Origin of the sequence: Mesorhizobium sp. KR2-14, assembly GCF_040049255.1 — a bacterium.
Taxonomy (GTDB): domain Bacteria; phylum Pseudomonadota; class Alphaproteobacteria; order Rhizobiales; family Rhizobiaceae; genus Pseudaminobacter.
On record NZ_JBDZDR010000004.1, the window covers coordinates 228,159 to 338,747 of the forward strand.

Below are 110,589 nucleotides of genomic sequence, written 5' to 3' on the forward strand. Positions count from 1 at the left end.
GCTGATCGCCGCTGCTCTCATGACTGCCCCTGTCGCATGCAAACGGCCACGCGCTTTCGCGCGGCGGCAGGGTTAATTTAGTCGCCTAGAGGTTAACAACGGGTAAGACGGCCCAGGGGGGCAGGGCCCACTACTCCTCGCGGCCGCCCTTCAGCACCACCAGATGGCGGACGCGCTTCGCACCCAGCGACTTCATCGAATCGGAAAGGGCGTGGTCGCTCGGCGCCAGCGAGGGCACGGGGATCTCGGGCCGGTTCTTCAGGAACATCGGCTCACGGTCGGGATTGATTACGCGCACCGAGTCGATCATCGCGTCGACGAGCGGGTCGGCGCCCAGCCAGAACGGCCTTTCGCAGGGGCTGACGATGCCCAGCGCGCGTGGGCTTTCAGGTCCGCCATCCAAGGGCAGAAGCAGAAGCTCGAAGGGGTTGATGCGGCTGTTCGAGGAGTATCCGTCGAAAGCGATGGTGACGACGGACTTGGCATGAAAAACACCATGGGTCAGGCGGGCGACCAGCCTCTGATCCTTTTCGCGCCACAGCGACGGGAAGCAGAAGCCTTTCAATTCGCGCCCATAGGTCGCGCACAGGCGAGTGCCGGCCAGGCGGAAAACGGCCTCGCCGCGGCTGTCCTGCTCCAGGATAAACGTGTCGGCCAGCAGGGTCTTGATCTCGGCCGGCTCGATTTCGGTCCGCTTGGGCGCGGGACGCCCATTCCGCAATCGGTTCCAATAGTGGAACAGTTTGATCGATCCGTCTTGTTTCATGCTGCTCCGCTCCGCGCAGTCTGTCGTCTTGTGTCCCATCGGCGAACAGAAAGGCGTTGTTCGAGGAACTACATGCTTGGCGAGGCAGGTTGCGTGCCAGACCTGTTATCGGTTTGTTAACCGTTCCGGGCCGTTAAGGTTAACAAATGGTTGATGTTGCCCGGCAATCCATGCTGTGGCACGCTGAAGTCATCGGTAGCCAAGGCTGCCGCAGCACTTCAGTCAAAAGATTTGGGGCGAGCAGGGGGGCTCGACCAGCCGTCCAGAGGAAAACTTTGGACGGCTTTTCTTTATGATTCGCCTGTGCTGCGTTAAAGGCGACGTATGACACGACGCTCGGAAGCCGGAATGCAGGCCAACAATCCCCAGGATCCCCCCCACACAAACCGCCCCACGCCGGGCGGCCGCGAGCCCGTCTTCAATCTGCCGAGCATTGTCTTGCTGGCCGTCGCGCTCTGCGTGGGGGTCCACCTCTTGCGGCTCTATGTGCTTACGCCGCAGCAAGATCTGGCGCTGCTGGTGCGTGCCGCCTTCATACCGATCCGCTATTCAGCGCCGGACGGAATCGACATCTACGCCTTCACCAGCCCGTTCACCTATGCCTTCCTGCATGGCAGTTTCGCCCACCTCATCGTCAACATGATCTGGCTGGCTGCATTCGGCTCGCCCTTGGCCAACCGGCTGGGCCCTGCGCGTTTTGCCCTGTTCTGGGCGGTTTGCGGTCTGGCCGCGGTGGCGCTTCACTACAGCGTGCACCAGCTCGATCCTTCGCCGGTGATCGGGGCCTCCGGTGCGATTGCCGGCATGATGGGAGCGGCTGCCCGATTCGGGTTCGTCATCGATCGGTCGTCGGGCAAAGCCGCCTTTTCCGGCAACCCGCTGCCGGTGAAGATGGTGTTCCGCTCGCGCACCGTCATGACCTTCCTGATCGTCTGGATGGTCATCAATTTCGTCACCGGCGTTGTAAGCTTCGTGCCCGGGGTGTCGGACCGGATCGCCTGGGAGGCCCATGTCGGCGGCTTTGTCGTGGGCTTCTTCGGCATCCAGTTCTTTGATCGCAGGCGCCGAGCCGCAGAACGGTAGAACTGCCCTCCCGTTGCCGGCGTCTCGTTCGGCCTTGAAATGAGGGGCACGTGGGCGCACCATAAGGCCCTTGGCCATTTCGGGCTGCAAGTCAGAGGAGGCCGCCATGACGGTGAAGGCGATTCTCGAGGCGAAGGGGCACGAAGTTTTTACGCTCGGCCCCAACGAGCGGTTGGCGGAAGCAATCAGGCGGCTTGCGGAGCACAGGGTCGGCGCCCTGGTGATCACCAACAACGATCGCAAGGTCGTCGGCATCCTGTCGGAACGCGATGTCGTTCGTGTACTGGCCAGGGAAGGGGCGGCGGCGCTGGAACAGCCGGTGCGCGCGGTGATGACGCCCAAGGTCAATATCTGCAACGAAAACCACACCGTCCACGAGATCATGGAGATCATGACCAAGGGGCGGTTCCGCCACCTGCCGGTGGAAAAGGACGGCCGGCTGGACGGCATCGTTTCGATCGGCGACGTGGTCAAGCGGCGGATCGAGGACGTCGAGCGCGAGGCCGAGGAGATGAAAACCTACATCGCCACGGCCTGATGCGAGGGTGCCGACCGGTGTCCGAGGCGCCGCCCGGCGCGAGCTGTTGTGGTGCGCGGGTGGGTTTTCCAGCCTCTCAGAGATGCCTATATGCGCGGCTTCCGAAGCTGCAGATCGTCCAGTTTTTGCGGAAAGCTTGCAACAGCCGGCCGATTGATCTAGCGAAAGTCAGCTTTCTGTTGATCCGCGAGCATCGGCTGATCCGCGGATTAGGTCCCAAACGTTTCCGGAACGCCATGACAATCATTGACACCCGCACGCCAGAACCGAAACGCCTGATCCCCGGCGCCACCGGCGATTGGGAGGTCATCATTGGTTTGGAGGTGCACGCGCAGGTAACGTCAAACGCCAAGCTGTTCTCCGGCGCTTCGACCTCCTTCGGCGCGGCTCCCAATGCCAATGTCAGCCTCGTCGACGCGGCCATGCCCGGCATGCTGCCGGTCATCAACGAGGAGTGCGTCAAGCAGGCAATCCGCACCGGCCTCGGCCTCAAGGCCCAGATCAATCTCAAGTCCGTGTTCGACCGTAAGAACTATTTCTACCCGGACTTGCCGCAGGGCTATCAGATCTCGCAGTTCAAGCAGCCGATCGTCGGCGAGGGCACGGTCATCGTTTCCGTCGGCCCCGACAAGAAGGGCGAGTTCGAGGATATCGAAGTCGGCATCGAGCGCTTGCACCTGGAGCAGGACGCCGGCAAGTCCATGCACGACCAGCACCCGACCATGTCCTATGTCGATCTCAACCGCTCCGGCGTGGCGCTGATGGAGATCGTGTCGAAGCCCGACATGCGCTCGTCCGACGAGGCCAAGGCCTATCTCACCAAGCTCCGCACGATCCTGCGCTATCTCGGCACCTGCGACGGCAACATGGACGAGGGCTCCATGCGCGCCGACGTCAACGTCTCTGTGAGGCGCCCGGGCGAGCCTTTCGGCACGCGCTGCGAGATCAAGAACGTTAACTCCATCCGCTTCGTCGGCCAGGCCATCGAATATGAGGCGCGGCGCCAGATCGCGATACTCGAGGATGGCGGCTCGATCGAACAGGAAACCCGCCTGTTCGACCCCAACAAGGGCGAGACGCGCTCCATGCGCTCGAAGGAAGAGGCGCACGACTACCGCTACTTCCCCGATCCGGACCTGCTGCCGCTCGAGTTCACCCAGGCCTATGTCGACGCCCTGGCGAAGGACCTGCCGGAACTGCCGGACGACAAGAAGCAGCGCCTGGTCGATGCGCTCGGCCTCTCGGCCTACGACGCTTCGATCCTGGTCTCGGAAAAGGCCATTGCCGACTATTTCGAGAAGGTAGCGGCCGGCCGCGACGGCAAGGCTGCCGCCAACTGGGTCATCAACGATCTGCTGGGCGCCTTGAACAAGGCCGGCAAGTCCATCGAAGACGCTCCGGTTTCGCCCGATCAGCTCGGTGCAATCATCGACCTGATCAAGGAAGGCACCATCTCCGGCAAGATCGCCAAGGACCTGTTTGAGATCGTCTGGAACGAGGGCGGAAATCCGCGCGAGCTGGTCGAGAGCCGCGGCATGAAGCAGGTCACCGACACCGGCGCCATCGAGAAGGCTGTCGACGAGGTGATCGCAGCCAACCCGGACAAGGCCGAGCAGGCCCGCGCCAAGCCCAGCATGGCCGGCTGGTTCGTCGGCCAGGTCATGAAGGCCACCGGCGGCAAGGCCAATCCGCAGGCGGTCAACGACCTGGTCAAGGCCAAGCTCGAGATCGTCGAGTAGCGATGTTCGTCCGTTCTGCGAGCGAACGCGACCTGCCAGCCATTCGCGAGCTTCTGGTCGAGACGAGGCAGGCGACCTACGATGCGATCTACGGCGAGCACCAGATTGCCGAACTGACCGACGATTGGCACTCGATCGCGTCGCTGAAGGCGCGGTTGAGCCGGCCGAACTCCGAGTTCGTGGTCGTCGACGACGGCGAGCGGCTTGGCGGCATGGCATTTGCCACCGCCACCGGCGACCAGACGGTCGTGGTGCTTCACCAGCTCTACGTGCACCCGGCGTGCCATGGGCGCGGCCTTGGCCGCCTCCTGCTCGAGGAAATCGAAGGCTGCTTTCCCGACGCATCCCGGATACGCGTCGAGGTCGAAGCGGCCAACGCGCCCGCACTGGCTTTCTACGAGGCGAACGGGTTTGTCCGCACTGGAACCGCCGAGATGTCGGGCCCGGGCGACTTTGACGTGCCGGCTGTGGTTCTCGAAAAGTTGCTTGCCTGAACGAGAGCGTTGAGGAGCCTGCAATGTCCGACCTGTCGAATCCGCTGACGATCCGGCCCGCGCGCCGCGAAGACGTCTCGGCAATGGTGGCGATGTTCGCCGCCGATGCGCTCGGCGGCCATGGCGACACCACCGACACCGAAATGTTGCCCCTCTATCAAAGGGCGTTCGACAGGATCGCTGCGAGCCCGAATGACGAGCTTTATGTCGCCGAACTGGACGGCGAGGTTGTGGGCACGTTCCAGACGACGCTGATCGTGAGCATGCCCGGGCGCGGCGCGGCCACCTTGCGAATCGAAGCGGTGCAGACGCGGCAGGACATGCGTGGGCGGGGCATAGGCGCCAGCATGATCAAGTATGCGATAGCGCGGGGCGCGGCCGCCGGCGTGCGCACGGTTTACCTCACCTCGAACCTCAAGCGCACCGATGCCCACCGCTTTTACGCGCGGCTGGGCTTCGAACAGAGCCATGCCGGCTTCAAGCTGAAGCTTTAGCCGTCCGACTTCCCGGTCAAACGCGGTGATAGCCGCGTTAACCCTTGCCATTAGGCCCCGCGGGAGCCATAAGGCATCCAGTTGATCGACGCGCTTCGGCCGCGAGGAATCCGATGAAGAAGTTCTTGCTGCAGTTTTTTACCTGGTGGAATGGGCAGACGCTCGGAACCCGTTTCCACACCTGGCGTAACGGCACCGAAGTGGGCCGCGACGAGTGGGGCAACATCTATTACGAGGGCGGCACCGATTCGGAAGGCCGTACTCGCCGCTGGGTCATCTACAAGGACATCGCCGAGGCTTCCAAGATCCCGGCCGGCTGGCATGGCTGGATGCATCATCGCGTCGACACGCCTCCCTCGAAGGAAAATTACCAGCCGCGCCCGTGGCAGAAGCCGCACCAGTCCAACCTGACCGGCACGGCAGCCGCCTACCGGCCGAAGGGCTCGGTTCTGGGCACCGGCCATCGCCCCGTGGTTACCGGCGACTACGACGCCTGGACGCCCGGCGCGTGAGCGTCGCGCCGGCAAAGAATGTTTTCTCGCCACATTTTGCGGCTAACCACTTGATGATTGATGGGGCGACATGCTTGACCGCCCTTCGGTGGTCAGGCGCAATTTCCGGTATTTTCAGATGACGGTTTTCGGTCGGATTTCGCTGGGCAAACGGGTGGCAACCGTCTGGGCGGCATCGGCCGTGGCCATTGCCGCGCTGATCTCGCCGGCGGCTGCAGAGCGCACCAGCAGCCCGGTGGCCGAATTTGCCGGCATCGACAAGATCACCGGCCGCATCATCACATTCGACGTCTATATCGATGAGACCGTGCAGTTCGGCGCGCTGCAGGTCACTCCGCGCGTGTGCTATGCGCGCGCGGACGGCGAGGAGCCCCGCACCGATTCCTTCGTCGAGGTCGACGAGATCACGCTGGACCGGAAAATCCGTCGCATTTTCACAGGCTGGATGTTTGCCGAAAGCCCGGGCCTCAACGCGGTCGAGCACGCGATCTATGACGTGTGGCTGAAGGGCTGCAAGGCGAAGTCCGACGTGCCGGCCCCGGAAGCTTCGAAGAGCAACTGACGCGGGTCGCACGTTCCAAGCGTGCACGCCGCCCAGCCGCCCCAGGAGGCCCACAGAACACTACGGCGCGCTCAGGGATAGAAGGTGGCCTCGCCACGCAACGCCGCTTCCAGAAGCTTCTCATAGGTCCCGCGCGGCACGTCTATAGCGCCGAAGCGCTTTAGGTGCTCGGTGGTGAACTGCGTGTCCAGCAGAGCAAAGCCCCGCTCGTTAAGCCTCTCGACCAGCCGCACCAGGCACGCCTTCGATGAGTCCGTCACCTTCGAGAACATGCTTTCGCCGAAGAAGACGCGGCCCAGGCTGACGCCGTAAAGCCCGCCCACCAGTTCGCCATCGCGCCAGGCCTCCACCGAATGGCAATGGCCGCGCTCGAAGAGGGCGATATAGGCCTCCCGGATAGGCGCATTGATCCAGGTGGTCTCGCGTTCGGCGCGCTCTTCCGCGCAGCCGTCGATCACGCCGGCAAAATCCGTATCGATACGGATATCGAACCGGTTCTGGCGTATCGTCTTGCGCAGGCTTTTCGGCACATGGAAAGTGTCGAGGGGAATGATGCCCCGCATCTCGGGGCGCACCCAGAACACTTCCGGGTCGGTGGCGCTTTCTGCCATGGGGAATACGCCAGACGCATAGGCCTTCAGCAACAGATCGGGCGGTATGCGATAGCCGGGCGCGTAGGGACGGGTCATGGCCGTACCTCCAAACCGACAACGCCCGCCCTGCGGGCGCTGTCTTGTTGTACGGGCCCATCGGTCCTGTTCATGTTCCGTATCCGAAACATTTTCGGTTCAGGCCGATTATACGCTATTCCGTGGCCGCGAGGTGTTTTTCCAGCCAGTGAATGTCGTAGTCGCCGTTGGCGATGTCGATATTGCCGACCAGGTCGCGGAACAGCGGCAGCGTGGTGTTGATGCCGTCCACCACGAACTCGTCCAGCGCGCGGCGCAGGCGCATCATGCATTCCACGCGGTTGCGGCCGTGTACGATCAGCTTGCCGATCAGGCTGTCGTAGTAGGGCGGGATGCGGTAGCCGGAGTAGACGCCGGAATCGACGCGCACGCCAAGGCCGCCCGGGGTGTGGAAGTGCGTGATCGTGCCGGGCGACGGCGCGAAGGTGCGCGGGTCTTCGGCGTTGATGCGGCACTCGATGGCATGGCCCTGGAAGCGGATGTCCTCCTGCCTCACCGACAGCCCGCCGCCGGAAGCGACGCGAATCTGCTCGTGTACCAGGTCAATGCCCGTGATCGCCTCGGTCACCGGGTGCTCCACTTGAAGGCGCGTGTTCATCTCGATGAAGTAGAACTCGCCGTTCTCGTAGAGGAACTCGACGGTGCCCGCGCCCGAATAGCCGAGGTCGGCCACGGCATTCGCGCAGATCGCGCCGATGCGCGCGCGCTCCTCTTCGTTCAGAGCAGGGGAGTTCGCCTCTTCCCAGACCTTCTGGTGGCGGCGCTGCAGCGAGCAGTCGCGCTCGCCCAGGTGGATGCCCTTGCCGGCGCCGTCGCCAAATACCTGGATTTCGATGTGGCGCGGCTTTTCGAGGTATTTCTCGATGTAGACGGCATCGTCGCCGAAGGCCGCACCAGCTTCGGAACGGGCCGTATGCAGGGCAGCAACCAGATCGTCCTCGCTGCGCGCCACCTTCATGCCGCGGCCGCCGCCGCCGGCCGAAGCCTTGATGATGACCGGATAGCCGATCTCGGCGGCAACGCGCTTGGCTTCGTTCTCGTCCGTGATCGCGCCTTCAGAGCCCGGCACAACCGGAATGCCGAGGCGCTTGGCTGTGCGCTTGGCTTCGATCTTGTCGCCCATGGTGCGGATGTGGTCGCCCGAGGGGCCGATGAAGGTGATATTGTGGGCTGCCAGTATGTCGGAGAACTTGGCATTCTCCGCCAGGAAGCCGTAGCCCGGATGCACGGCGTCGGCGCCAGTTATCTCGCAGGCCGCCACGATCTGGTGGATGTTGAGGTAGCTGTCGCGCGAGGGCGGCGGGCCGATGCAGACGGCCTCGTCGGCAAGGCGCACGTGCATCGCGTCGGAATCGGCAGTCGAATGCACGACCACGGTCTTTATGCCCAGTTCCTTGGCTGCGCGCAGGATCCGGAGGGCGATTTCGCCTCGGTTGGCGATAAGTATTTTCTGGAACATCCTGGACCTATTCGATGACCACCAGCGGCATACCGTATTCCACCGGCTGGCCATCCTCCACCATGATCGCCTTCACGGTGCCTGAGCGCGGCGAGGGGATCTGGTTCATCGTCTTCATCGCTTCGATGATCAGCAGCGTCTGGCCTTCCTTCACCGTCTGGCCGATCTCGATGAACGCCGCGGCGCCCGGAGCCGGTGCCAGGTAGGCAGTGCCGACCATGGGCGAGGGCACGGCGTTCTTGGACAGGTCGGCAGCCGGGGCAGGTGCGGCAGCCGGGCCTGCAATCTGCGGTGCAGCGGCCGGGGCAGGCAGCGCAGCAACGGGAGCCGGGGCAGCAATGGCATGCACCGCCGGCGCGTGGCGCGACACACGCAGCTTCAGGTCGCCGAGCTCAACCTCGATCTCGGTCAGATTGGTGTCGTTCAGGATGCCCGCAAGGTCGCGGATCAGTTGCTGGTCAACACCGGTCTTTTTTATCGACATATTTGAGCCTTTTCTTCTTGTCCGGCCGCTCAGATGCGAGCAGCGAGCGCCTGCAGCGCCAGTGTGTAGCCAAGTGGGCCGAAGCCGCAGATCATCCCGACCGCGACTGGCGCGACCATGGAGACGTGGCGGAACGGCTCACGCGCATGGATGTTTGAAAGATGCACTTCCGCCACCGGCAGCGAAACCGCGCGGATGGCGTCGTGAATGGCGATGGATGTGTGGGTATAGGCGCCGGCATTGATGACGATGCCCGCAGCCTTGTCGCCGGCTTCCTGGATCCAGTCGACCAGGTCGCCCTCATGGTTGGACTGGCGGAACTCGATGGCGAGCCCCAGCGCCGCTCCTGCCTTGCGGCAGTCGTCCTCTATGCCGGACAGGGTCGTTCCGCCATAGATCCCGGGTTCGCGCTTGCCCAGCGCGTTGAGATTTGGGCCGTTCAAAACGTAGACCGTTTTCAATGTAAGGACCTTTCTCCGCGCCAGTCGCCAACCGGCACGCCGCAATCTCTATAATTGTCTTAAACGTCTGCGAAAAGAGCGCAGCGGCTTTCTTGTCCACAAGCGCGCTCTTTTCCCGGCCGCAATACTCTGCAAGAGCTCAAATCAGCAGCCCGCGTCAAGGCAGGCTTTGGCCTCGTTGATCTTTTCGGACAGCGCGTCCTTGCCCAGCGCGCCGAACACCACCTCGTTGCCGACCACATAGGACGGCGTTCCGCTGATCGAAAGCTTGTTGGCAAGATCGTAGGTGTTGGCAAACGCCTCCATGATCGCCGGGTTCTTCATCTCTTCGCGCAGCTTTGCTTCGTCTACGCCCAGCGCCGTCGCGACCTTGATGGCTGCGGCTTCGTCTGCGCGCCCCTTGCCGCCAAGGAGCTGGTTGTGGAACTCGCCGTATTTTTCAGGCGCCAGCGTGCGGAACGCCATTGAAACCACATGCGCCTTTTGCGAATCGGCGCCGAGGATCGGGAATTCCTTCAGCACGAAGCGAAGTTCCGGGTCGGCGGCGGTCAGGGCCAGCATGTCCTGCTGGGCGCGCTTGCAGTAGCCGCAATTATAGTCATAGAACTCGACGATGGTGACTTTGCCGTTGGGATTTCCGACGACGCCGTCATAGGCCGAGTTGAATATCTCCGACTTGGCGTCCTTGATCACCGCCTGATGGGCGACGCGCTGCTTTTCCTGCTGCTTTTCTTCCAGCGCCTGCTGGACGTCGTACATGATTTCGGGGTTCTCGAGCAGATATTCCCGCACGATGGTCTCGACGTCCTTGCGGGTGAGCTGGCCTGCTGCGTTGTCCTTGCTTATCTGCGCTACCGTGACCGGATCGACTGCCGGCGAGCGCCCCGCCACGAAGCCAGCGGCAAGCACCGCAAGAGCCATTGCGGCGCCGCCCGCACCCAACAGAATTGCCTTGTTCATCCTAAAACCTGTCCTTGCCTGAATTCAGCTGTTGCCGGGTGATGTGGGCGCGCAATTTTCGCCGAGTCAGCACTCCATAGCAGGAGTTTGGTCTCCAAGAGGCAAAATCCAGCCTCTGGTGGCAAAAAATGCCGTGATGGAGCCCGTGCGTGCCCGCCTATTTCTTCTTGCCCGGTTGCTTGTAGTTGATGATGTCCTGCGCGCGTACCCAGCCCGGCGAGCCGGGCTTGAACTTTTGCTGCGCGCGGGCAGCGAAAATCTTCGCTTCCTGGTAGGCCCCGCTGTAGTAGTGTCCCTCGGCCGTTGCCAGTTCGGCTTCGGCGATGTCGCCAAGCTGGCCGTAGGCCTGTGCCAGGTAGCGATAGGCCGTCGCGTTCTCGCGGTCGCGGTCCAGTCCGCTGCGGATTTGCGTAACCGCCTTTTTCAGCGCGTCCGGCTTGCCTATCGCCAGCAGCGCCTGTCCGTAGGACACCGGGAGGACGCCGGACTTGACCGGATCGAGGCGCACTGCCGTGGCATAGGCTTCAGCCGCCTGCGCCGGCTGGTTTGCTTTCATCAGCACATCGCCGCGCAATTCGTGGAAATAGGGGTTCTTGGGCTGCTGCTTGACCAGCCCGTCGACCTTGGCCAGAGCCGAGCGGGGATTGCCGTGGAGGTGCGTGACCATGGCGTCCGCATATAGTGCGGCCAGCCCGCGTGGATTGTTGCGGAAGAGGCGCGAAGCTCCTGCCTGTCCGTCGGTGTAGACCGCGATCTTGGCGCGCATCATGTCGTGGCGCAGCTGCAACTCGGGCGAGTCCTTGCGCTCGTAGTTAGGGCTGCTGGCGGCCAGCTGCTGCAGATTGGAAATGCGGTCCTGAGGGGTCGGGTGGCTGATCTGGTAAGGGTCCACCCGCGCGCCGGACAGAGACAGCGCGCTCTGGAACCGCTTGAACGTGGTCAGCATGCCCTTGGCCGACTGGCCTGTCGCCTCCAGATAGGTGATCGCGGAACGGTCCGCCGTGGTTTCCTCGGTGCGCTGGTAGCCAAGCAGGCTGCGCCGCGCCATTTCGCCGCCGCCAATGGCGATGCCGCCGCCGGCCTGCGCCAGTTCGTTGCTGTTGGTCGCAGCGCCTGCCACGATCGCGCCGGCGCCCAGAAGCGTGGAGACGATCGCCATGGTCTGCGCCCGCGCCAGCTGGTCGCGAAGCCTTTCCTGGTGGCCGCCGGCGATATGCCCGGCCTCGTGCGCGATGACGCCGATGATCTCGTTGGGCGTTTCAGATTGCAGCAAGGCGCCGGTGTTGATGAACATGCGCCGCCCCAGCACGAAAGCATTGAAGCTGCGGTCATTGACGAGGATGATATCCACGCCGGACTTGAGGCCGGCCGCCTTGAGGATCGGCCTTGCATAGTCGCGCACCAGCGCCTCGATCTCAGCGTCGCGCACGATGGCAAGTCCGCTCTGTGCGAATGCGCTTGCGGAAGCCGACAGCGTCAGCGCAGCAGCCAGCGAAGCCGCGGCAAAAGGCCGGGCGACTTTTGAAACGAGCGCGGAGAAAAATGGTGTCTGCATAGTGAAAACCACTGGTAGACGAGCAAAGGCAAGATGAAAAGCTCGGTAACAAAACTTGGTGAACTTGTGATGCCGACATCATTCGGGCATTTGTGCGGCATCATGTGCGGGGGAGTGGCAAGAGTGACAAGGACAAGAGATGGTGGTTGCGCTTTCGAAACGCGGTGATGTCGAGCCGTTCCATGCGATGGACGTGCTGGCCGAGGCAAATCGGCTGAAGGCGCTCGGCGTACCGGTTATCTCGATGGCTGTCGGCCAGCCCTCCGACCCGGCCCCCGCAGCCGTTCGCGCTGCCGCGGCGCGCGCACTACGCGACGGGCGCATCGGCTATACCGACGCCCTCGGCGTGGCCGCATTGCGCGAAGCGATCGCTTCCCATTATGCCGAGCATTATGGCGTCGAGGTATCGCCGGGCCGCATCGCCGTCACCACCGGCTCCTCAGCGGCGTTCAACCTGGCTTTCCTGGCGATGTTCGATCCGGGCGATCGCGTGGCGGTCGTTGCTCCGGGCTATCCGGCCTACCGCAACATCATGGCCGCGCTGGGCCTCGACGTGGTCGAGATCGAGATGGAAGGCGCTGCCTATCTCACGGCCGATCACCTCGAAGCCGCGCACAGGCGCGCGCCGCTGAAGGGAGTGCTCTTTGCCAGCCCAGCCAATCCCACCGGCGCCATTATCCCCGAAAAGGAGCTGGCGGAGCTGGTCGCAACGGCGGATAATCTCGGCATTTCAGTGATTTCCGACGAGATCTACCACCGACTGTCCTATGCCGGGCCGGACGTCACCGCTCTTTCCCTTGGCAAGGACGTGACCGTCATCAACTCCTTCTCGAAATACTACTGCATGACGGGCTGGCGCATCGGCTGGATGGTGCTGCCGGAAAAGCTGGTGCGGCCCATCGAACGCATCCAGCAAAGCCTCTACATCTCCGCGCCTGAGCTGTCGCAGGTGGCGGCGGTGGAGGCTTTCAATGCGACCGAGGAGCTTGAGGTGGTGAAGGCACGCTATGCCTGGAACCGCGAGCTCCTGATGCAGCGGCTACCCGAACTCGGGTTTGCGCTTGCCGCGCCCATGGACGGCGCCTTCTATGCCTTCTGCGATGTCTCGCGACTGACCAACGACAGCATGGAGTTTGCCCGGCGCATGCTGGCCGAAGCCCATGTGGCGGCGACGCCGGGGCGCGACTTCGACATGCATTCCGGCCACCGCTTCATGCGTCTGTCCTATGCCGGCAGCCATGAAGACATGGTCGAGGCTGTCGCCCGCATCGAACGCTGGCTGAAATAGAAAGCAAGGGGGAGGCTGTGGCGGACCTGGAGGAAGTGCTGCCGGCGCTTGCCGCCGAAATGGCGGAACGGACCGACCGGGGCGATGTCGCAAACTACATCCCGCAGCTTGGCAAGATAGACCCGCAGCGATTCGGCATTGCCGTGGCGTTGACCGACGGGCGCGTCGTCGCTGCGGGCGATGCCGACGAGACGTTCTCGATCCAGAGCATCTCCAAGATGTTCACGCTGACGCTGGCGCTGGGCAAGGTGGGGGATGCGCTTTGGCGGCGTGTCGGGCGCGAGCCATCCGGCAACCCGTTCAATTCTATCGTCCAGCTCGAGAACGAGCAGGGCATTCCGCGCAATCCATTCATCAATGCCGGCGCAATCGTGGTCACCGACGTGCTCTTGGCCGGCCACCAGCCGCGCGAGGCGATCGGCGAGATTCTGCGCTTTGCTCAGTTCCTGGCCGACGACGACACGATCATCGTCGACCGCGAAGTCGCTGCCTCCGAGCAGGCCACCGGCTTTCGCAACGTGGCGCTGGCCAACTACATGAAAGCCTTCGGCAATCTGCAGCACGCGCCCGAACTGGCGCTGGGCGTCTATTATCACCATTGCGCCATCGCCATGAGTTGCCGGCAACTGGCCATGTCTGGGCGCTTCCTTGCCCATGGCGGCCGCAATCCCGCCACGGGCCATTCTGTCGTCTCGGCCGAGCGCGCCCGGCGCATCCTGGCGCTGATGCTGACCTGCGGCCACTATGACGGCTCGGGCGATTTCGCCTTCCGCGTCGGTATTCCGGCCAAAAGCGGCGTCGGCGGTGGCATATTGGGCATCGTGCCCGGCGTTGCGTCCATCGCGGTGTGGTCGCCTGGCCTCAACGAAAACGGCAATTCGCGGCTGGGTTCCATCGCGCTTGAAAAGCTCGCCAGGGCCATGAACTGGTCCGTCTTCGCCCCCTGAGCCGTCATTTCCAGTCACAAAGAAAAACCCCGCGCATTGGGTGCGCGGGGTTTTGTTCGTTCAGCGTCTGAGGTTGGCGCTTAGAAGAAGCTCTTGCGCTGCCACCAGCCGCTCTTCTTCGGCTTGTCTTCTACCTGAGGCTCAGCTGCGACCGGCTCCGGTTCCGGAGCCGCAGGTTGCGGTTCCTCGGCGGCGGGCGCTGCGGGCTCTACCGGAGCTGCATCGACCGTTTCCGGTGCTGCCGGCGCCTCGGGCGCTGTCTCCACAGCCTCGAGGGCAGGGGCAGGAGCCGCTGCCTTGCGGCGCGGGGCCCTCGGCTTCTTCGCGGGCTTTTCTTCCGCCGGCGCAGCGGCAGCTTCAGCTTCCGCTTCGCTGGTGGCTGCAACCTCTTCGGCCGCGGCCTTCTTCGAACGCGTGGTGCGGCGGGTGGTCCTCTTCGGCTTTTCGGCCGGCGCTTCCTCGGCTGCCGCCTCTTCAGCCTGCGCGCCTTCGGCCACAACCTCTGCCGCAACCGGCTCGGCCGCAAGGACGGTTTCCACGACAGGGGCTTCGGCGTCGGCTGCCTCTTCGACGGCTGCTTCCGTCTCCTCGGCGCGCGCTTCTTCGGCTTCCTCGCCTTCGCCTGAACCCGCCTCGTGCGTCAGTTCGGCCTCGCCTTCCTCCCTGCGGTTGCGCCGGCCGCCACGCTTGCCGCGGCGGCGCTTCTTGCGCTCGGCTTCTCCGGCTTCGGCGGCCTCATCGGCAGACACAGCCTCGGTCGTCTCGGCGGTCGCTTCCTCAGCCTCCTCGTCGGCCGCTTCCTCGGAAACGCTCGCGGCTTCCGCCGGGGCGGCATGCTCGCGGTCTTTGCCGCCGCGCCGGCGGCGACGCTTGCGGCGCTTGCGGTCGCGGTGCTCGCCTTCTTCGGCCTTCTCGGCCTGGACAGGCTGTTCCTCGGCGACTTCGGCCTCTTCGGCCTCCATCTCCTCTTCCTCGATCTCCTCATCCTCGATGTAGACCGGGGCAGGCAGAACGTGCTGCGGAACCACAGGCTTCTCCACGACCGCGCCGCGCGAGATCGCATAGTGCTGCGAGCCGACCGAGTCGTCGGGCTCAAGCGAGATGGTCAGGCCGAAGCGCTGCTCCAGCTCAACCAGCGTGCTGCGCTTGTGGTTCAGCACATAGATGGCCGTGGCGCTCGGCGTGCGCACCGTGATGTGGTGGCGCGAATCCTTGAGCAGGAAGTCCTCGATCGCCCGCACTACCAGAAGCGCGACTGACGAATCGGAGCGCACATGGCCCGTGCCGCCGCAGTGGGGGCACGGCTTCATGGTCGATTCCAGAACGCTGGCCCGGATGCGCTGGCGCGACATTTCCATGAGGCCGAAATGCGAGATACGGCCGACCTGGATGCGGGCGCGGTCGTTCTTCAGGCATTCCTTGAGCTTCTTCTCCACGGCGCGGTTGTTGCGGCTCTCCTCCATGTCGATGAAGTCGATGACGATCAGGCCGGCCAGGTCGCGCAGGCGAAGCTGGCGGGCAACCTCTTCGGCCGCCTCCAGGTTCGTCTGGAGCGCGGTGTCCTCGATGGAGTGCTCCTTGGTGGAGCGCCCGGAGTTGACGTCTATCGCAACCAGCGCCTCGGTCTGGTTGATGATGATGTAGCCGCCCGATTTCAGCGTCACCTGCGGCTGCAGCATGCGGTCGAGCTGGGCCTCGATACCGCTGCGCGCGAGGATAGGCGTCACGTCGCGGTAGGGCTGGACCACCTTGGCGTGGCTGGGCATCAGCATCCGCATGAAGTCCTTGGCCTCGCGGTAGCCTTCCTCGCCGGCAACCAGGATCTCGTCGATGTCCTTGTTATAGAGGTCGCGCACCGAGCGCTTTATCAGGCTGCCTTCCTCATAGACGAGGGCAGGGGCCACCGACTGCAGCGTCAGGCTGCGGACGTTCTCCCACATCCGCATCAGATATTCGTAGTCGCGCTTGATCTCGGCCTTGGTGCGGCTTTCGCCAGCGGTGCGCAGGATCACGCCCATGCCCTGCGGCACTTCGAGTTCCTGCATGATTTCCTTAAGGCGCTTGCGGTCCTGTGCGCTGGTGATCTTGCGCGAAATGCCGCCGCCACGCGCGGTGTTGGGCATCAGCACCGAATAGCGACCGGCCAGCGACAGATAAGTCGTCAGCGCAGCACCCTTGTTGCCGCGCTCTTCCTTGACCACCTGCACCAGCAGGATCTGGCGACGCTTGATGACTTCCTGGATCTTGTAGTGGCGACGCACCGGCTTGCGGCGGTTGCGCATTTCCTCGATCGCGTCCTCGGCGCCGACAACCTCGATGCCGTGGTCGTCGTCGTGCGAACTGGCAACCTCCTCGATCGCGCCGCGATGCTCGTCCTCGGATGAGCCTTCCTCGTTCTCCGAAGCCTCGGCTGCGGATTCGGTAGTCGCCTCGACCGGCTCGGAAACCACGTCGGCGTCCACGGCCGCCGCGATGGACGACGGGCCCGTTTCGTCGGATGCCTCGGAAGCGTTCTCGCCTTCCGCGGACTCCGTGTGGCCAGATTCGTCCTCGGCGGAAATTTCCGCATGCGGTTCGCGGCCTTCGCCTTCGGAGACTTCATCTCCTTCAGCGGCGGCGTGCTCCTCATGCTCTTCGCTCGCCGAAGCCGTCGCGTCTTCTTCCGAACCCTCGGCGTTCAGGCGATGTTCGTCGCCGTTGCGGCCACGGTTGCGGCCGCCGCGCCGCCGCTTGCGGTTGCGGCCGCGTTCATGGCGTTCGTCGCCATCGCCGTTTCCGTCGTCGTCCTCATCCTCGTGCTCTTCGGCTTCGGCGCGCAAAAGCGCCTGCCGGTCGGCGACCGGGATCTGGTAATAGTCTGGATGAATTTCACTGAAGGCGAGAAAACCGTGCCGGTTTCCGCCATATTCGACAAAGGCCGCCTGAAGGGAAGGTTCTACGCGCGTTACGCGAGCGAGGTAGATATTTCCTTTAAGCTGCTTCTTGTCCTGGGATTCAAAATCAAATTCTTCGATACGGTTACCGCGAACGACGACAACCCGTGTCTCCTCCGGGTGGGAGGCATCTATCAACATCTTGTTGGGCATTATCTTGTTTCCTGCCGGCCGCCATCAACCGTGTCATCGGCAGCGAAATGCGCTGCCGCCTGCCGGGGGAGAGAAGCGTGTCGGACAATTGAAAGTCCGCCGGGCGATACCACAGCGCGATGGGCAAGCCGCCCGCAGCCGGATTGGCGCGGTACTGTGCGGGTCTACCCAAGATTGCGCTTAAAGCCATCGGTGACCTTGCGAACAACTTTGAACCAAAGCCCGGAAGACCCGGACCAGCTTTTTGCTCGTACAGAGCCAGCGCGGAACCTCGGTTCCGGCCGTTTTCCTCACGCCAAGGAATCCCCGCTCTGCGGAAACACCTTTGCGAAATCCGTCGCGACCATCTCATGCCCTTGAATCGCCGCCGCGATTGGAGCTGTTTTCGTCGCTTGACCGAATATGGAAACTGCGCCGTGACAGTTCCAGGCATTGCGATGATCCAGTGTCGCTTTTATGATTTGCCGGCCCTCAACGCAACCCCGATTTCTGGTTGTAGCAAAAGCGCTTGCGTCGATCGGGCCGGGGGCGACGCACGAAAAGGCTTGGTTAACCTTATCGCTATACCTCTTGTTAATCAGTATTCGGGCCTTTTCTGCGCCGCGATTACCTGTGCAACAGTCGGGGACAAGGTGCTTCATCCGTGGAAAAGAGACTTGCTGACATTGGCTGCAGGATCGTTTCCATCGGCCTTCTTCTCGTTTTTTTGATAGGCGGCCTGACGGCCCCGGCTTTCGATGCCAGCGCCGGTGCACCCGTCGAGGTAAGTGGTTACCGAATGGCGGGCGATGCAACGCGCATGCGCATCGTCATGGATTTCGACCGCGAGGTTGCGCCCCGGTGGCTCATGCTGCGTGGCCCCCACCGACTCATGATCGACGTGCCGGATGCCGGCTTCAGGTTCGATGCGAAGGATCTGGAGGCGCGCGGGCTGATTTCCGGCGTGCGTTATGGCCAGCAGGGCGACGGAAGTGGGCGCCTCATCCTGACCGCCAAGGGGCCGTTCACCGTCGACAAGGTCGACGTCCTGCCCAATGAGGACGCAAGCGGCTACCGCATGGCGGTGGAGGTAAGCGCGGCTTCCGAACGCCAGTTCGAAGAGGCGCTCGCAGAGCAGGCGCAGACGACGGCTTCCACCACGACGCCCAAGACCGACCGTCTCGTCCAGGAACCGCCCTCCGACAGGCGCTTCACAGTGGTCATAGATCCCGGCCATGGCGGCATCGATGGCGGCGCGGAAGGGCTGAACGGCACGGTCGAAAAGGAAATCACGCTCGCCTTCGCGCAGGAATTGAAGGCGAAGCTCGGCGAAAGCGGCCAATACGATGTCCGCATGACGCGTGAAAAGGACGAGTTTCTTCGCCTCGACGAACGCGTGCGGATCGCTCGTTCGCATGATGCTGACCTGTTCATTTCGATTCACGCCGACACGATCCGCCTGAAAGGGATACGGGGCGCGACAGTCTACACGCTTTCCGAAAAAGCCTCCGACGCCGAGGCCCAGGCGCTCGCCGACCGCGAAAACCTGTCCGACCAGCTCGCCGGCATCGAGATCGAGACCGAAAAGCAGGAAGTCGCCGACATTCTCATCGAGCTGATCCGGCGCGAGACGCACGGCTTCTCGCTTAAATTCGCCCATTCGCTCGTATCCGAGCTGTCCAGCACGGTGGGCCTCATCAACAATCCGCACCGCTCGGCGGGCTTTCGGGTGCTCAGGGCGCCCGATGTTCCGTCCGTACTGGTCGAGCTCGGCTATCTTTCCAACCCGCAGGATGAAGAGCTGCTGCGCGATCCCGACTGGCGCAACAAGGCCGCCGACAGCATTGCCCGTGCCGTGGCCGCGTTCGCTGCGGCAAAGATGGCGGCTGGTGGGTAGCCTCTCGAGGGCCGGGTTCGCTTTCCAGCCGTTGCTCGCGCACAACACCTTGCCAATTAATGTGACTTGTTGGACACTGTTTTGCTGGCTTGCCCCATTTTACCCACATCGGCACGACATTGCTTTCTGATTGACGGGTAGGGAAGGTTCCAGCGTCTTGCGATAGGCGCCGTTTTTGCAGAGGAATTCCCGAACCACTGACTGGAGCGGGCATGATTCGTCTCATCGGCTATTTCTTCGGTATAGGCACTATGCTGGCGCTGCTCATGGCGGCGGGCGTGGCGCTTTATCTCAGTCACATGACGAAGGATCTGCCCGACTACGAGGTTCTGGCGAGATACGAGCCGCCGGTCACGACCAGGATTCACGCCTCCGACGGCGCGCTGATGGGCGAGTTCGCGCGCGAGCGACGGCTTTTCTTGCCCATCCAGGCGATCCCCGACCGCGTCAAGGCCGCCTTCCTCTCGGCCGAGGACAAGAACTTCTACAACCATCCGGGCATCGACGTCGTCGGTCTCGGCCGCGCGATCATCACCAACTTCCAGAATCTCGGTTCCGGCCGCCGCCAGGTCGGCGCGTCCACCATCACCCAGCAGGTCGCCAAGAATTTCCTGCTGACCTCCGACCAGACCTATGAGCGCAAGGTCAAGGAGATGGTCCTGGCCTTCCGCATCGAGCAGGCCTATTCGAAGGATCGTATTCTCGAACTCTATATGAACGAGATTTTCTTCGGCATGGGTGCCTATGGCATCGGCGGTGCCGCGCTCACCTATTTCAACAAGGCGGTAGGCGAACTGACGGTGTCGGAGGCGGCTTATCTGGCCTCGCTTCCGAAGGGCCCGTCCAACTATCACCCGTTCCGCCACACCGATCGTGCGATCGAGAGGCGCAACTGGGTCATCGACCAGATGGTCGAGAATGGCTATGTCCCGCGCGACGAAGGCGACAAGGCCAAGGCCGAGCCGCTCGGCGTCACGCCGCGTCGCTCCGGCACGTACGTTTTCGCCGGCGAATACTTCACCGAAGAGGTGCGCCGCGAAATCATCGCGCGCTACGGAGAGAACGCTCTCTATGAGGGTGGTCTTTCGGTGCGGACCACGCTCGACCCGCGAATGCAGCGCCTGGCGCGCTCGGCGATGCAACATGGCCTGATGAAATTCGACCGACTGCGCGGCTATCGCGGCCCGATCACCCACATCGACGTCTCCGGCGACTGGGGTGTGAAGCTCGGCGAGGTCAAGGGTCTCGACGACGTTCCCGAGTGGCAAGTGGCCGTCGTGCTGGGCAGTTCGGCTTCGGGGCTGACCATCGGCCTGCAGCCAGAGCGTCAGGCCTCCGGCGCGCTGGTGGCCGAGCGCAAGAAGGGCACCATTTCCAAGGAAGACATGAGCTTCGCAATGCGCCACATGGCGAATGGCAAGCGCGTGAAGGCCAATTCCCCCGCCGACGTGCTCAAGCCGGGCGACGTGATCTTCGTGGAAAAGAACAAGGATTCCGAGAGCGCCTATTCCCTGCGCCAGCCTCCCGAAGTGGCAGGCGGCCTTGTCGCCATGGACCCGCACACCGGACGTGTCCTGGCCATGGTAGGCGGCTTCTCCTTCTCCCAGTCCGAGTTCAACCGCGCCACCCAGGCGATGCGCCAGCCGGGCTCCTCCTTCAAGCCGATCGTCTATGCGGCTGCGCTCGACAATGGCTACACGCCGGCATCCGTCATCATGGACGGCCCGATCACCATCCACATCGGCAACACCAGCTGGTCGCCGAAGAACTATGACGGCAAGGGTGCCGGCCCCTCGACGCTGCGCGCCGGCATCGAACGCTCCCGCAACCTGATGACCGTCCGCCTGGCCAACGACATGGGCATGCAGCTCGTGGCCGAATATGCCGAACGCTTCGGTGTCTACGACAGGATGCCTCCGCACATTTCCATGTCGCTCGGTTCCGGCGAAACCACGGTCATGCGCATGGTTTCAGCCTATTCGGTGATGGCCAATGGCGGCCGGCAGATCAAGCCGTCGCTCATCGACCGCATCCAGGACCGTTACGGCAAGACGGTTTTCAAGCACGACGAAAGGGGCTGCGAAGGCTGCCTGGCGACCGAGTGGGACAATCAGGCCGAGCCGGAGCTGGTCGACAACTCCGAGCAGGTCCTCGATCCGATGACCGCCTACCAGATCACCTCGATGATGGAGGGCGTGGTCATTCGCGGCACGGCCACCACCCTCAGGGAGCTCGGACGGCCGCTGGCCGGCAAGACCGGCACCACGAACGACGAGAAAGACGCCTGGTTCATCGGCTACACGCATAACCTCGTCGTGGGTCTCTATCTGGGCTACGACAAGCCGCAATCGCTGGGCAAGGGTGCGACCGGCGGCGGTCTAGCCGCGCCGATCTTCAAGGAGTTCATGGCCGAGGCGCTGAAGGGCGTGCCCGCGGTGGACTTCAAGGTGCCGGAAGGCATGAAGATGGTGGCGATCAACCGCAAGACCGGCATGCAGGCCATTCAGGGCGAGCCGGACACGATCATGGAAGCCTTCAAGCCGGGCACTGGTCCCGCCGACAGCTACTGGGTGATCGGCATGGGCGACGACGGCTCCAACGGATCGGGCGAGGCACTGTCGCCAAGGGCCAGCGAGGCAATCATACAGGGCGGCGGCGGTCTCTACTGACCCACGGAATTTGATCATGGGCCGGCGAACAAGCCGGCCCATTTTCCTTTACAGGTGCAGTACGCCTGCCTATGGTCCGCGCCAAATCGAACCCCTATCTAAAACCCAATCATCCCTGAGAGGACTGGACACCTGCCATGCGCGCAGAAACCGAAAAGCTGGTCGACGAAATCAAGCAGGCCATAAGCCTGCTGAGGAGGCATCTTTGACTGGGATCAGGCTTTAAAACGGCTTGAATACCTGAACATGCGTTCCGAGGACTCGAGCCTCTGGGACGACCCGCAGGAAGCGCAGAAGCTGATGCGCGAACGCCAGAGCCTGGACGATGCGATCAACGCGGTCACCGGGCTTGCCCGGGCGCTGGACGACAATATCGGCCTGATAGAGCTCGGAGAGGAAGAGGGCGACGAGGGCATCGTCGGCGAGGCCGAGGCGGCGATCCGCTCGCTCTCGGGCGAAGCGAGGGCGCGCCAGATCGAATCCATGCTCTCGGGCGAGGCTGATTCCAACGACACCTATATCGAAGTTCACGCCGGCGCGGGCGGCACCGAAAGCCAGGACTGGGCTTCGATGCTGTTGCGCATGTACACGCGCTGGGCGGAGCGTCGCCGCTTCAAGGTCGAGGTGCTGGAAATGCATGACGGCGAAGAGGCTGGCATCAAGTCGGCCACGTTGCTGATCAAGGGCCACAACGCCTATGGCTGGCTGAAGACGGAATCGGGCGTCCATCGCCTGGTCCGCATCTCGCCCTACGACAGCAATGCCCGCCGCCACACTTCGTTCGCCAGCGTCTGGGTCTATCCGGTCATTGACGACTCCATCGAGATCGATGTGTCCGAATCCGACGTGCGCATCGATACCTATCGTGCCTCGGGCGCAGGCGGCCAGCACGTCAACACCACCGACTCGGCGGTGCGCATCACGCATATCGCCACCGGTATCGTCGTGGCCTGCCAGCAGGAGCGTTCGCAGCACAAGAACCGCGCCACCGCGTGGAACATGCTGAGGGCGCGTCTCTACGAGGAAGAGCTGAAGAAGCGCGAGGAGGCGGCCAACGCCACCGCCGCGTCCAAGACCGACATCGGCTGGGGTCACCAGATCCGTTCCTACGTCTTGCAGCCCTACCAGTTGGTCAAGGACCTCCGCACCGGCGTGGAAAGCTCCAGCCCGCAGGACGTGCTGGACGGCGACCTGGACGAGTTCATGGAAGCCTCGCTCTCGCACCGCATCGAGGGCGGTTCGGGCCAGTCCGTCGCAGACATCGACTGACCTCGTCCAAGATTTTCCAATGAAATCTCACAAGCCGCCCCGCAAAGCCGGGGCGGCTTTTTTGGTGGGCTTCGAAGCCGCTATTTCTTGTCGGAGCGTATTTGGAACTATCGCGGGCGATGCTTCGTTATTTGGCTCGGGCGAGGTTGTTTCATCCAGGGGGACCTTGGAGAGCAAGTCATGGTCCGCTCGGCATATTCGCGCCGGTACGCCGGCTGCGTAAGCGTCATCGCCTCGCTGTTTTTCCTCACTTCCCCTACTTCGCTAGGCTACGCCCATCAGGCCAAGTCAGGATGGAACTATCCCACGGCCTGTTGTTCGGGGATCGATTGCCGCGAAGTGCCAGCAAAAGCCGTCAGCGAAGGGCCTCAGGGCTATGTCATAGTGGGCACGGGCGAGGTGCTGCCCTACAAGGATGCCCGCGTGCGCAACTCGCCTGACGGCGAGTACCACTGGTGCTCCATAGGCGGCGCCAGCAACACCAAGACGGTGTGCTTGTTCGTGCCGCCGCGGTCTTACTGAGAGAGCGGCCGGCCGGTTCGCCTTCATCCGGACAAATTTTGCGTCCGCTCTGGGATTGAAATCCGCAGCGGGCGCTTTGTCGTTCCGCTTTTCGCCGCAATTTGTGCTACAAGGGCCGTCGAAGGGGCTTTTGGGCGCCGTTTTGGCGCGGGATGAAGTTGAAGAGGGACGATCCGTAATGAATAAAAAGCTTGTCGCTGTGCTCGCGGGCACGGCTTTTCTTGGCGCGTGCACGACCGACCCTTACACCGGCGAGCAGAAGGTTTCGAACACGGCAGGTGGTGCCGCCATCGGTGCCGGCCTCGGTGCTCTGGCCGGGATGGCCGTCGGCGGCAGCAAGGTGGCGCAGCGCAACGCCGTGCTGATCGGCGCCGGCATCGGTGCGCTGACCGGCGGCGCCATCGGCGCAACCATGGACCGCAACGAAGCCGAACTGCGCGCCCAACTCCAGGGCACAGGCGTCAGTGTCACGCGCGCGGGCAACCAGATCATCCTCAACATGCCGTCCGATATCACCTTCGGCGTCGACCAGGACGATATCAAGCCGAGCTTCTACCAGACGCTGAACTCGGTGGGGCTGGTGCTCAAGAAGTACAACCAGACGGTCGTGGACGTGTTCGGCCATACCGATTCCACCGGCGGCGACCAGCACAATTTCGACCTTTCGCAGCGGCGCGCGCTGTCGGTTGCCAACTATCTGAGCGCCCAGGGCGTCGACTCGCGCCGTTTCGCCGTCACCGGCTTCGGCAAGACCCGCCCGATCGCTTCCAACGCCACCGCAGAGGGCCGCGCGGAAAACCGTCGCGTCGAAATCCAGCTTTCGCCGCTCACCTGATCGGCGGCCAAGGCCAACAACAAAAAAAGCCCGTCGCGGTTGCGGCGGGCTTTTTTTTGTTGCGTCCTCGATATTGGGGCAGGGCGGTTGCGCCTCTGTTTGCCCGGCGAAAGCCGAATCAGACTTTCGTGCTTATAAGCATGAAGGCAGGGATGTCGTCGCCGAAGCCGAGGACCTTCTCGTCGTCTTCCTTGTGGTGACGCGACCGGTGGTCGTCGTGCCTGTGGTGGCGGGCGCCATTGCCCTCGTGCCGGGCCTTGCGCTCGGCGTTCTCTGCCTTGATGGCGTCACGACGGCTTTGGCCCTCGGTCTGGTCGGCGCTGGCGGGTTCGGCTTCGGCAGGCGCGCTCGTGGTGTCTTCCTCGGCAGGCTTCGCCTGTCGGTGGCCACGCTTGCGCTCGCGCTCGCCTTCGTCCTTTCGGCCGCGTCCGCGCTGTGCGCCGCGCCCGCGGCGCGGGGCCTCCTCGCTCTCGACTGCCGGAAGCGTTGAAAGATCTCCGTCATGCCATTCGATCGGCTGGCCGATCAGCGTCTCGATTGCGTTGAGATTCTTGACGTCGCCCTTGGTGACGATCGTGAAAGACTTGCCCAACCGGCCCGCGCGACCGGTGCGGCCGATGCGGTGCACATAGTCCTCGGCATGAATCGGCACGTCGAAATTGAACACGTGGCTGACGTCGGGAATGTCCAGTCCGCGCGCGGCGACGTCGGAGGCCACCAGCAGCTTAAGCTTGCCCTCGCGGAAGTTGGCCAGCATCGTCATGCGCGCGCGCTGGTCCATGTCGCCATGCAGGGCGCCGGCGTCGAATTCGTGCTTGATCAGCGAGCGGAACAGTTCGGAGACTTCCACCTTGCGGTTGCAGAAGATGATCGCGTTCTTCAGTTCTGCATCTTCGGCGCGGATCAGGTCGCGCAGCACGGCGCGCTTGTCCCAAGGCTTGCTGCCCGACTTGACCAGGCGCTGGGTGATGGTGCCCGAGGTGCTGGAAGCCTTCGCCACTTCGACCCGCACCGGCGCATGCAGGAACTGCTCGGTCAGCTTGGTGATCTCCGGCGGCATCGTTGCCGAGAAGAACAGGGTCTGGCGCGTGAAAGGGATGAGCTTGCAGATGCGCTCGATGTCGGGGATGAAGCCCATGTCGAGCATGCGGTCGGCCTCGTCGATGACGAGGATCTCGACCGCCGAAAGCAGGAGCTTGCCGCGCTCGAAGTGGTCGAGCAGGCGGCCCGGGGTCGCGATCAGCACGTCGGCGCCGCGCTCCAGCTTCTTTTCCTGCTCGTCGAAGGAAACGCCGCCGATCAGCAGCGCCCGGTTGAGCCGGTGGTTCTTGCCGTATTTTTCGAAGTTCTCCTCGACCTGTGCCGCGAGTTCACGCGTCGGTTCGAGGATGAGCGTGCGCGGCATGCGCGCTCGGGCGCGGCCCTTTTCCAGCTGTGTCAGCATCGGCAACACGAAGGATGCCGTCTTGCCTGTGCCTGTCTGGGCGATGCCCAACACGTCCTTGCCTTGCAGGGCGTGCGGAATTGCGCCCGCCTGGATCGGCGTGGGCACGGTGTAGCCGGCGTCGGTAACGGCCGAAAGAACCTTCGGCGAAAGGCCGAGGTCTGCGAATGTCAGCGCGTCTTGAGCGATCTTGGTGTCTGAGGACAAGTGTTTTGGCTGTCTTTGGCTGCTTGAAGGGCGCGCCCGAAGGACGCGGCAAACGCCTCGCGCTTGCAAATATTTCATGGCGTTACGGGCAGTAACGCCGTTTGTCAACACAAGCAGGCAGAAAATGCCGCGTTTGTGCCTGTTAATACTTAACGTTTTGGGCTGTTGATGGCAATGGCGTCAGTAGCGGAATTGTTCGGTCAGGATGCGTTCATCCCAGGAATGCCCGGCATCGAACAGCAGTGTGGCCGTGTGGCGGCGCGATTGGCTGACCGTGACCGTGAGCACGGATTTGGCCTCGGTATGGTCCGCCGCCACGTTCACTGGCCGCTTATCGGCTTCCAGAACGTCGAAACGGACGACAGCGCGCTCGGGAAGCAGCGCACCGCGCCAGCGCCGCGGCCTGAATGGGCTCACGGGGGTCAACGCCAGCAAGGGGGCGTCGAGGGGCAGAATAGGACCGTGCGCGGAAAGATTATAGGCGGTAGAGCCCGCAGGCGTGGCCACCATCACGCCGTCGCAGCTCAGTTCCTCCAGGCGCACCTTGCCGTCGATCGTGATGCGGATCTTGGCGGTCTGATAGGACTGCCGCCAAAGCGCAACCTCGTTGATGGCAAGCGCGTGGAGGACCGAACCGTCGGCCAGCGCCGTCTCCATCTCCAGGGGACGTATCGTTTCGGCCACCGCCGCCTGCAGCCGCTCGCGCAGGTCGTTCTCGCGGAACTCGTTCATCAGGAAGCCGACGGTGCCGCGATTGATGCCGTAGACCTGCTTGCCGGTGCTCATCGTCTCGCGCAGTGTCTGCAGCAGGAAGCCGTCACCACCGATGGCAACGATCACGTCGGCGTCCTCGATCGGAGTGCTGCCGTAGGTAGCCTGCAGACGCGCGGCCGCTTCTTCGGCCTCGGGGAAGCCGGAAGAGACGAAGGCGAATTTCTCGCGCGCTTTGCGTGTCATAGGCAGTGCCCTGTTCCTCGCCTGAAAACCATGGCGTGCGAGGTAGCATGCCCTATTGCTCCTGCAAAGTGATGCGAAGCGCTGGAAGCGGAGCGCGCTCAGCCCTTGAGCGCGCGGCGCAGCTTGTCGAAGTCGGCCCAGGGGTCGGCGCCCTTGAGCGCCTGCGCGAGCGCCTTGTCGCCGACTGCAAATTCGGTGGGACTGATCCCGTCTTCCACCTTGTCCCACGTAATCGGAACCGAGACAGTGGCATTGGGTGTCGCGCGCGTCGAAAAGGGCGCGACCGTGGTCGCACCGCGCGTATTGCGCAGATAGTCGATGAAAATCCGCCGCTTGCGGGCCGACTTGGCCAGCGTGGCCGTGTAGCGCTTCGGGTCGGACTGCTCCATCGCCTTGGCGAAATCGTGGGCGAAGGTTTTTACCGCGGTCCAGTCGGCTTTCGGCTTCAACGGCACAACTATGTGGAAGCCCTTGCCGCCCGAGGTCTTAACCAGGCGGGGCAGCCCGATCTCGTCGAGACGGTTGCCGATATCCAGCGTCGCGGCTCGAAGCTCGCCGGCATCCAGGCCCTCATCCGGATCAAGATCGAAGACCATCTCGTCCGGCGTCTCCAGCGCATCGATCGTCGAGCCCCAGATGTGGATTTCCACCACTCCCAATTGAACGAGCGCCGCCAAGCCATTGAAGTCATTTATGTACAGGATCTCTTCGCCATCGGTTGGGTCGCGTGTGCGCAAGATCGCCTCGTCCATGCCCGCCGAGCTGTGTTTCTGGAAGAAGCGCTGGCCGCCGCCGATGCCGTCGGGTGCGCGCAGCAGAGCCAGCGGGCGGTTGACCACGAAACGTTCCATGCGCGGCCACACCAATTCGTAGTGGTCGAGAAGGTCCTTCTTCGTCACCCCGGCGTCCGGCCACAGCAGCTTGTCGGAACTTGAAAGTCGCACCTTGCCTGTCCCCTCCTTTTCGGGAGCCGCCGCTTTGCGGCTGCTTCGGTTGCCTGCGCTCTTGCTCGCGTTTTCAGAGGCGCCGTCCGGCTTCTCGGCCACCACCTGCTCGGCCGGCTTGTCCTCGCGCAGCCCCAGGAAGGAGGCATGGCGAATGCTGCCACTCGCTGTCCATGACCCGAACTCGACCTCCGCAACCAATTGCGGCTTGACCCACACCACGCCCTTTTCCTTTGCGGCCGCACCGGAGATGGGTGGTTTCGGCGTCTTCAGGCGGTTGAGCCTTGCCAGCAGATCGTCGGCAGTGCTGGCGCTGAATCCCGTACCGACACGCCCCGCCGGCTTGATCTCGCCGTTTTCGTTGTAGCCGACTAACAGGGAGCGCAGGGCGCGCCCGGTCTTGTCAGAGGGCAGGTAGCCGAGGATCACGAATTCCTGTCTTTTCGTGCACTTCACCTTCACCCATTCTCCGCCGCGGCCGCTGCGGTAGGGAGCGTCGGCGCGCTTGGAAACCACGCCCTCCAGCCCCATTCGGCAGGCATGCCTGAACACCGCCGGCCCCGGTTCCAGGAAATGCTCGCTGAAACGCAGAACGCCCTTGCCGTGAGCGCCGATCAGCGCCTTCAGCCTCTCCTTGCGCTCGACAAGCGGCTCGGCTCGCAGGTCCTCGCCGTCAAGGAACAGAAGATCGAACACGTAGTAGACCAGCCGGTCGCTGCGCCCTTCGGACAAATCGGCCTGCAGGGCGGAGAAGGAAGAGACGCCCTCGTCGGAAAGCACCACGATCTCGCCGTCGACGATCGCGTTCTCGCACTCAAGTGCCGCAAGCGCAGTGGGAATTTCCCGGCCAAAGCGCTCGGTCCAGTCCAGGCCGGCGCGGGTGAGCAGTCTGGTCCGGCCGCCGGAGACATGCGCCTGCATGCGATAGCCGTCGAACTTCAATTCGTGGACCCATCCGGCGCCAGCGGGCGCCTCGGTCTTCAATTTCGCAAGGCAGGGTTCGATGAAGCCGGGCAGCTTGGCTACTTTGGCCGCCCGGCGGCGGGCAGGCTTCGCCTCCTGCGCTGCCGGAGCGTTCTTGGCAGGCGCGGAGTGCCAGACGGCGGGGTTGCGTTCGCCGACCTGCTCAACCGTCAGCCCGGATTTCACCGATTCCGGCGCCTCCTCGAGAATGTCTTCGCCCGGGCGGGCGAATATGTCGTCGGATTTGATCAGAAGCCAGTTGTCGCGCTTCTCACCGGGGCGGGGCTTCAGCCGCACCAGGTGCCAGGCACCATTGAGCTTGTTGCCCTTCAGCTGAAATTGCAGATGTCCCTTCTTCATGCCGGCGTCCGGGTCCCCTTCGGGCATCCAGGTGCCTTCGTCCCAGACGATGACCGAGCCGCCGCCATATTCGCCTTTGGGAATGGTGCCTTCGAAAGACGCGTAATCGAGCGGGTGGTCCTCCACATGCACGGCCAGCCGCTTCTCGGAAGGGTCGAGGCTGGGTCCGCGGGTAACGGCCCAGCTCCACAGCACGCCGTCGTGTTCAAGGCGGAAGTCGTAGTGCAGGCGCGTGGCGGCATGCTTCTGCACGACGAAGATGCCAGCGCCCTTCGGTCGCGTGCGTCGCACCCGCCCGGTCGGCTCGGTCGTTTTGCGGAAGTCGCGTTTGGCCTGATACTGCTGGAGGGGCGCCACGGGCCGGTTCCTCAGGCCGACTTACGTTTGCCGGAACTGCCGCCTTCGGCGCGCTTCTTTGCGGCGGCCTTGCCACCAGACTTGCCGGTGGCTGCCTCGGGGGCCGGCTCTTCGCCGCCGCCTTCCGCGGCCAGGCTCTTGCGCAGCGCATCGAACAGGTTCACCACGTTGGACGGTGCAGGTGCTGCCTTCACCACCGGCGGCTTGCGCCCGGCCTGTTTTGCGCGGATCAGTTCGAGCAAGGCGTTCTCGTAGTGATCCTCGAATTTCTCCGGATCAAACCTGGTTTTCTTCTTTTCGATGATGTGGGTGGCAAGGTCCAGCATCTCCTTGTCCATCTTCACGTCTTCGATATCTTCAAAGACGGCTGCCGGCTTCCGCACGGTGCTTTCATATCGCAGCGTGGTCAGCAACATTCCCTTGCCCAGAGGCTCGATCACCACCGGGCGCTCGCGCCGGTAGAGAACGATGCGGGCCAGGCCCGCCATCTTCTTCGCCTGCAGCGCGTCGCGGATAACCGCAAACGCCTCAAGCGACACCTTGTCGGCCGGCACCACATAATATGGCGTATCGAGGTAGATTTGCTCGATTTCGGATTTGTCGACGAACCCGTCGAGGTTCATCGTGTGGGAGGATTCGATTTGAAGTGCATCGATCTCGTCCTCTTCGATCAGCAGGTACTCATCCTTGTCCACCTCGTAGCCCTTCACCTCGTTCTTGTCCTCCAAGGGCTTGCCGGTAACCGCATCGACATACTGCCGCTTCACCGTATTGCCAGTGGCGCGGTTGATGACGCGGAAGGACACCTTTTCCGCGTGTGTCGTGGCGCTGGAAAGCTCCACCGCGCAGGTGACAAGCGACAGTTTGAGATAGCCCTTCCAGATGGGGCGCGGCGCCATCAGCCCACCTCCACCGGGGTCGGCAACGCGACGCGAGACAGATTTTTCACGGCGGCCAACGACTGAATCATGGCGGGTGCCTTCACCCATTTGGCAGATGCGGTTGCCCGCTCAACGCCGCGGGCGCGCCATGGTTCCTGTCGTCGGGTTTCTGAACCGCCGGTAATCCACGCATGTTCGCGCCCGACGCGGAGTTTTGTCTTTACTGGGCCGGCAGATGTGATAACCGGGAGGCGTGCCCTTGTAGCTCAGTTGGTAGAGCACCTGATTTGTAATCAGGGGGTCGCGGGTTCGAGTCCTGCCGGGGGCACCAGCAATTCCAATTGGTTGCGTATTTTCGCCCCGGGGCTCACAGCCGCCGCTGCGTGAAGCCACTCGCTGCCGCGCGCTCTTCTCAGTCGCCGGAGGTGGGCCAGCCGAGCGTCCTTGCGACCTCGCGGGGAACGACGCCCGTTCCGAAACGACGGGCCATATGCGTGGCAACCCCAAGCATGACGTTGCGCCGGTGCTTTCGCTCCTGAAAATGTCGGGCCGACAGGTTGTAGAGGTACTCCACGCTCCGGCGGGCCTGCACCTCGCCGAAATTGTCGAGCACCTGCTCCAGGTCGGGCGAAAGCCATTCAAGATGGGGCGGGGCGACATAGAAGCCGATCTGAATGCGCACCAGCGGCCGCATGGCGTAGAGCTCGGTGCAGACCCGGTCCAGGGCCGGCCGGTCGTCGGCGGCAAGCAATGCGGTGCACTTCAATATCATGAGGTAGAGGTGGAACTCGCTATCCCGCTCCGACAGCTCGATGCCCTTGTCGAACAGTGACACCGCCTCGTCGATCGACCCGCGAAACATGCGGATCTGCCCCAGTGTGGCAAATGCCGCGGCGAAGGCGGTGCTTCGGGCGAAGGCGTCGTTGGCCAGGCTTTCCGCAAGTTCCAGATGTCCGCGGCCTATGAACATCAGCAGCTTTGCGATGCTGAGCACCAGAAGAGGGTTGTTCTGCACCTTGGGCAGGTTGTCAAAGGCCAGTTCCTCTATCTCGTCCTCGATGGGCTTCCAGGCTTCGGACGACAGCTTTTCGCGCGCCTCCATGGATTGCAGCACCAGCTTGGCATAAAGGGTCAGAGCCCACATGATGGCCAGCTGCGGGTCGTCCGGGCGCTCCGCCCGCGCCTCGATGAGCTGCGCCTCGTTCTCGCGCCAGCTTTCCGTCGAGCGCGACAGGATCAAGGCTGCGTCGTGGATGCGCAAATGCAATGGCGTGTCGACCGGCGTGGGGCCCGCGCCATCCGGCAGCGCCAGATGCGCCCAGATCGCCTGCCTGGCTTGCTTGGCGACCCGATTTGCGACCTGTGAGGTGTCTGCCTCCCCTACGCAAGCCCGAATGGTGCAGATCACCTGCCGCGTGGGCGCATGCCGCAGCACAAGGGCGGCATGCAAGCTGTCGCCGTCGAAATGGAAGCTGGCATCCATGTTGTATTCGACCTTGGCGCCGTAGGTCTCGCGGTTCCAGTCGGGCGCCGAAACGACCGGCCGATCAGCGCCCATCGACCTTTGAAGCGCGCTTGTCACGGCAGCGAGCGTGCGCGTCCCGGCCGGCGCCGCCGCGACGTCCAGCCCATAGACGGGCCCTACTACAAGAAAAGCCTCCCCCGGCGTTTCGGCGACAGGTTCCGCGATCCAGACATATCCCTCGCCATACTGGGTTGCGATGAAGCGCGGCTTGCGGGCGTTGTCGCCGAGCCTGTTGCGGAGACGATTGACGAGAAAGTCGATGTTCCGCTCGCTCATCTCAGCGCCATCCCTGCTCAGCATGTCGATGAGCCAGCCACGGCTCAGCAGCTTTCCGGGTTGCCCCGCAAGATTGAGCAGCAAGGCCCGTTCGAGCCTGGTGAACCGCAGTTCCGTTCCATCGTCGCGCCGTGCGCTGAGCATGTCCGCATCGAATGTCAGCTCGTTAAAGCGGGTCGAGCGCAAATGCACCTCCAGCCAAAGGTGAGAAAGAAGAAAAGCCGGGCGAAACGATCTTTGCTTTCCCGCGTCAATGCCCCCCGGGGAGCGGCCGCTGTCGAATACTAACCGGTTCAAATACTCGTGCAACAGTTGCCTGCTAGCGTCTCCTTAGATCTGCATAGAGGCAAGCTTCGGAGGAGAAGTGCATGCTGCGAAAATGGCTTAGCGCCACTTCCGAAGTGCTCCATGACGTCATCAGGTTGTTGATGTTGACGAGGCCGAGCCAAGGCGGGGGCCGTACTTCCGACAACCGATCGGATCTCGATTTCGACGGGCGATGAGCCTGATGGGGCATCCCGCCCCAGCGGAGTGTTCCTGCCATGCGACAGTTGGATGTGTTTTTCCGTCGGCTCTCGAATGATTGGCGTGACCGTGCAGTGCGGCGGCCGTCCTGGCTCTGGCAGTGGAGCATCCAGTGTGCCGCGCGCGCCGCGGCAATGGCGCTTCCGTTGGCTGCTTTGCTTTCCACCCAAGTGGCGGCGGCCGAAGAAGCGGTCGACACGGCGATCATTTTCGCGGTCGATCAGTCGGCCTCTATCGACCGCGACATTGCCCGGTTACAACTCAGCGGCCATGTCGAAGCCCTGCGATCGCCCGAGGTCGCCAGGGCGATAGCGAGCGGACCTATCGGCTGCATCGCCATCTCCTACATAGAATGGTCGAGCGCCGGAAGGCTGGAGACGGTTCTTCCGTGGACCAGGGTGTGCAGCGCCGCCGACGCCGCCAGCGCGGCCGATCTCATCCAGAAGCAGGGCAATGATGGTCTTGAACAAAGAGGCCGGGGCAGGACCTCGATTTCATACGCCATAGATGTCGCCGGCCTGCTGCTTGGCTCGTATCCCGGGCAGGCGGCGCGAAAGGTCATCGACATCTCGACCAACGGCACCAACAATGACGGATTGCCCGTAAGCGAAAGCCGCGCCATGGCGCTCGAGCTAGGCCACATCGTCAATGGAATCGCCGTGTCCCTGACCGAGCCGGGCGTGACCGATGACCTGCCGGGCTATCTGGAGCATAACGTCATCGCCGGCGCCGGCTCCTTCGTCGTGGCGCCAAGCAGGCCCGAAGACTATGCGATGGCAATCCGACGCAAGCTTGTCCTCGAGATCAGCGATGGGCGAGAGCCTGCTGGGGTCCTTCACGCCAGCTGCGAGCTTCCGCGCACCATTCGTTAGGAGCGCCCAGAACGCAACGTTGTAGGGCAGGCGCCATTCTCTGGGTTGCCGGCTCTAACCGGGGCCGCTGCGCAGCCTTCCCGCAAACGGCTCGATGCCCGCATCCGCTGCCGCCATGCTGCCGATCGCTGCCCAGTCCAGCGAGGATCCGCCATTCGCAATCAGCCGGATGAAACGATCCCTCAGCAGGCTGCCGATCGGCAGCGGAACGCCAAGGTTTTCGGCAGCCATCAGCGCCAGGCGAATGTCCTTCTGGCCGAGCGGCGCGGCGAACCCGGCGGGGTGGAACCGCTCTTCGGCGATAAGCGTGCCATAGGTGTTGTAGATGGGCGCGTTGAAGAGTGTGGAGGTCAGAATCTCCAGGTACTGCCGACGGTTGAGGCCGGCCTTGGCGACCAGCGCCATCGCCTCGCCCAGAGACTCGATCACGCAGGCGATCAGGAAATTGCCGCTGAGCTTGACCAGATTGGCATCCTTCGGCGCCTGCGAGATGACGAAAAGCTTCAGGCTGATCGCTTCCAGGAAAGGCCGCGCGCGGTCGATCGCCTCGTCCGTTCCGCCCGCTACCACCGAAAGTTGCCCGGCAGCGGCGACTTCGGGGCGGCCGAACACCGGTGCCGAGACGAAGAGCTGGCCGCGCCTTGCATGCGCCTCCGCCAGACGTTCAGCCAGCGCCACGCTGATGGTGCTGGAGGAAATGTGAACGGCGCCGCCGGCCAGGCTTTCGACGATACCGTCCTTGCCCAGCGCGATGCTCGTGACGGCTTCATCATCCGTCAGCATGGTGAACACCGCGTCGCCATGGAAGGCTTCGCTGGGCTTGGCCGCCACCGAAGCTCCCTTGCCGGCCAGCGGCTTGGTCTTCTCCGGGTTGCGGTTGTAGACGGTGACGGTATGGCCGGCCTTCAGCAAGTTTGCAGCCATGCCGGAGCCCATCTGCCCGATGCCGATGAAGCCAACTTTCATGGGACGCCTCCTCAAAAGAGATATGGCGCAGCTCTGGTCTTCGACAATCCGGGGCAGGGCGGGAAACAATCCCGGGCGCTCGTCAGCGCGGGAGTATGTGCGATGTTCATCAGGGCGGGCCGGCGGCAGTGTGCGCCGGCCCGCCCTGGCTTCGATGACGCCGGTCAGGCGTCGATGTCAACGTCCTTGGTTTCCTTGCCGAGCAGAAGCGCGATCAGGGTCAGCACGGCCATGGCCGAAAGATACACGCCCACCCAGAACGGACTGCCGCCGCCGGCGCTCCACAGCGCCACCGCGATGAAGGGAGCGATCGCCGCGCCCAGAATCGAGGAGACGTTGTAGGAGATGCCGGAGCCGGTGTAGCGCACATTGGCCGGAAACAGTTCCGGGAGCAGCGCCCCCATCGGCCCGAAGGTCATGCCCATCAGCGTGAAGCCGATGATGAGCCAGGCCATGACGCCGGCATTGCCACCTTCGAGCATAGGCACCCAGACAAGACCGAACGCGAAGATGGCGAGCGTGACCCAGATCAGCGTCTTGCGCCGGCCCCAGCGGTCGGCCCAGGGGCCGGAGACCATGGTGAAGATGCCGAAAAACACCACGCCCACGATCATCATCAGCACGAAGGTGCTGTAATCGTAGCCGAGACCGGGCAACGGGGCGCTGGTGGCGGCGCGGCCGTAGCTCAGCGAGAAGGTGGTCATCAGGTAGAACAGCACATAGGTGGCCAGCATGTAGAAGGTGCCCAGAACGAGTTCCTTCCAGTGCGATTTGAAGGCGGCCACGAGCGGCACTTTCTGCACCTGGCCGGTCTTGACGGTGTTTTCGAAGGCAGTGCTCTCCACCAGGTTCAGCCGCACCCAGAGCCCCACCGCGACCATGACGATCGAGAACAGGAACGGTATGCGCCAGCCCCATTCAAGGAAGGCTGTGGACGGCCGCGACGGGTCCTCGGAGGGCAGGGCGGCGGCGATGATCAGGAACAGGCCGTTGGCGATGACGAAGCCGATCGGCGCGCCGAGTTGGGGAAACGTGCCGTAGATTGCCCGCTTGCCGGCGGGCGCATTCTCGGTCGCCACCAGTGCCGCACCGCTCCATTCGCCGCCAAGCGCAAATCCCTGCGCCAGCCGCAGCAGCACCAGCAGTGCCGGTGCGAACCAGCCAACGGTGGCATAGGTCGGCAACAGGCCGATCAGGAAGGTCGCGATGCCCATGGTCAGCAGGGCACCCACCAGCGTGATCTTGCGCCCGCGCTTGTCGCCCAGATGGCCGAAGAAAATCGCGCCAAGCGGCCGCGCGACCATTGCGGCGCCGAACACTGCAAAGGACGCAAGCAGCGCGGTCGTCTCGTTGCCCTTGGGAAAGAAAAGGTAGGGAAACACCAGCACGGCGGCGGTGGCATAGACGTAGAAATCGTAGAATTCGATGGTGGTGCCGATGAGGCTCGCCAGGATCACGCGGGAGCGTGAATTGGCGGGCACAGCGCTCGACGCCGTCACTGTCGTGGTCGAAGACATGTAAAATGTCGCTCCATGCGATCAAAGCGGCGTTGGCTCGAGCAGGAAGGTGTCGTGCCGGCAAACTTCGATCAAGATTGCTGAAGGGCGAGGTTCCGCCTTGGCGGATGATGCGTCACCCCTAGAGCCTTGCGACCGGACATTTCAAGAAATTTCATTGCGCAACATGTCGCATTCGGGAAACGCAGTGTCCTCGAAACGAAGACACGGTGTCCGGATCGTGCGCGGGCGGCCCCCTCAGCGGCCGCAGGAGCGCAGCTGCGCGGCGTATTTGGTTGCCATGGTGGTCGCGCGGCGGGCGCCCTGCTGCGCAGTGGCATTTGCGGTGCCCCGCGCGTAGCCGGAATGCCCCATGTAGTAGGCCAGATAGAGGTTGTAGGCGTCGTCGCGCCCTATGCCGTTCACGCGGCTGCTGGTGCCGTGATACCAGCCGACGAAGTGGATGGCGTCGGCAAAATTCGTTCGGCTTGCGTAGGGGCGCCCGGTCTCGGCCCGGTAGCGCGACCATGTCCCGTCCAGCGCCTGCGAATAGCCATAGGCCGTCGAGGCGCGCGTCCAGGGAATGAAGCCGAGCAGTTTCTTGCGGGGCGGCCGAGCGTAGGGGTTGAAGCCGGACTCGGCGTAGATTGTGGCCATGAGGATAGGCACAGGCACGCCGAACTCGCGCTCAGTCTTCCTTGCCGCGCCATGCCAGCTGTTGAACCAGCCATCTCGTTGATCGAACACCGCACACACGTCGTTGATACGCGACGGAGCGGTTGCGCAGCTCCCGAGCGCCAGGAGCGCGACAAGAAACAGGACGCGCTTCATTGAACCTCGCTTTCCGTCCTGTCGTAAGTCGGAAGAAATTAAGTAAAATTTAAAGGAGCGAATTTCGGCCCGCCGTCCGTCGCAAATCTCTCCTGCAGGCGCGGGTTTTCCACAGCGGGGCGGTTGCTGGCGGTTTTGAGCGATCGGGGATCACCGTTCGCACGATGGGGGTCCGTCCGATCTTAAAACCGGCCCTCATGTCCCCATATTACTTCCGAGAACCCTGGTTCCACGGGGAGGTGACGGATGATCCGGATTGTCCTTGTCGCTCTGGTCGTAGTTGTGGCTTGGTCCGCTCTGGCCAAGCTTGTTCAGGCTCTGAAGACGGCGAACATCGATTGGACCGGAGTGACGGCCGCGATCGCCTTCATCGTGCTCGCCTTCTGGCTTCGCCACATCACCGGAATGGGTTGAGCGTGCCGATCAATATCGGGTGCCGGCGGCGCCAGGGAGGCAGCAGAATCAAGGTCCTGATTCTCGCGCTCTTAAAACTAGCTCGGCTTCACGCCGGCCAGGTGCTTCCGCGCGGCATAGAGGCTGATCGCCGCCGCGTTCGACACGTTGAGCGAGTGAATCACGCCCGGCATGTCGAGCCGGGCCAGCTTGTGCACCGTCTCGCGCGTCTTGTGGCGCAGGCCTTTTCCTTCGGCGCCGAGCACGAGCGCGATTCGCTCGCCGGAAAATGTCTTTTCCAGCTCCGCCGGGCCCTCCGAATCAAGCCCGATCGTCTGGAAGCCCGATTCGTGCAGTTCGCCGAGCGCTTCGGCGAGATTGCGCACCTCGATGAGGTCGATGTGCTCCAGCGCGCCAGAGGCGGATTTGGCGAGCACGCCCGATTCCTGCGCGCTGTGGCGCGAGGTGGTGATCAGGGCGCCAGCGCCGAAAGCCACGGCCGAACGGATGATCGCGCCGACATTATGCGGGTCCGTGACCTGGTCGAGCACCAGCACCAGCGCCGTGTCTCCCAGTGCGGACAAGGCTTTGGGTTCCAAGGGGGCCGCCTCGATCATCACGCCCTGGTGCACGGCGTCGCTGCCGGTGATCTTGTCGATGTCGCGCGGCTCGACGATTTCCACGGGAAAGGGCAGGGACCTGGCGCCGATCTCCAGCCGCTCCAGCGCGTTGCGGGTCACCAGCATACGGCGAATCTCGCGGCGCGGATTGTCCAGCGCTGCGCGCACCGTGTGCAGGCCATAGAGGCGCAGCAGGCCCTCGGCCGCCGCTTCGCCGGGCGGGATATTGGCTCGCGGGCGATGAGCCGGCTTTCCACCGCTCTTCTGGTCGCGATAGGCGCGCCGAAGCTTGGCGTAGTGCGTATCCTTGGGCGTTCCGGGCTTTTTTTCGTTGCTCATGAGCGCTCTATAGCTGGGGTGTGAGCCTTTGGATATGCCAACGGCGAAAGCTGTGTGATAAATTATCGAAATTGCCGATGGCGCGGTTGACAGTGTCTGACCTTGTCGCCATAAGCGCATCGCAGATTGACGAGCGGGACTTTTCCCGGTTCAGAAATCGGTCGAATGCCTCGTTGCATGGCTCCGGCAAAGCAGTACGGAGGAGTGCCCGAGTGGTTAAAGGGGACGGACTGTAAATCCGTTGACTCAGTCTACGTTGGTTCGAATCCAACCTCCTCCACCACTGCCGGCCTGGAGCCACGAAGGGAAGTTGCGGGTATAGCTCAATGGTAGAGCAGCAGCCTTCCAAGCTGAATACGCGGGTTCGATTCCCGCTACCCGCTCCAAAGGCTCCGCTCACGGAACCGGTTGCAGGCAGCATCTTATAATGCCGGCGGAATTGTCCTATTCTCTGCTCCATCTGCGGCGCCGATGCGGTGTCCTGGGTGGGCTGGCACCGTTTGGGCAAAAGACTCTTGTGTTTTTTGGCCATTGTCGCTAATCGCCCCGCATTCGAACCTCAACTGAAGCCCTGCCGCCAAGGAAAGTAAGCAATGGCTAAGAGTAAATTTGAGCGCAACAAGCCGCATGTGAACATTGGCACGATTGGTCACGTTGACCATGGCAAGACGTCGCTGACGGCTGCGATCACGAAGTTTTTCGGCGATTTCCGGGCCTATGACCAGATCGACGCCGCTCCGGAGGAGAAGGCGCGCGGCATCACCATCTCGACCTCGCACGTCGAGTACGAGACCGAGAACCGCCACTACGCCCACGTCGACTGCCCCGGCCACGCCGACTACGTGAAGAACATGATCACCGGTGCCGCGCAGATGGACGGCGCCATCCTGGTCGTGTCGGCCGCCGACGGCCCGATGCCGCAGACCCGCGAGCACATCCTGCTCGCCCGCCAGGTCGGCGTTCCGTCGATCGTGGTGTTCCTGAACAAGTGCGACCAGGTCGACGACCCGGAACTGCTCGAGCTGGTCGAGCTGGAAGTGCGCGAGCTGCTGTCGAAGAACGAGTTCCCCGGCGACGACATTCCGATCATCAAGGGCTCGGCGCTGGCCGCTCTGGAAGATTCGGACAAGAAGCTCGGTGAAGAGGCCATCCGCGCCCTGATGGCGGCGGTTGACGCCTATGTTCCGACGCCGGAGCGCCCGATCGACCAGCCGTTCCTGATGCCGATCGAAGACGTGTTCTCGATCTCGGGCCGCGGCACCGTGGTGACCGGTCGCGTCGAGCGCGGCATCGTCAAGGTCGGCGAGGAACTCGAGATCGTCGGCATCCGCCCGACCGCCAAGACGACCTGCACCGGCGTCGAGATGTTCCGCAAGCTGCTCGACCAGGGCCAGGCTGGCGACAACATCGGCGCGCTGCTGCGCGGCGTCGGCCGCGAGGACGTGGAGCGCGGCCAGGTGCTGTGCAAGCCGGGCTCGGTGAAGCCGCACAAGAAGTTCAAGGCCGAGGCCTACATCCTGACCAAGGAAGAGGGTGGTCGCCACACGCCGTTCTTCACCAACTACCGTCCGCAGTTCTACTTCCGCACGACGGACGTGACCGGCATCGTGCATCTGGCCGAGGGCACCGAGATGGTGATGCCTGGCGACAACGTGACGGTGGACGTGGAACTGATCGTGCCGATCGCCATGGAAGAGAAGCTGCGCTTCGCCATCCGCGAAGGCGGCCGCACCGTCGGCGCCGGCGTCGTGGTCTCGATCACGGAATGAGTTGCAGGAAACTGCTTGCAGGGAAGGGCGGCTTCGGTCGCCCTTTTCTTTTTGGGATAATCTCGGGTCGGGCCGTTCGGCTCCGGCGATTCTTTTGCTGGCATCGGTGCGATTCGGACCGGATGCGGCCTTGTCGTCTCCCACAGGCTTCTTTTCACATCGGCTTTCCACAGGCGCGACCGGCGCAAACCGCAGCTTTGCGGCGGTGTGGAAAAATGATGTGGCCGAAAACGCAGACAGCTCTTGAAACGCCGCCGGCTTTGTGAAATGAAGCAGCCGCGATAGGGGTATAGCTCAGTTGGTAGAGCGGCGGTCTCCAAAACCGCAGGTCGGGGGTTCGAGCCCCTCTGCCCCTGCCAGCGTCGCGGTCGGACCGCATTGTCGCTAGAGTGATCGCAGGACGATTGGATGGTTCTGCAAAGCACGTACAGCAGGTAAGGCGGATTTTAGGCACTTGCATGTGTCGAGAATCGGTCTTATTTAGACACAACAGACACGCGGCGCGTCGAGCTGGAGGTCCGGCTTTACGCGCCCGAAATGCATGGGCGGAATATTGCGCTGATTCGCGCAAGGGTCCGAAGCCAGGCAGGCACTTCCCGGCCAACGGGAGTATCCAGGGCTCGGTCTCTCCGGGTTCTTGAAAACAGAGCGGCAGATGGCGTCAAAAACCACCAACCCAATTACCTTCCTCCAGCAGGTGAGGTCGGAGACGGCCAAGGTGACGTGGCCCTCGCGGCGCGAGACGGTGATCTCGACTGTCATGGTCGTGTTGTTTGCGATTCTTGCGATGATCTTTTTCTTCGCGGCCGATCAGCTCATGGCGCTCGGGGTCGGGTTGCTCCTCGGTCTTGGTCACTGAACACCGGCGAATACGGAGAAGTCTTGCAATGGCTGCGCGTTGGTACATCGTCCACGCTTACTCGAATTTCGAGAAGAAGGTCGCCGAGGACATCGAGCACAAGGCTCGCCAGAAGGGGTTGAGCGACCAGATCGAGCAGATCGTCGTGCCGACCGAGAAGGTCGTGGAGGTCCGTCGCGGCCGCAAGGTCGACGCCGAGCGCAAGTTCTTCCCGGGCTATGTGCTGCTGAAGGCCAATCTCTCCGACGCGGTGTTCAGCCTTGTGAAGAATACGCCCAAGGTCACTGGTTTCCTTGGCGATTCGAAGCCGGTGCCGATCAGTGACAAGGAAGTCGATCGCATCCTGCATCAGGTGCAGGAAGGGGTCGAGCGGCCGAAGCCCTCCGTCACTTTCGAGATCGGCGAGCAGGTCCGCGTGTCGGATGGTCCCTTCGCGTCCTTCAATGGCTTCGTCCAGGAAGTGGACGAGGAGCGGGCGCGGCTCAAGGTGGAGGTTTCGATCTTCGGGCGTGCTGTGCCTGTGGATCTGGAATTCGGACAGGTCGAAAAGGGCTGATCCGAATCTGGCTCGCCGCCGGTTTGGCGCGCGGGCTGGCGGCAGGAAGTCCTGCCGTCGAGGAGGTGGGAGGATGGAGCAGTTTTAGCCGGCTGCGCTCGTTCGAACCACCAAACTGCAACCGCCGGGTTATCCCGGCTCAAAGACAAGGCAGATAGAGATGGCTAAGAAAGTTGTGGGCCAGCTCAAGCTTCAGGTCCCTGCGGGTTCGGCGACGCCGTCGCCCCCGATCGGCCCTGCGCTTGGTCAGCGCGGCATCAACATCATGGAATTCTGCAAGGCGTTCAACGCGCAGTCGCAGGAAATGGAAAAGGGTTCGCCCATTCCGGTGGTGATCACCTACTATCAGGACAAGTCGTTCACCTTCGTCATGAAGACGCCGCCGGTGACCTACTTCCTGAAGAAGGCCGCCAACCTGAAGTCGGGCTCGAAGGAGCCGGGCAAGTCCAAGGTCGGAGAGATCTCTCGCGACAAGGTGCGCGAGATCGCGCAGGCCAAGATGAAGGACCTGAACGCCGCCGACGTGGAAGCGGCGATGCGCATGGTCGAAGGTTCCGCCCGCTCGATGGGCTTGGAAGTGGTGGGCTAAGACGATGGCAAAGATTGCAAAGCGCGTAGCCAAGTCCCGCGACGGGATCGATTTCGACAAGGCCTACACCCTGGGCGAAGCGATCCAGATCCTCAAGGACCGTTCCTCGGTCAAGTTCGACGAGACCATCGAAGTCTCGATGAACCTCGGCGTTGACCCGCGTCACGCCGACCAGATGGTCCGCGGCGTGGTCAACCTGCCGAATGGCACCGGCCGTACCGTTCGCGTCGCCGTTTTCGCCAAGGATGCCAAGGCTGACGAAGCCCGCGCCGCCGGTGCGGACGTCGTCGGTGCCGAGGACCTGGTCGAGATCGTCCAGAAGGGCGAGATCAACTTCGACCGCTGCATCGCCACCCCGGACATGATGCCGCTGGTCGGTCGCCTCGGTAAGGTTCTCGGCCCGCGCGGCATGATGCCGAACCCGAAGGTCGGCACCGTGACCACCGACGTCGCGGGCGCGGTCAAGGCCTCCAAGGGCGGCGCCGTCGAGTTCCGCGTCGAAAAGGCCGGTATCGTTCACGGCGGCGTGGGCAAGGTGTCGTTCGACAGCTCGGCTCTGGAAGAGAACGTCCGCGCGTTCGCCGATGCGGTCAACAAGGCCAAGCCGACGGGCGCCAAGGGCGTCTATGTCAAGAAGGTCTCGCTGTCGTCGACGATGGGACCTGGTCTGAAGGTCGATCTTTCGACCCTGGCCACGGCTTGATAGGTTGAATTGGGATCCGGCCGTAAAGGCCTGATCCCGCACAATTCCGGCCCTTCGGGGCCGGATACCGGAAGCGGCAACGCTTCCGGGTATCCTGTCCGAGATTGCAGGCGGCTCGCCTTAATTCACATGAGCCTGCATGAGACGGGTGAAGACCAGACAAGGGAGCGAAGGCTCCAATGGAAGGTTCGAACCGTAGTTTGCCTTTTGCTTGCATCCGGGCTGTCCGGTGCGGTGAAAGGGGGCAGGATCCTCGAGCGCCGTTCGGGTGATCCGGAATATTCTGGATGGCCTGCCCGGCAAAAGGCAACCCGGCAGTCGTTCGCAAGAATGGCTGTCAACTGGAGATAGGCAGTGGATAGAGCGGAAAAACGCGAGCTCGTCACGCATCTGAACGAAGCGTTCTCGAACGCCGGTTCGGTCGTCGTGGCCCACTATGCCGGCATCACCGTCTCGCAAATGAACGACCTTCGGTCGAAGATGCGCGCAGCCGGTGGCACCGTCAAAGTCGCGAAGAACCGCCTCGCCAAGATCGCTCTTCAGGGCACGGAATCCGAAAGCATTCAGGGCCTGTTCACCGGACAGACCCTCGTTGCCTATTCGGAAGATCCGGTTGTTGCACCGAAGATCGCATCCGAATTCGCCAAGGGCAATGACAAGCTTGTCATTCTCGGTGGCGCCATGGGTGCGACCTCTCTCGACGCGGAAGGCGTTAAGGCTCTCGCAAGCCTGCCTTCGCTCGACGAGCTGCGTGCACGTCTGGTCGGCATGATCAGCACGCCTGCAACCCGGATCGCCCAGGTCGTCAACGCACCGGCAGGTCAGCTTGCCCGCGTGTTTGGCGCCTACGCCCGGAAGGACGAGGCGGCATGAGGCCGTTCCTCGCTGTCATCAACAATTGTTCGAACTTTCAATAAGGAACTGAAAAATGGCTGATCTCGCCAAGATCGTAGAAGACCTGTCGGCCCTGACCGTCCTCGAGGCGGCTGAGCTGTCGAAGATGCTGGAAGAGAAGTGGGGCGTTTCCGCTGCCGCTCCGGTCGCCGTCGCCGCTGCTGCCGGTGGCGCTGCTGCCGCCGCTCCGGCCGAAGAGAAGACCGAATTCGACGTCATCCTGGCTGCTGCCGGCGACAAGAAGATCGAGGTCATCAAGGAAGTCCGCGCCATCACCGGCCTGGGCCTCAAGGAAGCCAAGGACCTGGTCGAAGGCGCTCCGAAGCCGATCAAGGAAGGCGTTGCCAAGGCCGACGCCGAGAAGATCAAGGCTCAGCTGGAAGCTGCTGGCGCCAAGGTCGAGCTGAAGTAAGCGTTACGCTTCTGGCGGGCGGCCCCTGGGCCGTCCGCCAGTCCGGCCGAAACCGGACGTAACGTGAAAGTGTCTGGAAAACCTCTTTCCTGAGGGCCGATTACGGCCTTCAGGAAACGGGTTTTCACCCGTTTCGGATAGACCGCGCATGCGCGGTCAGGAATTGCAAGGCGCGAGAGGCCGCGCCCCAAGAGAGGCAGCAAGGAGCGACGATGGCCCAGACCCAGACTTTTAATGGCCGCAGACGCGTACGCAAATTCTTTGGAAACATCCCGGAAGTTGCGGAGATGCCGAACCTCATCGAGGTTCAGAAGGCATCATACGACCAGTTTCTCATGGTCGAAGAGCCGGCTGGCGGTCGCCCTGACGAAGGCTTGCAGGCTGTTTTCAAGTCCGTCTTCCCGATCTCCGACTTCTCCGGCGCCTCAATGCTGGAATTCGTCAAGTACGAATTCGAGGCGCCGAAGTTCGACGTTGACGAGTGCCGCCAGCGCGACCTGACCTATGCCGCACCGCTCAAGGTCACGCTGCGCCTCATCGTGTTCGATATCGACGAGGACACCGGCGCCAAGTCGATCAAGGACATCAAGGAGCAGGATGTCTACATGGGCGACATGCCGCTCATGACCTCCAACGGCACCTTCATCGTCAACGGCACCGAGCGCGTCATCGTCTCGCAGATGCACCGTTCGCCGGGCGTCTTCTTCGACCACGACAAGGGCAAGTCGCACTCGTCGGGCAAGCTGCTGTTCGCCGCGCGCGTCATCCCCTATCGCGGCTCGTGGCTCGACATCGAGTTCGATTCCAAGGACATCGTGCACGCCCGCATCGACCGCCGCCGCAAGATCCCGGTGACGTCGCTGCTCATGGCGCTGGGCATGGACGGCGAGGAAATCCTCTCCACCTTCTACAACAAGATCGAATACAAGCGCTCCGGCGACCACTGGCGCGTGCCTTACAACGTCGAGCGCTTCAAGGGCCTCAAGGCCGTTGACGACCTGATCGACGCCGACACCGGCGAGATCGTCGTCGAGGCCGGCAAGAAGATCACGGCCCGTCAGGCCAGGCAGCTGGCCGAGAAGGGGCTCAAGGCCATCAAGGCCACCGAGGACGACCTCTTCGGCAGCTATCTGGCCGAGGATATCGTCGACTATCGCACCGGCGAGATCTTCCTCGAAGCCGGCGACGAGATCGACGAGAAGACGCTGAAGACGCTGCTTTCGACCGGCGCCGAGGAATTCACCGTCCTCGACATCGATCACATCAACGTTGGCGGCTACATCCGCAACACGCTTTCGGCCGACAAGAACGAGAGCCGTCAGGACGCGCTGTTCGACATCTACCGCGTCATGCGCCCGGGCGAGCCGCCCACGATCGATACCGCCGAGGCGATGTTCAACTCGCTGTTCTTCGATGCCGACCGCTACGACCTCTCGGCCGTCGGTCGCGTCAAGATGAACATGCGTCTGGACCTCGATTGCCCGGACACCGTGCGTGTGCTGCGCAAGGAAGACATCCTGGCCGTGGTCAAGACGCTGGTCGACCTGCGCGACGGCAAGGGCGAGATCGACGACATCGACAATCTCGGCAACCGCCGCGTCCGTTCCGTCGGCGAGCTGATGGAGAACCAGTACCGCGTCGGCCTGCTGCGCATGGAGCGCGCGATCAAGGAGCGCATGTCCTCGATCGAGATCGACACGGTCATGCCGCAGGACCTGATCAACGCCAAGCCGGCGGCCGCCGCCGTGCGCGAGTTCTTCGGTTCCTCGCAGCTCTCGCAGTTCATGGACCAGACCAACCCGCTGTCGGAGATCACCCACAAGCGTCGCCTCTCGGCGCTTGGACCTGGCGGTCTGACCCGCGAGCGCGCCGGCTTCGAGGTGCGCGACGTGCACCCGACGCACTACGGCCGTATCTGCCCGATCGAAACGCCGGAAGGCCCGAACATCGGTCTGATCAACTCGCTGGCCACCTTCGCTCGCGTCAACAAGTACGGCTTCATCGAGACCCCGTATCGCAAGATCGTCGACGGCAAGGTCACCTATGACGTCGTCTATCTCTCCGCGATGGAAGAGGCCAAGCACTACGTCGCCCAGGCCAACGCCGAACTCGACGCGAATGGCGGTTTCGTCGACGAGTTCGTCATCTGCCGCCACGCCGGCGAAGTGATGATGGCCCCGCGCGAAAACGTCGACCTCATGGACGTGTCGCCCAAGCAGCTCGTTTCGGTTGCCGCAGCGCTCATCCCGTTCCTTGAGAACGACGACGCCAACCGCGCTCTGATGGGCTCGAACATGCAGCGTCAGGCCGTGCCGCTGGTGCGCGCCGAGGCGCCGTTCGTCGGCACCGGCATGGAGCCGGTGGTGGCGCGCGATTCCGGTGCCGCCATTGCTGCCCGCCGCGGCGGCATCGTCGACCAGGTGGACGCGACCCGTATCGTCATCCGCGCGACGGAAGACCTCGATCCGGGCAAGTCCGGCGTCGACATCTACCGCCTGATGAAGTTCCAGCGCTCGAACCAGAACACCTGTATCAACCAGCGTCCGCTGGTGAAGATGGGCGACCGGATCGAGAAGGGCGACATCATCGCCGACGGTCCGTCGACCGACCTGGGCGATCTGGCTCTCGGCCGCAACGTGCTCGTCGCGTTCATGCCGTGGAATGGCTACAACTACGAGGACTCCATCCTCCTGTCGGAACGCATCGTCGCCGACGACGTTTTCACTTCGATCCACATTGAGGAATTCGAAGTGATGGCGCGTGACACGAAGCTCGGGCCTGAAGAAATCACGCGCGATATTCCGAACGTCTCGGAAGAAGCGCTGAAGAACCTCGACGAAGCCGGCATCGTCTATATCGGCGCGGAAGTGCAGCCGGGTGATATCCTGGTCGGCAAGATCACGCCGAAGGGCGAAAGCCCGATGACGCCGGAAGAGAAGCTTCTGCGCGCCATCTTCGGTGAGAAGGCGTCCGACGTGCGTGACACCTCTATGCGCATGCCGCCCGGAGCCTATGGCACGGTCGTCGAAGTTCGCGTCTTCAACCGCCACGGCGTGGAGAAGGACGAACGCGCCATGGCGATCGAGCGCGAGGAGATCGAGCGTCTCGCCAAGGACCGCGACGACGAGCAGGCCATTCTCGACCGCAACGTCTACAGCCGCCTGAGCGACATGCTGGCGGGCAAGGACGCGATTGCCGGGCCGAAGGGCTTCAAGAAGGGCACCACGCTCACCAGGGAAGTCCTGGCGGACTATCCGCGGTCGCAGTGGTGGCAGTTCGCCGTCGAGGACGAGAAGCTCCAGAGCGAGCTTGAGGCCCTGCGTGGCCAGTACGACGACTCCAAGAAGGCGCTCGAACAGCGCTTCATGGACAAGGTCGAGAAGGTGCAGCGCGGCGACGAGATGCCCCCGGGCGTCATGAAGATGGTCAAGGTCTTCGTGGCCGTGAAGCGCAAGATGCAGCCGGGCGACAAGATGGCCGGCCGTCACGGCAACAAGGGTGTGGTGTCGCGCATCGTCCCGGTCGAGGACATGCCGTTCCTCGAGGACGGCACGCATGCAGACATCGTGCTCAACCCGCTGGGCGTGCCAAGCCGCATGAACGTCGGCCAGATTCTGGAGACGCATCTGGGCTGGGCCTGCGCAGGCATGGGCAGGAAGATCGGGGAGCTGATCGACGCCTACAAGGCGGGCGGAGACATCAAGCCGCTGCGGGCCGAGATCGAGAACCTGATGCCGGACAACGACCGCAACGAGCCGGTCCGCAATTTCGACGACGAGAGCATCGTTCGCCTAGGCGAGCAGATGAAGCGCGGCGTCTCGATTGCGACCCCGGTGTTCGACGGTGCGCAGGAAGTCCACATCAACGAGATGCTGGAACGCGCCGGCATGCACACGAGCGGCCAGTCGCAGCTCTATGACGGACGTACCGGCGAGCCGTTCGACCGCAAGGTGACGATGGGCTATATCTATATGCTCAAGCTTCACCACCTGGTGGACGACAAGATCCACGCGCGTTCGATCGGACCGTACTCGCTCGTCACCCAGCAGCCGCTGGGCGGCAAGGCGCAGTTCGGTGGCCAGCGCTTCGGTGAAATGGAGGTCTGGGCGCTCGAGGCCTACGGCGCCGCCTACACGCTGCAGGAAATGCTGACCGTGAAGTCGGACGACGTGGCCGGCCGTACCAAGGTCTACGAGGCGATCGTGCGCGGCGACGACTCCTTCGAGGCAGGCATTCCCGAGAGCTTCAACGTTCTCGTCAAGGAAATGCGCTCGCTGGGTCTCAACGTCGAGCTGGAGAACACTCGCTTTAACGAGACGCCGGCTCAACTGCCCGACGCGGCCGAGTAAAATGCACGGCGCGCCGCGGAACTTCGGTTCCGCGGCGTTGCCGCCGGAAATTCTGGCCGGTTCCCCCGGCCGCACGCATGGATCCGTAACGTCGGCGTAGCGGCGGCGCTTGAACGGATCGCCAAGGGCGAAGGCCCGCCAATATTCGTCTGGGGCCCTGGGTCCCAAAAGGAGAACGACATGAACCAAGAGGTCATGAATCTCTTCAACAACAACGCTCCGGCGCAGGTGTTCGATTCCATCCGGATTTCGCTCGCCAGCCCGGAGAAGATTCTGTCGTGGTCGTTCGGTGAGATCAAAAAGCCGGAGACGATCAACTACCGTACGTTCAAGCCGGAGCGCGACGGCCTGTTCTGCGCCCGCATCTTCGGTCCGATCAAGGACTACGAGTGCTTGTGCGGCAAGTACAAGCGCATGAAGTACAAGGGCGTCATCTGCGAGAAGTGCGGGGTCGAAGTCACGCTGTCGCGCGTCCGCCGCGAGCGCATGGGCCACATCGAGCTCGCCGCGCCCGTCGCCCACATCTGGTTCCTGAAGTCGCTGCCTTCGCGCATCGGCACGCTGCTCGACATGACCCTGAAGGACATCGAGCGCGTCCTCTATTTCGAGAACTACATCGTCACCGAGCCGGGCCTCACCGCGCTGAAGGAGCATCAGCTCCTCTCCGAGGAAGAGTACATGCTCGCCGTCGACGAGTATGGCGAGGACCAGTTCACCGCCATGATCGGCGCCGAGGCCATCCATGAGCTTCTGGCCAGCATGGACCTGGAGAAGATCGCCGGCGACCTGCGTTCCGAGCTTGCCTCCACGACATCGGAGCTGAAGCAGAAGAAGCTCTTGAAGCGCCTGAAGGTGGTCGAGAACTTCATCGAATCCGGCAATCGTCCGGAATGGATGATCATGAAGGTCGTGCCGGTGATCCCACCGGATCTGCGTCCGCTGGTGCCGCTGGACGGCGGCCGCTTCGCGACGTCCGACCTGAACGACCTCTATCGCCGCGTCATCAACCGTAACAACCGTCTGAAGCGCCTCATCGAGCTGCGCGCGCCGGGCATCATCATCCGCAACGAAAAGCGCATGCTGCAGGAAGCTGTGGACGCGCTGTTCGACAACGGCCGCCGCGGCCGCGTCATCACCGGCGCCAACAAGCGCCCGCTGAAGTCGCTGTCCGACATGCTCAAGGGCAAGCAGGGCCGCTTCCGTCAGAACCTGCTCGGCAAGCGCGTCGACTATTCGGGCCGCTCGGTCATCGTGACCGGTCCGGAGCTGAAGCTGCACCAGTGCGGCCTGCCGAAGAAGATGGCGCTCGAGCTGTTCAAGCCGTTCATCTATGCGCGGCTTGACGCCAAGGGCTATTCGTCCACCGTCAAGCAGGCCAAGAAGCTGGTCGAGAAGGAAAAGCCGGAAGTCTGGGATATCCTGGACGAGGTTATCCGCGAGCATCCGGTGCTGCTGAACCGCGCGCCGACGCTGCACCGCCTCGGCATCCAGGCGTTCGAGCCGATCCTGATCGAGGGCAAGGCCATCCAGCTTCACCCGCTGGTCTGCACGGCCTTCAACGCCGACTTCGACGGCGACCAGATGGCCGTTCACGTGCCGCTGTCGCTCGAAGCGCAGCTTGAAGCCCGCGTTCTGATGATGTCGACCAACAACATCCTGCATCCGGCCTCCGGCGCGCCGATCATCGTGCCGTCGCAGGACATGGTGCTGGGTCTGTACTACCTGTCGATCGTCAACCAGAACGAGCCGGGCGAGGGCATGGCGTTTGCCGACATGGGCGAACTCCAGCACGCGCTCGAGACCAAGGCGGTCACGCTGCACGCCAAGATCAAGGGCCGTTTCCGCACCGTCGATGCGGAAGGCAACGTCGTGTCGAAGATCTATGACACCACGCCCGGTCGCATGATCCTCGGCGAGCTGCTGCCCAAGAACGTCAACGTGCCGTTCGACATCTGCAACCAGGAGATGACCAAGAAGAACATCTCCAAGATGATCGATACCGTCTACCGCCACTGCGGTCAGAAGGAGACGGTCATTTTCTGCGACCGCATCATGGCACTCGGCTTCGCCCATGCCTGCCGCGCCGGCATTTCGTTCGGCAAGGACGACATGGTCATTCCGGACACCAAGCATAAGCTGGTCGCCGAGACCGAAGCTTTGGCCAAGGAATACGAGCAGCAGTACAATGACGGCCTGATTACGCAGGGCGAGAAGTACAACAAGGTGGTCGACGCCTGGGCCAAGTGCTCGGAAAAGGTCGCCGACGAGATGATGGCTCGCATTAAGGCCGTCGAGTTCGAGGACAGCGGCCGTCAGAAGCCGATGAACTCGATCTACATGATGTCGCACTCAGGTGCTCGTGGCTCGCCGACCCAGATGCGTCAGCTCGCCGGCATGCGCGGCCTCATGGCCAAGCCGTCGGGCGAGATCATCGAAACGCCGATCATCTCGAACTTCAAGGAAGGCCTCACCGTTCTCGAGTACTTCAACTCGACCCACGGCGCCCGCAAGGGACTGGCCGACACCGCGTTGAAGACCGCCAACTCCGGCTACCTGACCCGTCGTCTGGTCGACGTGGCGCAGGACTGCATCGTCAACGCCATCGACTGCGGCACCGAGAAGGGCCTCACCATGCAGCCGATCGTGGATGCCGGGCAGGTAGTGGCTTCGCTCGGCCAGCGCATCCTGGGCCGCACCGCGCTGGACGACATCAGCCACCCGCTCACTGGCGACTTGATCGTCAAGGCCGGCACGTTGATGGACGAGCGCGACATCGAGCAGATCGAGAAGGCGGGCATCCAGACGGTGCGAATCCGTTCGGCGCTTACCTGCGAGGTCAAGACCGGCGTCTGCGCAGTGTGCTACGGTCGCGACCTGGCACGCGGAACCCCGGTCAACCAGGGCGAAGCGGTCGGCGTCATTGCCGCGCAGTCGATCGGCGAGCCGGGCACGCAGCTCACCATGCGTACCTTCCACATGGGCGGTACCGCGCAGGTGGTGGACTCTTCCTTCCTCGAAGCTTCGTATGAAGGCACGGTCCAGATCCGCAACCGCAACGTGGTTCGCAACTCCGACGGCAACCTTGTCGTGATGGGCCGCAACATGGCGATCCTGATCCTCGACGAGGCGGGCAAGGAGCGTGCCGCGCACCGCGTCACCTACGGCTCGCGCGTCTATGTGGACGACGGCGACAAGGTCAGGCGCGGCCAGCGTATCGCGGAATGGGACCCGTATACCCGTCCGATCCTCACCGAAATCGAAGGACGGGTGGCGTTCGAGGATCTCGTCGAAGGCATCTCGGTTCAGGAGACCGCCGACGAATCCACCGGCATCACCAAGCGCGAGGTCATCGACTGGCGGTCCACGCCGCGCGGTTCGGACCTCAAGCCGGCGATCACGATCCAGGACGCCAAGGGCAAGCTGGCCAAGCTGTCGAAGGGCGGCGATGCACGCTTCATGCTCTCGGTCGAGGCCATTCTCTCGGTCGAGCCGGGCGCCCAAGTCAGGCCCGGTGACGTGCTGGCACGTATCCCGATGGAAAGCGCCAAGACCAAGGACATCACCGGTGGTCTGCCGCGTGTTGCCGAGCTGTTCGAAGCGCGCCGTCCGAAGGACCACGCCATCATCGCCGAGATCGACGGTACGGTGCGGTTCGGGCGCGACTACAAGAACAAGCGCCGCATCATCATCGAGCCGCACGACTCGACGCTGGAGCCGATCGAGTATCTCATCCCGAAGGGCAAGCCGTTCCATCTCCAGGATGGCGACGCCATCGAGAAGGGCGACTACATCCTCGACGGCAACCCGGCGCCGCACGACATCCTGGCCATCAAGGGCGTGGAGGCTCTGGCTTCCTACCTCGTGAACGAAATCCAGGAGGTCTATCGTCTCCAGGGCGTGTCGATCAACGACAAGCACATCGAGGTAATCGTTCGCCAGATGTTGCAGAAGATCGAGATCACCGCACAGGGCGACTCGGTCTACATCCCGGGCGACCACGTCGACGTCATCGAGTTCGACGAGGTCAACGATCGCCTGATCGAGGAAGGCAAGAAGCCTGCGGAAGGCCAGCCGGTGCTGCTCGGCATCACCAAGGCCTCGCTGCAGACTCCGTCCTTCATCTCGGCCGCGTCGTTCCAGGAGACGACCCGCGTTCTCACCGAGGCAGCGGTTGCCGGCAAGACCGACATGCTGCAGGGCCTGAAGGAGAACGTCATCGTCGGCCGTCTGATCCCGGCCGGCACCGGCGGTCAGATGAACCAGATCCGTCGCATCGCTACGTCGCGCGACGAACTGATCCTCGACGAGCGCCGCAAGGCGTCCGGCGTGGAAGTCGCCGAGCCGATGCTGACCGACATGGTCAACGCCGCGCAGTAACCAGCGCGGGGGCAGATGCCGCAGTCAAAAAGGCCGCCGGGAATTTCCCGGCGGCCTTTTTTTCATGCCTCGAAATATTGTCGGTTCCTCCCCCATTTGGGGGATGACAAATGGCGCCTTTAGATTGATACTCGGCCTGTTGATTTGCTTAAGGTTGCATTCAGCACGCTCAAGCGCTCGGGGGAGCGCATGGCACGGACGTGATTTTTGCGTCTGGCCGGGCGAGGGGGAAGACAAGTAACCAAGCTTCACAGTACGCGGTTGCAACAGGTGGCATATGCCTCCCGTACCGCGCTTTGGCCGCCCGGTTGTGCCCCATCCGGGCGGTCTTTTTCTGTCCGCAGACAACCGCCCGTTTCAGAGCAGCGGCCACCCGTCGTGGAAACGTTTGCGGTGGCGCGCCCTCGCGGGCACTCAGCTCAATCGTCTTCGTTGAAGGTCACGATGGAGACTTCGCCTTCAAGCGCGCCTTGGTAGGCGGAAAGATGCGGCTCGTCGTCCGGCTCGTCCTGCATCTCGCCGATCTGGTCCAGCTCGGCCTCGGCGTAACCTTCCTTGGCAAGCGCCTCGAGAGCGATCCGAACGGCGGAATCGTCGTCCGGTGCCACCAGCATGACATGCACGCCTTCCGACTCGCCGCCTTTCCTGCGCCAGACTCGGCCGATGATGATCGTGACGGGCCCTGATTCATTGTCGTTCATGCGTGATTCCTTGCTTCATGGCCTTTGGCGAGGTATCCACGCCATCGTCTACTGGCGTTTTGCCACGAATGGCGGGCAGGGGACAGGGAAAACCGCGCCACATTCTGTTTCACGGCTGCGACGAGGCGAAATATTATGTCTCGCGGCCGTGTGGGGCGCCGGAACGGGCTGCTTTGTTAAGAATATGACCCGTGTGGGGTTGACGGTCCGCGGGTTCAAGCGTATTAGCCGCCTTGTCTGAACCCATGTGAGGTCTGGCTTTCCGGAGCGACACGTTCTGGAGTTTGCCTCAAACAAGGTTCGTTTTACGAGCGTATACACATCTCCGGCGTGCACGAAGCGGTTCCGCTTCCTCTGCTTTTTGTTCGGGCGCACCGCGGATCGCGGTTTGTGGCCCGAATTTTCGTGTGGAATGGCGCTTGGAGCCGCCCGTGAATGGGCTCGAGACACCGAATTTGAGAGACAAGAGGGTTTAATGCCTACCGTCAACCAGCTGATCCGCAAGCCGCGCATTGCGCCGGTGAAGCGCAATAAGGTTCCGGCCATGCAGGCCAATCCCCAGAAGCGGGGCGTCTGCACGCGCGTCTACACCACGACGCCGAAGAAGCCGAACTCGGCGCTGCGCAAGGTGGCCAAGATCCGCTTGACCAATGGCTTCGAGGTGATCGGCTACATTCCTGGTGAGGGTCACAACCTCCAGGAGCACTCGGTGGTCATGATCCGCGGCGGCCGCGTCAAGGATCTTCCCGGCGTTCGTTATCACATCATCCGCGGCGTGCTCGACACGCAGGGCGTGAAGAACCGCAAGCAGCGCCGCTCCAAGTACGGCGCCAAGCGTCCGAAGTAAGGTTTATCGGCTCGGGCGCCGCATGGTCGCGTCGAGCTTCGAAGTTGAGAGACGAGAAACATGTCCCGACGCCACAGTGCAGAGAAGCGTGAGATCAACCCGGATCCGAAGTTCGGCGACCTGGTCATCACCAAGTTCATGAACGCCGTCATGTATGACGGCAAGAAGTCGGTCGCTGAGACGATTGTCTATGGCGCGCTCGACCAGGTTCAGGCCAAGACCAAGCAGGAGCCGGTCTCCGTGTTCCATCAGGCGCTCGACAACGTCGCTCCGCACATCGAAGTGCGCTCGCGTCGCGTTGGTGGTGCGACCTACCAGGTTCCGGTCGATGTCCGTCCGGAGCGTCGCCAGGCTCTCGCCATCCGCTGGCTGATTACTGCCGCCCGCAACCGCAACGAGACGACCATGGTCGACCGTCTGTCGGGTGAACTGATGGACGCCGCCAACAACCGTGGCACTGCTGTCAAGAAGCGTGAAGACACGCACAAGATGGCTGAGGCCAACCGCGCTTTCGCGCACTACCGCTGGTAATAGCGCGAACGAACGACTGAGAGGCACCTTCCATGGCCCGCGAATACAAACTCGAAGACTATCGCAACTTCGGCATCATGGCGCACATCGACGCCGGCAAGACGACGACGACCGAGCGCATCCTCTACTACACCGGCAAGTCCCATAAGCTGGGCGAGACCCACGAGGGCTCGGCCACGATGGACTGGATGGAGCAGGAGCAGGAGCGCGGCATCACGATCACGTCGGCTGCCACGACGACGTACTGGAAGGGCCGCGACGGCAAGACCCGCCGTTTCAACATCATCGACACGCCCGGCCACGTCGACTTCACCATCGAGGTGGAGCGTTCGCTGCGCGTGCTCGACGGTGCCATCGCCCTGCTCGACTCCAATGCCGGCGTTGAGCCGCAGACCGAGACCGTCTGGCGTCAGGCCGAGAAGTATCATGTCCCGCGCATGATCTTCTGCAACAAGATGGACAAGATCGGCGCCGATTTCTATCGCTGCCTCGACATGATCCGTTCGCGTCTCGGCGCCATTCCGGTCGCCATGCAGCTGCCGATCGGCGCTGAAAGCGATTTCAAGGGCGTCGTCGACCTCATCGAGATGAAGGGCCTGATCTGGCGCGACGAGGCGCTGGGCGCTGCCTGGGACGTCGTCGAGATCCCGGAAGACCTCAAGGCGAAGGCCGAAGAATACCGCGAGAAGATGATCGAGGCCGCCGTCGAAATGGACGAAGCCGCGATGGAAGCCTATCTCGAGGGCAATCTGCCGGACAACGACAAGATCCGCGAGCTCATCCGCATCGGCACGATCGGCGTCAAGTTCCACCCGGTCTATTGCGGCACGGCGTTCAAGAACAAGGGCGTGCAGCCTCTGCTCGACGCTGTCGTCGACTTCCTGCCGGCTCCGAACGAAGTGCCGGACATCAAGGGCATCGACCCCAAGACCGAGGCTGAGACCACCCGCAAGTCGTCCGACGAAGAGCCGCTGTCGATGCTGGCGTTCAAGATCATGAACGACCCGTTCGTCGGTTCGCTGACCTTCTGCCGCATCTACTCGGGCAAGGTCACCAAGGGCATGTCGCTCGAGAACACCGTCAAGGGCAAGAAAGAGCGCATCGGCCGCATGCTGCAGATGCACTCGAACTCCCGCGAGGACATCGAAGAGGCATTTGCCGGCGACATCGTCGCTCTGGCCGGCCTCAAGGAGACCACCACTGGCGATACGCTCTGCGATCCGCTGAAGCCGGTCATCCTGGAGCGCATGGAATTCCCCGAGCCGGTCATCCAGATCGCGATCGAGCCGAAGACCAAGGGCGACCAGGAAAAGATGGGCCTCGCGCTCAATCGTCTCGCTGCCGAGGATCCGTCCTTCCGCGTCAAGACTGACGAGGAATCCGGTCAGACCATCATCGCCGGCATGGGCGAGCTTCACCTCGACATCCTCGTCGATCGCATGAAGCGTGAGTTCAAGGTCGAGGCGAACGTCGGTGCGCCGCAGGTGGCCTATCGTGAGACGATCACCCGTACCCACGAGCAGGACTACACCCACAAGAAGCAGACGGGCGGTACCGGCCAGTTCGCTCGCGTCAAGATCGTGTTCGAGCCGAATCCCGAGAGCGAGGATTTCGTGTTCGAGTCCAAGATCGTCGGCGGTGCGGTTCCGAAGGAATACATCCCGGGCGTCGAAAAGGGTGTCCGCAGCGTTCTGTCCTCTGGTCCGTTCGCTGGCTTCCCGATGATCAGCGTCAAGGCGACGCTCGTCGACGGTGCCTTCCACGATGTCGACTCGTCGGTGCTCGCGTTCGAAATCGCCAGCCGCGCCTGCCTTCGCGAAGCTGCGCCGAAGCTCGGCGTCCAGCTGCTCGAGCCGGTCATGCGCGTCGAGGTGGTCACGCCTGAGGACTATGTCGGCAACGTCATCGGCGACCTGAACAGCCGCCGTGGTCAGATCCAGGGCCAGGAAGCCCGCGGCGTGTCCGTGGTCGTCAACGCCATGGTTCCGCTCGCCAACATGTTCAAGTACGTGGACAGCCTGCGCTCGATGTCGCAGGGCCGCGCCCAGTACTCGATGGTGTTCGACCACTACGATGCGGTCCCGACCGCCGTGGCGCAGGAAGTGCAAAAGAAATTCGCGTAATTCCGAGGAATTACGTCGTTACCTTAATTCAACGCCTTAAGTGGCTGATAGGAATGGAGATTTCACATGGCTAAGAGTAAATTTGAGCGCACCAAGCCGCATGTGAACATTGGCACGATTGGTCACGTTGACCATGGCAAGACGTCGCTGACGGCTGCGATCACGAAGTTTTTCGGCGATTTCCGGGCCTATGACCAGATCGACGCCGCTCCGGAGGAGAAGGCGCGCGGCATCACCATCTCGACCTCGCACGTCGAGTACGAGACCGAGAACCGCCACTACGCCCACGTCGACTGCCCGGGCCACGCCGACTATGTGAAGAACATGATCACCGGCGCCGCACAGATGGACGGCGCGATCCTGGTCGTGTCGGCTGCCGACGGCCCGATGCCGCAGACCCGCGAGCACATCCTGCTCGCCCGCCAGGTCGGCGTTCCGTCGATCGTGGTGTTCCTGAACAAGTGCGACCAGGTCGACGACCCGGAGCTGCTCGAGCTGGTCGAGCTGGAAGTCCGCGAGCTGCTGTCGAAGAACGAGTTCCCCGGCGACGACATTCCGATCATCAAGGGCTCGGCGCTGGCCGCTCTGGAAGATTCGGACAAGAAGCTCGGCGAAGAGGCCATCCGCGCGCTGATGGCTGCGGTTGATGCATACGTGCCGACGCCGGAGCGCCCGATCGACCAGCCGTTCCTGATGCCGATCGAAGACGTGTTCTCGATCTCGGGCCGCGGCACCGTGGTGACCGGCCGCGTCGAGCGCGGCATCGTCAAGGTCGGCGAGGAACTCGAGATCGTCGGCATCCGCCCGACCGCCAAGACGACCTGCACCGGCGTCGAGATGTTCCGCAAGCTGCTCGACCAGGGCCAGGCCGGCGACAACATCGGCGCGCTGCTGCGCGGCGTCGGCCGCGAGGACGTGGAGCGCGGCCAGGTGCTGTGCAAGCCGGGCTCGGTCAAGCCGCACAAGAAGTTCAAGGCCGAGGCCTACATCCTGACCAAGGAAGAGGGTGGCCGCCACACGCCGTTCTTCACCAACTACCGTCCGCAGTTCTACTTCCGCACGACGGACGTGACCGGCATCGTGCAGCTGGCCGAGGGCACCGAGATGGTGATGCCCGGCGACAACGTGACGGTGGACGTGGAACTGATCGTGCCGATCGCCATGGAAGAGAAGCTGCGCTTCGCCATCCGCGAAGGCGGCCGCACCGTCGGCGCCGGCGTCGTCGTGAGCATCACCGAATAATTAGAATTAACCGATCTGTCGCGGGCGCGGAACATCGCCCGCGCCGCGCCAGAACAAGGAAATGACGATGAACGGACAGAATATCCGCATCCGCCTCAAAGCGTTCGATCACCGTGTGCTCGATGCTTCGACGCGCGAAATCGTGTCGACGGCCAAGCGCACCGGCGCAAACGTTCGTGGGCCTATTCCGCTGCCGACGCGGATTGAGAAATTCACTGTCAACCGCTCGCCGCACATCGACAAAAAGAGCCGCGAGCAGTTTGAGATGCGCACGCACAAGCGGCTGCTTGATATCGTGGATCCGACCCCGCAGACCGTCGACGCTCTGATGAAGCTCGACCTCGCCGCCGGCGTCGATGTCGAGATCAAGCTCTAAGACGGGTGCAAGAGGCGTGGAGGGGCGGTTGCCCCGACAGGGAACTCTGAAAAGGAAATTGAACCGATGCGTTCAGGTGTTATCGCACAGAAGTTGGGCATGACCCGCATCTATAACGATGCCGGCGAGCATGTTCCCGTTACGGTTCTCCGCATGGAGAACTGCCAGGTCGTGGCGCAGCGCACGAAGGAAAAGAACGGCTACACCGCTGTTCAGCTCGGCGTTGGCCTGGCCAAGGTCAAGAACACGTCGAAGGCCATGCGCGGTCATTTCGCCGCTGCCTCCGTCGAGCCCAAGGCCAAGCTTGCCGAATTCCGCGTGTCGGATGAGAACCTGCTCGACATCGGCGTCGAGATCACCGTCGACCACTTCGTCGCCGGCCAGAAGGTCGACGTCACCGGCACCAGCACCGGTAAGGGTTTCCAGGGTGTCATGAAGCGCCACAATTTCGGTGGCGGCCGTGCAACCCACGGTAACTCGGTGGCCCACCGTACGCACGGTTCTACCGGTCAGCGCCAGGACCCCGGTAAGGTGTTCAAGGGCAAGAAGATGGCCGGCCACATGGGTGCAACCCGCGTGACCACTCAGAATGTCGAGGTCGTGTCGACCGACAGCGATCGTGGCCTGATCCTCATCCGCGGCGCCGTTCCGGGCACCAAGGGCGCCTGGATCCTGGTTCGCGACGCGGTCAAGGAAGCGCTGCCCGAAAACGCTCCGAAGCCGGCCGGCCTGCGTGCCGCGCAGAATGAAGCTTCGGCCAAGGAAGGAGCCGAATAATGGATCTCAAGATTTCAACGCTTGGCGGCGAGGATGCCGGCAAGGTGAAACTCTCCGAGGAGATTTTCGGCCTTGATCCGCGCGAAGACATCCTCCAGCGCGTCGTTCGCTGGCAGCTTGCCAAGAAGCAGCAGGGCACCCACAAGGCCAAGACACGCGCGGAAATCTCGCGCACGGGCGCCAAGATGTACAAGCAGAAGGGTACGGGCCGCGCCCGTCACTCTTCGGCCCGCGCCCCGCAGTTCCGCGGCGGTGGCAAGGCGCACGGCCCGGTCGTGCGCAGCCACGAGCACGACCTTCCCAAGAAGGTCCGCGCCCTCGGCCTGAAGCATGCGCTGTCGGCCAAGGCCAAGGCTTCGAACCTGATCATCGTCGATGATCTGGCTCTGGGCGAGGCCAAGACCAAGCTTCTCGTCGCGAATTTCGAGAAGCTGGGCCTGACCAACGCCCTGGTGGTGGGCGGCGCCGAGCTTGACGTGAACTTCAAGCGCGCTGCGTCGAACATCCCGAACATCGATGTCCTGCCGATCCAGGGCATCAACGTCTATGACATTCTGCGCCGCGGCACGCTGGTCCTCTCGAAGGCGGCCGTCGAGGCTCTCGAGGAGCGCTTCAAATGACGGATCTTCGCCACTACGACGTGATCGTCACCCCGGTGATCACCGAAAAGTCGACCATGGCTTCGGAAGCCAACCAGGTCGTGTTCAATGTCGCCCGCAAGGCGACGAAGCCGGAAATCAAGGCTGCGGTCGAGGCGCTGTTCAGCGTCAAGGTCACGGCGGTCAACACCCTGGTCCGCAAGGGCAAGGTCAAGCGCTTCCGCGGCACGATCGGCCGTCAGAGCGACGTGAAGAAGGCGATCGTGACGCTGGCCGACGGCCAGTCCATCGACGTCGCGACCGGGCTCTGATTGGCGCGAGGACAAACAGATGGCATTGAGACATTTCAAACCCGTAACGCCTAGCCTGCGCCAGCTGGTCATCACCGACCGCTCCGGGCTGTACAAGGGCAAGCCGGTCAAGGGCTTGACCGAAGGCCTGACCAAGTCGGGCGGCCGCAACAACCTCGGCCGCATCACCGCCCGTTTCATCGGTGGCGGCCACAAGCGGTCCTACCGCATCATCGACTTCAAGCGCCGCAAGTTCGACGTTGCGGCGACGGTCGAGCGGCTGGAGTATGACCCGAACCGCTCCGCCTTCATTGCGCTGATCAAGTACGAAGACGGCGAACTGTCCTACATCCTGGCGCCGCAGCGCCTGGCCGTTGGCGACAAGGTCGTGTCGGGCGAAAGCGCCGACGTGAAGCCGGGCAACGCGATGCCGCTGTCGGCCATGCCGGTGGGCACGATCGTGCACAACATCGAGCTGAAGCCGGGCAAGGGCGGTCAGGTCGCTCGTTCGGCTGGCGCCTACGCCCAGCTCGTCGGTCGCGACCAGGGCATGGCGATCCTGCGCCTGAACTCGGGCGAGCAGCGCCTGGTCCACGGCTCCTGCTTCGCCACTGTCGGCGCGGTGTCGAACCCCGAGCACGCCAACATCAACGACGGCAAGGCCGGCCGCACGCGCTGGCGCGGCAAGCGCCCGCACAACCGCGGCGTGACCATGAACCCGGTCGACCACCCGCACGGCGGTGGTGAAGGCCGCACTTCGGGCGGTCGCCACCCGGTCACCCCGTGGGGCAAGCCGACCAAGGGCAAGAAGACGCGGTCCAACAAGGCGACCGATAAGTTCATCGTTCGCTCGCGCCATCAGCGCAAGAGCTAAAGAGAGGTAGTCTGACGTGACCCGTTCAGTTTGGAAAGGCCCGTTCATCGACGGCTTTCTTCTCAAGAAAGTTGAAAAGGTGCGCGAAGGTGGCCGCAACGAGGTGATCAAGATGTGGAGCCGCCGCTCCACCATCCTGCCGCAGTTCGTCGGCTTGACTTTCGGCGTCCACAACGGCCAGAAGCACATCCCGGTCTCCGTGTCCGAAGACATGGTTGGCCACAAGTTCGGTGAATTCGCTCCGACGCGGACCTACTACGGCCACGGCGCGGACAAGAAGGCGAAGAGGAAGTAAAATGGGCAAGGCCAAAGCTCCGCGCAGGCTTGCTGACAACGAGGCGCGCGCCGTCCTGCGCACGATCCGCGTCAGCCCGCAGAAGCTGAACCTGGTGGCCGCGCTGATCCGCGGCAAGAAGGTCGGCACCGCGCTGTCGGATCTGGAATTTTCGCGCAAGCGCATCGCCGGCACTGTCAAGAAGACGCTCGAATCGGCTATCGCCAACGCTGAGAACAATCACGACCTCGATGTCGACTCCCTCGTCGTGGCTGAGGCCTATGTCGGCAAGTCGATCGTGATGAAGCGTTTCCATGCCCGTGGCCGTGGCCGCGCCAGCCGCATTGAGAAGCCGTTTTCGCATCTCACGATCGTCGTTCGTGAAGTGGAAGAGAAAGGGGAGGCCGCCTGATGGGTCAGAAAATCAATCCGATCGGTCTGCGCCTCGGCATCAACCGCACCTGGGATTCGCGCTGGTACGCGAACACCAACGAGTACGGCAAGCTGCTGCACGAAGACATCAAGATCCGTAAGTATCTTGAGACCGAGCTGAAGCAGGCTGCGATCTCGAAGGTCGTCATCGAGCGTCCGCACAAGAAGTGCCGCGTCACGATCCACGCCGCCCGTCCTGGCCTCATCATCGGCAAGAAGGGCGCGGACATCGAGAAGCTGCGCAAGAAGCTGACCGAGATGACCAAGGCGGAAACGCACCTCAACATCGTCGAGGTCCGCAAGCCCGAGACCGACGCCACGCTGGTCGCCCAGTCGATCGCGCAGCAGCTCGAGCGCCGCATTGCCTTCCGCCGCGCCATGAAGCGCGCCGTGCAGTCGGCCATGCGCCTGGGTGCCGAAGGCATCCGTATCAACTGCTCGGGCCGCCTGGGTGGCGCTGAAATCGCGCGCATGGAGTGGTACCGCGAAGGCCGCGTGCCGCTGCACACGCTGCGCGCCGACGTCGACTACGGCACGGCCGAAGCTCAGACGGCATACGGCATCTGCGGCGTGAAGGTCTGGGTGTTCAAGGGCGAGATCCTCGAGCATGACCCGATGGCTTCCGAGCGTCGCGCCACCGAGGGCGATCATCAGCCGACGAGCGAGCGCGGTCCGCGTCGTCGCGAGAACGCCTGAGAAGCATAGGATTTTGGAGTAAGAACGATGCTGCAGCCAAAGCGCACAAAGTTCCGGAAGCAGTTCAAGGGCCGCATCCACGGCGCCGCCAAGGGCGGCACCAACCTGGATTTCGGCGGCTTTGGCCTGAAGGCGTTGGAGCCGAACCGGGTTACGGCACGTGAGATCGAGGCGGCCCGCCGCGCGATCACGCGTGAGATGAAGCGTCAGGGACGCGTCTGGATTCGCATTTTCCCGGACGTTCCGGTCACCTCGAAGCCGACCGAAGTTCGTATGGGTAAGGGCAAGGGCGCGGTGGACTACTGGGCCTGCCGGATCAAGCCGGGCCGCGTGATGTTCGAGATCGACGGGGTGCCCGAGGATGTCGCCCGCGAGGCTCTTCGTCTCGGCGCCGCCAAGCTCTCGGTCAAGACGCGCTTCGTGCAGCGCATTGCTGAATAAGAAAGGTCAAGCGTCATGAAAGCCGCAGAACTCCGGTCAAAGACCCCTGACCAGCTGAACGAGGACCTGGGTGCCCTGAAGAAGGAGCAGTTCAACCTGCGCTTCCAGAAGGCCACCGGTCAGCTCGAGAAGACGGCGCGTGTGAAGCAGGTCCGCAAGGACATAGCGCGCATCAAGACCATCGCCGCCGAAAAAGCTTCGGCCAAGAAGGCATAAGGACGAAAATCATGCCAAAGCGCATTTTGCAGGGCACCGTCGTCAGCGACAAGAACGAGAAGACGGTTGTCGTCAAGGTCGAGCGCCGCTTCACGCACCCGGTCATGAAGAAGGTCGTGCGTATGTCGAAGAAGTACAAGGCGCACGACGAAAACAACGCGTGCAAGGTCGGCGATCAGGTGTTCATCCAGGAATCGGCCCCGATCTCCAAGGACAAGCGCTGGGTCGTCATCACCGACGCCCAGGCTTCGCAGTAACGAAATATTTGGACAAGCCGGGTAGGGCGCTGCGCCACTACCCATGAATAAAGAAGGCGGCCAGTCATGATTCAGATGCAAACAAACCTCGACGTCGCGGATAATTCCGGCGCCCGTCGTGTCATGTGCATCAAGGTGCTGGGCGGTTCGAAGCGGAAGTACGCCTCGGTCGGCGACATCATCGTGGTGTCGATCAAGGAAGCCATTCCGCGCGGCCGCGTTAAGAAGGGCGATGTGATGAAGGCGGTCGTGGTTCGCACGGCCAAGGACATCCGCCGTCCGGACGGCAGCGTGATCCGGTTCGACAAGAACGCAGCTGTTCTCGTCGACAACAAGAAAGAGCCGATCGGCACCCGTATCTTCGGACCGGTTCCGCGCGAACTGCGCGCCAAGAACCACATGAAGATCATCTCGCTCGCGCCAGAAGTGCTGTAAGGAGCCGGAAAAATGCAGAAGATTCGCAAAGGCGACAAAGTCGTCGTTCTGGCCGGCAAGGACAAGGGCCGCTCGGGCGAGGTGCTCCGCGTGATGCCCAAGGACGACAAGGCCGTCGTTCGCGGCGTCAATATGGTGCGCCGCCACCAGAAACAGACCCAGTCCCAAGAGGGCGGGATCATCAGCAAGGAAGCGCCGATCCATTTGTCCAACCTCGCGCTGGCCGATCCGAAGGATGGCAAGCCGACTCGCGTCGGTTTCCAGATCCAGCAGGACGGTACCAAGGTGCGAGTGGCAAAGCGCTCGGGAGAAGTGATCAATGGCTAAGGCACAAAATCAGCCCCGCCTTCGCAAGGTCTACGAAGAGACCATCCGCAAGGCTATGCTCGAGCAGTTCAAGTACGAGAACGAGATGCAGATCCCGCGTCTCGACAAGATCGTGCTGAACATGGGCGTCGGTGAAGCGACCGGCGATTCGAAGAAGCCTTCGGTCGCTGCTGCCGACCTGGCCCTGATCGCCGGCCAGAAGCCGGTCATCACCTATGCGCGCAACTCGATCGCCGGCTTCAAGGTCCGCGAGAAGATGCCGCTCGGCGCCAAGGTCACGCTGCGCAACGAGCGCATGTACGAATTCCTGGACCGCCTGGTCACGATCGCCCTGCCGCGCGTGCGCGACTTCCGCGGTCTGAACGCCAAGAGCTTCGATGGCCGCGGCAACTTCGCCATGGGCATCAAGGAACACATCGTGTTTCCCGAGATCAACTACGACAAGGTTGATCAGATCTGGGGAATGGACATCATCGTTTGTACGACTGCCAAGACGGACGACGAGGCTCGGGCGCTGCTCAAGGGCTTCAACTTCCCCTTCCGGCAGTAACGGCAGCGAGAAAAGGATTTATCTGAAATGGCAAAGACCAGCTCAGTCGAGAATAACAACAAGCGCCGGAAGCTTGTGGACCAGTACGCTGCCAAGCGTAAGGCCCTCAAGGCTACCGTCATGGACAAGAGCCTCCCGATCGAAGAGCGTTTCCGCGCTCAGCTGAAGCTCTCGGCCCTGCCGCGCAATTCCGCGAAGATCCGCATCCGCAATCGCTGCGAAGTCTCGGGTCGTCCGCGCGCATATTATCGCAAACTGAAGATGTCGCGTATCGCACTGCGCGAACTGGGCCTGTTGGGCGCGGTCCCCGGGCTGGTCAAGTCGAGCTGGTAAGGAGCACAAGCTATGTCCCTAAGTGATCCTCTCGGCGATATGCTGACCCGCATCCGCAACGCCTATGGCCGCAGGAAGACCAAGGTCTCCACGCCGGCCTCGCGCCTGCGTGCCCGTGTGCTGGAAGTTCTCAAGGCTGAAGGCTACATCCGCGACTACAGCCAGGTCGACTACGGCAACGGCAAGTCGGAAATCGAGATCGAACTGAAGTACTACGACGGCTCTCCGGTCATCCGCGACATCGCTCGCGTTTCCAAGCCGGGCCGCCGCGTTTACGTGTCGGTGAAGTCGATCCCGCATGTGGCCAATGGCCTCGGCATTTCGATCCTGTCCACGCCCAAGGGCGTGATGACGGACCATGAAGCGCGCGAACAGAACGTCGGCGGGGAAATCCTCTGCCAGGTGTTCTGATCGGGCGGGTGTAAGACAGAAAGAACGAGGACAACGACATGTCTCGTATTGGCAAGAAACCCGTTCAGGTGCCTGCTGGCGTCACCGCGTCCGTCAACGGCCAGACCGTGACGGCCAAGGGCCCCAAGGGTGAGCTGAAGTACGTCGTGAACGACGAGGTGCTGGTCAAGTTCGAGAACGGCGAAATCGCCGTTCAGCCGCGTGATGACTCGAAGGATGCCCGCTCCAAGTGGGGTCTCTCGCGCACGCAGATCGTCAACATCCTGACCGGCGTGAAGGACGGCTTCGAGAAGAAGCTCGAGATCAGCGGCGTTGGTTACCGTGCCGCCATGCAGGGCAAGAACCTGCAGCTGGCGCTTGGCTTCAGCCACGATGTGGTCTACCAGACGCCGGAAGGCATCACCATCTCCGTGCCGAAGCCGACCGAGATCGTCGTGTCGGGCACGGACAAGCAGGTGGTCGGCCAGGTTGCGGCTGAGATTCGTAAGTATCGTGGCCCCGAGCCCTACAAGGGCAAGGGCGTCAAGTATGCTGGCGAAGTCATCGTCCGCAAGGAAGGCAAGAAGAAGTAAGCCGCGGTGCTCGGTCGCGGGAGGCGTCAATCGCCTACCGCACATGGCCGGGCCCGTTTCAGAAGGCAAGGAACGAATACAATGGCTTCCAAGGATTCCACCCAGCGCCGGGCCGCTCGCGTCCGTCGCCAGCTCAAGAAGGTCTCCGGCGACCGTCTGCGCCTGTCGGTCTATCGCTCGTCGAAGAACATTCATGCGCAGCTCATCGACGACACGAAGGGCCACACCGTTGCCGCCGCTTCCACGCTCGAGAAGGAGCTCAAGGGCTCCCTCAAGACCGGTGCTGACGTTGCCGCCGCTGCTGCTGTCGGCAAGCTGATCGCCGAGCGCGCCATCAAGGCTGGCTACAAGGAAGTGGTCTTCGACCGCGGACCTTACATCTATCACGGCCGCGTCAAGGCGCTGGCCGAAGCCGCCCGCGAGGCCGGCCTCAGCTTCTGATACGATCTCAAACGAGGCGCATTGCGCCTCGTTGCACGATCGGCAGTTGAAATAAATCCGGCGACGTTATAGACGCCGGATTTCAGTTTTTAACCCCGTGCTTCCGGAAAAGAATAAGGATCAGGAAAATGGCACAAGAACGTAGGGAAGGCGGCCGCGATCGCGAGCGTAGCCGTGACCGCGAAGAGCGCGACAGCGAATTCGTCGACAAGCTCGTTCATATCAACCGCGTCGCCAAGGTGGTGAAGGGCGGCCGTCGCTTCGGCTTTGCTGCTCTCGTCGTCGTAGGCGACCAGAAGGGCCGCGTGGGCTTCGGTCATGGCAAGGCGCGCGAAGTGCCGGAAGCCATCCGCAAGGCCACTGAGGCCGCCAAGCGCGACATGATCTTCGTGCCGCTGCGTTCGGGTCGTACCCTGCATCATGACGTCGCCGGCCGCCACGGCGCTGGCCGCGTGCTGCTGCGCACCGCCAAGGCCGGTACGGGTATCATCGCCGGTGGTCCGATGCGCGCCGTTTTCGAAACGCTCGGCATGCAGGACGTCGTCGCCAAGTCGATGGGTTCGTCGAACCCGTACAACATGGTGCGCGCAACGTTCGACGCTCTGAAGAACCAGATGCATCCGAAGGATGTGGCTGCTCAGCGCGGTATCAAGTACTCGACCCTCCAGGCACGTCGCGGCGCCGCCGTTGCGGCCGACGAGTAAGCCGGACGGGGAAGGATTACGACAATGGCAAAGAACGCTACCAAGACCATCACGGTCGAGCAGATCGGCAGCCCGATCCGCCGCCCGCAGGAACAGCGTGCGACGCTGATCGGCCTGGGCCTCAACAAGATGCACCGCCGCCGCACCCTCGAGGACACCCCGGCAGTGCGCGGCATGATCGCGGCCGTGCAGCACCTCGTCCGCGTCGTCGACGAAAAGTAAGCCGGACGCAGGAGAAAGACGATGAAACTCAACGAACTGCGTGACAACGAAGGCGCTACCCACGCCAAGAAGCGCGTCGGTCGCGGTATCGGCTCGGGCTCGGGCAAGACCGGCGGCCGCGGCGTCAAGGGTCAGAAGTCCCGCTCGGGCGTCTCGATCAACGGCTTCGAGGGTGGCCAGATGCCGCTCTATCGCCGCCTGCCGAAGCGTGGCTTCAACAACATCTTCGCGAAGGACTTCGTGGAAGTGTCTGTGGGCCGCATTCAGACTGCGATCGATGCCAAGAAGCTCGACGCCGGCGAAACCGTAACCGCCGAAGCGCTCGTCAAGGCCGGTGTGATTCGCCGCGTCAAGGACGGCGTGCGCCTGCTGAGCGACGGCGACCTCACCGCCAAGGTGTCTTTCGACATCGCCGGCGCCTCGAAGGCGGCCGTCGAGAAGGTCGAAAAGGCCGGCGGATCGGTCAAGGTGCCTGAGAAGGCGGACGCAAAGTCCGAGTAATGACACAGACAAGCGGCTGCCCCATCGGCAGCCGCTTGCATCTTTGCCGCGTGGAGCCTATCTCGGGGCTTCGTCTACACGTGCCGCCCGGCGCGGGCTTCCAAGCGTGACCAAGCGGAGACTTTCCCATGGCATCGGCTGCCGAACAACTTGCCTCAAATCTCAATTTCGCAGCCTTCGCCAAGGCCGAAGATCTAAAGAAGCGAATCTGGTTCACCCTGGGTGCGCTGCTGGTCTACCGTCTCGGCACCTATATTCCGCTTCCGGGCATCAATCCCGATGCGTTCGCGCAGGCCTTCACGCAGCAGAGCGGTGGCGTGCTTGGCATGTTCAACATGTTTGCCGGCGGCGCCGTCGGCCGCATGGCGATTTTTGCCCTCGGCATCATGCCCTACATCTCCGCCTCCATCATCATGCAGCTCATGACGTCGGTCATTCCGTCGCTCGAAGCGCTGAAGAAGGAAGGCGAGCAGGGCCGCAAGATCATCAACCAGTACACCCGCTACGGCACGGTGCTTCTCGCGCTCGTCCAGGCCTATGGTATTTCGGTCGGGCTTGAGAGCGGCAACGGCATCGTCACCGATCCGGGCCTGTTCTTCCGTGCCTCCACCGTCATCACCCTGGTTGGCGGCACCATGTTCCTGATGTGGCTGGGTGAGCAGATCACGGCTCGCGGCATCGGCAACGGCATTTCGCTGATCATCTTTGCGGGTATCGTCGCAGGCCTGCCGCACGCAATCGGCGGCACGCTGGAACTCGGCCGCACCGGTGCCCTTTCCACCGGCCTGATCATCGGCATCATCATTCTGGCGGTTGTCGTCATCGCCGCCATCGTGTTCTTCGAACGCGCACAGCGCCGCCTGCTGATCCAGTATCCGAAGCGCCAGGTCGGCAACCGCATGTTCCAGGGCGACACCTCGCACCTGCCGCTGAAGCTCAACACCTCGGGCGTCATTCCGCCGATCTTCGCCTCGTCGCTGCTGCTGCTGCCGGCCACCGTCGCTGGCTTCTCCAACACGGAGTCGATGCCGGGCTGGGCCAGCAGCATCCTGGCCGCTCTCGGGCATGGCCAACCGGCCTATATGGTCTTTTACGCGGCGATGATCGTCTTCTTCGCCTTCTTCTACACGGCCATCGTGTTCAATCCGAAGGAAACTGCCGACCAGCTCAAGAAGCATTCCGGCTTCATTCCGGGCTATCGCCCGGGCGAGCGCACGGCTGAGTATATCGATTACGTTCTCACCCGCGTGACCGTCGTCGGTGCCATCTATCTGGTGCTCGTGTGCCTTCTGCCCGAGTTCCTGATCTCCGCGACCGGCGTGCCGTTCTATCTTGGTGGTACTTCGCTGCTGATCGTCGTCAGCGTTACGCTCGACACGGTTGCGCAGATCCAGGGCCACCTCATTGCCCACCAGTACGAGGGGCTGATCAAGAAGTCGAAGCTCCGCGGGGGCAAGAGGGGAAGATGAGGCTTATTCTGCTAGGACCGCCCGGCGCGGGAAAAGGCACCCAGTCGCAGCGGTTGGTCGAAAGGCACGGCATTCCGCAGCTTTCGACGGGCGACATGCTGCGCGCCGCGGTCGCCGCGGGAACCGAGGTCGGCAAGCGTGCCAAGGCTGTCATGGATGCTGGACAACTCGTGTCCGACGAAATCGTCAACCAGATCGTGTCCGATCGCATCGACGAGCCGGACTGCCGCAAGGGCTTCATTCTTGACGGCTTCCCGCGCACCGTGCCGCAGGCGCAGGCGTTGTCCCGCATCCTGGCCGACAAGGGCCAGCAGCTTGATGCGGTGATCGAGCTCAAGGTTGACGAGTCGGCCCTGCTCAAGCGCATGGAGCGCCGGGTGGCCGAGACCATCGCCGCCGGCGGTCAGGTACGTGCCGACGACAATCCCGAGTCGTTCAAGAAGCGGCTCAGCGAGTACCGCGAAAAGACGGCGCCGCTGTCGGCGTACTACGCAAGCACCGGCGAGCTGAAAACCATCGACGGAATGGCCGACATCGACGTCGTGACCGCCGAGATTGAAAATATCCTTTCGGAAGCTGCCCGCACCAGATAGTGTGGGCAGTTGACTAAAAGGGTCTTGTGGACTATAGCGGCGCGTCTCCCATCAGACGCGTTTTGCTCGGCTGCACAAGCATGTGCCGATCGCATCGGAACAGGAACACCCGCAAGGGCCGGCCTCCACCGGACGCGGGACAACTCAGTCGCCGGCAAGCCCGGCATACATGGAGAATGAGAATGGCTCGTATAGCCGGCGTTAACATCCCGACCAACAAGCGCGTCATCATTGCGCTGCAGTACATTCACGGCATCGGCCCGAAGTTTGCCGGCGAGATCGTCGAAAAGGTGGGCATCCCGGCCGAGCGCCGCGTGAACCAGCTGACCGACGCTGAAGTTCTGGCGATCCGCGAGACCATCGACCGCGACTACCAGGTCGAGGGCGACCTGCGCCGCGAAGTTTCGATGAACATCAAGCGTCTGATGGACCTTGGCTGCTACCGCGGCCTGCGTCATCGTCGCTCGCTGCCTGTTCGCGGTCAGCGCACGCACACCAATGCGCGCACCCGCAAGGGCCCGGCAAAGGCTATTGCCGGCAAGAAGAAGTAAGGCAACACGTCACCGGCCGGTGGTGAGAAGGCGAGGCCTTTTCCCCGTCGGCCGTTTCCGCGTTTGCCTTCGAGGTGTAGCCGCTGGAGTTACGGCGGCGTAGAGATCACTCTGAAAGGACTATTATGGCCAAGGAAGTCGCACGTATTCGCCGTCGCGAACGTAAGAACATTTCGTCGGGCGTTGCGCACGTCAACTCGACGTTCAACAACACCATGATCACCATCACCGACGCGCAGGGCAACACCATTGCCTGGTCGTCGGCTGGCGCCCAGGGCTTCAAGGGTTCGCGCAAGTCGACCCCGTTTGCCGCTCAGATGGCTGCCGAAGACGTTGCCAAGAAGGCGCAGGAACATGGCATGCGCACCCTCGAGGTCGAGGTTTGCGGCCCCGGCTCGGGTCGTGAGTCGGCGCTTCGCGCGCTGCAGGCCGGCGGTTTCACCATCACGTCGATCCGCGACGTGACGCCGATCCCGCACAATGGCTGCCGCCCGCGCAAGAAGCGTCGCGTCTAGTTCATTTCTTGGTGCCGCATGGGCGTAATTCCGCGCTCATGCGGTTTTTCCAGATCGCCTGTCACGATTGGATAGTGCAGGGAAACGGAAGGAAGACAAAATGATCCAGAAGAACTGGCAAGAACTGATCAAGCCAAACAAGATCGAGTTCTCGTCTAAGGGTAAGACGCTGACCACGCTGGTGGCAGAGCCGCTGGAGCGCGGTTTCGGCCTCACGCTGGGCAATGCGCTGCGTCGCGTGCTGCTCTCGTCCCTGCGCGGCGCCGCCGTCACGGCGGTGCAGATCGACGGCGTTCTGCATGAATTCTCCTCGATCGCCGGTGTTCGTGAAGACGTCACCGACATCGTGCTGAACATCAAGGAAATCGCCATCCGCATGGAAGGCGATGGTCCCAAGCGCATGGTCGTTCGCAAGCAGGGCCCGGGTATGGTGCTCGCCGGCGACATCCAGACGGTTGGCGACGTCGAGATCCTCAATCCCGACCACGTCATCTGCACGCTGGACGAAGGCGCTGAAATCCGCATGGAATTCACCGTCGACACCGGCAAGGGCTATGTGCCGGCCGAGCGCAACCGCGCGGAAGACGCTCCGATCGGTCTCATCCCGGTCGACAGCCTCTACTCGCCGGTCAAGAAGGTGTCCTACAAGGTCGAGAACACCCGCCACGGCGAGGAGCTCGACAAGGACAAGCTCACCATGACGATCGAGACCAACGGCTCGGTTACCGGTGAGGACGCCGTCGCTTTCGCGGCGCGCATCCTGCAGGACCAGCTTGGCCTGTTCGTCAACTTCGAAGAGCCGCAGAAGGAAGTCGCCGCCGAGCAGGTCACCGAGCTGGCGTTCAACCCGGCGCTGCTCAAGAAGGTGGACGAGCTCGAGCTGTCGGTGCGTTCTGCCAACTGCCTGAAGAACGACAACATCGTCTACATCGGCGATCTGATCCAGAAGACCGAGGCGGAGATGCTGCGCACCCCGAACTTCGGTCGCAAGTCGCTGAACGAGATCAAGGAAGTTCTTGCCTCGATGGGCCTCCATCTCGGCATGGAAGTGGCCGACTGGCCGCCGGAAAACATCGAAGATCTCGCCAAGCGTTACGAAGACCAATACTGAGGCGTAGGCCTCTCGAACAAAATTTGAAGGAGTAGAGCCATGCGCCATGGATTCGCCGGCCGCCGGCTGGGCCGCAGTTCCAGCCACCGCAAGGCAATGTTTGCCAATCTGGCCGTCTCGCTGATCGAGCACGAGCAGATCACCACCACCCTGCCGAAGGCGAAGGACCTGCGTCCGATCGTCGAGAAGCTTGTCACGCTGGGCAAGCGCGGCGACCTGCACGCCCGCCGTCAGGTCATCGCGCAGATCGGCAATGAGTCGGTCGTCAAGCGCCTGTTCGACACGATTGCCCCGCGCTACGCCACCCGCAACGGCGGCTATCTGCGCATCATGAAGGCCGGCTTCCGTCATGGCGACAACGCCCCGATGGCCGTGATCGAGTTCGTCGAGCGCGACACCTCTGCCAAGGGTGCCGGCGACCACGCCCGCACCGCGGCCGAGGCAGTCGAGACGGAATCCGAAGCCGCCTGATCGGCTTCGCATCGTCGGATGAGCGGGAAGGGGCCTTGCGGCCCCTTTCTGCTTTTTCGGGCTTCGGAAGCGGCGCCGCGTGTGACAAGGCATCGCTTGAATTTGAACCCTGAAGCCTTTCATTTTGCACAATCATCGTGAGAATGGCTCGCGCTCGCTTTGGAGGATTCGCAATGGCTGCGAAAACACTGTTTCGGCTTCTGACTGCTGCCTGGTTCGCCGCCGCGCCGTTCGTCGCGCTGCCGGCACTGGCCGAGGATGCGCAGCCCGCCGAAACACAGCCGGCGGACAACCAGGCAGCCGCGCCCAAGGAAGAGCAGCCGGGCCTCAAGGAGGTGCTGAACGACCTGCTTGGCAAGGGCGACCAGCAGCTGCCGGCGCCCGCGCCGCAGGGCAAGCGGCTCCCGTTCGGGCGCACTGAGATGCAGTTGTCCTTTGCCCCGCTGGTCAAGGAAACGGCCCCGGCCGTGGTCAACGTCTACGCCTCGCAGCAGGTGCAGGTGCGCTCGCCCTTCGCCGGCGATCCGTTCTTCGAGCAGTTCTTTAGCCGGCAGTTCGGCAAGCAGGCGCCGCAGCGCATGCAGTCCTCGCTAGGGTCGGGCGTTCTGGTTGATGCCAGCGGCATCGTGGTCACCAACAACCATGTCATCAAGGATGCGGACGAGGTGAAGGTCGCGACCTCCGACGGACGCGAATTCCCCTCAAAGGTTCTGCTCAGGGACGAGTCGCTCGACCTTGCGGTTCTCAAGATCGACAGCGACAAGCCGTTCTCGGTTGTTCCCATCGGTGATTCCGACGCGCTCGAGGTCGGCGATCTCGTTCTGGCCATCGGCAACCCCTTCGGCGTCGGCCAGACCACCACCAGCGGCATCGTCTCCGCTCTTGCGCGCAGCCATATCGGCGTGTCCGATTTCGGCTTCTTCATCCAGACCGATGCGGCCATCAATCCGGGCAATTCCGGCGGCGGGCTCATCAACATGACCGGCCAGCTCATGGGCATCAACACCGCCATCTACAGCCGCAGCGGCGGTTCGATCGGCATCGGCTTCGCCATCCCCTCCAACATGGTGCGTGCGGTGGTCGAAGCCGCCATGCAGGGCCGCGACTATTTCGAACGCCCCTTCATCGGCGCCACTTTCGAACCGGTCACGCCGGCGATAGCCGAATCGCTCGGCATGGAGCAGCCCTCGGGCGCGCTTGTTTCCTCCGTTGCACCTGAAGGGCCTGCCGCCCAGGCCGGCCTGAAGCCGGGCGACGTGGTGCTGTCGCTCAACGGCATCGCGATCGAGCACGTGGATGCGCTCGGCTACCGGCTAGCGACGGTTTCCGTCGGCAGCCCGGCAAGCCTGGCTGTCTTCAGCCAGGGAGCCGAAAAGACCGTAGAGATCACGCCGGTGCGGCCGCCGGAGGGCGCTTCCGCCGGCCCGATAACCATTGAAGGGGGCAGTCCGTTCGCAGGTGCCACGGTGGCAGAACTTTCGCCGCGCCTTGCGCAGCGCCTCGGCATGCCCAACGATCTCAAGGGCGTCACGGTCGTCGACATTCAGCGTAATTCACCCGCCGCGCAACTCGGGCTGCGGCCTCGCGATGTCGTGCGCGAGGTGAACGGCCAGGCCATAGACACGCCCGACACGCTGAAGCAAGCTGCCGCAGAGAAGACCCGCCGCTGGCGGCTTACGCTGGAGCGCAACGGGCAGCTGCTGCGGCAAGTTCTGATTTACTGAGGAACCAGGAAGATATGGCCGATCTGTTCCAGGCCGCCGAACCTGAAAGGGCACCGCCCGGGCGGCCCCTGGCCGATCGGCTGCGCCCGGCAAGTCTCGCCGAGGTCGTCGGCCAGGAGCACCTGACCGGCGAGGATGGCGCGCTGACCCGCATGATCCGCTCCGGCTCGCTCGGCTCCATGATCTTCTGGGGCCCGCCCGGCACCGGCAAGACCACCGTGGCGCGGCTGCTGGCCGGCGAGACGGATCTGGCCTTCGAGCAGATTTCGGCGATCTTCTCCGGTGTCGCGGACCTGAAGAAAGTGTTCGACACTGCGCGCCTGCGCCGCGGCAATGGTCGCCAAACGCTGCTTTTCGTCGACGAGATCCATCGCTTCAACCGCGCCCAGCAGGATTCTTTCCTTCCGGTCATGGAGGATGGAACCGTCATCCTGGTCGGCGCTACCACCGAAAACCCGTCCTTCGAGCTCAACGCTGCGCTCCTGTCGCGGGCGCGGGTGCTGGTGTTCCGTTCCCTCGGCGAGGACAGCATCTCAAAACTGCTTGAACGCGCCGAACACGCCGAAGGCAAGCCGCTGCCGCTCGACGATGAGGCGAGGGCGGTGCTGGTCCGCATGGCCGACGGCGACGGCCGCGCCTCGCTGACGCTTGCCGAGGAAGTCTGGCGCGCGGCAAAGCCCGGCGAGATTTTTGATGCCGAGGGCCTGCAGCGCATCGTGCAGCGGCGTGCGCCGATTTACGACAAAGGCCAGGATGGCCACTACAATCTGATCTCCGCGCTGCACAAATCTGTGCGCGGCTCCGACCCTGATGCCGCTCTGTACTATCTTTGCCGCATGTTCGATGCCGGCGAGGACCCGCTCTATATCGGCCGCCGGCTGGTGCGCATGGCGGTGGAGGACATCGGCCTTGCCGATCCGCAGGCGCTGGTCATCGCCAACGCCGCGAAGGACGCCTACGACTATCTAGGCTCTCCGGAAGGTGAACTCGCCTTCGCGCAGGCCTGCGTCTATCTCGCCACCGCGCCGAAGTCGAACGGCGTCTATACGGCCTTCAAGAGCGGCATGCGCGCGGCCAAGGAATATGGCTCGCTGCTGCCGCCGCGCCACATTCTCAATGCGCCCACAAAGCTCATGAAGGAAGAGGACTACGGCAAGGGCTATCTTTACGACCACGACATGCCCGAGGCGTTTTCCGGCCAGGACTATTTCCCCGAGAAGATGGGCCGCCACACCTTCTACGACCCGCCCGAACGCGGCTTCGAACGCGAGATCAGGAAGCGCCTGGACTATTGGGCGAAACTGCGCGCCGAGAGGGCGCGCGGCAAGTAGCGGGCGTCGGGGCTGGCATTTGTTCCGCGAATTTCGTAAACAGCGCCATCGTTCCCGCTATTCCCGGTAAGCAATATGGACAGGAAGTCGCTCAAGACCATACGCAAGGTCGGCCTCGCAATAGTCGCCTTGGCGCTGGCCTTCTACTTCATTCCGATCATAACCGCGCTGTTCATCCTGTGCGGGCTCATCGACGTCCTCCGCAACGACCGCAAGAACGGCCGGCTGTTCAGCCTCTACTTTGCCGGCAACGGTCTGTTCACCTGGCTGCTGTCGCCCTTAAACCTTCTGGTCGATCTCTTGTCCTACAAGAACTGGGGCGTGTGGAAGCTGGAACAGTTTCCCGACGACTACCGCCGCGAGGTCGAGGAGGTTCTGGACGTCTTCAAGAACCGGCAAGCCGAGATCATCGCCGACATCGACGCCCACTTCGAGAGCGGTCGGCGCGGCATGTATGTCTACCAGTGGTACGGCAAGCAGCACATCGACAACGTTCCGGAATTCACCCGGAAGTTCAAATACATCCGCACCATCGCCGTGTCGGTGTTCAGCGGCCGCGAATCGACCTCGTATCACTTCGGCCCGCTGCGGCTCACACTGCGCGTGCTCTACAATCTGAGGCCGGCCAAGACCGACCAGATCTTCATCGAGTGCGGCAATGCCAAGCAGTTCTGGTATCAGGATCCGCTGTTCATCTTCGACGACACGCTGCTACACCGTTCGGTGAACGAGCATGACGGCCGCCGCTACTGCGTCTTCATGGACGTCATCCGCCCCTCTCCGGTGCCGGGGGTCCTGTCCATGATGCTGGCCGGTATTTCGATCAGCGTCGACCGCATGAAGGCGATCTTCTACAAGAACTGGAAGATGATCGGCTCGCGCGACCCCAAGGCCGCACCTGCCAAATAGGCGGAGCGTGGGCGCGGCCCATTGAACATTGCTGCGAAAGGTGCGAACCGCTATTCGCAACGACATGACAGAAACATCGCGGTAGCACCGCCCATGGTTTCAGGCGAACGTTTCGGTTCGCTTGCCGCCGTGGGCGTCAGCTTTTCGGCGCCGCAGGAACTCGGCCCCTATATTTGCAGCGGGCGAAACGGACTGATGAAATGGCAGGCGTAGAGCAGATCAAGGTTGAAGCCGGCGAGGCGGGCATGCGGCTCGACCGCTGGTTCAAGACGCATTTTCCGGGATTGGGTTTCGTGCAGCTTCAGAAGCTGTTGCGGTCCGGTCAGGTCCGCATCGATGGCGGCCGCGCCAAGGCCGACACGCGCGTGGAGCCCGGCCAGATGGTGCGTGTGCCGCCGCTGGATGTCGACAAGAAGGGCGAGGGCCCGCTGACCGCGCGCACCATGCGCAACCAGGACGACGGCGACGTTCTCGCCCAGATGCTGCTCTACGAAGACCCGAAGGTTTTCGTATTCAACAAGCCGGCAGGTCTTGCGGTGCAGGGCGGCTCGGGCGTCTCGCGCCATGTCGACGACATGCTGGAGGCCTGGCGCAACAAGAAGGGCGAGAAGCCGCGCCTCGTGCACCGGCTCGACCGCGACACCTCGGGCGTGCTGGTGGTGGCGCGCACGCGCCTTGCCGCGATGAAGCTCGCCGAAGCGTTTCGTGGCCGCGATGCCAAGAAGACCTATTGGGCGCTGGTCAAGGGTGTGCCCAAGAAGCGCGAAGACAAGATTTCCACCTGGCTGATCAAGGAAGCCACGCCGGACGGCGACCGCGTGCGCGTGGCCAAGCATGGCGAGCGTGGCGCCGACCACGCCGTGTCCTACTATCGCGTCATCGAACAGGCGGCGCAGCGCCTGGCTTGGCTGGAAATGGAACCCCATACGGGCCGCACTCACCAATTGCGCGTGCACGCCGCCCATATCGGCTGCCCGATCATCGGCGATCCGAAATATTTCGAGGCCGACACCAATTGGGATTTCCCGGGCGGCATGCAGAACCGCCTGCATCTCCATGCGCGGCGCATCCGCATTCCGCATCCCGACGGCGGGGTGATTGATGTCACCGCACCACTGCCGCCGCATATGCGCCAGAGCTGGAACCTGCTCGGCTTCGATGAGGCCAGCGGCGAGGAAGAGGCTTGAGGCGGGCTGCACATCCGCAGCCAGTCAGAAGGCAATCGCAGGCGCTCGGCGCTTTCTCCGGCGCCGTTGCTTCGGGTTGGGCAATCTGAGGGCTAAGCCTATATAATCTGCGATTGCCGCGCGGCCGCCCGGGGCGATCGCGCCGACGCCATAGCGGACAGCAGGGCTGGCATGCAGCCGCTGCCGATTTGAGGATACCATGCGCGACCTTCTGAACGATCTCGAAGCCCACGATCTCTTGTCCGATCCCGACCCGGTGCGCCGGGCGCAGAGCCAGCTAAAGCGGCAGCTGCCCAAGCGCTTCTACAAGGAGGTCTCGGTCGCTCCGGTGGACGAAGGCTTTGCCGTGCAGCTCGACGGCAAGTCGGTGCGCACCCCCACCAAGGCGCTTCTCGCCTTGCCCACGGCTGCGGCGGCCGAACTGGTCGCCAAGGAATTCGCCGCGCAGGAAGAGCACATCGACCCGATGACCATGCCTGTCACGCGGCTGGTCAACACGGCCATCGACGGCGTCGCCACCGATCCGCAGGCCGTGCTGGAGGACATTTTGCGCTTCGCCTCCTCCGACCTTCTCTGCTACCGCGCCGAAGCGCCAGAGCGGCTCGTCGAGCGCCAGAACGAGGCCTGGGACGGCGTGCTCGACTGGGCGCGAGCATCCCTCGGCGCGCGCTTCGCGCTGGCCGAGGGCGTCATGCATGTGGAGCAGCCGCGCGAGGCGATCGGCGCTATCGGCATCCACCTGAGCCAGCGCAGCGAGCCGCTGCGGCTTGCGGCAATGCATCTTATGACGACGCTGACCGGCTCGGCGCTGCTGGCGCTGGCGGTCGAGACCGGCGAACTCACGGCCGAGGAAGCCTGGGCGGCCGCGCATGTCGACGAGGACTGGCAGATCGAGCAGTGGGGTCAGGATGCCGAGGCGATCGCGCGGCGCAACAACCGCAAGCGCGACATGATGGCGGCGGTTGAGCTGCTCGAAGCGCTCAAGGCTTAGCCTTCGCTAAATCATTCCGCCGCACTGGCGGCAACAAAAAACCCCGGCTCGCGCCGGGGTTTTTCATTTATACATCAGGCGCTTAAACCGAGTAGTACATGTCGAACTCGACCGGATGTGGCGTCATTTCGAAGCGCATCACCTCGGCCATCTTCAGTTCGATGAAGCTGTCGATCTGGTCGTCGTCGAACACGCCGCCGGCCTTCAGGAAGCCGCGGTCCTTGTCGAGGCTCTGCAGCGCCTCGCGCAGGCTGCCGCAAACGGTCGGGATCTTCTTCAGCTCCTTCGGCGGCAGGTCGTACAGATCCTTGTCCATCGGCTGGCCGGGGTGGATCTTGTTCTTGATGCCATCAAGGCCGGCCATCAGCAGTGCGGCAAAGGCGAAATAGGGGTTCGCGCCCGGATCAGGGAAGCGGATCTCCACGCGCTTCGCCTTGGGCGAGGAGCCCAACGGGATGCGGCAGGAGGCCGAGCGGTTGCGGGCCGAATAGGCCAGCAGCACCGGCGCCTCATAGCCCGGAACCAGACGCTTGTAGGAGTTGGTCAGCGGGTTGGTGAAGGCGTTGATGGCCTTGGCATGCTTGATGATGCCGCCGATGAAGTAGAGGCAGCTTTCCGACAGGCCGGCATATTCGTTGCCCGCGAAGGTCGGCTTGCCTTCCTTCCAGATCGACATGTGCACATGCATGCCCGAGCCGTTGTCGCCGAACACCGGCTTCGGCATGAAGGTGGCCGTCTTGCCATAGGCGTTGGCAACCTGATGCACGACATATTTGTACAGCATCATCTTGTCGGCGTTGCGCACCAGCGCGTCGAACTTCACGCCAAGCTCGTGCTGGCCGGCGGCCACCTCGTGGTGGTGCTTTTCCACCCGCACGCCCATCTCGGTCAGCACGGTCAGCATCTCCGAGCGCATGTCCTGTGCGGAATCGATCGGCGGAACCGGGAAGTAACCACCCTTGATGCGCGGGCGGTGGCCGAGATTGCCGGTCTCGTAGTCGGTATCGTCATTCGACGGCAGTTCGGTGGAGTCGAGCTTGAAGCCGGTGTTGTACGGGTCGGCCTTGTACTTCACGTCGTCGAAAACAAAGAACTCGGCTTCCGGGCCGACGAAGATGGTGTCGCCGATGCCCTCGGCCTTCATATAGGCCTCGGCCTTCTTGGCGATGCTGCGCGGGTCGCGGTTATAGGCCTCGCCCGAAACCGGGTCGAGCACGTCGCACAGGATGACCATGGTCGACTGCGCGAAGAACGGGTCCATGTGGACAGTCTCAGGGTCCGGCATCAGCAGCATGTCGGACTCGTTGATGGCCTTCCAGCCACCGATCGACGAGCCGTCGAACATGACGCCATCGGCGAACATGTCCTCATCGACCTCGGCAATGTCCATGGTCACGTGCTGCAGCTTGCCCTTGGGATCGGTGAAGCGCAGGTCAACAAACTTGACGTCGTTGTCCTTGATCTGCCGGAGAATGTCTTTGGCTGTCGTCATGTCATGCTTTCCTATGTGATGACGTTAAAACTTGGGGGGATGAAAAGGTTGCGGCCGGGTCAGATCGCGTCAGGGCCGGTCTCGCCGGTGCGGATGCGCACGACTTCCTCGATGTTGGAGACGAAGATCTTGCCATCGCCTATGCGGCCGGTCTGGGCCGCCTTGCGGATGGCCTCGATGGCGGCCTCGACGGAATCGTCGCCCAGCACCACCTCGATCTTCACCTTGGGCAGGAAGTCGACCACATATTCGGCGCCGCGGTAGAGTTCGGTGTGGCCTTTCTGGCGCCCAAAGCCCTTGGCTTCCGTGACCGTGATGCCCTGAAGCCCGACCTCCTGAAGGGCCTCCTTCACCTCGTCGAGCTTGAACGGCTTGATGATCGCTTCGATCTTCTTCATCTGAACTTGGCCTCCGATGGAAACTGGACAGGGCTTGGAGCCCGCTGCGCTTCTAAATGCAGGAAGCGTGCCAGTTGCAATAGCTCGCAACAAGTCTTTTTGGTGGGCGCTGATTTTCGCGAAAAATTGCGTGGCAGGCCTTCCGAAATTCCCCACCGCGCAAGAGCTCTTGTTCACGCCAGGCGACGCCGGTTTGGGCAGGTGCAAAACTGTGCATGGTGCCTATTTTTTAGGCGGGTCTCGCCGCCATGCTTCCATTTTGGAGCGCGCCCCGATGTGCTACTCATAGCCTCATTCGTTTGTGTGGATGGGCCGCGCATGTCGCATGAAATCTTGACCCCGAGCGAAATGGGCCGGGCCGACAGGCTCGCCATGCGGCAGGGGCCTTTTGACGGCTATGGGCTGATGTGCAATGCCGGTGCCGCCATCGCGGCTTTGGCGCTGGCGCGTTTTCCCACAGCCCCAACCGTCCACGTGCTTTGCGGACCCGGCAACAATGGGGGCGACGGCTATGTCGTGGCGCGCCTGCTGGCCGAGGCCGGCGTTCATGTCCAGCTCTGGGAGGAGGGCGAGCCGCGCGCGGGCAGCGACGCAGCCCGTGCCGCCGCGGACTATCCGGTCGAGCCGCGCTCACTGGCCGTCTTCCTGCCCGACCCCGGCGATCTTGTGATCGACGCGCTCTATGGCGCGGGTCTGTCCAAGCCCCTCTCGGAAGACGCCGCGCGTGCGGCAAGGGTTGCGGCGGAGCGGAGGGTGGCGGTCATCGCCGTGGACCTGCCGTCCGGCGTCTCTGGAGAAAGCGGGGAGGTGCTGGGCCATGCATTCTCCGCCGCGCTCACCGTCACCTTCGCGCGCAAGAAGCCGGGGCACCTGCTGCTGCCGGGCAGCGAACTGTGCGGCGAGGTCGTGGTGGCCGATATCGGCATCTCAGATGCGGTGGTCACCGAAATTGCTCCGCGCACCTCTGAAAATGGGCCGGCGCTCTGGCTCGATCATTTCCCGGTGCCGGCGTCCGACACCTATAAGTACCGCCGTGGCCATGTCGGCGTGTTTTCCGGCGCGCCGACGGCCACAGGGGCAGCCAGAATGACGGCCATGGCCGCGGCTAGGGCGGGGGCGGGGGCGGTCACCATGCTGTCGCCCACGCGTTCGCTGGCGGTCAACGGCGCGCATCTCACCTCGATCATGCTGCGACAGGCCGACACGCTGGACGAGGTGCTGGATTTTCTCGACGCGCGCAAGCCGCAGGCGCTGGTCTATGGCCCGGGCCTGGGGCCGGAGCAGGAAGTCGGCGATTTCCTGCTCGACCTTCTTTCCACTGCCGAGGCGCTGCCCGAGAGCCTCGTGCTCGATGCCGACGGCCTGAGCACTTTTGCCACGCAGCCGCAGGCGCTGTGTGCTGCGCTCAGCCGCCCTGCCGCGCCGCAAGCGGTGCTCACCCCGCATGAAGGCGAGCTCAGACGGCTGTTTCCCGACATCGCCGCCGATGGCAAGCTTTCCAAGCTGGAAAAGGCGCGGGCGGGGGCTGCGCGCGCGTCTGCCGTCGTCGTCTACAAGGGCCCCGATACCGTGATCGCCGCTCCCGACGGCCGCGCCGCCATCAACTCCAACGGCACGCCGCTTCTGGCCACCGCCGGCTCCGGTGACGTGTTGTCAGGATTTTGCGCCGGGCTGCTGGCACAGGGCATGCCGCCCTTCGAGGCGGCCTGCGCGGCCGCCTGGATACATTGCGAGGCCGCGCGGCATTTCGGTCCCGGCCTGATTGCGGAGGATCTTCCGCTAGCCCTGAGGCCGGTGCTTGCCGATCTTTTCGCGCGCAAGGGGTGGAAGGGGTAAAAGCGGCGAGCAATACCGCCTACCGTTCCACATCCTCCGAGGTTTGCGCGTTGCGGCCCTTGCCGAAGGTGTAGCCGGTTTCCACCGCCTTCTTGCCGAACTTGTCGCGCAAGGCATCGATGGCGCCTTCGGCCAGCGCGCGCTTGTGCGAGCGCACATCGACCAGATCCGGCGGATCGGCGCGCTCGGCGTCGGTCAAATCGCTGACACCGATGCCGAGCAGGCGGTATCTTGTGCCGTCGGTCTCCTTCTCGAGCAGCTGCATGCCGACCTGGAAAATGCGGTCGGCCAGCCGTGTCGGGTCCGTGAGCTGGCGGTTGCGGGTGCGGAGCTTGAAGTCGTGCGTCTTCAATTTCAGCACCACGGTGCGCCCGGCAATGCCCGCCTTCTTCAGCCGCGCCGAGACTTTTTCCGACAACGCCCGCAGGATAGGCACGAGCTCGGCGGCCGTGGCGAGATCGGTGTCGAAGGTGGTTTCGGCCGACACGCTCTTGGCGTCATGGTCCGGCACCACGCGGCGGTCGTCCTGGCCCCGCGCGAGGCGGTAGAGCCGGTCGCCCATCGTGCCGTAACGGCGCATCAGCTCGCCTCGCTCCATGCGCTGGACCTGCCCGACGGAGCGGATGCCGTCCTGCTCCAGCGTGGCCGCAAAGGCCTTGCCCACGCCCCAGATCATCGTCACCGGCTGATCGGCGAGGAAGCCCATCGCCTCGGCCTGTCCGATCACCGAAAAGCCGCGCGGCTTGCGGAAGTCGGAAGCGATCTTGGCGAGGAACTTGCAGTAGGAGAGGCCGGCCGAAACGGTGATGCCGATCTCCTTTTCCACCGTGCGCGCGAAACGCGCCAGCACCAGCGCCGGCGGGTGGCCGTGCAGGCGCTCGGTGCCGGAAAGATCGAGGAATGCCTCGTCGATGGAAACCGGCTCCACCAGCGGTGTCAGCGCCTGCATCATGGCGCGCACCTCGCGGCCGACAGTGGCGTATTTCTCCATGTTCGGCTTGATGACCACCGCCTCGGGGCAGGCCTCCAGCGCCTTGAACATCGGCATGGCCGAGCGCACGCCGTTGATGCGGGCGATGTAGCAGGCGGTGGAGACAACACCTCGCTTGCCGCCGCCGATGATTACCGGCTTGTCCTTGAGTGCAGGGTTGTCGCGCTTTTCCACCGCGGCGTAAAAGGCATCGCAGTCGATATGCGCGATGTGCAGCGAATAGAGCTCAGGATGTCGCGCCAGGCGCGGGCTGCCGCAGGCGGCGCAACGCATGCCGACGCCGCGCTGCGGGGTCAGGCAGTCGCGGCAAAAACCGTGGCTCGAATCGTTGACAGGCGTGTGCATGATTGCGAACATAAACAGAACGTCACGAATTCTATGGCAGCAGGTTGCCGCTCACAAGCGACAAGAGGGAGGATGCATGTCGAAGCTGACAATCGTGCCATTGACGGGCGGACTCTGGCCGCAATTCGAGGATCTGTTCGGCAAACAGGGCGCCTGTTACGGCTGCTGGTGCACGCATTTCCGCCTGCCGCCAGCTGCGCGGCGGGAGAATGATCGCGTCCGCAACAAGGAATTCATCAAGGCGCGAATCGAGGCCGGCCCGCCTCCCGGCCTGCTGGCGATCGAGGACGATGTCGCAACCGGCTGGATGCAGATCGGCCCGCGTGCCGACGTGCCTGAGTGGAACAATGCGGGCAGGGTGTCCACGCCGCTCGATCCCGGCGACGCCGCCGACCCGTCAGTATGGGCGATCTCGTGTTTCTTCATCCGCAATACGGCCCGCCGGAAGGGGCTCACCCATCGGCTCGTTGAGGCCGGCGTCGACTTCGCGCGGAAGAACGGCGCGCGCCTGGTGGAAGCCTGCCCGATGACCGAATCGAAGGATTCTCGCTCGGTCGGTCTTTACGTCGGCTCGACACGCGTTTTCGAGAAGGCGGGCTTCTCGCCGGTTGCGGAACGCAAGCCGGGGCGGCCGCTGATGCGGCTTGCCGTGTAGGTCTCTGTAGAAGCTGGGTGCTTTCCCTTGGTCGCTGGGCTGAACGAGCTTCAGAGGCCGAGAGCCGCGGCGATCTTCGGCGCCGCGTCCGGCCAGTCCTCGGCCGCCACTATGCCCTCCGGCAGTGGCGGCATCAGGGCCCTCAGCTGCCGGTGCGCCATCAGGTGGAAGAGATGCGCATCGGCTACAGATGCACGGGCCGAAGTCAGGTTGTGGGCAAGGTCGTCGACAAAGGCCACGGGGCGCGGGTGTTCGCCGCGCAGCTGGAGAAGCGCGGGACCTTTTGCCCGCTCGGTGGTGAGAAGCGGGTAGGGGAAGCCGAGCTGGTCGAGAAGGGCGCGTCGCGTCGCGCGATGCCGGTGCGGCATCGCCGTCAGCAGCACGATCTCGACGTTTTCGGCCAAAGTCGCCACGGCTTCAGCCGCGCCCGCGGGGGCGGTCTGCCAGTCGGCCTGGACGGGGAAAAACCCCTCGATCAGTTCAGAGACGCGTTCGTTGGGCACCGGCGCCTGCGTGCGCTGGTCGAAGATGTTGCCGTGCAGCCGGAAGGAGTCGGGCCGCAGCTCGAGGCCCAACGTGCCGATATAGCCCGTGAAGGGCCGAATGAACTCAAGCACCACCTCGTCGACGTCGAGCACCAGCAGCGGTCGCTCGTCGCGTGCGAGTTCAGCTATCTGGCGGGCGGTTTCAGGATCTTCGGTCATATCGATGTCTGGTGGCTGTCGTCGCCAAGCGGCAGTTGCCGCAAGGCCTTGGCGATCTCGCCCGGCGCAATGCCGCTCGCTTCGCAAAAGCTCAACAGCGTCGGCTCGTGCGCCAGCAGGAACTGCAGTACGCCGGCCAGGAAGCCCGGCTCCTGCGCGGCCTGGCGAATTGCCGATGCCTCGATGCCGGTGATCGACAGGAAGCGCGGCAGAAGCTCTGGGTCGGACGCAACGAAGCCCAACGCCTGGATGGCAATCGCCTCGGCGCCTTCCGTTGAAAACTGCTGCATCATCGCCACTTTCATGATGTCCAAAACACAAGGATGAAGTAGCCGCTGCCGCCAGTCCGGGCAAGGGCAGCGGCGGCAAGACGGACGCTCTCAAGTTTCGCGCAGGAGGTTTCCGTTTCGTCAATGATCTTGTGCTAGTTGTGCCATGGATTTGTACCATCGGCAGGCGCGCGGAAGATTAGTTCAGTGGCGCGATCGGCAGTCGGGACGGGAATTCTATGACTAAGAAGGTAATGATCGTCGAGGACAACGAGCTCAACATGAAGCTCTTCCGCGACCTGATCGAAGCAAGCGGTTACGAGACGGTTCGAACCCGCAACGGACTGGAGGCGCTGGAACTGGCGCGCACCCACAAGCCAGATCTGATCCTGATGGACATCCAGCTTCCGGAGGTCTCCGGCCTCGAGGTGACGAAGTGGCTGAAGGAAGACGACGAGCTGCACGTCATCCCTGTCATCGCGGTCACTGCCTTCGCCATGAAGGGCGATGAGGAGCGCATCCGGCAGGGCGGCTGCGAGGCCTACATTTCCAAGCCCATCTCGGTTCCGCGCTTCATCGAGACGATCAAGTCCTATCTGGGCGACGCCTAGTGCGCCGCTCGCCAGTTGCCTGAGCAGGAAGCACCATGACCGCGCGCATTCTCGTCGTCGATGACATTCCGGCCAATGTGAAGCTGCTCGAAGCGCGGCTTCTGGCCGAATATTACGACGTGGTGACGGCCACCAATGGAGCAGATGCCATCGAGACCTGCGAGAACGGCAAGGTCGACGTGGTGTTGCTCGATGTCATGATGCCGCATATGGACGGCTTCGAGGTTTGTCGCCGCCTGAAGAGCGACCCTGCCACCTCGCACATACCCGTGGTGATGATCACGGCGCTCGATGATGTCTCCGACAGGATTCGCGGGCTGGAGGTGGGGGCGGACGATTTTCTGACCAAGCCCGCCAACGATCTGCAGCTGATGACCCGTGTCAAAAGCCTGGTGCGGCTCAAGATGCTGACCGACGAACTGCGCCTGCGCGCCTCCACCACGCGCAATATCGGCATCGAGGAGTTGCTCAGCCGCCGGCAGCCTTCCGAGGGCACGCCGCCGCACGTGCTGCTGATCGACGAAAGGCCGTCGTCTTACGAGCGCATCCAGAGCATGCTGCGCAACAAGATGCAGCTTGACGTCGCCACAGATCCGCATGCCGCCTTCTTTCAGGCCGCTGATGCGCCTTATGAATGCGTCATCGTCTCGACAGCCTTCGCCGACTTCGATGCGCTGCGGCTTTGTTCCCAGTTCCGCACCTTCGACGGGACCCGCTCCTTGCCGATCATCCTGCTGGCGGACCCCGGTGAGGAGAAGCGGGTCATCCGCGGCCTGGAGCTTGGCATCAACGATTATCTGATGCGCCCCATCGATCAGCAGGAATTGCTGGCGCGGCTGCGCACCCAGGTCAAGCGCAAGCGCTACAACGACCACCTCCGCGCCAGCGTCACCCAGACCATCGAAATGGCGGTGACGGACGGGCTGACCGGCCTGCACAACCGCCGCTATCTCGACAGCCACCTGCAAACGCTGTTCGATCGCGCGGTGGCGCGCCGACGCCCGCTGTCGGTGATGATTACCGATATCGATCGCTTCAAGTCCGTCAACGACGCCTACGGGCATGATGCCGGCGACGAGGTGTTGCGCGAGTTTGCCAGCCGGTTGCGGAAGAACGTGCGCGGAATCGATCTCGCCTGCCGCTATGGCGGCGAGGAATTCGTCGTCGTCATGCCGGACACCGAGGGCGAAATCGCCGAAAAGGTGGCCGAGCGCATTCGCGCCGAAGTCGCACGAGAACCGTTTCCGGCCGGCAAGGATGGCAAGTGCCTGGATGTCACGGTCAGCGTCGGCGTTTCCTCGCTGCGGCGCGGGCTGGATACAGTGGCCGATCTGATGAAGCGGGCAGACATAGCCCTCTATGAGGCCAAGCGGGCCGGCCGAAACCGCGTGGTCGCCAAGGCGGCGTGAGCAGGCGCGGGCAGGTCCCTCGGCCGAAAGGTTAGCGATTTACCTTAATCAAGGTGATTCGCTAACTGCGGTTAAGAAACTATTGATTTTCAACCGGGCTTGCGCAACTCTCGCTGCGGAAGGAAAGGGCGCCCGTACAGTTTTCGGGCCTTTCCGCGAGCAGCCCCATGATGCTCAGGTCCGCCGCATCTCCTGGGTCCATGGGGTCGGTCGGCCGGCGCTGGCACATAGTGGCCTCCTCGTACCGCTGCCGTGCGCCGGCCGGCCCCCAACTCTCCCTCGAAAATTGACGGACGATTGATCGCGCGCTTCCGCGTTGCGGTTCTTTTCCTGCCGATAAAACAAAAATGCCGCCCGAGGGGCGGCATCGCTGCGCTTTCGCTAATGGATCGAAAATTACTTGATCTTCGTTTCCTTGAATTCGACGTGCTTCTTGGCGACCGGGTCGTACTTGCGGAACGACAGCTTCTCGGTCTTGGTGCGGCTGTTCTTGCTCGTCACATAGAAGTAGCCGGTGTCGGCAGTCGAAAGAAGCTTGATCTTGATGTTTGCGGCTTTGGCCATGATGTTCTTCCGTCTATCTTTGAAGTTCGGGCCGCCTGACCACGGCTAGAAGCCCGGACGCGGAAACTTGGCGCGACACATAAAGAACATGCGCGGAAAGTCAAGTCCGGCCTATGCCGATGACGAGGCGGACGACCGACAAAACGATATAGGCGGCGAAAAATGCGCCCAGCGACCACCCGAAGCCATCGCTGCCGAACACGTCCATGCCGATGCCGATCGCCTGCGGGCCCAGCACCATGCCCAGGCCGTAGCACAGGACAAACGCGGCATTGGCATTGGCAAGCTCGTGTCCCGAGAGGCGCGAGCCGAGGTGAGCAAGACCGATGGTGTAGAGTGCCGCCACCACGCCGCCCCATAGAAACAGCAGGCCTGCCATCACGTGCCAGTCCGTCTGGATATGCGGCAGCAGAATCATCCCGACCAGGCCCACGCTCGCGCAGATGAGCAGCATGTGGCGCCTGTCCTTGACGCGATCGGAGATCATGCCGAGCGGAATCTGCATGACCACGTTGCCGAGACCGATCATTGTCAGAAGCAGCGCCGCGTCGCCCTCGGAATAGCCGATGCGGTTGCCGTAGACGGGAAACAGCGCGAAGCCGCCGGTTTCGACCGCGCCGAACACGAGCACGGCGGCCGTGGCGGTCGGAACCAGCCATATGTAGCGGATGAAGCCGGTCTTGCCGCCTTCAGGCACGATGTTGGGGCTTTCCCGCCAGGCCGCCAGCACCGGGATGGCCGCAATCATCACCAGCAGGAATACCGTTCCGAACGGCATGAAGCCGGAGCTTCCCATCTGCGAGAACAGCCACGGGCCGGCAGCGAAGCCGAGCGAAAGCACCGTCGCGTAGATGCCCAGCACCAGCCCGCGCCGGCTCGGCGGGGCCGAGGTGCTGATCCAGAATTCAGACAGGATGAAGAGGACCGTCAGCGACAGGTGCAGCGCCACGCGCAGCGGAAACCACATCCAGAAGGAAGGCGCGAAGTAGAAGCCGACGAAGGCCAGCGCGCCCAGCACGATCATGGCGAACATGGTGGCGACCACACCGAATCGCACCGCCAGCGGTGTCGCCAGCGGCGCGGCGGCGATCGAGGCCAGGCCGGCAATGGCGGTGTTGAGGCCGATCATCGAGGCCGAGTGGCCGCGCGTCTCCAGAATGATGCTCAGCAGCGGCATGCCCAGCCCAATGGCGATGCCCACAACGCTGATGGACGCGATAGCTGCCGAAATGGACAACCATCGCATGGGCACGTCTAGCGCCTGCGATTCGATGCTGCCTGTCATGTATTTGTCGAACCTGGAACTTTCGGAATTAAAAAAGGTCGCGGATGAAACTGTTTCGGACCATTCGGTAGAAGGGCACTGGTCCGCCGGGGCGTAGCTGGGGGTCTGCCGCCAGCCGCTGTTGAAGTTCTTCGAGTATGGTCTTGGTGATGACCGGAACGTCGGCCTGCGGCGCTTCGCGCAGCGGCAGCCAGATCAGCCCTTCCAGTTCGTTGGTCGGGCCGCCGCCTGGAAGCTCTACGGCAACGTCGGTCCGCCACGTCGCCAGGAAACGGGTGTCGAAACGGCGCACCCGGCCGGGCGGGGTGATGGCGCGGGCCACCAGGCGAAGCGGCTGCAATGTCGGTTGCACGCCGTGTTCGACAAAACCCTGCCAGTCTGCTTTTGCTGTCGAGAAGGGGCCTTTTCGCCCGATCAGCAAGCCAGCTTCCTCGTAAGTCTCGCGAATCGCTGATAGCGCGATCGCGCGTGCCCTTGCCTGGCTCCTGCGCGCGATGGTCGCCAGAAGCTTGGCCTCTTCGAGGGGGTCAAGCATGTCGGTCACCGGCACCCGGCCGTCATCGGGGTCGGTGCGCCCGCCGGGAAAGACGAACTTCCCCGGCATGAAGGCATGGCTCGAATGGCGCCTGCCCATCAGCACATGCACTTCGCCGCCCCTGCGATCGAGCAGGATCAGCGTCGCGGCGTCGCGTGGTCGTCTGGGGCCGGCGCCTAACGACGCGTCATTGGACTCGGCCTTGTCCAGCTGGTCTTTGGTCAATCCGTCCATGCATGCACTTTAGGGGAATCTGCCGCCGGGCGAAATTGTTCCAGCGGATAGAGCTTTACGCCAGCCGCTTCGTTCAGGCGTCCATATTGTCGTTGTGGTCGCCTTTGCCGTCAAAGCCGTGCATGTAGAGAGCCCACTGCAGACCGACGATCGAGCCTTTGACCGGGCGCAGCAACGCAAGCGACATCAGGATGGTCGCGGGTACCCACATCGCAAGGTGCTGCCAGGTGGACAGCTGGACCGTGGCCTCGATGCCCATGAAGGCGGCAACCACGACGTGTCCCACGATGACAACGACGATGTAGGCCGGCAGGTCGTCGGCGCGGTGGTGATACATCTCCTCGCCGCAGTGCTCGCAATGGTGGACCGGCTTCAGGAACGAGCCGAACAACTTTCCCTCGCCACAATGCGGGCAGCGCCCGAGAAAGCCGCGCTTCATTGCCTGCCACAGCGGCCGAGTTGGCCGGGCTGCTTCCGCCGCGCCAAAAACCTGTGTCTCCATCACCGTCTCCTGCTCCGGGGCATCTTGCGTTGTGCAGCGCGAGCCCGCGACCTCTGTGCCTTTGCCTTGTGATATGACGCCTTGGATCCCGGCAACGGCTTTGGCTCGGTCAGCATCTCGAAACGCATTGCGCCCTGTAGCGGGGCCACTTCGACGAGGCGAACCTCGACGCGATCTGCAAGCTGATAGCCTTTGCGCGTGCGTTCTCCGAAAAGCGCCTGGGTAGACTCGTCGTATATATAGTAGTCGCCATCCAGCGATGACACCGGAATAAAACCATCGGCGCCGTACTGCGGCAATTGGACAAAAAGACCCGCCCTGGTGACACCTGAAACACGCGCGTCGAACGTATCGTTGAGGTGTTCAGCCAGATAGCCGGCGATCAGCCGGTCGATGGTGTCGCGTTCGGCCGCCATGGCGCGGCGCTCGGTGGCCGAGATCAGCTCGGAGATGTCTTCCAGCCTCTCTTCCTCGCCGCGGGTGATGCCGTCGGGCCCGAAATTCAGCGCGCCGATCAGGGCGCGGTGCACGATAAGATCCGCATAGCGGCGGATCGGCGAGGTGAAGTGGGCGTAGCGGCGCAGGTTGAGGCCGAAATGTCCAAGGTTTTCAGGTGAATAGAGCGCCTGGCTCTGGGCGCGCAGCACCACTTCGTTGACCAGCGCTTCGTGCTCGGCGCCCTTCACGCGGCTCAGAATCTGGTTGAACTGCGCCGGCATCATCTGCGCGCCGCGCGCCAGCGAAAGACCCAGCGTAGCCAGGAACTCGCGCAAGCCTTCCTGCTTGGCAAGCGACGGCGCATCGTGGGTGCGATAAACCAGGCTCTGCTTCTTCGCCTCCAGCGTCTCGGCCGCAGAGACGTTGGCCTGGATCATGAACTCTTCGATAAGCTTGTGCGCGTCGAGCCGCTCCGGCACGACGACCCGGTCGACGGTCCCGTCCGGCTTGAGCAGGATCTTGCGCTCCGGCAGGTCGAGCTCCAGCGGCTGGCGCGAATCACGCCCGCGCTTGAGCACGTGGTAGGCGTCCCAAAGCGGCTTCAGGATTGTTTCGAGGATCGGCCCCGTCGCATCATCCGGAGTGCCGTCGATCGCCGCCTGCGCCTGAGGGTAGGCGAGGCGCGCGGCAGAACGCATCATGATGCGGTGGAACGAATGGCGGATCTTTCGACCCTCCGCCGAAAACGTCATTCGCACCGCCAGGGCAGGGCGGTCGACGCCTTGCTTCAGCGAGCAGAGGTCGTTCGAGATGCGTTCCGGCAGCATCGGCACCACGCGGTCCGGGAAGTAGACCGAATTGCCGCGCTTGAGCGCCTCGCGGTCGAGCGGGGTGCCCGAGCGCACGTAAGCCGCGACATCGGCGATTGCGACGACGACGATCATGCCACCCGGGTTGCGCTCGTCGGTATCGGCCTCGGCGTAGACCGCGTCGTCGTAGTCCTTGGCGTCAGCCGGATCGATGGTCACCAGCGGCACGTCGCGCCAGTCTTCGCGGCGTTCCAACGTGGCGGGTTTGGAGCCCTCGGCCTCTGCAATCACTTCCTGCGGGAATATGTGCGGTATGTCGTGGGCATGGATGGCGATCATCGAGACCGCCTTCTCGCTGGCCAGCGAGCCAACCACGTTCAGCACCTTGGCGCGCGGCAGCCCATAGCGCGAGGCGCGCTGTGGCTCGACTTCCACCAGGTCGCCATTTTCGGCGCCGTTGCGGAATTCCTTCTCCACCACCAGTTCGGACTGGCGGCGCTCCACCGGCTCGATGCGGAAGGTGCCGTCCTGGAGCACACGGAACACGCCGAGAACCGCCTCGCTGCGCTTCTCGAAGACCTTCATCACGCGTGCCGTGTAGGCCGGCCCGGTCTCGGCATGGGTGGGAAAAGTCTTGGCCAGAACGCGGTCGCCGATGCCCGGTGCCGGGCCACTGCGCGGAACCTTGATCGACACCACCGTCGGCAGCGCGCCTTCGCGCTGCTCCGTGGGGCGGGCCAGCAGAAGGCCGTCCTCGTCGCGCGCGAAAATGTCCAGCACGGCAACGGCGGGGAGGGCGCCCGGGCGCATCAGGCGCTTGCGGTCCTTCTCCAGCAACCCTTCGCTTTGAAGCTCGGCCAGCGTGTCCTTCAGCCAGATGCGGCTTTCGCCCTTGAGCGAAAAGGCCTTGGCGATGTCGCGCTTGCCGCTCTTGTCCGGGTTCTCGGAAATGTAGCGCAAGATATCGTCGCGCGACGGCAGGAAGTCGCGCGACTTGCCTCCGGAGCGGGCAGCCTCGGATGAGCCGCTCTTGGTGCCGGCACCTTTCCGCCCGGAGATGTCTCTTGCCAAGGGGGGTTATTCCTCTGTCTTCTTCGCGGACTTCTTGGTCGCGGTTTTCTTTGCGGCAGGCTTCTTCGCGGCCGGCTTTTTGGCAGCAGCCTTGGCGCGGGCTGGCTTCTTGCCGCCGCCCTTGGCCTCCTTCTCGGCGATCAGCGCTAGCGCATCTTCCATGGTTACGCTTGCCGGATCCTTGCCCTTAGGCAAGGTCGCGTTGATCTTGCCATAATTGACATAGGGTCCGTATTTGCCGTCGCGCACGGTGATCGCGCCGCCGCCATCCGGATGCTCGCCGAGTTCCTTCAGCGCCGCGGCGGCGGTGCGGCCGCCCTTCGCCTTCGACTGCTTTTCCGCCAGAACCGAAACCGCGCGGTTGAGGCCGATCGAGAACACGTCCTCGATGCTTTCGAGATTGGCATAGGTGCCGTCGTGCAGCACGAACGGCCCGTAGCGGCCGAGCCCGGCCGAGATCATCTTGCCGGATTCGGGATGCTTGCCCACATCGCGCGGCAGCGACAGCAGCGCTATCGCCTTCTCATGATCGATGCTTGCCGGCGTCCAGCCCTTGGGCAGGCTGGAGCGCTTTGCCTCCTTGCCTTCGCCGCGCTGCAGGTAGGGACCGAAACGGCCACTGCGCAGCGTGATCTCTTCCTGGGTGTAGGGATCCTTGCCCAGCGACTTGGTGCCGTCCTCAAGGCCCTCGGTGCCTTCGCCGTTGCCATTGCCGTCGCCGCCGAGCTGGCGGGTGTAGCCGCATTCGGGATAGTTCGAGCAGCCGACGAAGGCGCCGTACTTGCCGAGCTTCAGCGACAGGTTGCCGGTTCCGCACTTCGGGCAGATGCGCGGGTTGGAGCCATCCTCGCGTGCAGGGAAGACGAGCGGAGCAAGCTCTTCGTTGAGTGCGTCGAGCACGTCGGTGACGCGCAGTTCCTTGATGTCGTCGACGGTCGCCGAAAACGCCTTCCAGAAGTCGCGCAGCACGTCCTTCCAGGACAGCTTGCCGTCCGAGATCTCGTCGAGCTTCTCTTCCAGCGAGGCAGTGAAGTCGTATTCGACATAGTGCTCGAAGAAGCTTTCCATGAAGGCGGTGACCAGCCGGCCTTTGGCCTGCGGGATCAGCCTCCGGTTATCGATCGTCACATAGTCGCGGTCTTCCAGCGTCTTGAGCGTGGCGACATAGGTCGACGGGCGGCCGATGCCGAGCTCTTCCATCTTCTTGATGAAGGAGGCTTCGGTGTAGCGCGGCGGCGGTTCGGTGGTGTGGCTGGTGACGTTGATCGACTGGCGGTCGAGCGCGTCTCCGGCGCGGATTTCCGGCAGGCGGCGGCTTTCCTCGTCCTCCGCGTCCTCGTCCTTCTGCTCGGTATAGGCGGCGATGAAGCCGTCGAAGCGGACGACGGAGCCGACCGCACGCAACTCCGCCGTGCGGGCGCCGTTGCGCGCCTCGATCTCGACGGTGGTGCGCTCGATCTCTGCCGGCAGCATCTGGCTGGCAATTGCGCGCTTCCAGATCATTTCGTAGAGCCTGGCCTGGTCGGCATCGAGATACTTGCGCACCTCGGCGGGAGTGCGTGAAAAGTCCGTCGGGCGGATGGCTTCGTGCGCTTCCTGGGCGTTCTTGGCCTTGGTCGAATAGTAGCGCGGCTTTTCCGGCACGTATTTGTCGCCGAATTCGCGTGCAATCGCCGCGCGGGCTGCGCTGATCGCCTCCGGCGCCATCTGCACGCCGTCGGTACGCATATAGGTGATGAGGCCGGTGGTCTCGCCGCCGATATCCATGCCCTCATAGAGGCGCTGCGCCACCTGCATGGTGCGCGACGCCGAGAAGCCGAGGCGCGACGAGGCGGCCTGCTGCAGGGTCGAAGTGGTGAAGGGCGGGGCAGGGTTGCGCTTGGTGGGCTTTGCCTCCACCGACAGCGCCTTGAAGGCGGCGCCGTCCAGCATGGCCTTGATCGCGTCGGCCTGTTCCTGGGTCTTGATGTCGAGCTTCTGCAGCTTCTTACCGTCATAGACGGTGAGCTTGGCCTCGAAATTCTCCGCGCGGGGCGTGGCGAGGATCGCCGCGATCAGCCAGTAGTCCTCACGCACGAAACGTTCGATCTCGTTCTCGCGGTCGCAGACGAAGCGCAGCGCCACCGACTGGACGCGGCCGGCCGAGCGGGCGCCGGGCAGCTTGCGCCACAGCACCGGTGACAGCGTGAAGCCCACGAGATAGTCGAGCGCGCGGCGCGCCAGATAGGCATCGACCAGCGGCGGATCGATTTCGCGCGGATTGGCCATGGCGTCGAGCACGGCCTGCTTGGTGATGGAGTTGAACACCACGCGCTTGATCGGCTTGTCCTTCAGCACGCGCTTCTGCTTCAGCACCTCCAGGACGTGCCACGAAATCGCCTCGCCCTCGCGATCAGGGTCGGTTGCGAGGATCAGGCCGTCGGCATCCTTCACCGCCTTGGCGATGTCGGTCAGGCGCTTGGCCGAAGCGCCGTCCACGGACCAGGACATGGCAAAGTCTTCGTCCGGCTTCACCGAGCCGTCCTTGGCCGGAAGATCGCGCACATGGCCGAACGAGGCGAGAACCTTGTAGTTCTTGCCCAGATACTTGTTGATGGTTTTGACCTTGTTGGGCGACTCGACGACGACGACGTCCATGTTTTCTCTTGTTTCCAATGGTGTCGCCAGCGGCAACAAAGGCGACGCGCGGCGAAAAATTCTGTCAACTGGCTCGTCACATGGCTGCGGTTTTGCATCCGGTCAAGGGGCGACGGCGAAATCGACGGTTGACAGATAGGCCTCGCGCCAAAAATGCGGGCGTCTGCGTATTGCAATCTAGGATAAGTGTAATATGGTCTATAGTATCACTGGTTGTGGAGAATTCTTGCAAAAAGTCATTCGTCTAACCCCCTCCTGTCCGGCGGTGCGGCCCGGCTGGACAAACCGGAGTATTGCCGATGCGGCAGTCCCTTACAACGAGGCGAACCGATACTCTCGACTATATACAGTCGTTGCTTGGCCAGCTGCGTACCTTGGCGGAATCCGAGCGCTGCGACATGCTCGCCTTCCTTATTGAAATGGCCTACATCGAAGCCAGCGACATCATTCGCGGCCAACGCCCCTTAAGAGTTATGCATAACAAGCGACACAGCGCCACTTGAATGGCGTTCGAGTCGGCCAGCCAGGTCGAGCTCCAGGAGAATCATGGATAGCTGTGCCGGGTGAAGCTCGGTATGGCGGATGATCTCGTCTATGGCAGCCGGCGTCGGTCCCAGTGCCTCGACGACGCGCGCCCGGTCGTCGTCGGCAGGGGGCGGGGTCGCGACGAAGTCCGGCGGGTCCTCGCGCGGGCTTGGAACTGAAAGAGGTATGCCCAGCAGTGGTGCGATGCCGGCCACCACGTCCGCGGCTTCGGTCACAAGGCTGGCGCCGTCCTTCAGCAGGCCGTTGGTGCCGGCCGAGCGCGGGTCGAGAGGCGATCCGGGCACGGCGAAAACCAGCCTGCCGAGTTCGCCCGCCATCCGTGCGCTGATCAGCGAGCCGGAGCGCCTGGCCGCCTCCACCACAACCAATCCGAGAGACAGACCGGCTACGATGCGGTTGCGGCGGGGAAAATCCTGCGCGCGCGGTTCCCAGCCGAAGGGCATCTCCGACACCATCGCGCCGCAGCCCGCCGCGATCTCCCCGCAGAGCGCGATGTTTTCAGGCGGGTAGGGTCGGTCGAGACCCCCGGCCAGAACGCCGATGGTGCCGGTGGCAAGGCTGCCCTGATGCGCGGCGGTGTCTATTCCGCGCGCGACACCGGAAACGATCGCAAATCCCTCGCGGCCAAGCTCTTCTGCCAGCGTGCGCGCCATCCTGATGCCGGCAAGCGAGGCGTTGCGTGCGCCGACTATGGCAACGGGCGGCAGATCGAAAGCCGCGCTTGTGCCCTTCACCGCCAGCAGGGACGGCGGGTTGTCCATTCGCCGGAGAATTGGCGGATAGTCGGGCTCGCCTATGCAGACGAAGCGGGCGCCGTGCTTTCGGGCCGCCTCCATCTCCGCTTCGGCGTCGGCTAACGACGGAATGCGGACGATGCGGCTGGCGCCACCAGAGGCCATCAGTTCCGGCAGCATTTCGATTGCGGCTTCGGCCGAGCCGAAACGGTTGATCAGGTCGCGAAAGCTGGCCGGGCCGACGTTCGGTGTACGGATCAGACGCAGCCAGTTCAATCTCTGCCGGTCACTGAGACGGAGACCGGCAGCCTTGCTCATCCCTTCGCCCCTATGCGCGACTCGGTGCCGGAGAGCAGCCGGGAGATGTTGGCGTGGTGCTTGGCGAACACGATTAGACTCATGACGGCAAACAGGACAGCCGTATCGCGTTGGCCGAGGAAGAAGAGCGAGATGGGTACGGCGATAGCAGCGACCAGCGCAGCGAGCGAGGAATAGCGGGTCAGGAAGGCAATGATGAGCCAGACCACCGCGAAAACCAGCGCGCCCTGCCAGGCGAGGCCGATCAGCACGCCGAGATAGGTCGCCACGCCCTTGCCGCCCTTGAAGCCGAGCCAGACCGGGAAAAGATGCCCAAGGAACGCTCCGAAGCCGGCCAGCAGCGCGGCTTCCGGGGCGTAAAGCCCGGCGAGCAGCACGGCCGCCGTGCCTTTCAGCGCATCGAGCAGGAGGGTCAGCGCGGCAAGTTTCTTGTTGCCGGTGCGCAGCACGTTGGTGGCGCCGATGTTGCCCGAGCCGATGTTGCGCACGTCCCCCAGCCCGGCCGCGCGTGTCACCAGCAAGCCGAACGGGATCGAGCCGAGCAGGTAGCCGAAGGCGAGCGCCGCAACGAGAACGGACAGCGGAAGCTGCCAGGTCAAAGGATCCATCTATTTCCCCCTCGGTGCCGCCCGTGGACGGCCCGAATTACGCCGAAAACACTGTGCGGCCCGCAACCATAGTTTGCAAGACCCTGCCTTGCAGCCGTGCACCCTCGAAGCAGGTGTTCTTGGAGCGCGAGCGGATGGCGGCCTCGTGCACGACCCATGGCTCATCGAGGTCGATCAGGACAAGGTCTGCCGCCGCGCCCGGCTTCAGCGTGCCGCCCGGCAGGCCGAACAGCTTTGCCGGGCCGGTCGAAAGCGCCTCGACGAGGCGCAGAAGCGGCACTTCGTCGTTGTGGTGGAGGCGCAGCGCCACGCCCAGCAGCGTTTCCAGGCCGATCGCGCCGTCGGCGGCGTCAGCGAAGGGCAGGCGCTTGGTGTCGACGTCCTGCGGGTCATGCGAGGAGACGATGATGTCGATGGTGCCGTCCCGCAGCGCCTCGATCATCGCCTGCCGGTCGTCCTCGGTGCGCAGCGGCGGCGAAAGCTTGAAGAAGGTGCGGTATTCGCCAATGTCGTTCTCGTTGAGCGACAGGTGGTTGATCGACACGCCGGCGGTGACATTCGCACCGTCTGCCTTGGCGCGGGCGACAGCACCGGCCGAGAGCGCGGTGGAGATCTTGGCGGCGTGGTAGCGGCCGCGCGTCAGCCGGGCGAGCGAGAGGTCACGCTCCAGCGGGATCAGTTCCGCCTCGCGCGGAATACCCGAAAGGCCGAGCCAGCTCGCATAGAGCCCCTCGTTCATCACGCCCGAGCCGGCAAGGTGCGGGTCCTGCGTCTCCTGCGCGATGACCGCGCCGAAGTCGCGCGCATAGGTCAGGGCGCGGCGCATGGTCAGCGAATTCGCGATGGTGCGTCGGCCGTCGGTGAAGGCGACAGCGCCGGCCGCGCGCAGCAGGCCGAACTCGGTCATCTCGCGGCCTTCGAGGCCCTTGGTAACGGCGGCAGCCGGGAACACGTTGACGAGCGCGGTGTCGCGCGCGGTGCGCAGCACGAATTCGACCAGCGCGACGGTGTCAATCACCGGGTCGGTGTCGGGCATCATCACGACGGAGGTCACGCCGCCGGCGGCGGCTGCGAGGCTGGCCGAGGCGATGGTCTCACGGTGCTCCCCGCCCGGCTCGCCGATAAACACCCGGCCGTCCACCAGTCCAGGGATGATCGTCTTGCCGGCGCAAGGGACCACAGTGGCACCTTCGGGAACACCCTGATTCAGCGCCGCCGCGCCGGAAGCGACAATCTTCTTGCCCTCGACGATGACGGAGCCGATCTCGTCGATGCCGCGCGACGGATCTACGATGCGGGCCTGCTGGAAAACGGTGATGCTCATGCCCGGCCTCCGTCCTGGCTGCGGCGCGGATCCAGCAGCGCCTCCATCACGGCCATGCGCACGGCCACGCCCATCTCGACCTGTTCCTGGATGACGCTTTGCGGGCCATCGGCAATTTCAGAGGCGATTTCCACACCGCGGTTCATCGGGCCGGGGTGCATCACCAGTGCGTCAGGCTTTGCGGCCTTCAACTTCTCGGCATCAAGGCCGAAATAGCGGAAATATTCGCGCACCGAGGGCACGAAGGCGCCTTCCATGCGCTCGCGCTGCAGACGCAGCATCATCACTACGTCGGCGTCCTTCAGGCCTTCCGCCATCGTCGCGCAAACTTCGACGCCCATCTGCGCGATGCCGGAGGGCAGCAGAGTGGACGGCGCCACGACGCGCACCCGCGCACCCAGCGCGTTTAGCAGCAGGATGTTGGAGCGGGCGACGCGCGAATGCAGGATATCGCCGCAGATGGCCACGGTGAGGCGGGGGATCGTCCCCTTGGCGCGGCGGATGGTCAGCGCGTCCAGCAGCGCCTGCGTCGGGTGCTCATGCGCGCCGTCGCCGGCATTGACCACCGAACATCCCACCTTCTGCGCGAGAAGCGCGGCAGCGCCGGCCGAGGCGTGGCGGATGATGAGAATGTCCGGCCGCATCGCGTTCAGCGTCATGGCCGTGTCGATGAGGGTCTCGCCCTTCTTCACCGACGAACTCGCCACCGACATGTTCATTACGTCGGCGCCCAAGCGCTTGCCGGCGAGCTCGAAGGAAGACTGCGTGCGGGTCGAGGCTTCGTAGAAGAGATTGATCTGCGTCCGCCCGCGCAGGGTGGTTGTCTTCTTTTCGTTCTGGCGCGAAATCGCCACCGCGGCATCGGCCCGGTCCAGCAGCAATTCTATATCGATGGGAGAAAGGTCGCGTATGCCAAGCAGATGGCGATGCGGAAAGAGCGGCAGGGCTGAAATGTCGGTCATCTTAAAGCCGTCCTATAGGCTCGTGCCGATGCCACCGCAAGCGCTGGACGAAGGATTGAAGCGGTTCTTTCCCGGGATTTTCATCGCGTGGTAAGGTTAGCTTGGGTTATAACCGCCTTTGAACCCACTTCGGATTCGCATCGTGCACCGAAGAGCAACCCTAAGGATTGCGCGTGAGCGACGAGGTAACCAACCAATCCCCGCCTTTGACGGGGAGCAACGCCTGGCGGGGCGACCCGTTGCTGGTGCAGATCGCGGAGGACTTTTCCGAGCCCGTCCGCAAGGATCTAGATGCCGTCGGCCGCTTCGTTCTCAGCGCCGAGGCGCAGGATCTTGCCCGGCTTGCCAACAGCGAGACGCCCAAGCTCCGCACGCATGACCGGCAGGGCCGCCGCCTAGACGTCGTCGACTATCATCCGGCCTATCACGCGTTGCTGCGCCGGTCGGTGACCAACGGCCTGCATTCCTCGATCTGGGAAAACGGCGCGCACGAGACCGGCCGCCGCCACCAGGTGCGCGCCGCGCGCTTCTATCTAACCGCGCAGCTTGAGACCGGGCATCTTTGCCCCATCACCATGACCAGCGCTTCGCTGGCCGCGCTGATGGCCAGCCCAAAACTGTTCCGCGAATGGGCGCCGCGCGTCACTACGCGCAAATACGACCAGTCGCAGAAGCCGCCAGTGGAAAAGGCCGGCCTGACGCTCGGCATGGGCATGACCGAGAAGCAGGGCGGCACCGACGTGCGCGCCAACACCACCCGCGCCGACCGTGCGGCCAACGGTTTTTATCGCATCACCGGCCATAAATGGTTCATGTCGGCGCCGATGTCCGATGCCTTCCTGGTGCTGGCGCAGGCGCGCGAGGGGCTGTCGTGCTTCCTCATGCCCCGCATCCTGGGCGACGGCAGCGGCAACGGCTTTCGCTTCCAGCGCCTGAAGGACAAGCTCGGCAACCGCTCTAACGCCTCTTCCGAGGTGGAATTCGTCAATGCGCTCGGCGAGATGGTGGGTGAGCCGGGGCAGGGCATCAAGACCATCATGGACATGGTGACGCTGACGCGGCTCGACTGCGCCATTGCCTCTTCGGGCATCATGCGCGCCGGACTGGCCGAGGCGGTCAACCACACGCGCCATCGCCAGGTGTTCGGCACGAACCTTATCGACCAGCCGCTGATGCAGCGCGTGCTGGCCGACATGGCGCTGGACGTCGCCGGCGCCACGGCGCTGTCGTTCCGGCTGGCGCGTTCATTCGACGAGGCTGCGGCCGATCGCGGCGAGGCGGCCTTCGCCCGAGTCATGACCCCGGTGGTGAAATACTGGGTGTGCAAGATCGCGCCGGCGCTGCTTTACGAGGCGATGGAGTGCCTGGGCGGCAATGGCTATGTCGAGGAGATGCCGCTGGCGCGCTACTACCGTGAGGCCCCGGTCAATGCGATCTGGGAAGGCTCGGGCAATGTGATGGCGCTCGACGTGCTGCGCGTTCTTGGCCGCGCGCCCGGCCTGTTCGACGACGTGCTGGCCGGCATCGAGCGGGATCTGGGTCCGAGTGGGCGCGGCACCACCAGCGTGCTGCGTGCTGCCCAGCAGGTTGCCGCGTCGGACGAGGGCTCTGCGCGCATCCTCACCGAGCAACTTGCGCTGTCCGCCGCCGCGGCGGAGCTCCGGCGCATGGGGGCAGGGCGCATTGCCGACGCCTTCATCGAGACTCGGCTAGCCGGCCAGTGGCGCGGCACCTATGGCATGCTCGACGCGCGTCATGATGCCCGCATGATCGTCGACACGCTCTATCCGGTGATCTGAGCCGACAGCGCCAGAACTGCCGGGATGGTCACGAACGAGGCCGCCGTCTGCACAGTGGTCACGGCGGCATAGAGCTCTGCGTCGCCGCCGAGCTGGCGCGCAAGCAGATAGCCGTTCATCGCCGTCGGAACCGCCGCACAAAGCGCCAAATAGGAAAGCTCGCTGCCGCTGACGCCAAACGCCAGCGCCGAGCCGATCAGAAGAGCCGGAAAAAGCATCAGCTTGAGCATCACCGGTAGCAGCAGGGCAAAGCGCGGCTGCCACAAGTCGCCGAGGCGCAAGCCAGCACCGATTGCCAGCAGCCCCATTCCAAGCGCTGCATTGCCCACCAGCCCGAGCGTCTGGTTAAGCGGCCCGTAGAGCTGGAACGGCAGGAGGCGGAGCAGAATTGCAGCCAGCGAACCCAGGATCATCGGGTTCACTGCCATATCGCGCCCGATGCGCCGCCAGTTGGCGGCCCGGTCGGCAAAGCGCGTCACCAGGAAGACCGTCACCAGGTTGATCGGAATGATGATGATGGCCATGACCAGCGCCACCACCGCCATGCCGGCCGGCGGAAAGACCTTTTGGGCAATCGCCAGCGCCATGAAACTGTTCCAGCGCACCGCGGTCTGGAAGATCGATGAAAATTCACTTCTCTGGACGAGACCGGCGCGACCCAGCAGCGGCCACAGGGCACAGGTGAGGGCGATCATCGCCGTCAGGGCCAGCGCCAGCGCCAGCATCATCGCGTCGAGCTGGAGCCCTTCGAAATCGGCGTTGTAGATCGTCACGAACAGCAGCGCCGGATAGAGGAACCAGTAGCCTATCTGCTCAAGCCCCACCCACGCTCCAGCATCGATCAGTGGCACGCGGCGCAAAAGGTTGCCGGCGAGAATCAGCAGGAAGATCGGCAGGATGCTGTCGAAAATCGCGATCATGAGGTTGTGCCGGAACGTTTGGGCAAGGAGGGTTGGCAGGCGATCTATACAGCCTATTTGCCGCCATTCCCAATCGGTGAGATTGGTGCGATTAACCTTAATGAACAGTTACCGTTGCGGCGAAATGGTTAACGCTTCAAAGTAGGGGGAATCCGAGGACGACCATGCGCACCTACAACGGCCCAACACTGACCTGCTTCGCCACCGCCGCCGGCTTGCCGTCGGCGCAGGCTCTGTGTGTTCTGCCGGGGGCTGCGCGAATCGGCTGGGGGCGCTGATGCGCTACATCCTCATCCTCTGGGCCTCGCCGCTGCTCATTTTCTGGGGCTGGTTCGGCCTGTCGTTCTATGACGTCAATTTCGGCTATGTGATGCTGACGCGCCAGGTCCACGACCTAGTGTTCGAACTCTATGGCGAGATGCTGGGCATCGACCCGCACATCATTCCGGCCATGGTCGCCAAGGCCTGCGTGTTCGACACGCTGATTCTTCTCGCGATCTTTGCCTTCCGCCGGCGTCGCCAGATCGCCGCGCGTCTGAAGGCCCGTCGTCTGCGTTATCTTGCCGGTGTTTCCTCGCCGAGCGCGTGAAGCCTGTCCAGCACGCCTTGAAGGATGAAGGCGGCCGCGGCCGAATCGATCTTCGTCTTGCGCTTGGCGCGCGACATGTCCATCTCGATCAGGCTGCGCTCTGCAGCGACGGTCGACAGTCGCTCGTCCCAGAACGCAAAAGGCAGGTCCGTGAGCTTGGCGATGTTGCGCACGAAGGCGCGGGAGGCTTGCGCGCGAGGTCCTTCGCTGCCGTCCATGTTCACGGGCAGTCCGATCACCACCGCGCCAGTGTTTTCCTTGCCGAGCAGCTCTAGCAGGCTGGCTGCATCGATCGAGAACTTCTTGCGTATGATGACCGGTCGCGGATGCGCGAATGAGAGGCTGCGGTCCGATACGGCCACCCCGATCGTCTTGTCGCCAAGGTCCAGCCCGGCCAGCGTCTTGCCGTTGGCCAGCAGCGCCGGCAGCTCTTCGATTGCAACGATGTTCAAGGGCGCGCGGCTTTCCTTTTGACTTGGCTGTCCCGCCTTCTATCCTCAGGGCGACAAAAAATCGAGGAGGCGCAAGCCATGAAGATCACCTGGTACGGGCAATCAGCGTTTCGCGTTGAAGTGGGGGATGCAAAAATCCTGATCGACCCGTTCATCAGCCAGAATCCGCTGTGGGGCAAAAGCTGGGAGGGACCAGCGGAAGGCGTCACCCATGTGCTGCTCACCCACGGTCATGGTGATCATCTCGGTGATTCCGTCGCGATCCTGAAGAATACGGGTGCCCAGCTCGTCGCAAATTTCGAGCTCTGCATGTATCTCGTCGGGCAGGGCGTGCGGGGCGACCAGATCAACCCCGGCAATATCGGCGGCACGGTCGACTGCGGCGGCTTCACCACCACCTTCGTCAACGCGCTGCACTCGTCGTCTGCAGACAATGGCGACGGTTCCAACACCTATCTCGGCAATCCGGCCGGCCTGGTGCTGCACTTCGCCAATGACCGCACCTTGTACCACATGGGCGACACCGACATCTTTTCCGACATGGGGCTCATCAACGAGTTGCACGAGCCCAAGGTCGGCATTGTGCCGGTGGGCGACCGCTTCACCATGGGCGGGGCGGTGGCAGCCCTTGCCTGCCGTCGCTTCTTCCAATTCGAAACGGTCATCCCTTGCCACTATGCAACCTTTCCGATGCTCGACCAGACACCGGAGAAGTTCGTGGCAGGCATGGAAGGCTCGGGCGTGGAGGTCTTGGTGCCGGCAGTGGGCGAGACGAGGGAGATTTAGCGTGCGCTGTGTCCTGTTCTCGGACATGATTGTTGCGCGCCGCGCCGGGCGCCGCTATAGCCCGGACACGATAACCAGCCCGGTTTTCCGGAGAATCCCGAATGTCCGTTGATATAGCCACCGTAAAGCGCGTCGCGCATCTCGCCCGCATCGCCGTGTCCGAAGAGGATGCCGAGCGCATGACCGGCGAACTGAACGCCATTCTCGGCTTCGTCGAGCAACTGAACGAGGTCGACGTTTCCGGCGTCGAGCCGATGACCTCGGTCATGCCGATGGCGATGAGGATGCGCGACGACGTCGTCACCGACGGCAGCAAGGCGGCGGATGTCGTCGCCAATGCGCCGGTGACCGACGAGAACTTCTTCCTGGTGCCGAAGGTGGTGGAGTAACGCTGCGTGGCAATCGAGATCGCGACCGAAAGCCCGTTGCAGGACGATGTGCGCGGCCTGATCGCCGAACTCAATGCCGCCTTGCTTGAATTGACGCCGCCGGAATTCTGCTACCACATGACGGCGGAGGAGATGGCCGGCGCCGAAACCACGGTGTTCATCGCCCGCGACGATGGCGAGGCGGTGGCCTGCGGTGCTCTGAAGCGCCACGGCGGCGCGATGGGCGAGGTCAAGCGCATGTACACGCGCCCTGCGCATCGCGGCCGTCGTATCGGCCTCGAGATCGTCGGGCGCATCGAAGCGCTGGCACGGGAAGAGGGACTGGGCCGGCTGGTTCTCGAAACCGGCGACCGGCACCCGGCCGCCTGGGCCGTCTATGAGCGCGCCGGCTTCACGCGCTGCGGGCCGGTGCTCGACTATCCGGATTCGGAATGGTCGGTGTTTTACGAAAAGAATTTGCAGGCTGAATGACGATGAGCGACCTGACCAGACTGACCATTTCCGAGGCCCGCGCCAAGCTCCGCTCCAAGGAGATCAAGGCAGGCGAACTCACCGACGCCTATCTCGACGCGATCGATGCGGCCAACGGCACCCTCAACGCCTATGTCGCCGTAACGCACGACCGGGCGCGCGACATGGCCAAGGCTTCCGACGAGAAGCTTGCCAAGGGCGAGGGCGGTGCGCTCGAAGGCATCCCGCTCGGCATCAAGGACCTGTTCGCCACCGAAGGCGCGCACACGCAGGCCTGCAGCCATATCCTGGACAATTTCAAGCCGCGCTACGAGTCGACCGTCACCTCCAATCTGTGGGCGGACGGCGCCGTCATGCTGGGCAAGCTGAACATGGACGAGTTTGCCATGGGCTCGTCCAACGAAACCTCCTACTACGGCCCGGTGATCAATCCGTGGCGCGCGTCCGGCTCGAACAAGCAGCTGGTGCCGGGCGGCTCCTCTGGCGGTTCGGCGACGGCGGTTTCCGCCTGGCTGTGCGCAGGTGCCACCGCGACCGACACCGGCGGCTCGATCCGTCAGCCGGCAGCCTTCACCGGCACGGTCGGCATCAAGCCGACCTATGGGCGCGTCTCGCGCTGGGGCGTCGTCGCTTTCGCCTCCTCGCTCGACCAGGCAGGCCCTATTGCCCGCGACGTGCGCGATTCCGCGATCCTGCTCAAGTCCATGGCTTCGGTCGACGCGAAGGACACCACTTCCGTCGACATGCCGGTGCCGGACTATGAAGCGGCGATCGGCCGTTCGGTCAAGGGCATGAAAATCGGCATTCCGAAGGAATACCGCGTCGACGGCATGCCGGCCGAGATCGAGTCCCTATGGCAGAAGGGCATTGCCTGGCTGAAGGAAGCCGGCGCCGAGATCGTCGACATTTCCCTGCCGCACACGAAATACGCCCTGCCGGCCTACTACATCGTCGCGCCGGCCGAAGCCTCGTCCAACCTCGCGCGCTATGACGGCGTCCGCTATGGCCTGCGCGTGCCGGGCAAGGACATCATCGAGATGTACGAGAACACCCGCGCCGCCGGTTTCGGCCGCGAGGTCAAGCGCCGCATCATGATCGGCACCTACGTGCTCTCGGCTGGGTACTACGACGCCTATTACCTGCAGGCGCAGAAGGTTCGCACGCTGATCAAGAAGGATTTCGAGGATGCCTTCGCAGCCGGCATCGACGTCATCCTGACGCCGGCTACCCCGTCGGCCGCCTTCGGCGTCGCCGATCAGGAGATGGCCAGCGATCCGGTAAAGATGTACCTCAACGACGTCTTCACGGTGACGGTGAACATGGCCGGCCTGCCCGGCATTGCCGTTCCGGCGGGTGTCGACGCCAACGGCCTGCCGCTTGGGCTCCAGCTCATCGGCCGCCCCTTCGACGAAGAGACGCTGTTCCAGACCGCGCATGTCATCGAACAGGCGGCCGGGCGGTTCGAGCCGGAGAAGTGGTGGTAAGCGTTCAGCGTCATCCGGCTTGAGGCGGCGGCATGTTCTTTGTCCTGTCCAAGGTGTTCTGGTTTTTCATCCAGCCCTTGAACCTGTCGTTGTTCCTGCTTCTGGTGGGCGTCGTCGCGCTGCTGGCCGGCTGGCGGCGCCTGTCGATCGCGGGCTGCGTTTCAGGCTTCCTGATCCTGGCGCTCGCGACCTGGACATCGCTCGGCGCGATCATGCTGACCCCGCTCGAGGAGCGTTTCCAGCGCCCCGCCACGCCTGAAAAGGTCGACGGCATCGTCGTGCTCGGCGGCGGCCTCGAAGGCGCCATCAACCTAGCGCGCGGCGGCTATGAGCTGAACAGCGCCGGCGACCGCTTCGTGGAGACGGCCGTGCTGGCGCGGCGATATCCGGACGCGCGCATCGTCGTTTCCGGCGGCACGGGATCGCTCATCCTTGATGGCGAGGGCGATGCGGACACCGCCGAGCGGCTGCTTTCCGCCCTTGGCGTGGACCGCGAGCGCATGGTGCTCGAAAACAAGTCGCGCGACACCTACGAAAACGCTGTCTTCACCAAGCAACTGGTGTCGCCCAAGCCCGGCGAGACGTGGTTGCTGGTCACCTCGGCATTCCACATGCCGCGGTCGATGGCCCTGTTCCGCAAGGCAGATTTCGAGGTGCTGCCGTGGCCGGTCGACTATCGCACCTCGGGGCGCGAAGGCGTCGGCCTGATGCGCGACAATCCGCAGGATTCCCTGCAGAACACCTCGGTGGCCATTCGCGAGTGGATCGGGCTTCTGGCCTACTGGCTTTCGGGGCGGATCGACACGCCGTTCCCCGGCCCGGCCTGATCCGGCTCCAGCACGGCCAGCCGCGCCGCCGAAAAGAACTGCCGGCGCAGCAGCACCGCAAACAGGATGATCGTCGTGGCCACGAAGACGGCCGGACTGACGAACCAACCCAGATATCCCAGCGAAAAGAAGATCGCGCGCAGGCCGGAGTTGAAATGCTTGCCGGCAAGGACGTTCATCTGCGTTGCGCGGTCCACGGCAATCTGCAGGGCAGGGCTGTGGATCCCGCTCTCGTGCACCATCGGCACGGCGCCGACCAGGATCGAGCAGTAGTTGAACAACCGGTAGGACCACCCGAACTTGAAGAAGGCGAAAGCCAGGATCACGATCAGCCCGAGGATCTTGATCTCGAATGACGGCCGTGACAGCCCGTCGGCCAGTGGCAGGTCGGTCAGCACCGAAATCACGTGGTCGGACGCGCCGAGCAAGGCAAAGCAGCCGCCCACCGCAATCAGCGAGCTGGAGGCAAAGAAGGCAGTGCCCTGCTGCAGCCCCACCATGATGCTGGTGTCGATCATGCGCAGTTCCCGCCGCGCCATGGTCTGCATCCAGGCCGCACGCTGGGCATTCATCGCCGTGGTCAGCGAAACACGGCTCACCAGCCGGCCTGCGGTGGCCAGCGTGTGAACGAGCCAGACGGCGAGGAAGAACGCCACGGCACCAAGGTCGGCAATGGTCAGCTGAAGGGAATCGAGCATGCCCAAAAACATATCACGACCGGCATGATCGGCTACCGCCCGCAGCGAAGAACGGAAGCCATAATTTCGCCGAACAGCTTGCTCTTTTCTTAATTGCAGATTGAGAGCAAGCGCCCGGTTTTCCCCGGGTGCCAACCATCACCCCGCCATGCGCTACCTGGCGCCTGCCTTGCTTTCGCCTTTTTCGGTTGCGGACTTCACGCCGAAGGGGTATCCAGAAGCCTTGTGCGAGAAATGAACAAGGCAACCTGCGAAGTTGCGCTCGCACTGTTTCTTAAGGATAGACAAGGACATCATGGACGAAAGCGTTCAGAAATCCTGCTGGGGCGTAACCGCCAAGGCAGTGATCGGGTTTGCGGTGATCATCCTGCTTGCCTGGCTCATGAGCGGGGCCGAAACGGCCGCTGTACTGGGGGCGCGCTGAGACATAATCCGGAGGTACCAAGAGACGCGTTTTTCGCGTCTCTTTTCGTTTGAGGCGGTCTTGCCGCATGTCGTTTGCGAAGCAGACGAAGTCGGGGAACGCCAAGCTTTGCCTCATAAAACCGCCCAAACATCCCTATATTTGGACGCAAGCGTCCCTGCCTTGCGCGCCCGTTGATGGAGACTTGCCGCCCGTGTTCCTCTCGGTATTCGACCTCTTCAAGATCGGCATCGGCCCGTCCAGCTCCCACACGATGGGGCCGATGACGGCGGCATCGCGTTTCCTGGACGAGCTGCTTGGCAATGAATGGCCGCGTCCTGCGGGCGCAAAGGTGGACCGCGTGGCCGCCAGCCTGCACGGCTCGCTCGCCTACACCGGTGTCGGCCACGGCACCGACCGGGCCGTCATTCTTGGGCTGACGGGGCTGATCCCGACCACGGTCGATCCCGACCTTTCCGACACTGTCATCGAAAAGGTCGCGCAGGAAAAGCAGGTCACGCCGCCCGGCCATCCGTCCTACCGCTTCGACCCTGCCGTTGACCTCGTGCTCGACAAGAAGACCCCGCTGCTCGGCCACGCCAATGGCATGGCATTCTACGCCTATGACAGCGACGACCACCTGCTGCTCAAGCGCATCTACTATTCGATCGGCGGCGGCTTCGTGGTTTCGGAAGAGGAACTGCAGCGCCTCAAGACCACTGGTGAACAGCCTTCCTCGGTGCAGGTGCCGCACCCGTTCCGCAATGCAGTGGAGATGCTGGCCATGGCGGCGCAGAGCGGCCTGTCCATCGCCGAGATGAAGCGCGCCAACGAAGAAATGCACATGTCGCGCGACGAGCTCGATGCCGGCCTCGACCGCATCTGGGCGGCAATGAAGGGCTGCATCGACCGCGGCCTGTCGCAGGAAGGCATCATGCCGGGTGGGCTGAAGGTGCGCCGCCGGGCGCGCCAGTTGCACGACAAGCTGCAGGAAGACTGGCGCCACAACAAGCCCAACCCGCTGCTGGCCAACGACTGGCTGTCGGTCTACGCGATGGCGGTCAACGAGGAGAATGCGGCCGGCGGCCGTGTCGTCACGGCCCCCACCAATGGCGCGGCAGGCACGTTGCCTGCGGTGCTGCGCTATTGGCTGCACTTCCACCCCGAGGCCGACCAGGCCAGCATCCGCGACTTCCTGCTGACGGCTGCGGCCGTGGGCGGCATCATCAAGACCAACGCCTCGATTTCGGGCGCCGAGGTTGGCTGCCAGGGCGAGGTCGGCTCGGCTTCCGCCATGGCTGCGGCGGGGCTTTGCGCCGTCATGGGCGGCACGCCGGAGCAGGTGGAAAACGCCGCCGAGATTGCGCTGGAGCACCACCTCGGCATGACGTGCGATCCCGTAGGCGGCCTCGTGCAGGTGCCCTGCATCGAGCGCAACGCGCTGGGCGCGGTGAAGGCGGTCACGGCGGCATCGCTGGCCATCAAGGGCGACGGCACGCATTTCGTGCCGCTGGACGCGGCCATCGAAACCATGCGCCAGACCGGCATGGACATGAACGAGCGTTACAAGGAGACAAGCCTGGGCGGTCTTGCCGTCAACGTCGTGGAATGCTGATCCGCTCGACCTGACGAAAGCCCGGGCGGCAGCTTTGTGGACAAACGTCGCCTGACGCGTTGACCCCGCCACCGCCCGCGCTAAACCATCCCCATGGCCCTGA

General features: G+C 63.3%; 113 protein-coding genes and 4 tRNA genes (2 of these 117 running past the window's edge). 80 read left to right on the forward strand and 37 right to left on the reverse strand.

Features of this window, described 5'->3' with window-relative positions; all coding sequences use genetic code 11:
- Both ABLE86_RS13200 and ABLE86_RS13205 read right to left on the reverse strand, forming a co-directional pair.
- On the reverse strand, positions 1–21 hold the start of the coding sequence (locus ABLE86_RS13200; RefSeq protein WP_348779420.1) for a PilZ domain-containing protein. Its footprint begins 585 nt before the window's first position; only the first 21 of its 606 coding nucleotides appear in the window; the start codon lies at positions 19–21; its stop codon lies off the left edge, out of view.
- A 109-nt stretch (positions 22–130) separates the two neighbouring features.
- Positions 131–766 (reverse strand): PAS domain-containing protein, encoded by a 636-nt coding sequence (locus ABLE86_RS13205; RefSeq protein WP_348779421.1) that lies wholly within the window; start codon positions 764–766, stop codon positions 131–133.
- A gap of 348 nt (positions 767–1,114) precedes the next feature.
- On the opposite strand from ABLE86_RS13205, the gene ABLE86_RS13210 reads away from it, so the two are divergent.
- The 7 genes from ABLE86_RS13210 to ABLE86_RS13240 all read left to right on the forward strand — a co-directional run bounded on the left by ABLE86_RS13210 (position 1,115) and on the right by ABLE86_RS13240 (position 6,188).
- Complete coding sequence (locus ABLE86_RS13210) at positions 1,115–1,849, forward strand: rhomboid family intramembrane serine protease (RefSeq protein WP_348779422.1); 735 nt, start codon at positions 1,115–1,117, stop codon at positions 1,847–1,849.
- Between the two features lie 106 nt (positions 1,850–1,955).
- Positions 1,956–2,387 carry a CBS domain-containing protein gene (locus tag ABLE86_RS13215; RefSeq protein WP_348779423.1) on the forward strand — a complete coding sequence of 144 codons (432 nt, stop codon included), beginning with the start codon at positions 1,956–1,958 and terminating at the stop codon, positions 2,385–2,387.
- Positions 2,388–2,623: 236 nt separating this feature from the next.
- Positions 2,624–4,126 carry an Asp-tRNA(Asn)/Glu-tRNA(Gln) amidotransferase subunit GatB gene (gene gatB, locus ABLE86_RS13220; RefSeq protein ID WP_348779424.1) on the forward strand — a complete coding sequence of 501 codons (1,503 nt, stop codon included), beginning with the start codon at positions 2,624–2,626 and terminating at the stop codon, positions 4,124–4,126.
- 2 nt (positions 4,127–4,128) lie between these two features.
- Entirely contained in the window at positions 4,129–4,620 is a 492-nt protein-coding gene (locus ABLE86_RS13225; protein ID WP_348779425.1) for a GNAT family N-acetyltransferase, read from the forward strand.
- A gap of 23 nt (positions 4,621–4,643) precedes the next feature.
- Positions 4,644–5,114: a GNAT family N-acetyltransferase gene (locus ABLE86_RS13230; protein WP_348779426.1), complete on the forward strand. Its 471-nt coding sequence runs from the start codon at positions 4,644–4,646 to the stop codon at positions 5,112–5,114.
- Positions 5,115–5,227: 113 nt separating this feature from the next.
- A complete protein-coding gene (locus ABLE86_RS13235) occupies positions 5,228–5,626 on the forward strand; it encodes an NADH:ubiquinone oxidoreductase subunit NDUFA12 (RefSeq protein ID WP_348779427.1) in 399 nt (132 codons plus the stop codon).
- Positions 5,627–5,744: 118 nt separating this feature from the next.
- Entirely contained in the window at positions 5,745–6,188 is a 444-nt protein-coding gene (locus ABLE86_RS13240; RefSeq protein WP_348779428.1) for a DUF2155 domain-containing protein, read from the forward strand.
- A gap of 71 nt (positions 6,189–6,259) precedes the next feature.
- On the opposite strand, the gene aat is transcribed toward ABLE86_RS13240, so the two are convergent.
- The 6 genes from aat to ABLE86_RS13270 form a co-directional block, all read right to left on the reverse strand.
- Positions 6,260–6,877, reverse strand: coding sequence for a leucyl/phenylalanyl-tRNA--protein transferase (gene aat, locus ABLE86_RS13245; RefSeq protein WP_348779429.1), 618 nt, complete (start codon positions 6,875–6,877; stop codon positions 6,260–6,262).
- Positions 6,878–6,992: 115 nt separating this feature from the next.
- On the reverse strand, positions 6,993–8,336 hold the full coding sequence (gene accC / locus ABLE86_RS13250) for an acetyl-CoA carboxylase biotin carboxylase subunit (protein WP_348779430.1): 1,344 nt from the start codon (positions 8,334–8,336) through the stop codon (positions 6,993–6,995).
- Positions 8,337–8,343: 7 nt separating this feature from the next.
- Positions 8,344–8,820 (reverse strand): acetyl-CoA carboxylase biotin carboxyl carrier protein, encoded by a 477-nt coding sequence (gene accB / locus ABLE86_RS13255; RefSeq protein ID WP_348779431.1) that lies wholly within the window; start codon positions 8,818–8,820, stop codon positions 8,344–8,346.
- A gap of 29 nt (positions 8,821–8,849) precedes the next feature.
- Entirely contained in the window at positions 8,850–9,281 is a 432-nt protein-coding gene (gene aroQ, locus ABLE86_RS13260; protein WP_348779432.1) for a type II 3-dehydroquinate dehydratase, read from the reverse strand.
- 144 nt (positions 9,282–9,425) lie between these two features.
- Positions 9,426–10,241 carry a DsbA family protein gene (locus tag ABLE86_RS13265; RefSeq protein ID WP_348779433.1) on the reverse strand — a complete coding sequence of 272 codons (816 nt, stop codon included), beginning with the start codon at positions 10,239–10,241 and terminating at the stop codon, positions 9,426–9,428.
- Positions 10,242–10,398: 157 nt separating this feature from the next.
- Positions 10,399–11,796, reverse strand: a complete 1,398-nt coding sequence (locus tag ABLE86_RS13270) for a M48 family metalloprotease (RefSeq protein WP_348779434.1) — start codon at positions 11,794–11,796, stop codon at positions 10,399–10,401.
- A 139-nt stretch (positions 11,797–11,935) separates the two neighbouring features.
- Between ABLE86_RS13270 and ABLE86_RS13275 the strand changes: the two genes are divergently transcribed.
- A complete protein-coding gene (locus tag ABLE86_RS13275; RefSeq protein ID WP_348779435.1) occupies positions 11,936–13,084 on the forward strand; it encodes an aminotransferase class I/II-fold pyridoxal phosphate-dependent enzyme in 1,149 nt (382 codons plus the stop codon).
- A 17-nt stretch (positions 13,085–13,101) separates the two neighbouring features.
- Positions 13,102–14,031: a glutaminase gene (locus ABLE86_RS13280; RefSeq protein ID WP_348779436.1), complete on the forward strand. Its 930-nt coding sequence runs from the start codon at positions 13,102–13,104 to the stop codon at positions 14,029–14,031.
- A gap of 80 nt (positions 14,032–14,111) precedes the next feature.
- Here ABLE86_RS13280 and ABLE86_RS13285 read toward each other — a convergent pair whose 3' ends face one another.
- Positions 14,112–17,117, reverse strand: a complete 3,006-nt coding sequence (locus ABLE86_RS13285; RefSeq protein ID WP_348779437.1) for a ribonuclease E/G — start codon at positions 17,115–17,117, stop codon at positions 14,112–14,114.
- A gap of 416 nt (positions 17,118–17,533) precedes the next feature.
- Here ABLE86_RS13285 and ABLE86_RS13290 point away from each other — a divergent pair, with 416 nt between their 5' ends.
- The 6 genes from ABLE86_RS13290 (at position 17,534) to ABLE86_RS13315 (ending at position 24,288) form a co-directional block, all read left to right on the forward strand.
- Positions 17,534–17,827, forward strand: coding sequence for a hypothetical protein (locus ABLE86_RS13290; RefSeq protein ID WP_348779639.1), 294 nt, complete (start codon positions 17,534–17,536; stop codon positions 17,825–17,827).
- A gap of 8 nt (positions 17,828–17,835) precedes the next feature.
- On the forward strand, positions 17,836–18,993 hold the full coding sequence (locus ABLE86_RS13295; protein ID WP_348779627.1) for an N-acetylmuramoyl-L-alanine amidase: 1,158 nt from the start codon (positions 17,836–17,838) through the stop codon (positions 18,991–18,993).
- Between the two features lie 212 nt (positions 18,994–19,205).
- Positions 19,206–21,662 (forward strand): penicillin-binding protein 1A, encoded by a 2,457-nt coding sequence (locus ABLE86_RS13300; RefSeq protein ID WP_348779438.1) that lies wholly within the window; start codon positions 19,206–19,208, stop codon positions 21,660–21,662.
- 137 nt (positions 21,663–21,799) lie between these two features.
- A protein-coding gene (prfB, locus tag ABLE86_RS13305) for a peptide chain release factor 2 (RefSeq protein WP_348779439.1) occupies positions 21,800–22,931 on the forward strand; the annotation gives its coding sequence in 2 pieces (ribosomal slippage) (positions 21,800–21,865 and positions 21,867–22,931; 1,131 coding nt in all).
- A gap of 180 nt (positions 22,932–23,111) precedes the next feature.
- Complete coding sequence (locus ABLE86_RS13310; protein WP_348779440.1) at positions 23,112–23,453, forward strand: hypothetical protein; 342 nt, start codon at positions 23,112–23,114, stop codon at positions 23,451–23,453.
- A gap of 178 nt (positions 23,454–23,631) precedes the next feature.
- Positions 23,632–24,288, forward strand: a complete 657-nt coding sequence (locus ABLE86_RS13315) for an OmpA family protein (protein WP_348779441.1) — start codon at positions 23,632–23,634, stop codon at positions 24,286–24,288.
- A 118-nt stretch (positions 24,289–24,406) separates the two neighbouring features.
- On the opposite strand, the gene ABLE86_RS13320 is transcribed toward ABLE86_RS13315, so the two are convergent.
- The 4 genes from ABLE86_RS13320 to ABLE86_RS13335 form a co-directional block, all read right to left on the reverse strand.
- Positions 24,407–25,939, reverse strand: a complete 1,533-nt coding sequence (locus tag ABLE86_RS13320; protein ID WP_348779442.1) for a DEAD/DEAH box helicase — start codon at positions 25,937–25,939, stop codon at positions 24,407–24,409.
- A gap of 180 nt (positions 25,940–26,119) precedes the next feature.
- Positions 26,120–26,896, reverse strand: coding sequence for an NAD kinase (locus ABLE86_RS13325; RefSeq protein ID WP_348779443.1), 777 nt, complete (start codon positions 26,894–26,896; stop codon positions 26,120–26,122).
- Positions 26,897–26,994: 98 nt separating this feature from the next.
- Positions 26,995–29,520 carry a DNA ligase D gene (ligD, locus tag ABLE86_RS13330; RefSeq protein WP_348779444.1) on the reverse strand — a complete coding sequence of 842 codons (2,526 nt, stop codon included), beginning with the start codon at positions 29,518–29,520 and terminating at the stop codon, positions 26,995–26,997.
- An 11-nt stretch (positions 29,521–29,531) separates the two neighbouring features.
- Positions 29,532–30,419: a Ku protein gene (locus ABLE86_RS13335; protein WP_348779445.1), complete on the reverse strand. Its 888-nt coding sequence runs from the start codon at positions 30,417–30,419 to the stop codon at positions 29,532–29,534.
- Positions 30,420–30,656: 237 nt separating this feature from the next.
- On the opposite strand from ABLE86_RS13335, the gene ABLE86_RS13340 reads away from it, so the two are divergent.
- Positions 30,657–30,732: transfer RNA gene (locus ABLE86_RS13340), tRNA-Thr, on the forward strand.
- An 81-nt stretch (positions 30,733–30,813) separates the two neighbouring features.
- Here ABLE86_RS13340 and ABLE86_RS13345 read toward each other — a convergent pair.
- On the reverse strand, positions 30,814–32,388 hold the full coding sequence (locus ABLE86_RS13345; RefSeq protein ID WP_348779446.1) for a winged helix-turn-helix domain-containing protein: 1,575 nt from the start codon (positions 32,386–32,388) through the stop codon (positions 30,814–30,816).
- Positions 32,389–32,873: 485 nt separating this feature from the next.
- Here ABLE86_RS13345 and ABLE86_RS13350 point away from each other — a divergent pair, with 485 nt between their 5' ends.
- Positions 32,874–33,599 (forward strand): DUF1194 domain-containing protein, encoded by a 726-nt coding sequence (locus ABLE86_RS13350; protein ID WP_348779447.1) that lies wholly within the window; start codon positions 32,874–32,876, stop codon positions 33,597–33,599.
- A 54-nt stretch (positions 33,600–33,653) separates the two neighbouring features.
- Here the strand turns inward: ABLE86_RS13350 and ABLE86_RS13355 are convergent, their stop codons facing one another.
- The 3 genes from ABLE86_RS13355 to ABLE86_RS13365 all read right to left on the reverse strand — a co-directional run bounded on the left by ABLE86_RS13355 (position 33,654) and on the right by ABLE86_RS13365 (position 36,892).
- On the reverse strand, positions 33,654–34,565 hold the full coding sequence (locus tag ABLE86_RS13355) for an NAD(P)-dependent oxidoreductase (RefSeq protein ID WP_348779448.1): 912 nt from the start codon (positions 34,563–34,565) through the stop codon (positions 33,654–33,656).
- A gap of 164 nt (positions 34,566–34,729) precedes the next feature.
- Positions 34,730–36,082, reverse strand: coding sequence for an MFS transporter (locus tag ABLE86_RS13360; protein WP_348779449.1), 1,353 nt, complete (start codon positions 36,080–36,082; stop codon positions 34,730–34,732).
- 237 nt (positions 36,083–36,319) lie between these two features.
- Positions 36,320–36,892 (reverse strand): transglycosylase SLT domain-containing protein, encoded by a 573-nt coding sequence (locus ABLE86_RS13365; protein WP_348779450.1) that lies wholly within the window; start codon positions 36,890–36,892, stop codon positions 36,320–36,322.
- A gap of 246 nt (positions 36,893–37,138) precedes the next feature.
- Between ABLE86_RS13365 and ABLE86_RS13370 the strand changes: the two genes are divergently transcribed.
- The gene (locus tag ABLE86_RS13370) at positions 37,139–37,306 is read left to right on the forward strand and encodes a hypothetical protein (RefSeq protein ID WP_348779451.1); all 168 of its coding nucleotides are present in this window, start codon (positions 37,139–37,141) and stop codon (positions 37,304–37,306) included.
- 77 nt (positions 37,307–37,383) lie between these two features.
- Here ABLE86_RS13370 and rlmB read toward each other — a convergent pair whose 3' ends face one another.
- A complete protein-coding gene (rlmB, locus tag ABLE86_RS13375; RefSeq protein WP_348779452.1) occupies positions 37,384–38,244 on the reverse strand; it encodes a 23S rRNA (guanosine(2251)-2'-O)-methyltransferase RlmB in 861 nt (286 codons plus the stop codon).
- A gap of 198 nt (positions 38,245–38,442) precedes the next feature.
- Here rlmB and ABLE86_RS13380 point away from each other — a divergent pair.
- The 12 genes from ABLE86_RS13380 (at position 38,443) to rpoC (ending at position 52,752) form a co-directional block, all read left to right on the forward strand.
- Positions 38,443–38,527, forward strand: a tRNA-Tyr gene (locus ABLE86_RS13380).
- A 29-nt stretch (positions 38,528–38,556) separates the two neighbouring features.
- Positions 38,557–38,630 (forward strand) — tRNA-Gly (locus ABLE86_RS13385).
- Positions 38,631–38,837: 207 nt separating this feature from the next.
- Positions 38,838–40,013: an elongation factor Tu gene (tuf, locus tag ABLE86_RS13390; protein ID WP_348779453.1), complete on the forward strand. Its 1,176-nt coding sequence runs from the start codon at positions 38,838–38,840 to the stop codon at positions 40,011–40,013.
- A 283-nt stretch (positions 40,014–40,296) separates the two neighbouring features.
- A tRNA-Trp gene (locus tag ABLE86_RS13395) sits at positions 40,297–40,372 on the forward strand.
- A gap of 296 nt (positions 40,373–40,668) precedes the next feature.
- Positions 40,669–40,872 (forward strand): preprotein translocase subunit SecE, encoded by a 204-nt coding sequence (gene secE, locus ABLE86_RS13400; protein WP_348779454.1) that lies wholly within the window; start codon positions 40,669–40,671, stop codon positions 40,870–40,872.
- A 28-nt stretch (positions 40,873–40,900) separates the two neighbouring features.
- The gene (gene nusG / locus ABLE86_RS13405) at positions 40,901–41,428 is read left to right on the forward strand and encodes a transcription termination/antitermination protein NusG (protein WP_348779455.1); all 528 of its coding nucleotides are present in this window, start codon (positions 40,901–40,903) and stop codon (positions 41,426–41,428) included.
- 160 nt (positions 41,429–41,588) lie between these two features.
- Positions 41,589–42,017 carry a 50S ribosomal protein L11 gene (gene rplK, locus ABLE86_RS13410; RefSeq protein ID WP_348779456.1) on the forward strand — a complete coding sequence of 143 codons (429 nt, stop codon included), beginning with the start codon at positions 41,589–41,591 and terminating at the stop codon, positions 42,015–42,017.
- Positions 42,018–42,021: 4 nt separating this feature from the next.
- Positions 42,022–42,720 carry a 50S ribosomal protein L1 gene (gene rplA / locus ABLE86_RS13415; RefSeq protein WP_348779457.1) on the forward strand — a complete coding sequence of 233 codons (699 nt, stop codon included), beginning with the start codon at positions 42,022–42,024 and terminating at the stop codon, positions 42,718–42,720.
- Between the two features lie 354 nt (positions 42,721–43,074).
- Positions 43,075–43,593, forward strand: a complete 519-nt coding sequence (gene rplJ, locus ABLE86_RS13420) for a 50S ribosomal protein L10 (RefSeq protein ID WP_348779458.1) — start codon at positions 43,075–43,077, stop codon at positions 43,591–43,593.
- 55 nt (positions 43,594–43,648) lie between these two features.
- Positions 43,649–44,026: a 50S ribosomal protein L7/L12 gene (gene rplL / locus ABLE86_RS13425; protein ID WP_348779459.1), complete on the forward strand. Its 378-nt coding sequence runs from the start codon at positions 43,649–43,651 to the stop codon at positions 44,024–44,026.
- 212 nt (positions 44,027–44,238) lie between these two features.
- Positions 44,239–48,375, forward strand: a complete 4,137-nt coding sequence (gene rpoB, locus ABLE86_RS13430) for a DNA-directed RNA polymerase subunit beta (RefSeq protein ID WP_348779460.1) — start codon at positions 44,239–44,241, stop codon at positions 48,373–48,375.
- 180 nt (positions 48,376–48,555) lie between these two features.
- Positions 48,556–52,752, forward strand: a complete 4,197-nt coding sequence (rpoC, locus tag ABLE86_RS13435; protein ID WP_348779461.1) for a DNA-directed RNA polymerase subunit beta' — start codon at positions 48,556–48,558, stop codon at positions 52,750–52,752.
- 419 nt (positions 52,753–53,171) lie between these two features.
- Here the strand turns inward: rpoC and ABLE86_RS13440 are convergent, their stop codons facing one another.
- Entirely contained in the window at positions 53,172–53,453 is a 282-nt protein-coding gene (locus ABLE86_RS13440) for a transcriptional regulator (protein ID WP_348779462.1), read from the reverse strand.
- Between the two features lie 475 nt (positions 53,454–53,928).
- Here ABLE86_RS13440 and rpsL point away from each other — a divergent pair, with 475 nt between their 5' ends.
- The 36 genes from rpsL (at position 53,929) to ABLE86_RS13620 (ending at position 78,776) form a co-directional block, all read left to right on the forward strand.
- On the forward strand, positions 53,929–54,300 hold the full coding sequence (gene rpsL, locus ABLE86_RS13445) for a 30S ribosomal protein S12 (protein WP_008837709.1): 372 nt from the start codon (positions 53,929–53,931) through the stop codon (positions 54,298–54,300).
- A gap of 60 nt (positions 54,301–54,360) precedes the next feature.
- Positions 54,361–54,831 (forward strand): 30S ribosomal protein S7, encoded by a 471-nt coding sequence (gene rpsG, locus ABLE86_RS13450; protein ID WP_348779463.1) that lies wholly within the window; start codon positions 54,361–54,363, stop codon positions 54,829–54,831.
- A gap of 32 nt (positions 54,832–54,863) precedes the next feature.
- Positions 54,864–56,954, forward strand: a complete 2,091-nt coding sequence (fusA, locus tag ABLE86_RS13455) for an elongation factor G (protein ID WP_348779464.1) — start codon at positions 54,864–54,866, stop codon at positions 56,952–56,954.
- Between the two features lie 66 nt (positions 56,955–57,020).
- Complete coding sequence (gene tuf / locus ABLE86_RS13460) at positions 57,021–58,196, forward strand: elongation factor Tu (protein ID WP_348779465.1); 1,176 nt, start codon at positions 57,021–57,023, stop codon at positions 58,194–58,196.
- A gap of 67 nt (positions 58,197–58,263) precedes the next feature.
- Positions 58,264–58,572 carry a 30S ribosomal protein S10 gene (gene rpsJ / locus ABLE86_RS13465; protein WP_007066362.1) on the forward strand — a complete coding sequence of 103 codons (309 nt, stop codon included), beginning with the start codon at positions 58,264–58,266 and terminating at the stop codon, positions 58,570–58,572.
- A 66-nt stretch (positions 58,573–58,638) separates the two neighbouring features.
- Complete coding sequence (gene rplC, locus ABLE86_RS13470) at positions 58,639–59,349, forward strand: 50S ribosomal protein L3 (protein ID WP_348779466.1); 711 nt, start codon at positions 58,639–58,641, stop codon at positions 59,347–59,349.
- The gene (gene rplD, locus ABLE86_RS13475; protein ID WP_348779467.1) at positions 59,349–59,969 is read left to right on the forward strand and encodes a 50S ribosomal protein L4; all 621 of its coding nucleotides are present in this window, start codon (positions 59,349–59,351) and stop codon (positions 59,967–59,969) included. The genes rplC and rplD overlap by 1 nt, the downstream gene beginning before the upstream one ends.
- Positions 59,966–60,259: a 50S ribosomal protein L23 gene (locus tag ABLE86_RS13480; protein WP_348779468.1), complete on the forward strand. Its 294-nt coding sequence runs from the start codon at positions 59,966–59,968 to the stop codon at positions 60,257–60,259. The genes rplD and ABLE86_RS13480 overlap by 4 nt, the downstream gene beginning before the upstream one ends.
- Before the next feature lie 19 nt (positions 60,260–60,278).
- Positions 60,279–61,112 carry a 50S ribosomal protein L2 gene (gene rplB, locus ABLE86_RS13485; protein WP_348779469.1) on the forward strand — a complete coding sequence of 278 codons (834 nt, stop codon included), beginning with the start codon at positions 60,279–60,281 and terminating at the stop codon, positions 61,110–61,112.
- A 16-nt stretch (positions 61,113–61,128) separates the two neighbouring features.
- A complete protein-coding gene (gene rpsS / locus ABLE86_RS13490) occupies positions 61,129–61,407 on the forward strand; it encodes a 30S ribosomal protein S19 (RefSeq protein WP_348779470.1) in 279 nt (92 codons plus the stop codon).
- A gap of 1 nt (position 61,408) precedes the next feature.
- Entirely contained in the window at positions 61,409–61,798 is a 390-nt protein-coding gene (gene rplV / locus ABLE86_RS13495) for a 50S ribosomal protein L22 (protein ID WP_348779471.1), read from the forward strand.
- On the forward strand, positions 61,798–62,514 hold the full coding sequence (rpsC, locus tag ABLE86_RS13500) for a 30S ribosomal protein S3 (protein WP_348779472.1): 717 nt from the start codon (positions 61,798–61,800) through the stop codon (positions 62,512–62,514). Before rplV ends, rpsC begins: the two co-directional genes overlap by 1 nt.
- 27 nt (positions 62,515–62,541) lie before the next feature.
- Positions 62,542–62,955, forward strand: a complete 414-nt coding sequence (gene rplP, locus ABLE86_RS13505; RefSeq protein ID WP_348779473.1) for a 50S ribosomal protein L16 — start codon at positions 62,542–62,544, stop codon at positions 62,953–62,955.
- A 15-nt stretch (positions 62,956–62,970) separates the two neighbouring features.
- Positions 62,971–63,171, forward strand: a complete 201-nt coding sequence (gene rpmC, locus ABLE86_RS13510; protein ID WP_348779474.1) for a 50S ribosomal protein L29 — start codon at positions 62,971–62,973, stop codon at positions 63,169–63,171.
- Between the two features lie 11 nt (positions 63,172–63,182).
- Positions 63,183–63,428 (forward strand): 30S ribosomal protein S17, encoded by a 246-nt coding sequence (gene rpsQ / locus ABLE86_RS13515; RefSeq protein ID WP_128626715.1) that lies wholly within the window; start codon positions 63,183–63,185, stop codon positions 63,426–63,428.
- A 66-nt stretch (positions 63,429–63,494) separates the two neighbouring features.
- Positions 63,495–63,863 (forward strand): 50S ribosomal protein L14, encoded by a 369-nt coding sequence (gene rplN, locus ABLE86_RS13520; RefSeq protein ID WP_006205457.1) that lies wholly within the window; start codon positions 63,495–63,497, stop codon positions 63,861–63,863.
- Positions 63,864–63,875: 12 nt separating this feature from the next.
- Positions 63,876–64,190 carry a 50S ribosomal protein L24 gene (gene rplX, locus ABLE86_RS13525; protein ID WP_348779475.1) on the forward strand — a complete coding sequence of 105 codons (315 nt, stop codon included), beginning with the start codon at positions 63,876–63,878 and terminating at the stop codon, positions 64,188–64,190.
- The gene (rplE, locus tag ABLE86_RS13530) at positions 64,183–64,740 is read left to right on the forward strand and encodes a 50S ribosomal protein L5 (RefSeq protein ID WP_348779476.1); all 558 of its coding nucleotides are present in this window, start codon (positions 64,183–64,185) and stop codon (positions 64,738–64,740) included. The genes rplX and rplE overlap by 8 nt, the downstream gene beginning before the upstream one ends.
- Positions 64,741–64,767: 27 nt before the next feature.
- Positions 64,768–65,073, forward strand: coding sequence for a 30S ribosomal protein S14 (gene rpsN / locus ABLE86_RS13535; protein WP_348779477.1), 306 nt, complete (start codon positions 64,768–64,770; stop codon positions 65,071–65,073).
- Positions 65,074–65,085: 12 nt separating this feature from the next.
- Positions 65,086–65,484, forward strand: coding sequence for a 30S ribosomal protein S8 (gene rpsH, locus ABLE86_RS13540; RefSeq protein ID WP_348779478.1), 399 nt, complete (start codon positions 65,086–65,088; stop codon positions 65,482–65,484).
- A gap of 38 nt (positions 65,485–65,522) precedes the next feature.
- Entirely contained in the window at positions 65,523–66,056 is a 534-nt protein-coding gene (gene rplF / locus ABLE86_RS13545; RefSeq protein WP_348779479.1) for a 50S ribosomal protein L6, read from the forward strand.
- A gap of 81 nt (positions 66,057–66,137) precedes the next feature.
- Complete coding sequence (gene rplR / locus ABLE86_RS13550) at positions 66,138–66,497, forward strand: 50S ribosomal protein L18 (RefSeq protein ID WP_348779480.1); 360 nt, start codon at positions 66,138–66,140, stop codon at positions 66,495–66,497.
- A gap of 128 nt (positions 66,498–66,625) precedes the next feature.
- Positions 66,626–67,201, forward strand: a complete 576-nt coding sequence (gene rpsE / locus ABLE86_RS13555; RefSeq protein ID WP_348779481.1) for a 30S ribosomal protein S5 — start codon at positions 66,626–66,628, stop codon at positions 67,199–67,201.
- Between the two features lie 24 nt (positions 67,202–67,225).
- Positions 67,226–67,423, forward strand: coding sequence for a 50S ribosomal protein L30 (gene rpmD / locus ABLE86_RS13560; RefSeq protein WP_348779482.1), 198 nt, complete (start codon positions 67,226–67,228; stop codon positions 67,421–67,423).
- Between the two features lie 21 nt (positions 67,424–67,444).
- Positions 67,445–67,924 carry a 50S ribosomal protein L15 gene (gene rplO / locus ABLE86_RS13565; protein ID WP_348779483.1) on the forward strand — a complete coding sequence of 160 codons (480 nt, stop codon included), beginning with the start codon at positions 67,445–67,447 and terminating at the stop codon, positions 67,922–67,924.
- 128 nt (positions 67,925–68,052) lie between these two features.
- Positions 68,053–69,393 (forward strand): preprotein translocase subunit SecY, encoded by a 1,341-nt coding sequence (gene secY / locus ABLE86_RS13570; protein ID WP_348779484.1) that lies wholly within the window; start codon positions 68,053–68,055, stop codon positions 69,391–69,393.
- Entirely contained in the window at positions 69,390–69,986 is a 597-nt protein-coding gene (locus tag ABLE86_RS13575; protein ID WP_348779485.1) for an adenylate kinase, read from the forward strand. The genes secY and ABLE86_RS13575 overlap by 4 nt, the downstream gene beginning before the upstream one ends.
- 182 nt (positions 69,987–70,168) lie before the next feature.
- A complete protein-coding gene (rpsM, locus tag ABLE86_RS13580; RefSeq protein WP_348779486.1) occupies positions 70,169–70,537 on the forward strand; it encodes a 30S ribosomal protein S13 in 369 nt (122 codons plus the stop codon).
- Between the two features lie 125 nt (positions 70,538–70,662).
- A complete protein-coding gene (rpsK, locus tag ABLE86_RS13585; RefSeq protein ID WP_348779487.1) occupies positions 70,663–71,052 on the forward strand; it encodes a 30S ribosomal protein S11 in 390 nt (129 codons plus the stop codon).
- Positions 71,053–71,152: 100 nt separating this feature from the next.
- Positions 71,153–72,163: a DNA-directed RNA polymerase subunit alpha gene (locus tag ABLE86_RS13590; RefSeq protein ID WP_348779488.1), complete on the forward strand. Its 1,011-nt coding sequence runs from the start codon at positions 71,153–71,155 to the stop codon at positions 72,161–72,163.
- Positions 72,164–72,202: 39 nt separating this feature from the next.
- Positions 72,203–72,634, forward strand: a complete 432-nt coding sequence (gene rplQ / locus ABLE86_RS13595; RefSeq protein ID WP_348779489.1) for a 50S ribosomal protein L17 — start codon at positions 72,203–72,205, stop codon at positions 72,632–72,634.
- Between the two features lie 173 nt (positions 72,635–72,807).
- On the forward strand, positions 72,808–74,358 hold the full coding sequence (locus tag ABLE86_RS13600) for a DegQ family serine endoprotease (RefSeq protein WP_348779490.1): 1,551 nt from the start codon (positions 72,808–72,810) through the stop codon (positions 74,356–74,358).
- Between the two features lie 14 nt (positions 74,359–74,372).
- Positions 74,373–75,689, forward strand: a complete 1,317-nt coding sequence (locus ABLE86_RS13605; protein WP_348779491.1) for a replication-associated recombination protein A — start codon at positions 74,373–74,375, stop codon at positions 75,687–75,689.
- Positions 75,690–75,764: 75 nt separating this feature from the next.
- The gene (locus tag ABLE86_RS13610) at positions 75,765–76,598 is read left to right on the forward strand and encodes an aspartyl/asparaginyl beta-hydroxylase domain-containing protein (RefSeq protein ID WP_348779492.1); all 834 of its coding nucleotides are present in this window, start codon (positions 75,765–75,767) and stop codon (positions 76,596–76,598) included.
- Positions 76,599–76,798: 200 nt separating this feature from the next.
- Positions 76,799–77,785, forward strand: coding sequence for an RluA family pseudouridine synthase (locus ABLE86_RS13615; protein ID WP_348779493.1), 987 nt, complete (start codon positions 76,799–76,801; stop codon positions 77,783–77,785).
- Between the two features lie 199 nt (positions 77,786–77,984).
- Positions 77,985–78,776: an ATP12 family chaperone protein gene (locus ABLE86_RS13620; protein WP_348779494.1), complete on the forward strand. Its 792-nt coding sequence runs from the start codon at positions 77,985–77,987 to the stop codon at positions 78,774–78,776.
- Between the two features lie 82 nt (positions 78,777–78,858).
- On the opposite strand, the gene glnA is transcribed toward ABLE86_RS13620, so the two are convergent.
- Both glnA and ABLE86_RS13630 read right to left on the reverse strand, forming a co-directional pair.
- A complete protein-coding gene (gene glnA / locus ABLE86_RS13625; RefSeq protein WP_348779495.1) occupies positions 78,859–80,268 on the reverse strand; it encodes a type I glutamate--ammonia ligase in 1,410 nt (469 codons plus the stop codon).
- Positions 80,269–80,327: 59 nt separating this feature from the next.
- Positions 80,328–80,666 (reverse strand): P-II family nitrogen regulator, encoded by a 339-nt coding sequence (locus ABLE86_RS13630; RefSeq protein WP_348779496.1) that lies wholly within the window; start codon positions 80,664–80,666, stop codon positions 80,328–80,330.
- 318 nt (positions 80,667–80,984) lie between these two features.
- Between ABLE86_RS13630 and ABLE86_RS13635 the strand changes: the two genes are divergently transcribed.
- Positions 80,985–82,502 (forward strand): NAD(P)H-hydrate dehydratase, encoded by a 1,518-nt coding sequence (locus tag ABLE86_RS13635; protein WP_348779497.1) that lies wholly within the window; start codon positions 80,985–80,987, stop codon positions 82,500–82,502.
- 19 nt (positions 82,503–82,521) lie between these two features.
- On the opposite strand, the gene ABLE86_RS13640 is transcribed toward ABLE86_RS13635, so the two are convergent.
- A complete protein-coding gene (locus tag ABLE86_RS13640) occupies positions 82,522–83,850 on the reverse strand; it encodes a DNA polymerase IV (RefSeq protein ID WP_348779498.1) in 1,329 nt (442 codons plus the stop codon).
- Between the two features lie 64 nt (positions 83,851–83,914).
- On the opposite strand from ABLE86_RS13640, the gene ABLE86_RS13645 reads away from it, so the two are divergent.
- Positions 83,915–84,493, forward strand: a complete 579-nt coding sequence (locus ABLE86_RS13645) for a GNAT family N-acetyltransferase (protein ID WP_348779499.1) — start codon at positions 83,915–83,917, stop codon at positions 84,491–84,493.
- Positions 84,494–84,543: 50 nt separating this feature from the next.
- Here ABLE86_RS13645 and ABLE86_RS13650 read toward each other — a convergent pair whose 3' ends face one another.
- Positions 84,544–85,197 carry a hypothetical protein gene (locus ABLE86_RS13650; RefSeq protein WP_348779500.1) on the reverse strand — a complete coding sequence of 218 codons (654 nt, stop codon included), beginning with the start codon at positions 85,195–85,197 and terminating at the stop codon, positions 84,544–84,546.
- Positions 85,194–85,502: a DUF3572 domain-containing protein gene (locus tag ABLE86_RS13655; RefSeq protein WP_348779501.1), complete on the reverse strand. Its 309-nt coding sequence runs from the start codon at positions 85,500–85,502 to the stop codon at positions 85,194–85,196. Before ABLE86_RS13655 ends, ABLE86_RS13650 begins: the two co-directional genes overlap by 4 nt.
- 218 nt (positions 85,503–85,720) lie before the next feature.
- Here ABLE86_RS13655 and ABLE86_RS13660 point away from each other — a divergent pair, with 218 nt between their 5' ends.
- Both ABLE86_RS13660 and ABLE86_RS13665 read left to right on the forward strand, forming a co-directional pair.
- A complete protein-coding gene (locus tag ABLE86_RS13660) occupies positions 85,721–86,077 on the forward strand; it encodes a response regulator (RefSeq protein ID WP_348779628.1) in 357 nt (118 codons plus the stop codon).
- Positions 86,078–86,112: 35 nt separating this feature from the next.
- On the forward strand, positions 86,113–87,486 hold the full coding sequence (locus tag ABLE86_RS13665; protein WP_348779502.1) for a PleD family two-component system response regulator: 1,374 nt from the start codon (positions 86,113–86,115) through the stop codon (positions 87,484–87,486).
- Positions 87,487–87,882: 396 nt separating this feature from the next.
- Here the strand turns inward: ABLE86_RS13665 and rpmG are convergent, their stop codons facing one another.
- From rpmG to ABLE86_RS13715, 10 genes are all read right to left on the reverse strand, one after another.
- Positions 87,883–88,050, reverse strand: coding sequence for a 50S ribosomal protein L33 (gene rpmG / locus ABLE86_RS13670; RefSeq protein ID WP_348779503.1), 168 nt, complete (start codon positions 88,048–88,050; stop codon positions 87,883–87,885).
- Positions 88,051–88,150: 100 nt separating this feature from the next.
- On the reverse strand, positions 88,151–89,335 hold the full coding sequence (locus ABLE86_RS13675) for an MFS transporter (RefSeq protein WP_348779504.1): 1,185 nt from the start codon (positions 89,333–89,335) through the stop codon (positions 88,151–88,153).
- 28 nt (positions 89,336–89,363) lie between these two features.
- Positions 89,364–90,104, reverse strand: coding sequence for an NUDIX hydrolase (locus ABLE86_RS13680; RefSeq protein ID WP_348779505.1), 741 nt, complete (start codon positions 90,102–90,104; stop codon positions 89,364–89,366).
- A gap of 73 nt (positions 90,105–90,177) precedes the next feature.
- Positions 90,178–90,606: a DUF983 domain-containing protein gene (locus tag ABLE86_RS13685; RefSeq protein ID WP_348779506.1), complete on the reverse strand. Its 429-nt coding sequence runs from the start codon at positions 90,604–90,606 to the stop codon at positions 90,178–90,180.
- Positions 90,606–92,834 (reverse strand): ribonuclease R, encoded by a 2,229-nt coding sequence (gene rnr / locus ABLE86_RS13690; RefSeq protein ID WP_348779629.1) that lies wholly within the window; start codon positions 92,832–92,834, stop codon positions 90,606–90,608. The genes ABLE86_RS13685 and rnr overlap by 1 nt, the downstream gene beginning before the upstream one ends.
- A 96-nt stretch (positions 92,835–92,930) precedes the next feature.
- Positions 92,931–95,561: a type I DNA topoisomerase gene (gene topA / locus ABLE86_RS13695; RefSeq protein WP_348779507.1), complete on the reverse strand. Its 2,631-nt coding sequence runs from the start codon at positions 95,559–95,561 to the stop codon at positions 92,931–92,933.
- Between the two features lie 464 nt (positions 95,562–96,025).
- Positions 96,026–97,159 carry a DNA-processing protein DprA gene (dprA, locus tag ABLE86_RS13700; RefSeq protein ID WP_348779508.1) on the reverse strand — a complete coding sequence of 378 codons (1,134 nt, stop codon included), beginning with the start codon at positions 97,157–97,159 and terminating at the stop codon, positions 96,026–96,028.
- Positions 97,156–97,767: a glycerol-3-phosphate 1-O-acyltransferase PlsY gene (gene plsY, locus ABLE86_RS13705; protein ID WP_348779509.1), complete on the reverse strand. Its 612-nt coding sequence runs from the start codon at positions 97,765–97,767 to the stop codon at positions 97,156–97,158. Before plsY ends, dprA begins: the two co-directional genes overlap by 4 nt.
- Positions 97,768–97,804: 37 nt before the next feature.
- On the reverse strand, positions 97,805–99,091 hold the full coding sequence (locus ABLE86_RS13710; protein ID WP_348779510.1) for a dihydroorotase: 1,287 nt from the start codon (positions 99,089–99,091) through the stop codon (positions 97,805–97,807).
- A complete protein-coding gene (locus ABLE86_RS13715) occupies positions 99,088–100,053 on the reverse strand; it encodes an aspartate carbamoyltransferase catalytic subunit (protein WP_348779511.1) in 966 nt (321 codons plus the stop codon). The genes ABLE86_RS13710 and ABLE86_RS13715 overlap by 4 nt, the downstream gene beginning before the upstream one ends.
- A gap of 173 nt (positions 100,054–100,226) precedes the next feature.
- On the opposite strand from ABLE86_RS13715, the gene ABLE86_RS13720 reads away from it, so the two are divergent.
- Positions 100,227–101,852 carry an acyl-CoA dehydrogenase family protein gene (locus tag ABLE86_RS13720; RefSeq protein WP_348779512.1) on the forward strand — a complete coding sequence of 542 codons (1,626 nt, stop codon included), beginning with the start codon at positions 100,227–100,229 and terminating at the stop codon, positions 101,850–101,852.
- On the opposite strand, the gene ABLE86_RS13725 is transcribed toward ABLE86_RS13720, so the two are convergent.
- Positions 101,837–102,772, reverse strand: a complete 936-nt coding sequence (locus ABLE86_RS13725) for an AEC family transporter (RefSeq protein WP_348779513.1) — start codon at positions 102,770–102,772, stop codon at positions 101,837–101,839. The genes ABLE86_RS13720 and ABLE86_RS13725 overlap by 16 nt on opposite strands.
- A gap of 277 nt (positions 102,773–103,049) precedes the next feature.
- Here ABLE86_RS13725 and ABLE86_RS13730 point away from each other — a divergent pair, with 277 nt between their 5' ends.
- On the forward strand, positions 103,050–103,361 hold the full coding sequence (locus ABLE86_RS13730; protein WP_348779514.1) for a DUF6105 family protein: 312 nt from the start codon (positions 103,050–103,052) through the stop codon (positions 103,359–103,361).
- Here ABLE86_RS13730 and ruvX read toward each other — a convergent pair.
- On the reverse strand, positions 103,328–103,813 hold the full coding sequence (gene ruvX / locus ABLE86_RS13735) for a Holliday junction resolvase RuvX (protein ID WP_348779515.1): 486 nt from the start codon (positions 103,811–103,813) through the stop codon (positions 103,328–103,330). The two genes, ABLE86_RS13730 and ruvX, sit on opposite strands and share 34 nt — an antisense overlap.
- 78 nt (positions 103,814–103,891) lie before the next feature.
- Between ruvX and ABLE86_RS13740 the strand changes: the two genes are divergently transcribed.
- From ABLE86_RS13740 to ABLE86_RS13760, 5 genes are all read left to right on the forward strand, one after another.
- Complete coding sequence (locus ABLE86_RS13740; RefSeq protein WP_348779516.1) at positions 103,892–104,599, forward strand: metal-dependent hydrolase; 708 nt, start codon at positions 103,892–103,894, stop codon at positions 104,597–104,599.
- Positions 104,600–104,700: 101 nt separating this feature from the next.
- Positions 104,701–104,988 (forward strand): Asp-tRNA(Asn)/Glu-tRNA(Gln) amidotransferase subunit GatC, encoded by a 288-nt coding sequence (gene gatC, locus ABLE86_RS13745; protein ID WP_348779517.1) that lies wholly within the window; start codon positions 104,701–104,703, stop codon positions 104,986–104,988.
- Between the two features lie 6 nt (positions 104,989–104,994).
- Entirely contained in the window at positions 104,995–105,459 is a 465-nt protein-coding gene (locus tag ABLE86_RS13750; RefSeq protein ID WP_348779518.1) for a GNAT family N-acetyltransferase, read from the forward strand.
- A 2-nt stretch (positions 105,460–105,461) separates the two neighbouring features.
- A complete protein-coding gene (gatA, locus tag ABLE86_RS13755) occupies positions 105,462–106,943 on the forward strand; it encodes an Asp-tRNA(Asn)/Glu-tRNA(Gln) amidotransferase subunit GatA (protein ID WP_348779519.1) in 1,482 nt (493 codons plus the stop codon).
- A 32-nt stretch (positions 106,944–106,975) separates the two neighbouring features.
- Positions 106,976–107,770: a YdcF family protein gene (locus tag ABLE86_RS13760; RefSeq protein WP_348779520.1), complete on the forward strand. Its 795-nt coding sequence runs from the start codon at positions 106,976–106,978 to the stop codon at positions 107,768–107,770.
- Here ABLE86_RS13760 and ABLE86_RS13765 read toward each other — a convergent pair.
- Entirely contained in the window at positions 107,722–108,468 is a 747-nt protein-coding gene (locus ABLE86_RS13765) for a DUF599 family protein (RefSeq protein ID WP_348779521.1), read from the reverse strand. The two genes, ABLE86_RS13760 and ABLE86_RS13765, sit on opposite strands and share 49 nt — an antisense overlap.
- 295 nt (positions 108,469–108,763) lie before the next feature.
- On the opposite strand from ABLE86_RS13765, the gene ABLE86_RS13770 reads away from it, so the two are divergent.
- The 3 genes from ABLE86_RS13770 to ABLE86_RS13780 all read left to right on the forward strand — a co-directional run.
- Complete coding sequence (locus ABLE86_RS13770) at positions 108,764–108,892, forward strand: hypothetical protein (RefSeq protein WP_348779522.1); 129 nt, start codon at positions 108,764–108,766, stop codon at positions 108,890–108,892.
- 193 nt (positions 108,893–109,085) lie between these two features.
- Positions 109,086–110,486 carry an L-serine ammonia-lyase gene (locus tag ABLE86_RS13775; protein WP_348779523.1) on the forward strand — a complete coding sequence of 467 codons (1,401 nt, stop codon included), beginning with the start codon at positions 109,086–109,088 and terminating at the stop codon, positions 110,484–110,486.
- A 93-nt stretch (positions 110,487–110,579) separates the two neighbouring features.
- Positions 110,580–110,589: the beginning of a DUF1489 family protein gene (locus tag ABLE86_RS13780; protein WP_348779524.1), read on the forward strand. Its footprint extends 428 nt past the window's final position; only the first 10 of its 438 coding nucleotides appear in the window; its start codon is at positions 110,580–110,582; its stop codon lies beyond the right edge, outside the window.

Excerpts from the sequence above, each read along its gene's own strand:
- ABLE86_RS13230 (WP_348779426.1), top strand. The coding sequence starts at position 4,644 with ATGTCCGACCTGTCGAATCCGCTGACGATCCGGCCCGCGCGCCGCGAA.
- ABLE86_RS13635 (WP_348779497.1), top strand. The coding sequence starts at position 80,985 with ATGTCGCATGAAATCTTGACCCCGAGCGAAATGGGCCGGGCCGACAGG.
- rplP (WP_348779473.1), top strand. The coding sequence starts at position 62,542 with ATGCTGCAGCCAAAGCGCACAAAGTTCCGGAAGCAGTTCAAGGGCCGC.
- fusA (WP_348779464.1), top strand. The coding sequence starts at position 54,864 with ATGGCCCGCGAATACAAACTCGAAGACTATCGCAACTTCGGCATCATG.
- topA (WP_348779507.1), bottom strand. The coding sequence starts at position 95,561 with ATGGACGTCGTCGTCGTCGAGTCGCCCAACAAGGTCAAAACCATCAAC.
- ABLE86_RS13605 (WP_348779491.1), top strand. The coding sequence starts at position 74,373 with ATGGCCGATCTGTTCCAGGCCGCCGAACCTGAAAGGGCACCGCCCGGG.
- nusG (WP_348779455.1), top strand. The coding sequence starts at position 40,901 with ATGGCTGCGCGTTGGTACATCGTCCACGCTTACTCGAATTTCGAGAAG.
- rpsL (WP_008837709.1), top strand. The coding sequence starts at position 53,929 with ATGCCTACCGTCAACCAGCTGATCCGCAAGCCGCGCATTGCGCCGGTG.
- ABLE86_RS13360 (WP_348779449.1), bottom strand. The coding sequence starts at position 36,082 with ATGTCTTCGACCACGACAGTGACGGCGTCGAGCGCTGTGCCCGCCAAT.
- rlmB (WP_348779452.1), bottom strand. The coding sequence starts at position 38,244 with ATGAGCAACGAAAAAAAGCCCGGAACGCCCAAGGATACGCACTACGCC.
- rplV (WP_348779471.1), top strand. The coding sequence starts at position 61,409 with ATGGGCAAGGCCAAAGCTCCGCGCAGGCTTGCTGACAACGAGGCGCGC.
- ABLE86_RS13225 (WP_348779425.1), top strand. The coding sequence starts at position 4,129 with ATGTTCGTCCGTTCTGCGAGCGAACGCGACCTGCCAGCCATTCGCGAG.
- rpmD (WP_348779482.1), top strand. The coding sequence starts at position 67,226 with ATGGCAAAGAACGCTACCAAGACCATCACGGTCGAGCAGATCGGCAGC.
- rpsN (WP_348779477.1), top strand. The coding sequence starts at position 64,768 with ATGGCAAAGACCAGCTCAGTCGAGAATAACAACAAGCGCCGGAAGCTT.
- secY (WP_348779484.1), top strand. The coding sequence starts at position 68,053 with ATGGCATCGGCTGCCGAACAACTTGCCTCAAATCTCAATTTCGCAGCC.
- gatB (WP_348779424.1), top strand. The coding sequence starts at position 2,624 with ATGACAATCATTGACACCCGCACGCCAGAACCGAAACGCCTGATCCCC.
- ABLE86_RS13665 (WP_348779502.1), top strand. The coding sequence starts at position 86,113 with ATGACCGCGCGCATTCTCGTCGTCGATGACATTCCGGCCAATGTGAAG.
- rpsE (WP_348779481.1), top strand. The coding sequence starts at position 66,626 with ATGGCACAAGAACGTAGGGAAGGCGGCCGCGATCGCGAGCGTAGCCGT.
- ABLE86_RS13770 (WP_348779522.1), top strand. The coding sequence starts at position 108,764 with ATGGACGAAAGCGTTCAGAAATCCTGCTGGGGCGTAACCGCCAAGGCA.
- ABLE86_RS13710 (WP_348779510.1), bottom strand. The coding sequence starts at position 99,091 with ATGAGCATCACCGTTTTCCAGCAGGCCCGCATCGTAGATCCGTCGCGC.
- rpoC (WP_348779461.1), top strand. The coding sequence starts at position 48,556 with ATGAACCAAGAGGTCATGAATCTCTTCAACAACAACGCTCCGGCGCAG.
- ABLE86_RS13300 (WP_348779438.1), top strand. The coding sequence starts at position 19,206 with ATGATTCGTCTCATCGGCTATTTCTTCGGTATAGGCACTATGCTGGCG.
- ABLE86_RS13715 (WP_348779511.1), bottom strand. The coding sequence starts at position 100,053 with ATGACCGACATTTCAGCCCTGCCGCTCTTTCCGCATCGCCATCTGCTT.
- ABLE86_RS13370 (WP_348779451.1), top strand. The coding sequence starts at position 37,139 with ATGATCCGGATTGTCCTTGTCGCTCTGGTCGTAGTTGTGGCTTGGTCC.
- rplX (WP_348779475.1), top strand. The coding sequence starts at position 63,876 with ATGCAGAAGATTCGCAAAGGCGACAAAGTCGTCGTTCTGGCCGGCAAG.
- ABLE86_RS13285 (WP_348779437.1), bottom strand. The coding sequence starts at position 17,117 with ATGCCCAACAAGATGTTGATAGATGCCTCCCACCCGGAGGAGACACGG.
- ABLE86_RS13335 (WP_348779445.1), bottom strand. The coding sequence starts at position 30,419 with ATGGCGCCGCGCCCCATCTGGAAGGGCTATCTCAAACTGTCGCTTGTC.
- ABLE86_RS13650 (WP_348779500.1), bottom strand. The coding sequence starts at position 85,197 with ATGACCGAAGATCCTGAAACCGCCCGCCAGATAGCTGAACTCGCACGC.
- ABLE86_RS13590 (WP_348779488.1), top strand. The coding sequence starts at position 71,153 with ATGATCCAGAAGAACTGGCAAGAACTGATCAAGCCAAACAAGATCGAG.
- tuf (WP_348779453.1), top strand. The coding sequence starts at position 38,838 with ATGGCTAAGAGTAAATTTGAGCGCAACAAGCCGCATGTGAACATTGGC.
- ABLE86_RS13640 (WP_348779498.1), bottom strand. The coding sequence starts at position 83,850 with ATGTTCGCAATCATGCACACGCCTGTCAACGATTCGAGCCACGGTTTT.
- ABLE86_RS13630 (WP_348779496.1), bottom strand. The coding sequence starts at position 80,666 with ATGAAGAAGATCGAAGCGATCATCAAGCCGTTCAAGCTCGACGAGGTG.
- ABLE86_RS13365 (WP_348779450.1), bottom strand. The coding sequence starts at position 36,892 with ATGAAGCGCGTCCTGTTTCTTGTCGCGCTCCTGGCGCTCGGGAGCTGC.
- ABLE86_RS13610 (WP_348779492.1), top strand. The coding sequence starts at position 75,765 with ATGGACAGGAAGTCGCTCAAGACCATACGCAAGGTCGGCCTCGCAATA.
- rpsH (WP_348779478.1), top strand. The coding sequence starts at position 65,086 with ATGTCCCTAAGTGATCCTCTCGGCGATATGCTGACCCGCATCCGCAAC.
- glnA (WP_348779495.1), bottom strand. The coding sequence starts at position 80,268 with ATGACGACAGCCAAAGACATTCTCCGGCAGATCAAGGACAACGACGTC.
- dprA (WP_348779508.1), bottom strand. The coding sequence starts at position 97,159 with ATGAGCAAGGCTGCCGGTCTCCGTCTCAGTGACCGGCAGAGATTGAAC.
- rpoB (WP_348779460.1), top strand. The coding sequence starts at position 44,239 with ATGGCCCAGACCCAGACTTTTAATGGCCGCAGACGCGTACGCAAATTC.
- ABLE86_RS13600 (WP_348779490.1), top strand. The coding sequence starts at position 72,808 with ATGGCTGCGAAAACACTGTTTCGGCTTCTGACTGCTGCCTGGTTCGCC.
- ABLE86_RS13265 (WP_348779433.1), bottom strand. The coding sequence starts at position 10,241 with ATGAACAAGGCAATTCTGTTGGGTGCGGGCGGCGCCGCAATGGCTCTT.
- plsY (WP_348779509.1), bottom strand. The coding sequence starts at position 97,767 with ATGGATCCTTTGACCTGGCAGCTTCCGCTGTCCGTTCTCGTTGCGGCG.
- ABLE86_RS13620 (WP_348779494.1), top strand. The coding sequence starts at position 77,985 with ATGCGCGACCTTCTGAACGATCTCGAAGCCCACGATCTCTTGTCCGAT.
- accC (WP_348779430.1), bottom strand. The coding sequence starts at position 8,336 with ATGTTCCAGAAAATACTTATCGCCAACCGAGGCGAAATCGCCCTCCGG.
- gatA (WP_348779519.1), top strand. The coding sequence starts at position 105,462 with ATGAGCGACCTGACCAGACTGACCATTTCCGAGGCCCGCGCCAAGCTC.
- rplR (WP_348779480.1), top strand. The coding sequence starts at position 66,138 with ATGGCTTCCAAGGATTCCACCCAGCGCCGGGCCGCTCGCGTCCGTCGC.
- rpsM (WP_348779486.1), top strand. The coding sequence starts at position 70,169 with ATGGCTCGTATAGCCGGCGTTAACATCCCGACCAACAAGCGCGTCATC.
- ABLE86_RS13730 (WP_348779514.1), top strand. The coding sequence starts at position 103,050 with ATGCGCTACATCCTCATCCTCTGGGCCTCGCCGCTGCTCATTTTCTGG.
- ABLE86_RS13575 (WP_348779485.1), top strand. The coding sequence starts at position 69,390 with ATGAGGCTTATTCTGCTAGGACCGCCCGGCGCGGGAAAAGGCACCCAG.
- rplQ (WP_348779489.1), top strand. The coding sequence starts at position 72,203 with ATGCGCCATGGATTCGCCGGCCGCCGGCTGGGCCGCAGTTCCAGCCAC.
- rpmG (WP_348779503.1), bottom strand. The coding sequence starts at position 88,050 with ATGGCCAAAGCCGCAAACATCAAGATCAAGCTTCTTTCGACTGCCGAC.
- secE (WP_348779454.1), top strand. The coding sequence starts at position 40,669 with ATGGCGTCAAAAACCACCAACCCAATTACCTTCCTCCAGCAGGTGAGG.
- gatC (WP_348779517.1), top strand. The coding sequence starts at position 104,701 with ATGTCCGTTGATATAGCCACCGTAAAGCGCGTCGCGCATCTCGCCCGC.
- rpsC (WP_348779472.1), top strand. The coding sequence starts at position 61,798 with ATGGGTCAGAAAATCAATCCGATCGGTCTGCGCCTCGGCATCAACCGC.
- accB (WP_348779431.1), bottom strand. The coding sequence starts at position 8,820 with ATGTCGATAAAAAAGACCGGTGTTGACCAGCAACTGATCCGCGACCTT.
- tuf (WP_348779465.1), top strand. The coding sequence starts at position 57,021 with ATGGCTAAGAGTAAATTTGAGCGCACCAAGCCGCATGTGAACATTGGC.
- ABLE86_RS13215 (WP_348779423.1), top strand. The coding sequence starts at position 1,956 with ATGACGGTGAAGGCGATTCTCGAGGCGAAGGGGCACGAAGTTTTTACG.
- rplB (WP_348779469.1), top strand. The coding sequence starts at position 60,279 with ATGGCATTGAGACATTTCAAACCCGTAACGCCTAGCCTGCGCCAGCTG.
- ABLE86_RS13315 (WP_348779441.1), top strand. The coding sequence starts at position 23,632 with ATGAATAAAAAGCTTGTCGCTGTGCTCGCGGGCACGGCTTTTCTTGGC.
- ABLE86_RS13275 (WP_348779435.1), top strand. The coding sequence starts at position 11,936 with ATGGTGGTTGCGCTTTCGAAACGCGGTGATGTCGAGCCGTTCCATGCG.
- ABLE86_RS13270 (WP_348779434.1), bottom strand. The coding sequence starts at position 11,796 with ATGCAGACACCATTTTTCTCCGCGCTCGTTTCAAAAGTCGCCCGGCCT.
- ABLE86_RS13765 (WP_348779521.1), bottom strand. The coding sequence starts at position 108,468 with ATGCTCGATTCCCTTCAGCTGACCATTGCCGACCTTGGTGCCGTGGCG.
- ABLE86_RS13440 (WP_348779462.1), bottom strand. The coding sequence starts at position 53,453 with ATGAACGACAATGAATCAGGGCCCGTCACGATCATCATCGGCCGAGTC.
- ABLE86_RS13685 (WP_348779506.1), bottom strand. The coding sequence starts at position 90,606 with ATGGAGACACAGGTTTTTGGCGCGGCGGAAGCAGCCCGGCCAACTCGG.
- aat (WP_348779429.1), bottom strand. The coding sequence starts at position 6,877 with ATGACCCGTCCCTACGCGCCCGGCTATCGCATACCGCCCGATCTGTTG.
- rpmC (WP_348779474.1), top strand. The coding sequence starts at position 62,971 with ATGAAAGCCGCAGAACTCCGGTCAAAGACCCCTGACCAGCTGAACGAG.
- rpsG (WP_348779463.1), top strand. The coding sequence starts at position 54,361 with ATGTCCCGACGCCACAGTGCAGAGAAGCGTGAGATCAACCCGGATCCG.
- rpsK (WP_348779487.1), top strand. The coding sequence starts at position 70,663 with ATGGCCAAGGAAGTCGCACGTATTCGCCGTCGCGAACGTAAGAACATT.
- ABLE86_RS13725 (WP_348779513.1), bottom strand. The coding sequence starts at position 102,772 with ATGATCGCGATTTTCGACAGCATCCTGCCGATCTTCCTGCTGATTCTC.
- ABLE86_RS13235 (WP_348779427.1), top strand. The coding sequence starts at position 5,228 with ATGAAGAAGTTCTTGCTGCAGTTTTTTACCTGGTGGAATGGGCAGACG.
- ABLE86_RS13210 (WP_348779422.1), top strand. The coding sequence starts at position 1,115 with ATGCAGGCCAACAATCCCCAGGATCCCCCCCACACAAACCGCCCCACG.
- rplC (WP_348779466.1), top strand. The coding sequence starts at position 58,639 with ATGCGTTCAGGTGTTATCGCACAGAAGTTGGGCATGACCCGCATCTAT.
- rplF (WP_348779479.1), top strand. The coding sequence starts at position 65,523 with ATGTCTCGTATTGGCAAGAAACCCGTTCAGGTGCCTGCTGGCGTCACC.
- ABLE86_RS13680 (WP_348779505.1), bottom strand. The coding sequence starts at position 90,104 with ATGGACGGATTGACCAAAGACCAGCTGGACAAGGCCGAGTCCAATGAC.
- ABLE86_RS13615 (WP_348779493.1), top strand. The coding sequence starts at position 76,799 with ATGGCAGGCGTAGAGCAGATCAAGGTTGAAGCCGGCGAGGCGGGCATG.
- ABLE86_RS13240 (WP_348779428.1), top strand. The coding sequence starts at position 5,745 with ATGACGGTTTTCGGTCGGATTTCGCTGGGCAAACGGGTGGCAACCGTC.
- ABLE86_RS13645 (WP_348779499.1), top strand. The coding sequence starts at position 83,915 with ATGTCGAAGCTGACAATCGTGCCATTGACGGGCGGACTCTGGCCGCAA.
- rplE (WP_348779476.1), top strand. The coding sequence starts at position 64,183 with ATGGCTAAGGCACAAAATCAGCCCCGCCTTCGCAAGGTCTACGAAGAG.
- rplA (WP_348779457.1), top strand. The coding sequence starts at position 42,022 with ATGGCAAAGATTGCAAAGCGCGTAGCCAAGTCCCGCGACGGGATCGAT.
- ABLE86_RS13660 (WP_348779628.1), top strand. The coding sequence starts at position 85,721 with ATGATCGTCGAGGACAACGAGCTCAACATGAAGCTCTTCCGCGACCTG.
- ABLE86_RS13760 (WP_348779520.1), top strand. The coding sequence starts at position 106,976 with ATGTTCTTTGTCCTGTCCAAGGTGTTCTGGTTTTTCATCCAGCCCTTG.
- ABLE86_RS13675 (WP_348779504.1), bottom strand. The coding sequence starts at position 89,335 with ATGACAGGCAGCATCGAATCGCAGGCGCTAGACGTGCCCATGCGATGG.
- ABLE86_RS13655 (WP_348779501.1), bottom strand. The coding sequence starts at position 85,502 with ATGAAAGTGGCGATGATGCAGCAGTTTTCAACGGAAGGCGCCGAGGCG.
- rplL (WP_348779459.1), top strand. The coding sequence starts at position 43,649 with ATGGCTGATCTCGCCAAGATCGTAGAAGACCTGTCGGCCCTGACCGTC.
- rpsJ (WP_007066362.1), top strand. The coding sequence starts at position 58,264 with ATGAACGGACAGAATATCCGCATCCGCCTCAAAGCGTTCGATCACCGT.
- ABLE86_RS13325 (WP_348779443.1), bottom strand. The coding sequence starts at position 26,896 with ATGACACGCAAAGCGCGCGAGAAATTCGCCTTCGTCTCTTCCGGCTTC.
- ABLE86_RS13740 (WP_348779516.1), top strand. The coding sequence starts at position 103,892 with ATGAAGATCACCTGGTACGGGCAATCAGCGTTTCGCGTTGAAGTGGGG.
- ABLE86_RS13355 (WP_348779448.1), bottom strand. The coding sequence starts at position 34,565 with ATGAAAGTTGGCTTCATCGGCATCGGGCAGATGGGCTCCGGCATGGCT.
- ABLE86_RS13310 (WP_348779440.1), top strand. The coding sequence starts at position 23,112 with ATGGTCCGCTCGGCATATTCGCGCCGGTACGCCGGCTGCGTAAGCGTC.
- rplN (WP_006205457.1), top strand. The coding sequence starts at position 63,495 with ATGATTCAGATGCAAACAAACCTCGACGTCGCGGATAATTCCGGCGCC.
- rplO (WP_348779483.1), top strand. The coding sequence starts at position 67,445 with ATGAAACTCAACGAACTGCGTGACAACGAAGGCGCTACCCACGCCAAG.
- ABLE86_RS13205 (WP_348779421.1), bottom strand. The coding sequence starts at position 766 with ATGAAACAAGACGGATCGATCAAACTGTTCCACTATTGGAACCGATTG.
- rplD (WP_348779467.1), top strand. The coding sequence starts at position 59,349 with ATGGATCTCAAGATTTCAACGCTTGGCGGCGAGGATGCCGGCAAGGTG.
- ABLE86_RS13480 (WP_348779468.1), top strand. The coding sequence starts at position 59,966 with ATGACGGATCTTCGCCACTACGACGTGATCGTCACCCCGGTGATCACC.
- rplK (WP_348779456.1), top strand. The coding sequence starts at position 41,589 with ATGGCTAAGAAAGTTGTGGGCCAGCTCAAGCTTCAGGTCCCTGCGGGT.
- rpsQ (WP_128626715.1), top strand. The coding sequence starts at position 63,183 with ATGCCAAAGCGCATTTTGCAGGGCACCGTCGTCAGCGACAAGAACGAG.